The following is a 109,355-nucleotide window of genomic DNA, read 5'->3' as shown; positions in this document are numbered from 1 at the left end:
AATCTTGAACAATTTTGATGGCTTGATCGACTCGAAGTGACTCAGGGTCATAGTCTGACATGCAAGTCACCACAGAATTTAAGCTAGGTAAGTTACTCATTATTGGAATAGTTTAATGGCGATTGGATTAACCGCCAATGTAAGACATTTCTACTTTTGCTTTGCCAGCTAATTCGGGTGAGCCGCGCAACTCCGAGTAGCGGTCAGTACGATGTGACCATACTTGAGCAATAGCATTACTAATTTCTAAATCAGATTTACCCTCTCTGAGTAGTGCTTTGAGATCATGACCTTCTGTAGCAAATAGACAGAGATACATTTTGCCTTCAGTTGATAAGCGAGCACGACTGCAGTCTTTACAGAACGCCTGAGTAACACTTGAGATAACGCCCACTTCGCCTGAACCATCAAGATATCTCCAACGCTCTGCAACTTCGCCAGGGTAGTTAGGGTCAATATTGGTAAGCGGAAATACTGAATTAATCTTTTCAATCACTTCTGCTGAAGGTAATACTTCAGTCATATCCCAACCATTGGATGCACCTACGTCCATGAACTCAATGAAGCGCAAAATCACACCAGTGCCTTTGAAGTGTTTGGCCATCGGAATAATCTCGTGTTCGTTGGTACCTTTTTTAACCACCATATTGACTTTGATATTTTCAAAACCAACTTCGCGTGCTGCCTCGATACCATCTAATACATCGCCAACCGGAAAACCCACATCATTCATCTGCTGGAAAACTGCATCATCCAAACCATCCAAACTCACGGTCATCCGAGTAAGGCCTGCATCTTTTAATGCACGAGCTTTTTTACGCAGCAAGCTGCCATTGGTTGTCAGTGTTAAATCTAAAGGTTTGCCACTGAGAGTGCGCAGTGATGCTAGCTGTTCAATGAGTCTTTCAAGATGTTTACGTAACAGTGGTTCGCCACCTGTAAGACGAACTTTTTCAACACCATGATCGATATAAATTTTTGCTAAGCGGGTGATTTCTTCAAAGCTCAACAAATCCCCATGAGATAGGTAGGGGTAATCTTTATCGAATACTTCTTTCGGCATGCAATAAGTGCAGCGAAAGTTGCAACGATCAGTGACTGAAATTCTTAAATCGTGAAGTCTGCGACCGCGTGTGTCAGCGAGAAGACCATTAGGAGCCACCAATTGCGCGGGTATTACCGGAATGTGGCTGCCAATCTTTCTCTGGCGTTCATCAATGAGGGGTATGACTCTTTCTGACATATCCCTCATTGTAGAACTAAGTTACTTTAATTACTTTTTGCGCTTACTTTTGAATCGTTTGTTCTTTTCCACCGGTTTCTACTAGAACCATAGGGCCAGTTGAAATCTCAACGGGTGGCTTTGGCTCACGTGGTGGGTAAACAATAGCTGGTTCAGCTGCAATTTGTGCACGAACTTCTTCAAGCTTCTGGTGATCTGTATTAACCCAAACCATGCCGGCTGATTCAATCACAGAGGTGAGTTCTGAAGTTTGTAGCGGCTTGAACTCCACTTTTGGCAGAGGTGCTGGCGCTGCAGGAGCTGCAGGAGCTGCAACTTCAGCAGCAACCACAGGTGCAGTATTAACCACAAGTGCAGGGTCAGCAACAACACTCGGTGTTGATGATGGAGCTGGAGCAGCATGGTTAGTTTCTACTGTCTCGTTAACCGCTACAGACACAACTGGTGCTGGAGTAGTCACAGACTCAGATGATGTAGATGCTTCTACGCTTGCTTCAGTATTGTTCTCGCCACGCTCTGCACGATCGCGACCACGGTTGCGACCGCGACGATTACGACCACGGCGACGCTCATCACCTTCACCGCCTTCAGTAGCTTGTGGTACCTCGGTATGCGTTAACAAGTCTTTAGCTTGTTCTGCTTTACCTTCTTGATTGGCTTCAGGCTTGTTTTGGCGTTGTTGATTGCGGCCATTGCGTTGATTTGGCTGACGAGCTTCTTTGCTCTCAGACTTTTCCTCACCGCTAGCAGCATCACGATTTGCTTGGTTGCGTTCGCCCGCTTCGTTTTTGTTGCGATTACGGTTGCGATTATTGCGATTACGGTTGCGATCGCCGTTGCGACCATCGCGGTTGCCTGCTTGACGTTTTTCAGTTGGCTTAACTTCTTCTTTAGCGCCGAATAGTTTCTTGATGAAACCAATTAGACCGCCAGAAGATTCTTTTTCGCCAGCTGCTTTACGCTCTGCACGTGGCACGCTTGTTGGTGCTGGTTGGCTTGGGCGGACACCTTTAACAGCTGCCTCTTGGCGAGGTTTGGCTTCTTCAGCTTTACGATTAAGAATCGTGTCTGACTCAAGCTCTTTGCTGGCTTCTTCAGCCATGGCATAGCTAGCCTTAGGATCATCTAAACGAGGATCATCATGGCGCAAACGCTCTAATTTGTAGTGAGGTGTTTCTAGATGCTTGTTAGGTAATAACAAAACATTTACTTTGAAACGGCTCTCAATTTTGATCACTTCAGCACGTTTTTCATTTAACAAGAATGCTGCAACATCCACAGGTACTTGGCAGTGGATAGCGGCTGTATTTTCTTTCATCGCCTCTTCTTGAATAATGCGAAGAACTTGCAATGCTGATGATTCTGTATCGCGAATGTGGCCTGTGCCGTTGCAACGTGGGCAAGTGACGTTACTGCTTTCAGATAGTGCAGGGCGTAGACGCTGACGTGATAACTCTAATAGACCAAAACGAGAGATCTTGCCCATTTGTACGCGAGCGCGATCATGGCGCAAGGCATCTTTTAAGCGTTGCTCAACATCTTTTTGATTCTTAGAAGACTCCATGTCAATGAAGTCGATCACAATCAAACCGCCCAAGTCACGAAGACGCATTTGACGAGCTAATTCGTCAGCAGCTTCTAAGTTAGTTCTTGCAGCAGTTTCTTCAATATCTGAACCACGGGTTGAGCGTGCTGAGTTAACGTCCACAGATACCAAAGCTTCTGTGTGGTCGATCACAATCGCGCCACCAGATGGTAGTGATACTGTGCGTGAGTACGCTGTTTCAATTTGGTGTTCAATTTGGAAGCGTGAGAACAAAGGCACGTCATCTTGATAGCGCTTAACGCGTGACATGTTGTCAGGCATCACCACAGACATGAATGAGCTGGCTTGTTCGTAAATCTCGTCGGTATCGATCAAGATTTCGCCGATATCTGGTTGGAAGTAGTCACGGATCGCGCGGATCACAAGACTAGATTCAAGGTAAATCAATAATGGCGCTTGATTACCACCGGCTGCTTCATCAATGGCTTTCCAAAGCTGCATCAAGTAGTTCAAGTCCCACTGAAGTTCTTCAGCACTTCTGCCAATACCAGCAGTTCTGGCAATGATGCTCATGCCATCTGGAACTGTTAATTGGCTCATTGCCTCACGTAATTCGTTGCGATCTTCGCCTTCGATACGGCGAGATACACCACCGCCACGTGGGTTGTTAGGCATTAATACTAGGTAACGACCAGCCAGAGAGATAAAGCTAGTAAGGGCGGCACCTTTATTGCCACGCTCTTCTTTTTCTACCTGAACGATGATTTCTTGACCTTCGCGCAGTGCATCTTTAATACCTGCGTTACGAACATCAACACCTTCTTTAAAGTAAGCGCGTGAAACTTCCTTAAATGGCAAAAAGCCATGACGCTCTTCACCGTAGTTCACAAAGCATGCTTCTAGGGATGGTTCGATGCGTGTGATCACACCTTTGTAGATATTGCCTTTACGTTGTTCACGTCCAGAAGTTTCAATATCAATATCGATTAGCTTTTGGCCATCAACAATCGCTACGCGCAGCTCTTCTTGCTGTGTAGCGTTAAACAACATTCGTTTCATTTAAATTTTCTCCGTACTTCGGCTTGGCAGCCATCGCGGGGCGCGAAACGGAATTGAAAGGATTGTGCGAGACAATCCTCTGTGATGACTTACTTCACTACGCTCGCTGACTTATTCTTCTTTGCGGGTCAGCGCGCGCTTAAATTCTTTTATCTGTTTCGCAGTTCGCGGCACTATGCCAGCCAACTTTGCGTCTCATTACTTCAGGGGAGAGGCGAACCCTGGAAATATCATTCGGCTATTTCGAACCGAGCTTGGCGCATCACTATTCAAACTATAAATTTGATGTTGCGCAGCAAGATAGGTCATTATATGACATATGAACAGTAATTCGGTAACCCAACACATTGTTTTATTTGAAGAAGCTGGCCAAAGGCTAGATAACTTCCTATTCCGTATGGCCAAAGGGGTGCCAAAAACGCATATTTATCGAATTATTCGTTCCGGAGAGGTCCGAATTAACAAAAAAAGGGCAGATGCCAGTCAAAAAATCCAAGAGGGCGATGTTTTAAGGTTGCCTCCGATGAGGGTTTCTGAAGCGAAAGCCCCGACTAATGACTACATTTCCAAGAAAATAAGCTCAGAAATAACAGTTTTATACGAAGATGACAGCATTTTGGTGGTTGATAAACCATCAGGAATCGCTGTTCATGGTGGATCTGGGGTGTCTTTGGGGTTGATAGAGGCGATGAGAGCCCAAAGACCAAATGCCAAGTTCTTAGAATTGGTTCATAGGCTTGATCGTGACACTTCTGGCATTTTGATGTTGGCCAAAAAGCGCAGTGCTTTGGTTCATCTGCATGAGCAGATCAGAGAAGGAAAAATGGAAAAGCGCTATTTATTAATAGTGCATGGTGGACTGCCAGTGTCTAACAAGTCGATTGCACTGAAATACCCCTTATTAAAGTATTTATTACCCAACGGTGAGCGAAGAGTGAGGGTGGCCAGTGATGGTGGTCAACCGAGTCACACTAATATCAGGGTGAAAGCCAGCTATTACGATGGTTTATGCAGTCTTGTTGAAGCACAACTTAAAACTGGCCGCACCCACCAAATTCGGGTTCACTTGCAAAGCTATGGTCATCCAATCTTGGGTGACGATAAATATGGTGACCAAGAATTAGATAAAGTTTTGAGGCCAAAACGTTTGATGTTGCATGCAAGACATTTATCTTTTGTGCACCCGAAAACTGAAGAGAAAATGACTTTTGAGGCTGATATACCTGAAGCATTTGAAAAGTTGGCCCAACCTTAAAATAATAAAAAGAAAAAATAAAAAACTAAAAAAGAAACTAAAGAAAAACCCAAAGAAGAAACTAAAAAAGAAACCAATAAAGCTGGAGACAAAATGAAATTAGCTACATATCAATACAAGTCTGATCAATACGTGGGTGTTGTGTCTAATGATTTACAAACAGTCACGCCGTATCAATTGAGCAAAGAAGCTGCGCAACGTGGCGCGCTTAGCATCATTGAGATGATGGCTGAGGGACAGACCTTGCCCGCTATGGGGCAGGCAGTTGCATTGAAAGAGGTCTGTTTACTTGCTCCAATTCCAAAGCCAAGAAGAAATATCTTTTGTGTGGGTAAAAACTACCTGGATCACGTTAAAGAAATTAAAGATAGCAAGTTGGGCGAGGCGCAAGGATCTATGTCAAATCTACCAAAACATCCTGTGGTATTTAGTAAGGTGCCAGAGACTGTGATTGCCTCGCGCATGGGAATCGATAGCCATCCTGCGGCTACCCAAGAGATGGATTACGAGGCGGAGTTGGCTGTGGTGATTGCAAAAAAAGGCAAAGCCATCAGCAAAGCGGATGCTATGAAGCACGTGTGGGGTTACACGATCATTAATGATGTGAGTGCGCGTGATGTGCAAGCCAAGCATGTGCAGTTTCATATTGGTAAGAGCTTTGATACCTTCTGCCCAATGGGCCCTTGGTTGGTCTCTGCGGATGAGATTAATGAAAAAAATACCAAGATTCAGTGCTGGGTAAATGGCGAGTTACGCCAGGATGGCAATACCAATCAAATGATTTTTGACATTCCTACAGTGATTGAGTCTATTTCTGCTGGTATGACTCTCTATCCGGGTGACGTGATTGCGACTGGAACGCCTAGTGGTGTTGGGATGGGGTTTAAGCCGCCACGTTTCTTGAAAAAAGGCGATAGTGTCAAGATTCAAATTGACGGTATTGGCGTTTTAGAAAATCCTGTCATTTAAATATGTCATCAACTTCACTGCGTTACGAGCTGATCGTTTGGGATTGGGATGGAACCCTGATGGATTCCACTCCGACGATTGTGAAATGCATACAGGATGCTTGCCGAGATTTAGCTTTGCCAGTGCCCGATGATTCAATGGCAAGCCATGTGATTGGTTTGGGTATTCAGGAGTCGTTGCGCAAGGCTTGTCCGACGGTATCTGTTGACGACCACTACAAGCTCATTGATCGTTTTCGTTTTCATTATTTGAGCAAGGATCATGAGCTCAGTTTATTTGAGGGCGCCAGAGATTTACTTTATGGTCTTAAAGACAAGGGTCATTTATTGGCGGTTGCCACAGGTAAAAGTCGCAAAGTTTTGGATCGCTCATTAGGCTTTCATGCGCTTGAAGATTTATTTGATGACACCCGCACAGCTGATGAAACTTTCTCTAAGCCTCATCCGGCTATGTTGATTGAGTTATCTGAATCATTGATGGTGCCCATGGACAGAATGCTCATGATTGGCGACACCACTCATGATTTGTTGATGGCCAATAATGCTGGTGCTGATGCGGTTGCTGTGACTTACGGTGCTCACCCAGAGCATGTGCTCAAGACTGAGAACCCCTTGGTGTGTGTCAATAATGTCTCAGAACTATCTGATTGGTTGGCAGGAAACGCCTAAAAAAGATTAAGCTCTCACATACTCATTAATTACTAACAACACTGAAAATAAAAAAGGCATCACATGTCAGATGAAAAAGTCTGGGAACGCCAAGCCCTAGAACACCTATTGTTAGAGAACCTCAAAGAGCAACGTCGAGGACGTCGTTGGAGAACGGCAGTGCGCTTGATGACTTTGGTGGTTTTTGTTGGTGTGGCTATTAATCTATTTGATCTAGATTGGGGTGGTAAGTCTGCTTTGGGTAAGCACACCGCCTTGGTTGATTTGCAAGGTGAAATCGCGCCTGATTCAAAAGCCAGTGCTGATGCCATCAATGCCTCGCTGAAAGCCGCTTTTGAAAGTCATGAAAGCGTTGGCGTTATTTTGCGTATCAATAGTCCGGGCGGCTCACCTGTGCAGTCAGGGATTATTCATGATGAAATTTTGCGCTTACGTGCCAAATATCCAGAAAAACCATTGCACGTAGTTGTTGAAGAAATCTGCGCTTCAGGTGGTTATTACGTAGCAGTTGCAGGCGATAAGATTTTTGTTGATAAAGCCAGTTTGGTTGGATCGGTGGGTGTGATCATGAATGGTTTCGGTGTGACTGGTCTTATGGATAAATTAGGTATTGAGCGTCGCGCTATTACGGCAGGAAAAAATAAGGCTTTATTAGATCCGTTTAGCAAAGAAGATCCTAAGCAAAAAGCTTTCGTTCAAGAAATGCTGTCTGAAGTTCATCAGCAATTTATCAAGGTGGTGCGTGATGGTCGTGGAGATCGCTTAAAAGAAACTCCAGAAATGTTTTCTGGTTTGGTGTGGAATGGAGCGAAAAGTGTTGAGTTGGGTCTTACAGATGCACTAGGTACTGTTGATGGTGTTGCTCGTGAAGTATTTAAAGCGCCTGAAGTGGTTGACTACACCATGAAAGACAATCTTGCTGAGAGAGTGGCCAAGCGTTTTGGGGCTGCGATGGGTGAGAGTGTGGCTAAAGTGATGAGTAGTCCACGCCTTAATTAAGGCTACTCAATCGTTAGGTGCGTAAACCAACGCGCACCTTTTTCAATAGGGTTTCGCTCGCCTATGCCATAAGGTGGCACATCTAATTTATCTGGCGGCGCTGCAATCAGGTTGAGGTCAATGGCTTGAGGTTCGCCTCTGAAACCATTTGCACCCAATTCCAATTTGAAATAAATACCATTCCATAAAACAGCACCAAAATTCTTCGGAGTTTTGAACATGAAGAGTAGTGAGTGCTCAAGCCACTGGTAATTATTTTTGTCAAAGCTTTGAGGGTTTTTGTAAGGGTAGGGAACTTGGCAAAGAATCTCCACCTGACCTTCGACGCATTTGAATTCACGCATGGATAAGAAGTGGTCTTTCATCAACTTGTGATCCCAATCAATCGTATAGCTCACTTTTGAGCCATCAGGTTTCAAGGTGATTGATCCAGTGTGTATTTTTGCGCCCGTTTGATCATGCAAGTAAATTGATTTTTTGCCGACCATATCCCAAGCATTGACGGTGCTGGGTAAAAACATCAGTAGGGATGTGGCGATGCATAAACTTCTAAAAGTGCGAAAAGCCCCAATCATGATGCCCCCTTATGTATTGGGAACTAGCTTACTACCAATTGGATTTTCTTGCTTCGCTTATGCAAGCATCAAAAAAACAGCTGGTCTTTGGTGAAGCGCTTGCAAGAGGTCGGATTCTTTTTTGAGGCTGGCTTGCCACTCTGAGACTGTTTGAGATTTCACCCATTCTGTTGGCAAGCTTAAATCTGCTGCCACGCACATTTGCGTAGAGCCTTGCAATGATTGCAGCATGGTTTCAATCATGGCGCTATTGCGATAGGGGGTTTCAATCCAAAGTTGAGTTTGACGTTTTTTCTTAGACTCTTGTTCAAGTTGCTTAAGTGCAGTTGCTTTCTCAGCATTGTTAACTGGCAGGTAACCATGAAAAGCAAAGCTTTGACCATTCATGCCTGAAGACATCAAGGCAAGCAATAGAGAGCTGGGACCTACCAATGCTCGTACTGTGATGCCCATTTGATGAGCCATCTTCACCACGTCAGAGCCTGGGTCTGCAATTGCAGGTAATCCTGCTTCAGACATGAGCCCCATATCGTGACCGTCAAGAAGTGGTTGCAACATTGTTTTTAAACTCTCCACTTCTTTACCCGCTTGTTGTTTGCCTGGGCCACGCCACTCAGACATCTGCATTTCTTGCATGGGGCAGATGAGTGGCGACTGCGTGCCAACTGCTTTCAATAAAGCGCGAGCAGTTTTTGCATTTTCAACAATCCAGTAACGTAGTTGCGATGCTTGATAGATAGTGTCTTTGGGTAAGACGGATGACAACTGATCTTCGCGCGCATCGTCGCCAAGCGTATTAGGGATTAGGTAAAGAATGCCTGCCATGATTGAAGTCTTATAAAAGTGGTTATGCAGGAATTGAGAAACCTGCTTCACGCAGCAAGGAGCACACTGCAATCAATGGCAAACCAATCAATGCAGTTGGGTCGTCACTGCGCACGTGTTCTAGTAAGCAAATGCCTAAACCCTCAGACTTAGCACTGCCTGCACAGTCATAAGGTGTCTCTGCTAATAGGTAGGCTTCTAAAACAGAGTCTTTGAGTTCTCTGAATTTAACTTCGGTAATCACATTCACTGTTTTTGCTTGGCCGCCATGAGCTAAGCAAACGGCAGTATGAAACTTGACAGTTTGACCACGCAAAATTTGTAGTTGTGCCATGGCGCGATCGTGATCCCCTGGTTTGCCCATCGCAGCACCGTGCAAGTCGACCACTTGGTCTGAACCAATCACATAAGCATTGGGATTCTCTAAAGAAATCGCCAAAGCTTTGGCTTGGGCTAATCGAACTGCAATTAATTCTGGGGTTTCTTTAGGAAGTGGGGTTTCATCCACTTCAGGGGAAATCGTTTCAAAAGGTAAGCCTAGTCGACCCAATAACTCTTTTCTGTATTTAGATGTGGAGGCCAAAATCAAAGTTTTTGTCTCTTTGGCAGATGGATTGGCTAAGTTATTCGATAAATTACTTGGGCTAGGAGCGGCACTCATTTATGCTTTCGGTATGAATTCAAAAAATACGACACCCCACATTTTGCCGAATAATCCCAAAGACCTTCAATCTGTTGATATGAGGTCTGGAGTGACTTATGTTGGTCAGGGGGCGCTCGAACTATCTCACTTTCCAAGATTGTTGCAGGAAATCACTGCTGGGGGCAATTTAAAGCCATCTGAAGTTCATTGGGAGATGAGCACTTGGTTTGAAGAGCGTTTAGGGGGAATTCCCTTGCAATACATGCACTTACGGTTGGCTCTCGATCTGCCGTTAACTTGCCAGGCATGTCTGCAGCCTTATATGGAGTCATTAGATTCAGACAGGGATTACATCTTATTTGAGACTGAAGAAGAGGCTGAGGCTTGGGATTTTGATGAGGAAAATCAAGACTCTGAGGATGCTTTGGTGTCCTCAGACACCTTCAATTTATTGGAAACTATTGAGGAAGAATTGCTCTTAAGTCTACCTTTGGCAGCTAGGCACCCGATTGGGGAATGCCGGCCAACTGACCTGCAAAAAGTGGCGAAAACCCTTCAATCGGGGTCTGAAGAGATCATTATTAAGAAGCCCAACCCATTTGCAGTCCTAGAAAAGCTCAAAAAACAATGACTTTGTGCTAGAATCTCGGATTCGTTTAGGAGTAAAAACATGGCTGTTCAACAGAATAAAAAATCACCGTCAAAGCGTGGCATGCACCGTGCGCATGACTTCTTGTCTACACCTTCATTGGCAGTTGAGCCAACGACTGGTGAAGCTCATTTGCGCCACCACGTTAGCCCAAACGGCTACTACCGTGGTCGTAAAGTTGTTAAGACTAAGAACGACTAATATCCTTCTAGGAAAAGATCAAGCGGCACCTGAAGTGGCCGCTTTTTTCTTGAAACAAGAATCTTAATGAGCGTCACGCTAGCAGTTGATGCAATGGGTGGAGACCACGGTCTAGTGGTCACAGTACCCGCCAGCACAGAGCTTCTGGCCGAGTTGCCAGATTTACACATAAGACTTGTCGGCAACGCTGATCTAATTAATCAGGCGTTGGCTAAAGTATCTCCAGCTATCAAGGAGAGGATCACGGTCGTCCACGCATCAGAAGTTGTAGAAATGGATGACCCGATCGAAGTGGCTTTGCGTCGTAAAAAAGACTCCTCGATGCGTATTACTGCTGAGCAAGTGAAAGAGGGCTTGGCCCAAGCAGCAATTTCTGCAGGTAACACGGGCGCCTTGATGGCGATCTCTCGTTACGTACTTAAAACTTTAGATGGTATTGATCGTCCTGCGATTGCGGCGATGATGCCTAACCAATTAGGTCGTGGCACGATAGTGCTTGATTTGGGTGCTAATGCAGATTGTGAAGCAGTGCATTTATTGCAATTTGCTCAAATGGCAGACGTCATGGCGCGTGCCGTGGATGGCATTGCTAATCCAAGTATTGGTTTATTAAATATTGGTGAAGAAGTCATCAAGGGTAATCAGGTCGTGAAAGAAGCTGCAGAACTATTACGTAATAGCTCTCTTAACTTTTACGGCAACGTTGAAGGTAATGACATTTTTAAAGGCACCACAGACATTGTTGTTTGTGATGGCTTTGTGGGTAATGTGGCATTAAAAACCAGTGAAGGTTTGGCTTACATGATTTCTGGATTCATCAAGCAAGAGTTCGGTCGCAGTTGGTTGACTAAGTTGATGGCTTTGGTAGCGATGCCAGTGCTCATGAGATTTAAGCGTCGCGTTGATCATCGCAACTACAACGGTGCGGCTTTGCTAGGTTTGCGTGGATTGGTGATGAAGAGTCATGGTTCTGCTGACAAGAAGGCATTCATGACCGCCTTGCGTCGCGCCTACGAGGGTGCTAAAAATAACATGGTGGGTAAAGTTGCAGAGGCATTTGTGGTGACGCAAATAGCGCAAGCCACAGATGGTCAACATACAGGTACTCAAAGCTAAGGCTCATGATGACCCAATCTACAAATACAACAAAAATTTATTCAAAAATTCTAGGCACGGGCAGTTACTTGCCGGCTAATAAAGTGAGTAATGCCAAGATCACAGAGATGTTGGCAAAGGATGGTATTGAGACCAGTGATGAGTGGATTTTTTCTCGCAGCGGTATCAGTGCGCGCCACTTTGCTGCAGATAATGAGTTAACAAGTGATTTAGCACTCAAAGCTTCACAAAAAGCGATTGAAGCAGCAGGCATTGATGCAAGTGAGATCGATCTAATTATTTTGGCAACATCAACGCCAGACAACTTGGGAGGCTTCCCAAGTACAGCATGTGTATTGCAAGACAAGTTAGGCATCACCAATGGTTGTGCAGCATTTGATGTGCAAGCGGTGTGTTCTGGTTTTGCTTATTCACTAGCTGTGGCGGATAACTTTATCCGTAGTGGCATGTACAAAAAAGTGTTGATTGTTGGTGCTGAAACATTCTCTCGTATTCTCGACTTTAAAGATCGTGGTACTTGTGTTTTATTTGGTGATGGTGCTGGTGCAGTGGTGGTTGGTGCAAGCGCTGAGCCAGGTATCTTGGCAACAGCGATGCATGCAGATGGTAGCCATCGTAGTATTTTATGTGTGCCAGGTAGAACCGATAAAGGTGCCTTACAAGGTTCAGCTTTCTTAGAAATGGATGGTCAGGCAGTCTTTAAGTTGGCGGTAAAAGTTCTTGATCAAGTAGCGCAAGAAGTTTTAACTGCGGCTAACTTAACACCAGCTGATATTGATTGGCTAATTCCGCATCAAGCAAACATTCGCATCATGGAAGGTACTGCTAAAAAGTTAGGCATCTCCCGTGACAATGTGGTGGTGACTGTGCAAGATCACGGCAACACATCTGCTGCATCTATTCCATTGGCTTTGGATACAGCGATTCGTGCGGGTCAAGTTAAGCGTGGCCAACATCTTTTGATGGAAGGTGTGGGCGGTGGTTTCACATGGGCTGCAGCAGTGGTTAAATATTAAAAAATAAAAAAAGACACTACAGGATATTTCATGAAATTTGCATTTGTATTCCCAGGTCAAGGTTCTCAAGCGGTTGGTATGTTGAATGCTTGGGGCGATAACGCTGAAGTTAAAAGAACATTGGATGAAGCATCAGAAGCCTTGGGTGAAGATGTTGCTAAATTAATTGCCGAAGGTCCTGCTGAAGCGTTGTCATTAACAACCAATACGCAGCCAGTGATGTTGACTGCCGGCGTTGCTTGTTATCGTGCATGGATTGCTGCAGGTGGTCCAACAGCTTCTGTCATGGCAGGTCATAGTTTGGGCGAGTACGGTGCTTTGGTGGCATCTGGTGTGATTGCTTTTAAAGATGCAGTGCCAATGGTGCGTTTTCGTGCGCAAGCCATGCAAGATGCTGTGCCAGTTGGAACAGGCGGTATGGCAGCGATTTTAGGTTTGGATGACGATACAGTTCGTAAAGCCTGTGCTGATGCGCAAGCTGCTACTGGTGAGGTGGTCGAAGCTGTTAACTACAACGCTCCAGCTCAAGTTGTGATTGCTGGTTCTAGAGCGGGTGTTGAAAAAGCTTGTGAGTTATCAAAAGCAGCTGGCGCAAAACGTGCCTTGCCATTGCCAGTATCGGCGCCATTTCATTCTTCATTGTTAAAGCCAGCTTCTGAGAAGCTAGAAGCTTATTTAGCTGATAAAACATTCCAAGTGCCAAGCATTGATGTGATCAATAACGTGGATGTCAGCATTTTGAAAGACCCAGCGAGTATCAAGAATGCATTGGTAAGACAAGCTGCTGCCCCAGTTCGTTGGGTTGAGACGATTCAAGCCATGGCAACTCAGGGTGTGACTCATGTGGTTGAGTGTGGTCCTGGCAAAGTTTTGGCTGGTATGACAAAACGTATTAATGGTGATTTAAATGGTTTAGCCGTTTATGACCCTGCGACGATGGCCGAGGTAATGGCTGTCATTAAAGCGTAATTATTTGGACACAAACTAGAAAGAAAATAAGGTTGGGAGAGTTGGTGAGTACATTAACAGGACAAATTGCTTTAGTAACAGGTGCATCACGCGGCATTGGCCGTGCGATTGCGATGGAATTAGCTAAACAAGGCGCTATCGTGATTGGTACAGCGACTAGCGAATCTGGTGCCAAAGACATTGATGCTGCTCTTAAGCCAACGGGTGGTGCTGGTGCGGTTCTCAATGTGAATGATGCCGCCGCTTGTGATGCTTTGATCGATAGCATTGTTAAAGAGCGCGGTGCACTCAATATCTTGGTTAATAACGCTGGTATCACACAAGACAACTTGGCCATGCGCATGAAGGATGATGAGTGGACTTCTGTGATTGACACTAATTTAAGCGCTGTTTTCCGCTTAGCACGTGGCGTTTTGCGCCCGATGATGAAAGCGAAGGGCGGACGCATTATTAATATTACTTCTGTTGTGGGAAGCAGTGGCAACCCAGGGCAGGCCAACTACGCAGCGGCAAAAGCCGGTGTAGCAGGTATGTCACGTGCCTTGGCGCGTGAAATTGGTAGCCGTAACATCACTGTGAACTGTGTGGCGCCTGGTTTTATCGATACTGATATGACCAAAGCCCTCTCAGAAGAGCAGCAAAATTCATTAAAAGTGAATATTCCCTTGCAACGCCTTGGAACTCCTGAAGATATCGCCCATGCGGTGGCATTTTTAGCTTCTCCAGGGGCTGGTTACATCACGGGAACGACGCTTCATGTGAATGGTGGACTTTATTTGAGCTAATTTGGTCAAATAAGCTGATAAAATCTTTTTTCAACATTTTTACAACAACCCTTGGGGGATTACATGGATAACATCGAACAACGCGTTAAGAAAATCGTAGCTGAGCAATTAGGCAAAGACGAATCAGAAATCAAGAATGAATCATCTTTCGTTAATGACTTGGGTGCAGATTCTCTCGACACAGTTGAGTTGGTTATGGCATTAGAAGATGAGTTCGGCATCGAGATTCCAGACGAAGAAGCTGAAAAAATCACTACTGTTCAATTGGCTATCGATTTCGCCAAGTCCAAACAAGGCTAATTAGCTGTGAGCCAGGGTAAGGGACAGCGCCGGGTAGTCGTTACCGGACTAGGCTTGGTTTCACCTGTTGGTAATACCGTCGGTGAAGCTTGGGAAAATTTATTAGCGGGTCGCAGTGGTATTGCCACCCTCACTAAATTTGATCATTCTGGCTTGGCCGTGCATTTTGGCGGTGAGGTAAAGAACTTCAATGTCGAGGAGTACATCCCGGCTAAGGAAGCTCGCCACATGGATACATTTATCCATTATGGTCTCGCAGCTGGTATGCAAGCCTTTAAAGACTCTGGCATCACAGTTACAGACGCTAATTCTGAAAGAATTGGCGTATTAGTGGGTTCGGGCATTGGCGGTTTGCCAATGATTGAAGAGACCCACACCGAATACACCAATCGTGGCGCACGCCGCATTTCTCCGTTCTTTGTACCTGGTTCAATCATCAATATGATTTCAGGTCACTTGAGCATTAATTTGAATCTCAAAGGTCCGAACGTTGCTGCTGTAACTGCCTGTACAACAGGTTTGCACAGCATTGGTTTGGCGGCTCGTTTGATTCAGTATGGAGATGCTGATGTGATGTTGGCTGGTGGTGCAGAATCAACTATTTCACCTTTGGGTGTGGGTGGTTTTGCGGCCGCAAGAGCCTTGTCAACGCGTAACGATGATCCAGCAACTGCTTCACGTCCTTGGGATAAAGACCGCGATGGTTTTGTTCTAGGTGAGGGTGGTGGTGTGTTGGTTTTAGAAGAATACGAACACGCTAAAGCGCGTGGCGCCAAAATCTATGCTGAGTTAGCAGGTTTTGGTATGAGTGGTGATGCTTATCACATGACTGCACCTAATATGGATGGCCCACGTCGTTGTATGGTGAATGCACTGAAAGACGCTGGTGTTAACCCAGACCAAGTGCACTATGTGAATGCTCATGGCACTTCAACACCTTTGGGTGATAAGAACGAAACTGAAGCTCTTAAGGCGGCGTTAGGTGCTGCTGCTAAGGGTGTGGTGGTGAACTCTACTAAATCGATGACTGGTCACTTATTGGGTGGTGCAGGTGGTTTGGAGTCAGTATTTACAGTATTGGCGTTACATCATCAAAAATCACCGCCGACTATCAACATCATTAATCAAGATCCTGAGTGCGATTTGGACTACTGTGCCAATACAGCTCGTGATGTGAAGATTGATGTAGCGGTTAAAAACAACTTTGGCTTTGGTGGCACAAACGGTACTTTGGTTTTCCGCCGTATTTAAGTATTTAGCCAATCCAAGGTTAGGAAGAAAGCCTCCAATTGGAGGCTTTTATTTTTCCTGGAAAATCTTGAAAATAAGGCCCATATACCCACATAAGTACCTAGGTTAATACCCATATCAATAACACATTTAAACAAGAACCCTGCAAATACTGTCTGAATGCTCTAAAGTATCAACACCATGAAAAAAATCTTATCTGTATTAAGTATTTCTATTGCTGCCAGCACCTTGGTGGCTTTGCCAACGTATGCTCAAAATAATGCAGCTGCCGTTAATACTGCGCCAGCCAATGCTGCGCCAGTAAGCCCAGCGCCAGCAGTACGGGGTTATCCTGATTTTGCGGATTTGGTTGAGAAGGCCAATCCAGCAGTTGTGAACATTCGTACAACTGAAAAAGTAAATGTGCGTCAATCGGGTGGTATTCCTGGTATGCCCGGTTTGGATGATGAGCAGGCGGAATTCTTTCGCCGCTTTTTTGGTATTCCGTTGCCAACACCTAAACAACAGCAACCGAACCGCAAGCCACAACAAGAAGAGCAAAACCGTGGAGTAGGTTCAGGGTTTGTGATTGAAAGCAATGGTTATATCTTGACCAATGCTCACGTTGTGGAAGGTGCAACGACCATTTATGTCACATTGCCAGACAAGAGAGAGTTCAAAGCCAAGTTGATCGGTGCTGATAAGCGCACGGATGTGGCTTTGGTGAAGATTGAAGCAACAGGCTTACCGCGTTTACCAATAGGTGACTCATCCAAGGTGCGTGTTGGTGAGTGGGTGTTAGCGATTGGTTCGCCATTTGGTTTAGAGAACACAGTGACTGCAGGCATTGTGTCGGCGAAAAGTCGTGACACAGGTGACTACTTACCGTTTATTCAGACGGACGTTGCGGTTAACCCAGGTAACTCTGGTGGCCCACTATTAAACACTCGCGGTGAAGTGGTGGGTATTAACTCGCAAATCTTCTCACGCTCTGGTGGTTACATGGGCATCTCTTTTGCCATCCCGATGGATGAAGCGATGCGTATTTCTAATCAATTGAGAAGTACGGGCAAGGTTAGTCGTGGTCGTATTGGTGTGGCAATTGCTGAGGTTAGCAAAGAAGTTGCAGAAAGCTTAGGGCTTAATAAGGCGCGCGGCGCCTTAGTACGTAATGTTGAGTTGGGTGCGCCTGCTGATAAAGCGGGTCTTGAGCCTGGTGACATTATTCTGAGCTTTAATGAGCGCCCCATTGAAAAATCATCTGATTTACCAAGAATCGTTGGTGACACACGTCCAGGTTCAAAAGTTTCTTTGATGGTGTGGCGTAAGGGTGCCCAAAAAGAATTGAGCATCACTGTGGCGGATATGGAACCTCCTGAAAAAGTGGCTGCTAAGAAACAAGATGATGAGCCCGCTGCAACCACAACCAATGCATTGGGTGTGGGCGTGATTGATGTGAGTGATGCTAAGCGTCGTGAGCTCTCCATCAAAACAGGTGTTGAGATTCAGGCTTTGGCTGAGGATGGTCCGCTATCTAGAGCAGGGGCGCGAGTGGGTGATGTGATTGTGCGCTTGGGTGATGTAGACATTATTGCAGCGAAGCAATTCGAAATCGCTGTGAAGGCAGTGGCAAAAAATAATAAATCTGTCGCTGTGTTTATTCGCAGAGGTGATAGCACGCTTGTTATCCCTGTAAAACCAGGCAAATAACTCGTCAAACGCCCAAAGTTGGGGGTATATCCCTCAACTTTGCTTGGCTTTCTCAGAAATCGGGGGTTTGCCCCCGTTCCGACTACAATAGAGGGGAGAGGCGTCTTATTGCAGTGCAATATGGTGTTGCATTGCGGCAAGCCGTTTTAAGGAATCCATGGATCATATACGTAACTTTTCTATCATTGCCCATATCGACCACGGTAAGTCGACCCTAGCAGACCGAATTATTCAGCTATGTGGCGGTCTTTCAGACCGCGAAATGGAAGCTCAAGTCCTTGATTCTATGGACATTGAGAAAGAACGCGGCATCACGATTAAGGCACAAACGGCTGCTTTGAACTACAAAGCTCGTGATGGCAAGATTTATAACCTCAACCTGATTGATACCCCAGGACACGTCGACTTTTCTTATGAAGTCAGCCGTTCTTTGTCCGCTTGTGAGGGTGCTTTATTGGTGGTGGATGCCAGCCAAGGGGTTGAAGCCCAAACTGTGGCTAACTGCTACACCGCTATCGAGCTTGGTGTGGAGGTGGTACCTGTTTTAAACAAAATCGATTTGCCTCAAGCTGATCCTGATCGCGCTAAACAAGAGATTGAGGATGTGATTGGTATTGATGCGACTGATGCTGTTTCTTGTTCTGCAAAAACAGGCATGGGCGTGCAAGATGTTTTAGAAGATTTAATTCAAAAAGTGCCACCGCCTAAAGGTGATTCAACTGCACCACTACAAGCCTTGATTGTTGATTCATGGTTTGACAACTATGTGGGTGTGGTGATGTTGGTGCGTGTGATTAACGGCACCTTAAAACCAAAAGATAAAGTTTTATTAATGGCGTCTGGCACGCAACATTTGGTGGAGCACGTGGGTGTCTTTACGCCCAAGTCTGTGGATCGCGCTGAGTTATCTGCTGGACAGGTAGGCTTCATTATTGCTGGTATTAAAGAGCTCAAAGCTGCCAAGGTGGGTGACACTGTTACCCATGCACCGGGCCAGCAAAATAGAACGCCTGCAACAGCGCCATTGCCTGGCTTTAAAGAGGTACAACCACAAGTGTTTGCTGGTTTGTATCCTGTGGAGTCAAACCAATACGATGCTTTGCGCGAGTCTTTAGAAAAACTGAAGTTAAACGATGCAGCATTGATGTATGAGCCAGAAGTTTCTCAAGCTTTGGGCTTTGGTTTCCGTTGCGGCTTCTTGGGTCTATTGCACATGGAGATTGTGCAAGAGCGTTTAGAGCGCGAGTTCAACATGGAGTTGATCACCACAGCGCCGACAGTGGTTTATGAAGTCGAATTAAAAGACGGCTCCAAGCTAGTTGTTGATAACCCATCAAAAATGCCAGACCCAAGTCGTATTGAAATGATCATGGAGCCGATTGTGGTCGTGAACTTGTTCATGCCACAAGAGTATGTGGGCTCAGTCATTACTCTATGTACAGGTAAGCGTGGTATCCAAATGGATATGCAGTACGTTGGGCGCCAAGTGAAGTTAACTTATGAGATGCCGATGGCTGAAATTGTTTTAGATTTCTTTGATCGTCTCAAATCAATCTCACGTGGCTATGCATCGATGGATTACGAGTTCAAAGAGTATCGCGCTTCTGATGTGGTCAAGGTAGATATCTTGATCAACAGTGAGAAGGTAGATGCTCTATCTATCATCGTACATAGAAGCAACAGTCAATATCGTGGTCGCGAGGTGGTAGCCAAGATGCGTGAGATTATTCCGCGCCAGATGTTTGATGTGGCGATTCAGGCGGCTATTGGTAGTGGGATCATTGCGCGTGAGAACGTGAAGGCTTTACGTAAAAACGTTTTGGCCAAGTGTTACGGTGGTGATATTACGCGTAAGAAGAAACTTCTAGAAAAGCAAAAAGAAGGTAAGCGTCGTATGAAACAAGTGGGTAGTGTGGAGATTCCACAAGAAGCCTTCTTGGCGATCTTGCAGGTGGAGGACAAGTAATGAACTTTGCCTTGATTCTTTTCATTCTCTCTGTGGTTACCGGTGTTGCTTGGGTGGCAGATAAATTAGTTTTTGCCCCTAAAAGAAAAGCAGCGGGTATTGATCGCATGCCTTTGTGGTTAGAGTACACAGCTAGTTTCTTCCCAGTCATTTTTGCGGTATTTTTCTTGCGTTCATTCTTATTTGAGCCATTCAAGATCCCATCAGGTTCGATGATTCCAACGCTCATGATTGGCGATTTTATTTTGGTGAATAAATACACTTACGGTATTCGTTTGCCAGTGATCAACAAGAAGATTGTTGATATGAACTCTCCAGAGCGTGGTGACGTTGTGGTGTTTCGCTATCCCAAAGATGAGAACGTTGATTACATCAAGCGTGTGGTTGGTGTGCCCGGTGATGTGATTTCATATCAAAACAAGCGTTTGACTTTAAATGGCCAAGCTTTTACCTATGATGAAAAGCCTGACTATTTAGATCCTGAGCATATGTCTTATGCCAAGTTCTATCGTGAGTCTTTCCCGAAAGAGTTTGGCGGTGTGTCGCACAATGTATTGAACCACCCAGAGCGACCTGCTGGCGTTTACACGCAAGATCGTTTTCCGTTTTATGAGAATTGCACTTACAGCATGAGTGGGGTTACTTGCACCGTGCCTCCTGGTCATTACTTTGTGATGGGGGATAACCGGGATAACTCTGCTGACTCTCGTTATTGGGGTTTTGTACCTGAAAGAAATTTAGTTGGTAAAGCATTCTTCGTTTGGATGAACCTGGGTGACTTAAAGCGTATTGGGCGTTTTGAGTGAACAAGGTAGTAAAGGCGGATATGACACCACGTGCACCTGTTGACTTAAGGCTCTTACAGGAGAGATTGGGTTACGTTTTTGAAAAACCTGATTTACTCATGCAAGCTTTGACTCATCGCAGTCATAGCAAAAAGAATAATGAACGCTTGGAGTTTTTGGGTGACTCCGTATTGAACTGTACAGTTGCAGAGATTCTTTATGAGCGCTATCACGACTTAGATGAGGGCGATTTATCTCGTGTGAGAGCTAATCTCGTTAAACAGCAAGCTTTGTATGAGATAGCTCAAGCATTGCAACTATCAGATTGTTTGCGTTTGGGTGAGGGTGAGTTAAAGAGTGGTGGTTTTAAACGACCATCCATCTTGGCAGATACATTTGAGGCAATTGTTGGTGCTATTTTCTTAGATTCTGGCTTTGAGTCTTCAAAGAAGGTTTTAAGAAAATGGTATTCGCAAATCTTGGAGCATGTTGATCCAAGAACTTTGGGTAAAGACGATAAAACGCTTTTACAAGAATATCTGCAAGGACATCAATTACCGTTGCCGATTTATAACGTGGTCGCGACTACTGGGGTTGCACATAACCAACAATTTGAAGTCGAATGTTCTATTCCAAGTTTGAAAATCACTTTGAATGGTAAAGGCGCATCGCGCCGTGCTGCTGAGCAAGCAGCTGCAAAGCTGGCTTTGGAGGCTGCCCAAAAAATTGTTTCTCAATCTGGCAGAAAACCTAAAAAGACTAAAGCCACTAAAAAGAAAGCTTCTTTGGTAACCGCCAAAGATCCTACAGATGATCAACTTAATCTTAAGTTGAAGTCTGAGTAAATATCGCTAAAGGAACTCACCTACATGACATTTCGCTGTGGAACGGTAGCATTAGTAGGTCGCCCTAACGTTGGTAAGTCAACTTTGCTCAACGCATTGGTGGGTCAAAAGGTAAGTATTACTTCGCGTAAGGCGCAAACTACACGCCATCGTATTTTGGGCGTTAACACGACCGAGACAGCTCAATTTATTTTGGTCGATACCCCAGGGTTTCAAACGAAGTACAGCAATGCCATGAACAAGGTTATGAACCGCACAGTCAAGTCAACCATGGCAGATGTGGATGTGATTTGTTTTGTGGTTGAGTCTGGCTACTGGAGTAAAGCGGACGAGCAAGTATTAGAAATCTTGCCAAAAGACATTCCTGTGGTTTTACTTGCAAATAAATTAGATGTCTTTGCGCAAAGAGCGGATGCGCCAGAAGATCGTGATCAAAAGTTGTTTACTTTCATGCGAGAGATGAGTGAGAAGCATGATTTCTCAGAAATCATCCCGATGACGGCTAAAAGTGCTGATGATGTCAAACGACTACTAAGTTTTTTAGAGCCGTATTTGCCGGAGCAGGAGGCAATTTACGATCCTGATATGTTGACTGATCGTAGCGAGAAATTTTTAGCAGCAGAAATCTTAAGGGAAAAAGTTTTCCGCCACACTGGTGATGAGTTACCGTATTCAAGCGCTGTGATTATTGATCAATTCAAAATGGATGGTGCTTTAAGACGTATTGCAGCAACCATCTTGGTTGATCGAGAAAGCCACAAGGCCATGGTGATTGGGGAGAAGGGGGCTAAGTTAAAGCGCATCTCCACTGAAGCTCGTCAAGACATGGAAAAACTATTTGATGGCAAAGTCTTTTTAGAGACTTGGGTCAAGGTCAAGAGTGGTTGGGCTGATGACCGTGTCATTTTGCGTGAACAGGGTATTGAGTAAGCCAACATCATGGCCGTGCGAGTAACCGACGAACCAGCATTTGTGCTTCACAGCATTCCTTATAAAGAAACCAGTCTCATTCTGGATGTTTTCACACGTTCGTATGGTCGGATGGCATTAATTGCCAAAGGTGCCAAAAGACCGCACTCTGTTTTAAGACCTGTTTTGCAGCGCTTTCAGCCATTAGCAGTTTCTTGGAGTGGCAAAAGTGAGTTAAGAACCATGACCAAGGCAGAGTGGTTGGGTGGGGTGCCACCGCTGGTGGGGGATGCGCTCCTTTGTGGTTTTTACTTGAACGAGCTTTTAGTTAAATTCACTGCTAGAGAAGACTCTCACGAAGATTTGTATGATGAGTATGCAAAGACTGTGCATCTATTAGGACAAGATCCCAAAGATCTTGAGCCCATCTTAAGACCCTTTGAATTGGCTTTATTAAAAGAAACAGGTTTTGCCGCTGCGCTTAATCATTGTGTTGATACGCAAACAGCGCCAGAAGAAGATGAGCATTATGTGTACCAGCCAGAAAAGGGTATACGTAAATTGCAAGCTGATGACCCTGGTCATTGGCCGGTAATGACGGGCAAACATCTGAGATTCATGAATGACAAAAACTACAGTGATCCAGAGACTCTGACGCAAAGTAAATCGCTCACACGTTTCTTATTAGGTCTTCATCTACCTGATCAGGCCATGATGACTCGCCAAATTTTGATTGATTTGAAGAAGATTTGAACGTGTGTATAATGACTAGTCATCTAACTAGTCAGATGGAGTTGGCCATGAAAAACAATTGGCAAGTTCAGGATGCTAAAGCTAAATTTAGTGAATTTTTAAATGCGTGCTTAAGCCATGGGCCTCAAATAGTTACGCGTCGTGGCGAAGAGGCTGCAGTCCTTGTTCCCATCGAGGTGTGGAATCAGATGAAAAACGGCGCTCGTCCGACGCTAAAGTCATGGTTATTGGCAAGTGGCCCTAAAGCGGACCTGGATATACCACCTAGAGGAAAGGCGAAACGCCGTCCTGTGATTGATCTTTAATGGTTGATGAATGTATTTATTAGATACAAATATTATTTCTGAGTTTCGACGTGCAAAGCCTCATGGCGGCGTACTTGCATGGATTGAGGCTGTGCCTGATTCGAGTTTATTTATTTCGGCCGTTAGTGTTGGTGAAATTCAAGCTGGCATTGAAAAAACACGTGAACAAGATCGAGTTAAAGCTAAGCAATTAGATGCTTGGTTAAATGAGGTGATGGACGGTTATCCGATTTTGCCGATGGATGCTGCAGCATTTCGTGTATGGGGGCAGTTGATGCATCGACAGTCTGATACTGTGATCGAGGATGCAATGATTGCCGCAACTGCTTTGGCTAATCATTTAACGGTTGTCACTAGAAACATCAAGGACTTTAAAAGATTTAATGTTAATGTCTTAAATCCGTTTAAAGTTTGATAAATATTTAGTAAAAGGTTTAGAGATTCTTGGGACCAAAAAACATCATTGATTTAGGTATCAATATTGACCACGTAGCGACACTCAGAAATGCGCGCGGTACAACTTATCCAGATCCTTTGAGGGCTGCGCAATTAGCTGAGGAGTATGGCGCTGATTTAATCACCTTGCACTTAAGAGAAGATCGTCGCCATATTAAGGATGCTGATTTAATTAATATGCGACCACTCATCGCAACTCGCATGAACCTTGAGTGTGCAGTGACACCGGAAATGATTGAGATTGCTTGCAAAGTTAAACCTCACGATGTTTGCTTGGTGCCAGAAAAGCGTCAAGAAGTGACGACAGAGGGTGGTTTAGATGTCGTTGGTAATTTTGATAATGTTAAAAATGCGACCCAACGTTTGATTCAGGCGGGAATCACGGCATCCATCTTTATTGATCCAGATGAGCAACAAATTGCGAAGGCTAAAGAAACTGGTGCCACAGTGATTGAACTTCATACTGGTAAATATGCAGACACAGATGGCGCGGAGAAACTAAAAGAATTGGAGCGCATTAAGGCGGCTGCTAAGTTTGGTCACTCAATTGGTTTGAAAGTAAATGCAGGCCATGGTTTGCATGAAGGTAATGTGAAAGCGATTGCGGAAATACTTGAAATTGCAGAATTAAACATTGGCCATGCGATTGTGGCTGAGGCAGTGTTTAAAGGGTGGAAGGCAGCTATCCAAGATATGAGAGCCATCATGTTGTCGGCACGCCAAGCTGCCATGAACCGATAAATACATATTGATATAAATAAGATGATCGCCGGTATTGGTACAGACATACTCAAGATAGATCGCTTAAGGGCGGCTTATGAGAGAACTCATGGTCGTTTGGCTGAGCGTATCTTGGGTCCTGATGAGATGGTGGTCTTTAAAAGCAGATTGGCGCGTAATGAGTCTAGAGGAATCGCTTATCTCGCAACACGCTTTGCCGCAAAAGAGGCATTCTCAAAAGCGATTGGTTTGGGAATGTATTCACCAATGTCATGGCGAGCCATGCAAACACTCAATGACCCAACCGGTAAACCAGTGGTGAAGTGTTCTGGTAAGTTACAAGAATTCATGGATGCAAAACACTTTAGTGCGCAGGTTAGCATTAGTGATGAAGTAGATATGGCAATTGCTTTTGTAATTGTTACTTTTGGTACACCTGTTGTATCTGGTGTCATGGACCCCAAAGATTTGATGGGTTAATCATTAAAAATAGAGTAGGTCAACCACAGTAGAACAAGATGAGTAAAAAAAATAAATTTAACGCAGGTCCCATCGTATTAGATGTGGTTGGTAAAACTTTGACCAAAGATGATATTCGTCGTATCGCTGATCCTAAAACGGGTGGGGTGATTTTGTTCGGTCGTAATTATCAGAACAGGGCGCAGCTCACTGCACTGACTAAAGCCATTAAGAAGGTTAGATCGGATGTGATGATCAGTATTGATCATGAAGGCGGTAGAGTGCAGCGTTGTAGAACTGATGGCTTTACGCATTTGCCTGCCATGAAAAAGCTTGGTGACATTTGGTCTAATGGTGGCAAGAAGGCTAGCGCAGAACATGCTTTAAAAGCCATGGAAGCAGCTACTGCAGTCGGTTTTGTTTTAGCTGGTGAGCTAAGAGCTTGTGGTGTTGATTTTAGTTTTACGCCTGTTCTTGATTTAGATTTTGGCCGTAGTGGTGTGATTGGTGATCGTTCGTTCAATCGTGATCCGCAGATTGCTGCGATGTTAGCCAAGAGTCTGAATCATGGTTTGCAATTAGCTGGCATGGCTAATTGTGGCAAACATTTCCCAGGTCATGGTTGGGCTGAGGCTGATTCTCATATTGCTATTCCAGTTGACGAAAGATCTCTCACAACAATCATCAATGATGATGCTAAGCCTTATGCATATTTAGGTCTTGGTCTGGCATCCGTAATGCCGGCACATGTTATCTATCCAAAGGTAGATAAACATCCTGCGGGATTCTCAAAGGTTTGGTTGCAAGACATCCTCAGAAAACAACTTCAATTTACAGGCGTTATTTTTAGCGATGACTTATCGATGGAGGGCGCATCTGTGGCAGGTAGTGTTGTCAAGGGAGCCCAGATGGCATTGAAAGCTGGTTGCGATCAAGTGTTGATTTGTAATCGCCCGGATTTGGCAGATCAACTACTTAAAGATCTTACCTATGACGAGAAGACTTATAAGATTTCTCGTAGAAGAGTACAAAAATTAATGCCTACATCGCAGGCAATGGATTGGGATGAGTTGCAAGCTAGCCCCGATTATCAAAGGGCTAAGCAATTACTCAAAGACCTTAAGCTGGTCTAACTCTGGCTGTTAGCGTATCGCTGCTACCGCGCTCTTCGAGTGCGGATAAGCGCAATGCTTCATGTTCAAATTCAATGATGCCTGAGGCAAGACGAGGGCGATCTAATGAGATCACATAGGTCCAGACCAAGCTACGGTCTTTTCTTTTAAATACGTCAACAATTCTTTTCATAACTTAGCTTTTAAAGCTCCTATAGAACATTGCTAAGTTAACACGTAACACTATATTTAGTTATAAGTATTTGCCATAACCCTAGCTATTGTGAAACTTACAAGCCACAAACAATTTATTGCCTAATAATATATAATTACATATAATGTAATCTAGTAAATTGAAATAAAGATTTAATGCCCTCTAGATATACCTAAATAAGGCATTGATTCTTATGAATATGTGCAAAAACTAAAAAAGGAAGGCAACTATGTCAGAACTTAGCAGTAGTAATCCGACAGCAACAGAGGGCCCAGGTTGGAGTCCCTACTTGGCTGGAGCTCTATTGGGTATTTTGGCCATAGTGTCGGTATATCTAACTACGACATTGATGGGCAAATCAAATTACCTAGGTGCATCAACTACTTTTGTGCGAGCAGCAGGTTTGTTGTTTCAAAGTGTTGATCCTGCCCACGTTGCCGAGAACGCTTATTACGTGAAAGAAAAAGTCAAAGTTGATTGGCAGTTCATGATTTTGATTGGCATCTTCTTTGGCGCACTGATTTCATCATTAAAAGACAGTAGCTTTAAGTTAGAAGCTGTACCACCTACATGGGAAAAACGATTTGGTCCATCGGTGGCTAAGCGCGCAGTATTTTCATTCTTGGGTGGCATTGTTGCCATGATGGGAGCAAGACTTGCAGATGGTTGTCCAAGTGGTCATGGACTAAGCGGGATGATGCAGCTATCAGTTAGCTCATTTGTGGCTTTGGCATTTTTCTTTGGTGTTGGTGCCATCATTGCTAACTTGATGTACAGAAAGGTTCAATAACATGTCTACAGAACAAATTTTAGGATTAATCACAGGTTTGGCATTTGGCTTCTTGTTACAAAGAGGGCGTGTATTACGTTATGACAAACAAGTAGGTGCGATGTTATTTAAAGACATGGCAATTTTTAAATTTATGTTATCTGCCATCGTCGTAGGTATGTTTGGTATCTTGGCTTTGAATGATCTTGAGATCATTAAGTTAAGTCATAAAGCAATGAATGTCGGAGCTATCTTGGTGGGCGGCACGTTGTTTGGTATTGGTTGGGCAGTCATGGGTTTTTGCCCAGGCACATCAGTGGGTGCCGTAGGTGAGGGTCGTTGGCACGCCATCTTTGGTGTGATTGGCATGATCGTTGGTGCTGGTATCTATGCTGAGATGTACCCATTCTTTAAATCAACAGTTTTATCTTGGGCTGATTTTGGCAAGATTGGCTTGCCAGAAGCTCTGGGCATTAATCACTGGGTGATTGCCGTTATCTTCGCCATCATCACACTCTTGATGTTTAGATGGTTTGAGAAAAAAGGAATTTAAAAGTTATAAAAAGAAAAATTATCAATAAAAAACCACCGTTATCCGGTGGTTTTTTTCATCTTGATTGTGCCGTTATCTAAGTGAAAGGTCGCTTTTTCACCATCTATATTTTTATACAAAGCTTCCCAATGCTTTTCATCGGCGCTAATCAGTTTTACTAGGGTATAAGCCGGTGTTGTTGGAAATAACGGTTGCTCTGTGTAATGAAATAAAAAACCGTACATGTATTCAACATACAAATGTTTGGGTGCACTCTTTTGGCTCATTTGGTGACCTCTTCCGAATCAGTTATCCACAGAAATTGTTCATAACTTCTATTGAACTAATCATAAACCTACTAAAAACAACCGCTAGGTTGTTTGCTTAAAAAACAGTCAATCGCGAATCAGCTTAACAAATAATTGTGAAGAAAAATTGACATAAAAAAACCACCCTAGCAGGGTGGTTTATCGCACATTCAGTTGAATCAACTGAATGTTGAACAACATCAATTAGTTAGCACGGCTGCGGTATTCGCCAGTACGTGTATCAATCTCGATCTTGTCACCTTCAGTACAGAACAAAGGAACTTGTAGTTCGTAGCCTGTAGCAATCTTTGCGCTCTTAAGCACGCGGCCTGAGCTTGTATCGCCTTTAACAGCTGGTTCTGTGTAAGTGATTTCGCGAACAACAATTGTTGGTAGTTCTACTGATAAAGCTTTACCTTCGTAGAAAACCACTTCAACTGGCATGCCGTCTTCCAAATAGTTAAGGGCATCACCCATATTGTCTTTTTCAACTTCGTACTGGTTGTACTCTGTATCCATGAATGCATACATTGGATCTGCGAAGTAAGAATAAGTACATTCTTTACGTTCCAAGATCACAACTTCGAATTTGTCATCAGCTTTAAAAATGCCTTCGTTAGGCGCTTCTGTGATCAAGTTCTTAAACTTCATCTTAACTACAGCAGCGTTACGACCTGAACGGCTGTATTCAGTTTTCTGAATAACCAATGGTTGGCCATTCAACATAACAACGTTACCTACGCGGAGTTCTTGAGCAATTTTCATCGCGATATTTCCTGAGATTTCACAAAGTCTAAGATTTTACCCTCTAAATGACCTAAACCCACTAACTTCTGTCGCCAAGCAGCAGAATGTTCGGTCCAAGCCCCTAATTGAGCCCACCAGTCTGTGGGGGAACCCCATTTCATGGCAGATATACCAAGAGATCTAACCGTTGGAGGAGCATCTTCAAAATACCGCTCTAAAAAGGCATCTAGTTTCACTTCGTGGGCAGAATCAGACTGAGGATAGATATCCCAGATGAATGGCTTACCGGCCCATTGAGCCCTCACGAATGAGTCCTCACCGCGCACCAAGTTCATGTCGCAGTGGGCCACAAGCCAGTCGTAATCTTCTTGTGGCACAAATGGCAGCTCTATCAATTGCAGCGCAGTTAATTCAGCTGCCAAGGTGGCAATAGAAACATTCTGACCAGCGCAAATGAGTACGTCGACAACATCACCATGATCAATTGCAGCTCTATTTAAAGAGCGAAGCCATTGATCTAATGGGGCATGACGGTAATTAAAGATAGATATGCGTTTGGCGCCGGCACGACATTTAGCTAAAGAATCACTTAAAGATTTTGGGGTAGAGCTTGTACCTACTACGCCAACTACTTCATCCCAATTGCCAAAAGTGACGCCACCTGTTTTGGGAGTGAAGCCAGGGAAGTAAAAAAACTTCTTGAGACCATTATTTTGTGGTGATGGCATCAGATGCATCTCATCGGCCCACGGCTCAGCAGTTAGATACTCTAAGTTAATCCATATTGGTGCCACAGCTCGATGGGTCATGGCGGTCACATAAGCTTGTGGCAGGTGACAAGCAAAAGCCTCAATCACCACATTGCCAACATCAGATAAAACCTCAGCAGACTCTGCGGCAGACCATGGTAATACCTCAATGCCTAAACTAGCGCCATAGCCTACAGCATCACCATGGGCTATGGTATTTAAAACATTTAAATCATCGCAAAATAAACGAATGCGGATATCATCATGACTAGATCCTGTTAACAAAGAGTTAGACAAAGAAAGCGATGAAGAAGGAGATGGACGTGACAGTGCTCTAGCTAGACGCCAGCACACACCGGCATCACCATAGTTATCGACGATTTGACAAAAAATATCCCAACGCATGTCGAATGAGACTCCAGAAACCCTCTTAAATGATGTTAAAAAATTACCCGGTTTGCCGGGTGTTTATCGCTTTTTTGATGAAGCAGGGCAAATCTTATACGTTGGCAAGGCAAAAGATCTAAAAAAGCGCGTTAATAGTTATTTTCAACGAAATCTTAGTTCACCACGCATTGAGCGCATGGTCACCAGAATTCGGTCGCTACAAACTACAGTGACACGCACTGAGACTGAGGCGCTGATTTTAGAAAACAACCTCATTAAAGAACTATCGCCCCCATTTAACATTCTTTTTAGGGATGACAAATCTTATCCCTATGTGATGCTCTCAGGTCATCAATATCCGCGATTGGCTTATTACCGCGGCAGGGTTGATAAACGTCATCAATACTTTGGGCCATTCCCTAACTCTTGGGCTGTTAGAAACAGTATCCAAATCTTACAAAAAGTTTTCCAGATTAGAACTTGCGAGGACACGGTTTTTAAAAATAGAAGCAGGCCTTGTTTATTGCATCAAATCCATCGTTGCAGTGCACCGTGTGTTGGCAGAATCACAGATAAGAACTACGCCGAAGACGTTAATAAGGCGATGAAGTTTTTAGAGGGTGATCATGCAAGTGTCATGGCTGAATTTGAAAAAGCCATGTTTACCTACAGTGAAAACATGCAGTTTGAAGAAGCGGCCATGATGCGTGACCGTATTGCTGACTTGTCACAAGTATTGCAGCAACAGTCCATGGATGCTGTGGCTGAAGGCGAGGGTGATGTGGATGTCTTGGCTATTGCCATGAAAGGTGGTTTGGCTTGCATTAACTTGGCAATGGTCAGAGGTGGCAGGCATTTAGGTGATAGAGCTTACTTTCCTAAAATGGGTCGCTTTAAAGAAGATGCAATGCCTGATGGCGATGAGGTTATGCAAGCTTTTATTACTCAACACTACTTAAGTGATGACGCAGAGTCTTTAAAACTCATACCTAGAGTTATGGTGATACAAGACTTTAAAGACACCCCAGATAATGAAGAGCTGCAGCAATTGTTAAATGACAAGGCAGGTAAAAAAGTACAAATACTTAGGCAGCCTCAAGGTCAAAGAAAACATTGGCTCACCATGGCGCAGAACAATGCAGAGTTGGCATTGACCAAGCGCCTGACTGAGGCTGGCGGTCAAGAAGCTAGAACAAGATCATTGATTGATGTGCTCAATCTTGATATTGAAAATGCCGAAGATCTCAGAATTGAATGTTTTGATATTAGTCACACATCTGGTGAAGCAACTCAAGCTAGTTGTGTGGTGTATCAGAAGCATGACATGCAAAGCAGTGAGTACAGGCGCTTTAACATCAATGACATTATTCCTGGTGATGACTATGCCGCGATGCGCCAAGTATTGCATCGTCGTTATGCGAATTTTCAGGAGATACCTACTGAAAAGCAGCCGCACATTGTGTTGGTTGATGGTGGTAAGGGTCAGGTTAGTATGGCCAAAGAAGTTTTTGATGAGTTGGGTTTAGATATCCATATGATTGTGGGTATCGCGAAGGGTGAGGGCAGAAAAGTCGGTCTAGAAACACTCATTTTTGCTGACCAGCGCGAACCGCTGACTTTGGGTTTGGAAAGTCCTGCATTGTTACTCACTGCCCAAATCAGAGATGAGGCGCACCGCTTTGCAATCACAGGTATGAGGGCAAAGCGTCAAAAGGCCAGGAACGTTTCTCGTTTAGAAGAGATTGAGGGTATTGGGGCTAAGAGAAGGCAAAAGCTCCTTGCACGATTTGGTGGACTTAAAGGTGTGGTCAATGCCACCATAGAAGAGCTACAGCAAGTAGAAGGTATTTCTAAAGCTCTAGCTGAGCAGATATATAAACAACTGCACTAATACCCAAGGCGTTACGTTTAAAGAACAGCTTCTAATCCTTTTCTTTCTAATAGATGTAATAGCTTTAGTGAAGGACCTCGAGGGTGTTTTTCACCAATTTCCCACTTTTGTATAGTAGATGTGCTGGTATTTAAAACTGCTGCCAAGACTGACTGACTTAGATGAAGTTGAAGTCTTAGCTTGCGAATTTTTTTGCTGTCATATTTGGGAATAGGTTCTAGACAAAGTAAATCATATTTGTGCATTTTGCGCTTATCAATGAATCCAATTTCATGCAGGTCTTTAGCCGTCTCATGAACGGCTGCCAAAATTTCACTCTTAGCTTTTGTTTTTCTGACCATGACAAATTTCCTCTAGCTTCCCATGTGCAATTGCATCATCTATTTGAGAATGTGTTTGACTTAACAAATCTATGGCTATCTCTTGGAGCGCTGCTAATTCATTGCTAGCAATATTCGCTCTTTCACTTTTTTCGAAACCATAAACAAAGAACCACTTACTACCTAGATTGCTTGCTATTAACGTTCTTGCCCCTGACCTTTTTCCTTTGTTGGCGAGCGCAATTCTTTTCTTAAAAATGTGACCGCCTAAATTTGCATCAAATAAACCCAGACTCATTTCCGTAACGGCACAACACAAGGATTGATCTGTTAGTTCAGTCTTTCTCATCCATTTACTAAAGTAGCGTGTTTTTAATACTCGTCTCATCCATTTAATATATCACTAAGTGATATAGTATACGAATTCCAGTTTTTAAAATAGGGGCTTTAAAAAATCTTTCTGTTGCCCTATAAAGAAAGCTCTTAGCCGTCAAAATTCCTTTATCCTTGCGAGATGCCTTTTAATTTACCAATTTTTCTGACCTGGTTAAGAGTTGCCACCATTCCCTTGGTTGTTGGCATCTTCTATTTACCTGAGTCATGGCTGACTGTTGATGACAAAAATCTATGGGCAACCATCTTCTTTGTTGGAGCAGCGGTCACAGATTGGTTAGACGGTTATTTGGCTCGTAAGTGGGGTCAGGTCTCAGCGTTTGGTGCGTTCTTAGACCCAGTTGCTGACAAACTCATGGTGGCTGCTGCTTTACTAGTTTTGCTTAACTTTGATCGAGTAGAGGCTTGGGTTGCTTTAGTCATTATTGGCCGTGAGATCACTATCTCTGCATTAAGAGAGTGGATGGCACAAATTGGTGCTTCGAAAAGTGTGGCTGTGCATTTTGTTGGAAAACTAAAAACGGCGGCACAACTCATAGCGATTCCATTTTTGCTCTATAACGACACCTTATTTGACCTATTTCATACTAGTTATATCGGTAGACCTCTAATTTGGATTGCAGCGGTCTTGACCGTATGGTCAATGTTTTACTACCTACAAAAAGCATGGCCACTAATCAAGGCTAAAACAGACCTATAAAGTCATAAAAGCCAACTAAATCAACACGTAACATCGTGGTTTGTAGTAATCTGATGTCATTAGTACCTCTGTAGTGCCAAAGTCTGATAATTTGACATAGGCGAAAAATGTGTTAAAGTATTGGTCTTGTTGTTATGCGGGATTAGCTCAGTTGGTAGAGCGATACCTTGCCAAGGTATAGGTCGAGAGTTCGAGCCTCTTATCCCGCTCCAAATTACGAGGGAAGCTTAAAAAAGCTTCCCTTTTTAATTTCACACAACACGTCCCCGGCGGGATGGCAGAGTGGTTATGCAGCGGCCTGCAAAGCCGTGTACCCCAGTTCGATTCTGGGTTCCGCCTCCAAAACACACTATTTCAATGAACAACCATGGCGGTTTAGCTAGTCATTGACTATGCGCTAGCCAATTCAAATGATTTAACCGTAGACATCAAGAACAGAATTCGACGTTTAATAGAGTTGCGCAACTCTATTTGGTCATCAGGTGTTGAATCGTGCTCTTTGAGCGGGCTAACGATAATAGGGTTGTAGATGTTTCTTGCGGGTGACATATGTTTATATCCTAACTAGGCGGGTAGTCCATTAGCATCAAAAACGCCTTCAAATAATGCGGAACTTAAATAACGTTCTGCGGAGTCTGGCAGTATCACAACAATAGTTTTTCCCTCGTATTGAGGTTGCTTTGCCAAACGAACCGCTACAGCTGCAGCTGCGCCACAAGAAATACCTGCCAAAATACCTTCCTCTTTTGCAAGACGACGAGCAAATTCAATAGCCTCTTCATTACTAACTTGCTCGACTTTATCCACCACGGATAAATCTAGATTTCCTGGAATAAAACCAGCGCCAATACCTTGGATCTTGTGAGGTGATGGTTTGATTTCTTCACCATTTAATTTTTGAGTAATTACAGGGCTAGCAGTTGGCTCTACTGCTACTGATTCGATAGCTTTATTTTTAGTCTTTTTAATATAACGTGAAACTCCAGTAATAGTCCCACCAGTGCCGACGCCAGCAACAAATACGTCTAAGTTGCCATCGGTATCCTCCCAAACTTCAGGGCCTGTTGTTGCCTCATGGATGGCTGGGTTAGATGGGTTATTAAATTGTTGCAATAAAACATATTTTGATAAATCGCTATTAGCAATTTCTACTGCTTTTGCCACGGCACCATTCATACCTTTAGGGCCTTCGGTTAAAACAATTTTTGCACCCAAAGCAGTCAATAGTTTGCGACGCTCCAGGCTCATTGTTTCTGGCATGGTTAGAGTGAGTGATATACCTTTCGCGGCAGCCACAAAGGCTAATGCAATACCGGTATTGCCACTAGTTGGTTCAACCAGTTCTTTGCCTGGACCCAATAGACCTTGCTTGATAGCATCATTGATCATGGCTGCACCAATACGGCATTTGACAGAATAGGCAGGATTGCGTCCCTCAATTTTTGCTAAGACAGTAGCTTTAGCGCCATCGGTAATGCGATTCAAACGCACTAGAGGTGTTTTACCAATTGTTTGTGAGTTATCTGCGAAGTAAGTCATTTAGTTCCTTGGTGTATTCAATCAATTAATTTGATAATTTAAGTGGATGATGAAGCTCTGTAAAACAATAACTTTTCATAAGCTAATCAGAAAAAGAGCGCTAATAAATCATAAATTTTGATAACTATTCCACTATTACTTAGTTCAAAAAAATCATTTCTCTTCCTACACTGAATCAATCTACAGAAAGGAGTGAGTATGGCTGTGCTAATAGTTGGTGGAGATCGTATTTCAAATATTCGTGATTACTTAAATAATCATGGCTATCAAAACGTTAATCATTGGGCTGCTAGGCGCAATAGTGATTGCCATAAAGTTATTCCAAAAAATACCAAATTGATTGTTGTGCTCACAGATTTTTTAAATCATGGCATGGCTAAAAGATTAAGAAGAGATGCATCGCAGATGGGCTTGCCAGTGGTTTTTAGCAAAAACTCAGTATCTGATTTGAGTTATGCATTTGAGAGATTTAGTCATTTAATTCACTAACTAAATTACTTAAAACCTAAGTGTTGTCGCGTGATGTGTCTTGCTTTTGCTAGTTGACTGCCACGACCTCGTTGAGGTTTGACTGGTTGACTTGGGTCAATTTCGCCCAGAGGGATTAGATCATAGATAGATTTGAATTCTCGTAATAGCTTAAGTCCTAGAGGCCATGGTCCGAACCCTGATGCTGTATTAATGTGTCCCACTGAGTCTAGGGCTAAAACTTTACTCCCCCAACATTCTCCCCATAATTTGGCTTTAGCTAATTGCATCCATGGGTCATTGGTGCTAGCAATAATGATGCTTGGGAATTTCAATCTCTTAGTAGGCAGTAGACCTCTTATGCTCTCAGTAGCATTCCAATCATCTATAGGCCTTACGCCAGACGGGGTGAATCTTTCTGGATCTGCGGGAGCCACCAACATTAGCCCTGATATTTTGTCGGCACGATCAACTGCTGCGGCAACGCTGGCTAAACAGCCAAAACTATGAGCAACTAACCATACTGATTGAGGGCAATGGTCAATGGCTAGTCTAATGTTGTCCGCCCATCTAGCCAAAATAGGTTCATCCCAGTTTTGATTGATGCGCTGAGCACCCGCAATGTGATTCTCAATCCATGTTTGCCAATGGGTTTCCCCGCTACCTTTATAGCCTGGGACGATGAGGGTGGTTGATTGAGCCATATTCAGTAAATTTATTTCAGGTGACTGTATCTCATAAATTTGCTGAACAAAAACAATAAAAATGAATAAGCATATGAGTTGAAAGCTTAGATTTTTTTATTGGTTCACAAAAAAATCAGCTGAGCATAAATTTCTTTCCATCAAGTTATTACTTAATAAAAAAATTTATGTCAGCGCAAGAGAATCAAAAACTATTCTTTAACTTAACTGAATTAGTTGGTCAGTTAAGAGAATCAAGAGAGAGCACTCACAAAATTCGCCATCTAGGCCGAGTTCGTGAATTGCCGTCTCGCGCCGAACTTGAATCAATTCTGACAGGTCTTTTTGCTGCGTTATTTCCCACTCATTATGGTCGTCCCGACTTAACTGATGATGACATTGATTATTTTGTTGGTGATGTACTCAATGTCACATTAAAGAAACTTGCTGAACAGGTTCGTCGTGGTCTTTATTTTGTTTCTCAAGAAGATTTAGCTGATGAGAATCAATTTGATCAGAAAGCAAAAGATTTAACTAAGAAGTTCGCAGAGAACTTGCCAAATATCAGGGCATTGATTGTTTCTGATGTGAGGGCTGCTATGAGCGGTGATCCTGCTGCAACTAGTGTTTCTGAGATTTTGCTGTGCTATCCAGGGGTGAGCGCAACCATCCATTACAGAATTGCTCACGCATTGCATCAGTTAGGAGCCAGGTTATTAGCTAGATTTATTTCAGAAATCGCGCACTCAAAAACAGGAGTAGATATTCATCCCGGTGCTGAAATTAATGAAGGCTTCTTTATTGATCATGGCACGGGGGTGGTTATAGGTGAAACAGCTGTAATTGGTAAGCATGTTCGTCTGTATCAAGCAGTTACCTTAGGCGCAAAAAGATTCCCAGCAGATAGCGAAGGTAATTTAATCAAAGGGCAGGCTCGTCATCCAGTCGTTGAAGATGAGGTGGTCATTTATGCGGGCGCAACAGTTTTGGGTCGGGTCACCATTGGAGCCCGGTCAACTATAGGAGGCAATGTGTGGCTTACCCATAGCGTGCCACCGGATAGCAACATTTCACAGGCTCAGATGCTCAGCCATTAGTGGCATCAATTAATTTTATTTTTTATTACTACAGGAGTATTTATGGCAGAAATTATTCAAAGTCCAACCGCATTAGGTGATGTGGCCGCGCGGCAACTGGCTAATGCGACTAAAACCGTTCCTCAGTTATCAACAATAACACCTCGTTGGTTAACGCATTTGTTGGGTTGGGTGCCAGTTGAGGCAGGTATTTACCGGTTAAATAAGGTGGTTAATGCATCTGAAGTGCTGACAGATTGTTCTGGAAGAGGTGAGGAGCGTGTTCTACCGCAAACATTTGTGGACTATGACGCAAATGCTCGTGAGTATTACCTAAACGCCGTTAATACTGTATTGGATGTTCATACTCGCGTATCTGATTTATATAGTAGCCCTTATAACCAAATCAGCGAACAACTACGTTTAACCATTGAAACAGTTAAAGAGCGTCAAGAGGGTGAATTAATTAATAATCCAGAGTATGGTTTGTTAAACAACGTTCACCCTGATCAACGGATTAAAACAAGAACTGGCGCGCCAACGCCTGATGACTTGGATGAGTTGTTAACAAAAGTTTGGAAAGAACCTGGTTTCTTCCTGGCTAATCCGAAAACTATTGCAGCATTTGGCCGTGAATGTACTCGTCGCGGCGTTCCTCCGCCAACAACAGGTTTATTTGGTAGTCAGTTCTTAACGTGGCGTGGTGTTCCATTGATTCCATCTGATAAGGTCAAAATTGAGGGTGGTAAGTCAAAAATCTTGTTGATTCGTTCAGGCGAAAGCAAGCAAGGTGTAGTCGGGCTTTATCAACCTAATCTTCCTGGTGAACAAAGTCCTGGTTTGTCAGTTAGATTCATGGGTATTAACAACAAAGCAATTGCTTCATATTTAATTTCTTTGTACTGCTCATTGGCTGTTCTAACAGATGATGCATTGGCTGTTTTGGACGATGTAGAGATCGGAAAGTACCATGAGTACAAGTAATTCAAGTCATGCCGGGTTTTTGGATCCACAAATTCTGGCTTCTTTAGCAAGTCAAAATTTTGTGAATCCACCGGTTTCTGATGACCATTTATCAGCATTACCTGGCCATGCTCAAATACCGACTCAGGTGTCTGGGCATGCGCCAAGCAATATTGATTCAAGCCTAACTCGTGGCGTACCCACTAGTCATGCTCCTGGTCAAGGTTTATCTGTTGGTTCTCACCCTTATGTTGATGGTGACTTTGCTAAATTTCTCAATCCCTTGTCTAACTTGCGTCTAGACACTGTGTTTGATGGTTTGGCTGGTGGTCAATCGGTAGGTAGTCAAGCTTTTATTCAAGATCCTCTATTGGGGACTTTGAGTCAGCCTAATTCAACTGATTTGTATCACCAAGTATTACCTCAGCATATTCCGCTACCTAAGCAAAAGCCGACCACGTTGGATGCTAACTTACTCAAAAAAGATTTTCCTATTTTGAGAGAGCGTGTGAATGGTCGACCATTGATTTGGCTAGACAACGCTGCTACGACTCAAAAACCGCAATCGGTAATTGATCGTATTAGTTATTTTTACGAGCATGAAAACTCAAATATTCATCGTGCAGCTCATGAGTTGGCAGCTAGAGCAACCGATGCATACGAGGGTGCCCGTGAAAAAGTTAGGGCGTTCTTAAATGCTAAATCTGTCAATGAGATTGTTTTTGTGCGTGGTACAACTGAAGCTATTAACTTAGTAGCTCAAAGTTGGGGAAGGCAAAATCTCAAAGAGGGTGATGAAATCATTCTTAGTAACTTGGAGCATCACGCTAATATCGTGCCTTGGCAGCTATTGGCAAAAGAGAAAGGCTTAAAGATCAAAGTTATTCCTGTGGATGACGATGGTCAGATCTTGTTAGACGAGTATCAGAAGTTACTCAGCCCAAGAACTAAGTTAGTTAGCTTTACCCAAGTGTCTAATGCTTTAGGTACTGTGACGCCAGCTAAAAAGATTATTGAGTTGGGACATGCTGCTGGCGCCAAGGTTCTATTGGATGGCGCACAGTCAGTTTCTCATATGAAAGCTGACGTTCAGGACTTAAATCCAGATTGGTTCGTATTTTCTGGGCATAAAGTATTTGGACCGACAGGTATTGGTGCTTTATATGGCAAGGAAGAGTTGTTGAATGAGACTCAACCTTGGCAGGGGGGCGGCAATATGATCAAAGATGTGACTTTTGATCATACGCAATTCCATGATGCGCCGGGCCGATTTGAGGCAGGTACTGGCAATATTGCCGATGCAGTCGGTTTAGGTGCTGCTATTGATTACGTTAATTCGGTTGGTATTGAATTAATTGAGCAGTATGAACACCAACTCTTGTTATATGCAACGCGTTTATTGAAAGATATTCCAGGTCTTCGCTTGATTGGAACAGCAAAAGAAAAAGCGGGTGTTTTATCGTTTGTTATTCCTGGGTTAAAAACAGAAGAAATTGGAGCTGCTTTGAATAAAGAGGGTATTGCGGTTCGTTCTGGCCACCATTGCGCTCAACCTATTTTGAGGCGTTTTGGTGTTGAGAGCACTGTCAGACCGTCGTTAGCTTTTTATAACACTTGTCAGGATATTGATACGCTCGTATCAGCTATCTACAAGATTAAGTCTGGAGCATTAAAGTAATCCAGTGTTGCATAAATCAGGCCCCTAACGGGGCCTTTTTTATGGCTTGCCCGTTAGAGCCCAAAGCAACAAATTCGCATAGCTTATGAATTCTTCTTGGTTTGTTAATTGGCTAAATCCATTTAACCTTACGCCTAAGGAGCTTATTCAATGCAAACATTTGCTTACGAAATATTAATTGGTGTGTCGGCGATTTTTAGTGCCGCTTTTTATTTGGCTGGGCGTATTTCAGATAGGCAGTTATCTTAATTATTAGTCATAGACCATGTCTTATCAGAACCACCCAATACCTGTTAAAGCGCAATTATTCTTAAATAGCCTATCAAAATCACCCATTGGCCAGGCAATCACTTGGTCTGGTTCTGGAGAGATAGTTGGTCATTGGCGTGGCTGGAAGATTTCATCTGTATTTCAGCCGATACTTCATTCGGTCCACTCTGTGAATGCGCATGGCTATGAAGCGTTTATACGATGCGTAAATTCACAAGGCGTCAAAATCACACCACGTGGTTTATTTGCCAATACCTCAGATGCAGAATCATTAATGCATTTGGACAGATTGTGCCGTACTGTTCATTTACTAAATTTTATTTTGGGTACATCGAGTGACAAAAAATTATTTTTAAATGTTCATGATGGCTTGATATTTGCTGTAGTTGATAACCATGGCTCTGCTTTTAGAAAAGTTGTTGATGCCCTTGGTTTCTCATCAAAACGAGTGGTGATTGAGTTGCCACTCGAGTTGAGTAGAAATACCAATCATTTATCTTTTGTTTTGCAAAACTATCGGTTGAATTCGCTGGATATAGCGATCAATATTGATTCAATTGAGCAATGGCTGAGTATTCCTCAGTTGCCAAAAGTTAGTTATATAAAAATTGCTAGAAATATTCTGGATACTTACCCTAATCCTGTGGAACAAGTTAAGGCTTTATTGGCTAGTGATCCTGATGTGAAAGTTGTCATTACCAAGAATGAAACATTCTTTGACTCATTTGAGGATTCTCGTTTGTATACCCAAGGGCATTCATATGGTTATCCGGCTCAGTTGGTCAGTGACTTCCCGCTAAATATCTTTGGGCAGCAGGATGTGACTACGCCTGGTCTGTTTATTGGAGGTTAATTTGAGTCAGGAAATTGGTAAACCGGTTCAAGATGCTGAGTCAACACTTGATTTACTCGGGGTTATTTTTGGTGTCTCACTAGCAATCTTGTCAGTGTATTTAATTATTGATAAGCATTTTTTCATTGATTTTGTGCATGGCACACACGACGTCTTGTTGTTTGGTGTGCTCACTTTTATTGCATTGATTGCCAGTATTATTTTGATTATTAAGTCATTACCACCGGTATCTTCTGATGGCTCTGGTGACTATCGGGAGCAAACACCATTTTGATTAATTTGGCAGCATTAAGACCCGCATAATTTTCTGGTTGTATGCAGTAAAGATACTTGATAACCCAGTGACTCAACGCCCTTCATCAAGGTAGATATTTTCGCGTCAGTATTTTTAATACTTAGCTTATAAGTTAACTCACCTAAGTTGTCGGTTGTGGAGTCGCTTTCGTCTGTGATCAGTTCAAAAGTTAAGTTGCTGTCAATTTGCATTAAACATCTGCTTAACAAATTCTCATCTACAGGAGCCTTACCGATCAACATTAATACCACCACAATATCACTCCAACTCAGGTTGATTGGGGCTTAGAGCTAGCTTAATGTCACTCTCTGTTAACTCTTTAGAACAGAGTTCAATGAACTTATAGGCGTAACCACGTAAGTAATGACCTTTGCGAATCGCAATCCGTGTGGTGTTATTACTAAATAGGTGAGAGCTTTCAAGCAGTGTTAGTTGTGTGTCACGATCTTTTTGGTAGGCCATCGATGCAATGATGCCAATGCCTAAGCCTAGCTCGACATAAGTCTTGATAACGTCAGCATCAAGAGCAGACATCACAATATCTGGGGTGATATTGGCTTTTAAGAATGTTTCATCAATGATTTGTCGTCCCGTAAATCCTTCGTGGTACGTCACAATCGGATGCTCTGCTAAATCCTCTAGTGAGATCTTCTGCAATTTTTCTAATGGGTGCCCCTTGGGTACGATTACAGCATGGTGCCATGAGTAGTAGGGGAAAGTAGCTAATTCTGGAATTTGGCTAATAGCTTCTGTGGCAATACCAATATCTGCGCGCCCATCAGACAGCATTTCGGCAATCTCATTGGGGCTACCTTGATGCAGGGCTAAGTGAACCTTTGGAAAAGCCTTTTTAAATTGACTTACCACTTTAGGTAAGGCGTAACGAGCTTGAGTATGGGTAGTGGCAATGGTTAGCTGACCTTTGTCACTTTGGCTAAATTGTTCGGCTAGCTGCTTAATATTCTTAGCGTCTAGCAACATTCTTTCAACTATTCCTAACAATTCTTTGCCGGGATCAGTTAGTCCAAGCAGGCGCTTACCTTTACGAATAAATAATTCGATGCCTAATTCATCTTCTAAATCTTTGATGTGCTTACTAACACCAGATTGAGAGGTGTACAGGGCATTACCAACCTCTGTTAGGTTGTAATTTCTTCTAACGGTTTCTCTGATAATTCTTAGTTGTTGAAAATTCATGCTTTGCTCGCTTGCTGAGAGTTATCAAATACTTTGAGTTGTGATGGCACGATTCTTACCGTCAAACCCTCGCTTAAATTTCTATTAACCACTTCAGCTTTTGATAGCTCTACCTCAAAGTGTTGTGGTAAACCATCGTTGTTAGTACCCTCGATTGCAGACAATTCAATTCTTGAGTTAACACCAAATGACAAAATCCTATCAATCTTGGCGGCTACGCCATCATGACGTGTTGAATAATCAACGATGTCCAATTCATGTGGTCTGGCAAAAGCTACAACAGGTGTGCCGCTGGCTAAGTTAGTTGAAGTGCTGTGTTGAAGGTTGTGTTCACCGACCTGAATTCCATCACCATCGACGCGACCGTGGAATAGATTCACATTACCTAAGAACCCATACACGAATGGTGTGGCAGGTTTCTCATAAACCTCATCTGGACTACCAATTTGTTCTACTTTGCCTTTATTCATGAGAACTACTCGATCAGCCACTTCTAGCGCTTCCTCTTGGTCATGAGTGACAAAGATTGAAGTGATGTGTAATTCATCATGAAGTTTTCTTAACCAGCGACGTAGTTCTTTGCGCACTTTTGCATCAAGAGCTCCAAATGGTTCATCAAGTAACAAAACCTTTGGCTCAACCGCTAAAGCTCTAGCTAGCGCGATACGTTGACGTTGGCCGCCGGATAGTTGGGCTGGGAAGCGATCATGCAACCAATCAAGCTGAACCAAATTGAGAAGTTCATGAACCTTTTTAGCAATTTCAGGCTCACTCAAACGCTCTTTTTTATTTTTAACTCTGAGACCAAAAGCCACGTTATCAAATACAGTCATGTGCCTAAATAGGGCGTAATGCTGGAATACAAACCCAACTTGACGTTCACGTACGTGACGAGCTGATGCATCGTCTCCATCTAATAGAACTTGACCACTGTCCGATGTCTCCAAGCCAGCAATAATGCGTAATAGGGTGGTTTTGCCGCAACCAGATGGGCCTAGTAAGGCTACTAATTCGCCAGTAGGAAAATCTAAAGAAACATTATCTAAAGCAACAAAGTCGCCAAATGACTTATTAATGTTTTTTACTTGGATACTCATTTTTGTCCTTCAATTAGCGGTTCTGCATGTGTTTCTGCGCGAAGACGCCATTCCACATAAGTTTTAATAGCAAGGGTTAGTAGGGCCAGCAAAGCCAAAATTGATGCCACTGCAAAAGATGCAGCGAAGTTGTATTCGTTGTAAAGAATCTCAACATGCAACGGTATGGTGTTTGTGTAGCCTCTGATATGACCTGATACAACTGACACAGCGCCAAATTCACCCATGGCGCGAGCATTACAAAGAATCACACCGTACAACAATCCCCACTTAATATTGGGCAATGTCACCTTGAAAAATGTTTGCCAACCATTTCCACCTAAAACAGTAGCGGCTTCCTCTTCTTCTCGACCTTGTGCTTCCATGAGTGGGATAAGTTCACGAGCAACGAATGGGAAGGTAACGAAAATGGTCGCCAATACGATTCCGGGTATAGCAAAAATGATTTTGATATTTTCACTTTCCAACCAGGGGCCTAGCCAACCTTGTGCACCGAACACCAATACGTAGATTAAGCCTGCAATAACTGGAGAGACTGAGAATGGCAAATCAATTAATGTGATTAAAAGATGTTTGCCTTTAAAGTCAAATTTGGTAATTGCCCAAGCTGCGGCAACACCAAACACCAAGTTGAGTGGCACAGAAATAATGGCTGCAATCAAAGTTAGTTTGATGGCAGATACTGCATCAGGTTCTGTGATAGCAGCTAGATAGACGTCAAAGCCTTTTTTAAGGGCTTCTACAAATACTGAGATGAGTGGCAAAAGCAAAAAGAATCCAAAGAAACTTAATGAGATCAGGACTAAGCTGTACTTGACTAACTTTGGTTCGCTAGTAGCGGCACTTCTTTCAAATCTAGAGATATTGCTCATTAACGTGTCCTCCCAGTGCGTTTTGCAGTCCACGCTTGTAGAGCATTAATAGCAAACAAAAGAATTAATGAAATCACAAGCATCACAACAGCGATTGCTGTGGCGCCAGAGTAGTCGTATTGCTCCAGTCTTGTGATGATCATTAAGGGGGTGATTTCTGAAACCATGGGGATATTGCCGGCAATAAAAATGACTGAGCCATATTCGCCAACAGCTCTAGCAAATGCCAGAGCAAATCCAGTTAATAGTGCAGGTAAAAGAATAGGTAACACCACGATATGGAAGGTTTGCCAACGATTGGCACCCAAACTGGCAGACGCTTCTTCTAGCTCAGTTTCAAGATCTTCCAGAATTGGCTGAACAGTTCGAACAACAAATGGAAGACCAATAAAAACCAGCGCAATCAGAATCCCTAATGGCGTAAAAGCTACTTTGATACCTAGAGGATCTAAGTACTGCCCAACCCAACCATTCTTGCTATACAGGGCTGTTAAAGCGATACCAGTAACCGCAGTAGGTAAGGCAAATGGCAAATCGACTAATGCATCGACAATTTTTTTACCAAAAAAGCTATATCTCACTAGTACCCATGCAAGCATCAAACCAAATACAGCATTAATTAAGCCTGCTATGAGGGATAAGCCAAAACTCAGTTTGTATGAGGCAACAACGCGAGGTTCGCTGATGACTTGCCAAAAATGATCAAAGCCTGAGCTCCCAGCTTTAAAAGCAACAGCTGAGATTGGTATTAATACAATCAGTGATAGGTAAACCAGTGTATAGCCTAGAGAAAGGCCAAATCCTGGAAATATTTGATTTTTGCTTAATTTGGACATCTTGGCAGTCTAAAAACATCGTAAAAGCTTGTGAACTAATTAAAGTTGATTAGCTTATGCAAATAATGAATATAAAAAACCGCCCATCTCCGGGCGGTATCAAGGGACTATCAGGAGAGTGTTTAGATCATTTTGTGTATATGCTTATTTCACAATAATCTGATCAAAAGTGCCGCCATCAGAGAAATGTGTTTTTTGGGCTTTCTGCCAGCCACCAAAAACTTCATCGATGCTAAATAACTTCACTTTTGAGAATTGGTTTGCATATTTAGCTGCTGCCTTTGCATCGCGAGGGCGGTAGTAATGTTTGCCAGCAATCTCTTGACCCTCTGGTGAGTAGAGGTACTCTAAGTAAGCAGTAGCAACTTTACGAGTTCCTTTTTTATCAACATTTTTATCAACCACTGTCACTGGCGGTTCAGCCAAAATTGACAGAGAAGGCGTAACAATTTCATATTTCTCAGGACCTAGTTCTTTAACGGCTAGGAATGCTTCATTTTCCCAAGAGATAAATACGTCACCAATTCCACGTTCTGTAAAGGTGGTTGTTGATCCACGAGCGCCAGAATCTAGCACTTTCACATTGGCATAAAGTTTCTTTACAAACTCTTTTGCTTTGGCATCGTTGCCACCTTGTTGTTTAAGTGCATAGGCCCATGCAGCAAGGTAGTTCCAGCGAGCGCCACCAGATGTTTTAGGGTTTGGTGTGATTACCTCTACGCCTGGTTTAATTAGATCATTCCAGTCTTTAATACCTTTTGGATTACCTTTTCTAACCAAGAAAACAATGGTTGAGGTGTAAGGAGAAGAGTTGTTCTTTAGACGTTTTTGCCAGTTTTTAGGAATTAGATCTTTTTCGCCCAAAATATCGATGTCATAGGCAAGCGCCAATGTCACCACATCTGCATCCAAGCCATCTAGCACTGCGCGGGCTTGTTTGCCGGAACCGCCATGAGATTGTTTGAAATTAACCTCTTCGCCAGTTTTCTTTTTCCAGTGGTCGGCAAATGCCTTATTGAAATCCTGATAAAGCTCGCGAGTTGGATCGTAAGATACATTTAATAGTGTTGGACCAGCAAAGCTCGTGGCTGAAATGCCAATGCTAAGTGCTAGTGCTGTAAATATTTTTGAGATTTTCATGATGTTTCCTTTTGTGTCGATGAATGCACTTTATGGGGTTAACACCAGTATGTGAACCAAGAAAAAGTGATTTACATATCTAATATGTGAATATGGGGTATCGGGTTTCCCCACATTTGTAATTGCGTGAGGCATTGATACAATCAAAGCCAAATGAAGCGCCAAAGTAAATTCCTATTAATTCTGCTATGTCTCAGCCTTCTGTTATTTAAGGCTGTTTCTGGTAATCGATTTGTTGAAAATGGCATCAAGCGCGCAGAGATTTACAGCAATTACTCCGCCTATATATTGGCTCAGCAAGAGATTGAAGCCTCAGGCATGAGTGATGACAAAAATAATTTGACCAGAGCTATCTCAGTACACATGCTAGGTATTGTGATTGGTATATTTCTCTTATTCGGAGCTGCTCAGCTCAAGCAAATAATGAGAGCTATTGTTAAGGTTCTTAATAGTGCACAGTTAAATCAAGAAATATTCAAGCCACCCAAAAACATATATATACCCATTTGAATTTTTATTTTTTATTTTTAAAAGGAATATATATGTCTAAGTTATTAAAAGTTATTTTGGCAGTTGGTTTTGTATCAATTTTGGGTGCTTGTAGCACCACTGATTCAAATAAGGTGGCATCTGTTGATGTAACTGGCCAATCAATGGGCTATGACCCAATTAATGATCCAAAGTCAATCGTTTATGGCAAAAGAAGTATCTACTTTGATTTTGATAGCTACAAAGTAAAGCCTGAGTATCAGTCTGTTGTAGAGGCACATGCTAAGTATCTTCGTGAAAACAAAGATAAGAAAGCTAATATCGTTATTCAAGGTAATACTGATGAGCGTGGCACTACAGAGTACAACTTGGCTCTTGGTCAAAAGCGTTCTGAAGCAGTTAAAAAATCTTTGTCATTGCTAGGCGTGGAAGCGTCTCAAGTTGAGGCTGTGAGTTTTGGTAAAGAAAAACCTAAAGCATCTGGCAGTAACGAGGAAGCTTGGAAAGAGAATCGTCGAGCTGATATCGTTTACAAGTAAACAAAAAAGTCACCCTCGGGTGACTTTTACTTAGTGACTCTAAAATTGAATGAATAGTTACCTTAAGGCGTCAAAACCTTTAGGTAACTATTGACCAAATTTCTGAATGATTTTTTGAGCGATTGGCAAATCAGCTGGGGCCAATTTGTAGCTTGATAGCTCTTCAATAGGGGCCCATGCCAAGAAGTCATGGACTGTGCCAACTGGTTGTTGATCCCCAATATCTGCCAACATTGCAATTAGTTGAATTTCCCCACCATCGTAAGTGTGGTCGACCAACATAAAAATATCTTCGCTGACTTTGGCGTTCACGCCCAATTCTTCCTGGAGTTCTCTCTTTAAGCAGTCAACTAAGGATTCGCCATTTTCGACTTTGCCACCTGGAAACTCCCAGTAAGCTCCAAGGGCTTGATTAGGTTTTCTTCTGCCAATCAATACCCTTGATTCGTTCAAAATAATTGCTGCAGTGACAATTTTCTTCAATGGATTGATCCTTAGGTATGCTTAATGATTGGGTGATGCTTGTATTCTAATACGGCAGCTAAATTTACTAAATCATAGATAATTGCCATATGAAATTACTTAAGAAACTCTTTATAGCCATTGGTGTTTTGGTGTTGCTATTAGTGGGCTTTACCCTTTATGGCATCTATGAAATAGATAGCTTGGTAAAAAGCGGTATTGAAAAATATGGCTCAGAGGCAGTTAAAGCCCAAGTTTCGCTAGGGTCGGTGAGTGTGGATCTTAAAAAAGCACAAGTGACGCTTAAAAAGCTTACTGTTGCTAACCCAGAAGGATTCAAAGAAAAGAATGCTTTTTATGCAGGTGAGGTTGTGATTGATCTAGATGAAAACCACCTCAACACATCAAAAATCATTGTGCAAAAAGTGAGTATTGCAGCCCCAACGGTTACTTATGAATACAGTTCTAAGGGCGACAATCTGGGAATATTGCAAAACAATGCCATCAACTATGCCAAGCAAGTGGCTGATAGCGTAGGAGTTGATTCAGCTAAGTCTTCTGAAAAATCAAAGTTGAAAATATTGATTAAGGATGTTTATCTCAGCGATGTGTCACTGCTGCTAAGAGATAGTCGCTTATTTGATTCGTCTATCAAATTACCTTTGCCTAATATTCATATGACGAAGCTTGGTAATGCAGATGATGGCTCGGATCCATCTGAAGTCGCGGGGCAGTTGATGAATAGCTTATTTGGATCTACTAAAAAAGTTGTCACAGAATCAGCACCAGCGGCTTTAGAGCAAGCAGGTGTTCAGTTGAAAGATGCTGAAACAACTATAAAAAACACTGGCAATAAGATTTTTAAAGAAATTAAAAATTTATTTTCAAACTAACTTTTTTGCTAGATCAATAAAGTCGGCTGCGCTCAAATCAAAGTCCGAGACATCTGGTATTGGCTTGATTTGATTGGCGCCGAATTCTAGAGCGCGGTGAACATATGCGGTTTTGAGTCCGTATGACTTGGCTGCCTTTAAATCATTTGTGTGAGTGGCAACCAGCATCACTTCATGTGGTTGAACATCAAAAATATCAGCAACACCTAAATACGTTTCTGGGTCGGGTTTGTAGTGCCTAAAAACCTCAGCAGATAAAATTAGATCCCAAGGCAATCCACCAAATTTAGCCATATTGGCTAATAAACCCAAGTTGCCGTTAGATAGAGTCACGATTTTGAATCGTCTCTTGAGTAGAAGTAAGCCTTCAACAGTATCTGCCCAAGGATGTAAGCGATGCCAAATTAAATTGAGGTGTACTTTTTGTTCTTCGCTTAAATGGGTGATCTTGAAATCGTCCAAAATTTTGTCAAGAATCATGCGGTGCAGAACGTCGATTTTTGTCCAGGTCTTTGCGCCTTTGCGAACTTCAGCCATAGCTGGCTCATAACCAGAACGCCATGCATTCGCGAATTGGTCGGCATCAATATTCAAGCCCATTTGTTGGATTTCTTGCATGATGGAGCCATGCCAATCTACGGTTGTGCCAAATACATCAAAAGCGATTACTTTGATTGGGGAATTCATGGCAAAAGATTACTATGAATTAATTGATTTGTCTTGCGAGCTCCAACAATCATTCAAATTAAGGTTAACATTTGGAGCATGATCATTGATTCGAGAAGCTATCGATTCCCTAGGCGATATTTATGGCTTGCTATAGGCTTTTCTTTGTTTATCCATCTATTTGTCTTTTTTCAATTAGATTGGACTATTAATCTTGACGCTACCCCCAGTCAATCTGTGGTGATGACTAAGCTCATTAATATCGAAGAAATTAAGCAGTCAAAGCAGTCAAAGCAGCCAAAGCAGTCAACTCAATCCGATAGCAGTCTAATTAATGATTCAACTACAAAGCTTGGTAATGCAGAGCAGGGTGCCGATCAAGGTCAGGATTTTAGGTTGCCACCTTCAGCACTTTTGTCTTATGCCTCATTTGTAAACGGTAATCCAAATCAAATTGCTCAAATTAATTGGCTTAATTTGGGCGATGCCTATCAAATCAAAGTTACGCTGACTGTGCCCTTTTTAGGGGACTATATTTTCTCAAGCAGTGGCAAAGTTGATCGCTATGGTCTGGCCCCTGACTTTTACGAAGAGATTAGGGGCAGTAAGGGAGCTAGAAATATTGAATTTGCAAGACAGGCCAATAGCATCAAATATTCAGTGAACGGACAAGCATCTGATTTGCCGAAGGGTACGCAAGATAGATTTAGCGTTTTATTTCAGTTAGCTAGTTTGGTGGGCGGTAACCCTCAAATAGATGGCTCTGGTATTGCAAGAGAGATTCCTATTGCAGAAATTGATAAATTAAGCCAGTGGATTTTTGTTAGCCAAGGTGATGAAGAGGTATCTGACCCTGCGGATGCCAAAAAAATTAAAGCTAGATATTTTGTGCGCTTGCCAAGAGACGAAGGTGATAAGCGCAAGTTGGAGGTATGGTTGGCAGAAGAGCATCATTGGTTGCCGCTAAAGATTGTTCAAACCGAGCCTAATGGTCGAGTTTTTGAGCTTTTCCTTATTAAGCGCCAAGACACTTAGATTACTGTTTATCATTCATCAAATTAATCATTAATTGAGGTGTACATGAATACCAAAGAAGGTTTTGCAAAAGGTTTAGCTATTCGTAAAGAGGTTTTGGGTGAGGAGTATGTCAATAATTCTTTAGCTAATGCTGATGAGTTCAGTATGCCTTTACAGGAATACGTTACAGAGCATGCTTGGGGTGCGGTATGGGATCGACCTGGTTTAACAAAAAAGCAACGCAGCATGATCACGTTATCAATTTTGGTGGCGATTAACCGTCCACATGAGTTAAAAATTCATTTGCGTGGGGCTTTAAATAATGGCGTTACCAAAGAAGAAATTAGAGAGTTATTTCTTCATGCCGCAGCCTATTGTGGTGCGCCTGCCTGTGTAGATGCTTTTAGAACTGCCAAAGAAGTATTTGCTGAGTAAACTTTATTACAGAAATATAAACATGCCTCGCATCAAATTAGACCTCCCGGAATCATTCGCATTTACAACAGATTTGCAACTTTATATTGGGCATATCAACTATGGTGGCCATCTTGATAATGCCCAGTTGATCACCTTAGTTTCTGAGGCGCGGGTACGATTCTTAAAGTCGATGGGGTATAGCGAGCTGGATATTGAGGGCCTTGGCATTGTGGTGGCTGATCATTTCATCCAGTACAAAGCAGAGGGGTTTCATGGGGAAACCATTCGTATTCAGATGCAGCCACAAGACTTTAATAAATATGGCTTTGATTTGATCTATAGGATTGATTGCTTGGAAAATCCTCGTGAGCTAGCCAGAGGTAAGCAGGGTATTGTCTTTGTTAACAAAGAAACAAAAAAGGTGGCAAATGTTCCGCCAATATTTGCCAAGAAATTTTCCATATAAATCAGGTCGCTAACAAATATTTCATAACCCATAGCAACTCGCCTATAAACATTAATGAGAATTGTTCTTATTTGTGTTAAGATGGAGGCATGGATAGCGTATTTGATGGCTCAAACTTCATAAAAACAGGCACATGGGTGTTGGGAGCCCATGTATTAGCTATTGCCTTCCTAGCATTGGGTTTATATCTCAAGCCTAATACAGAGTTCATCATGATGGCGGAAATGATTGATCGCCAGTCAAGTGCTTTGGTGCAGAACTTTACAAAATCTAATGACACCAAAGAAATCAAGGATAAAAAAGAAGTTTTAAAACTGAGCGATTCTGCGGCTGAGGCTGCCAGCGAAAAAAAACCAGTAGATGGAAATCCTGGGGCAGCTGCTGTGTATATGCCTAATGCAGATGCAAGCGAATTAAATAATCCTAAGCCGCCATATCCCGCCATTTCTAGACGACTGGGGGAGCAGGGTAGGGTAATTCTTAAAGCATGCGTTAGTAATGTTGGCGGCATAGATTCGCTGAGTCTTATTAAAAGTTCGGGTTTTGATCGTCTAGACCGAATTGCTCTTGAAACCGTACAACGCTGGAAATTCATTCCTGCAAGGCGTAGCCAGCAACCTGTAGCCATGTGTTACCAGTTACCCATTCAATTTACTTTGGAGAAATAGTCGTGACCAATCAGTTAGGTGTTATTCACATGTGGCTTGAGGGTGGTTTAGTTATTCAATTAACGGCCATCGCTCTAATTACTATGTCTGTAATTTCATGGACCGTCATCATTGTTAAAGGTCTGATGATTCATCGCTCGAAAAAACAAGCAAAAGCATTGCATCATTTTTGGCACAGTGCTGATCTCAATGAGGGATTAAAAACTCTTAGTGCAAGCGATGAAAAAGGTATTAATACTTTCAAATTGTTGGCTCTAGAGGGGCAAAGTGCTATGGCACATCATCGGCACACTGAGAAACACTTGCATGATCATTTAGATCTTAGTGATTGGATGACTGGTAGTTTGCGTAATGCCATTGATGATGCGCAAGAAAAACTAAGTTCTGGTTTGGCTTTATTGGCATCTATTGGATCAACAGCTCCGTTTGTTGGACTATTTGGAACTGTTTGGGGAATTTATCACGCACTAATCACTATTAGTGAGGTAGGGCAGGCAAGTATTGATAAGGTGGCAGGCCCAGTGGGTGAGGCGCTGATTATGACGGCATTTGGTTTGGCAGTAGCTATACCAGCAGTGCTAGGTTACAACGCATTGGTACGTGGTAACAAATTCATTGTGGGCAAGTTAAATCGTTTTGCATATGACTTGCACTCATATTATGTCACAGGAAACCGCATTCAAAGACCTGACTCTGACAAACTTCAGCCAGTCATTTGAGGAGAAAAATCATGGCTTTCGGAAGTTTAGACAGTGGTGATCAGGAGGTGATGAGTGAAATCAACATGACTCCATTAGTTGATGTCATGTTGGTTTTGTTAATTATTTTTATTGTCACTGTGCCTGTGATGAAGCATGCAGTTGACTTTAATTTGCCACAAGCAACAAGTAAGGCTCAGCAAGACAAACCTGACACGATTAGATTATCAATTGACGCATCGGGAAGATATAACTTGGATAAACGGGTGTTAACTGCAGCTGAGTTGGAGCTCGAGTTAAAGCGTTTGGCAAGTCAGCAGAATCAACCATCTTTGCACATTTACGGTGATAAAAAAGTTGCATACGAATATGTCGCATCTGCAATGGCAATGGCTAATCGAGCTGGTTTGCAAAAAGTTGGTTTTGTAACAGAGCCAGGCAAGTAATGAGTGCTGACAAAAAAACCACTTTAGCGCCAACCATTATTTCACTGGAGGCTGAAAAGCTTCAGGCTGAGGCAAGTTTCAAGGCTAGAGTCGTAACTAGTAAAGATTTATTGGGGGAAAGCAAGTCCCTGGTAATACAGCATGAGGGGGAGACGTATCACTTACGTGCCACCAAATTTGGAAAGTTAGTTCTAACTAAATAACTTTCATACTAAAAATTCGTTAGTAGCCAGCCGTACATGAGTTTTACCGATATCAATCATTAACTCACGCGATGCAGCAAGCCAATAAATACCGTATCTAAATATTTTTTAGATACATCTTCTTATTGGAGTTTGTTTTGGAAAAAAGAAATATTAAAAAGACGTCAAAAAATTCAGTTGCAAAGCCTGGTCATCTTCATGGCATAGGTGCTGCAGTGGCTGCAATGTTAATGGCTCCCGCAGTATCAATGGCTCAGGCAGAAGAAACTAAGGTTCTTAATCAGATTGATGTCAAGAGTACTTATGAGCAAGGTGCTGTTGGGTATAACTCAAGCACTACAACAGTTGGTAAGACAACGCAGGCTGTTAAAGATATTCCGCAAGCTATCACCATCGTTCCAAAAGAGTTAATTCAAGATAAAAATAACGACAACTTGAAGGATGCTCTAAGAAACGTTGCTGGTATGACATTTAATGCTGGTGAAGGAGGTCGTATTGGTGACAATATGAACTTGCGAGGCTTCTATTCATTTGGTGATTTATATTCTGATGGCATCAGAGATACAGCTCAATACAATCGCGAAACATTCAATCTTGAGCAGATTGATGTTTTAAGAGGTTCTGGCTCGATGTTATTTGGTCGTGGTCAGGCGGGCGGTGTGATCAATCAAGTTTCAAAAACTCCTTTTATGACCGACAAGGGAAATGTCACGGCGACAGTTGGCAGCTATGACTACTATAGATCTACGACAGACATAAATAAAGTCATTGATGAAGCAAGTAGTACTGCAATCCGCATCAATGCAATGGTTCATGATGCAAAAAGTTCAAGAGATGTTGTGAGTAGTCAGCGTGAGGGCTTGGCGCCAACTATCACTTGGGGTATCGGCACTGCCAATCAAATAAGTATTGGCCACTACTACTTAAAGACCAATAATGTGCCCGACTATGGCATTGGATTTAATTCCACCACTAGATTGCCAGTGAATGTTTCTGCTAAACAATTTAGCGGAACTACTGCTGACTATGAAGATAACGTCACTAATATGACAACTATCGCTCAGGAGTACACCTTTGATGCGGATACCAAATTAAATACTAAGTTACGTAAATCAAACTACACCCGAGCATTGTGGTCCAACAAAGGTAGAAGTTCCTACCCTTATTCAACGTTGGCTTTGGCTAGCCCTCGTGGAGCTGAAGAAGATACCTATGCATTTCAATCTGACTTTAGTAAAAAATTTGCAACTGGTACCTTCAAACACGAATTGCTCATGGGTGTTGAATACTTAAAAGAAAATCTAAATCGCTGGACTTACGATAGAACAGCAAATGGCGCATGCGGTGGTGTTAGTGGTAATACTGTATCTGGTTATAGCCTGACGTGTGATCCATTTTTATATGGTTATGGCAATCAAAGGAAAGACCCGTCTAGCCTATTTGGGTACAAAGGTAATTCCTATGCCGCATATATTCAGGACATGGTTGAATTCAGCCGTGGTTGGAAGTTGCTAGGTGGGGTTAGGCAGGACTGGTTAAGGGCTGATTATTCCACTACGGGAACAAGTTTGGGCTCAACAAACCAAGCTAACGTTAATTTCTCAGAAAAAAGCTATCGCTCGGGTTTGACATATCAACCAAATGAAATGACCACTTATTACTTGGCATGGAATGATTCATTTAATGCCACGGCTGATTTGTATCAATTGTCAGCAGGTAGTGGATATCCTGCGGAACGTAGCAGTACAACAGAGGTTGGAGCTAAATGGGATTTATATGATGGTGATTTGTCCGTTCGAACTGCACTTTACAGGGCTTCAAAGGAGTGGGAGCGTAATACTGATCTAGAAAGTACGGGATCAATTAATGCTAAAAAGCGGCACACAGATGGTGTCGAATTTGAGTTTGCTGGGCGTATTGGTTCTTCATGGGAAATTTTTGGCGGCCTTGCTTTAATGGATGCCAAGATTGATGAGCGAGGTTACTCAAGTACTGGCAGACATCATTCATCAATTGATGGCATGACCCCGCGTAATACGCCAAAGTACACCTATAACCTCTGGACTACATATAGAGTGGATCCTCAGTTCAAAGTGGGTGGCGGGGCAACGGCAGTGGGACGTAGAATAATTTATGGTTTAAGCGGCAATGCTCCTGATATTAAAAATGTTCCTAGCTATGTTCGTTTTGATGCCATGGCTCAATACGACATAAAAAATGAATACACCATCAAGTTGAATATTCAAAACTTAATGAATAAAACAATTTATGAATCAGCTTATGAGAACGGTGGATTTGTGGTCCCTGGAACTAAGCGAGCGTTTCAGTTGACTGGAATTTATAAGTTTTAAATCTATGAGGGAGTCATCAGCATGTTGTTACATGTTCCTAAAGTACTAACAAAAAACCAAGTTTCAGAAATAAGAAAAATTATTGATGAAGCAGATTGGGCTGATGGCTCTATCACGGCAGGAACGCAATCGGCGAAAACTAAGAATAATCGGCAGTTGCCAGAGGATGGTGCAGCTGCGCAAAAAGCCAGAGGTATTGTCTTGCAGGCCTTAGCTATTAATGCCAAATATCTTGCTGGAGCACTACCTAAAAAAATCTATCCCCCACTATTTAATAGATATGACGGATCTAATAATTCATTCGGAAATCACATTGATAACTCCGTCAGAACTCATGCTGCCACGGGTAGGCATGTAAGAACTGATGTTTCATGCACGTTATTTTTATCTGAGCTCCAAGATTACGAGGGTGGTGAGCTAGTGATTGAAGATACTTACGGCTCACAAAGTATTAAATTTTCTGCCGGTGACATGGTTCTTTACCCTAGCTCATCAGTACATAGAGTCCAGCCTGTAACAAAAGGGTCAAGGGTTGCTTGTTTCTTTTGGACTGAGAGCATGGTTCGCTCTGATGAACAAAGACGTTTACTTTACGATTTGGATATGAGCATTTTGTCTTTGCGTGAGTCTCAAGGAGATACCGATGAGTCAGTCAAACTCACCGGCGTCTATCACAATCTACTCAGAATGTGGGCGGACGTTTAAAGTCAGCCAGATAATTTTGGATAATCGATATAACCCTCTGGCCCTGGTGCGTAAAAGGTATCTGGGTTGGGAGTATTGAGTGGTGCATTTTGCTTGAGGCGCTGCACTAAGTCAGGGTTAGCTATGTATAGTCTTCCAAAAGCCACTGCATCGGCCTTGCCTGATTCAACCGCATCGATAGCCATTTTTCGATCATAGCCATTGTTAGCAATATAAGATCCCTTGAAGTTAGCTCTTGCCCAAGCATAGTCAAACCCAGGTACATCACGAGGCCCACCAGTGGACCCCTCAATCATATGAATAAACGCAATGCCCCGTTTGCTGAGTTCTTCAATTAAATAGCCAAATACAGCTTGTGGATTGCTGTCGCTTAAATCATTACGTGGAGTAACGGGCGATAAACGAATGCCTACACGCCCAGCGCCAATTTCTTTGGCTACAGCATCGACAACTTCTAAGGCGAATTTGCAACGATTCTCTATCGACCCACCATAAGCATCTGAACGCTGATTAGCACCGTCTCTGATGAACTGATCAATCAAATAACCGTTGGCACCATGAATCTCTACGCCATCAAATCCAGCACGTATGGCGTTGGCAGCACCTTGCCTGAATTCATTAACAATTTTCTTGATTTCATCAATGGTTAATTCATGGGGCACTGGTAAATCTTCTTTGCCCTTGGGCGTGTATGCAGTGACATCCTTAGGTTGAATCGCAGAGGGTGCTACAGGTTCAGCGCCATCAATTAAATTGGGGTGTGTGATTCTGCCAACATGCCAAATTTGGGCAATGATCTTTGATCCTGCTTCATGTACTGCTTTGGTAATGGGCTTCCATCCATCTACCTGGGCATCAGAGTAAATTCCTGGGGTTGCATGGTAGCCTTTACCAATTGGGGAAACTTGAGTGCCTTCGCTAATAATCAGACCAGCATTGCTACGCTGACGATAATATTCAATATTCATATCGCTACCAGGCACATCGCCTTTTGTGGCATCTGCTCTACAGCGCGTTAAAGGCGCCATCACGACGCGATTGGCAATATCAATCACGCCAATGCGCGCCGGTTGAAACAATTTATATTGATTGGTTGTCATATTCAGAAAAGCTTGATAATTAGTTATACGTTATGTTTATTGAGTTTAGCCGAATATAAAATTATTTGAATTGATGTCTTGTTAACGGGGTAATAAAGTAATGTTCATGAGATTAAATCAACTATTTAAGTCCCTTGTCATGATAAGTTTTTTATCAGTCATGGTGGGGTGTGCAACCTTGACTCCTGAAAAAATTGCTAAAAGAGTCGACACCATGAATGACTTTGATTTATGCCTTGCGTCATCGGCTGAAATGGATAAGTTCACTTTTGCTCTTCCTGATGAAATCGTTACAGCTGCTAAAGAACGAATTGCCTCCAAAAAAATTGATTGCACCAGCAAGCAAGATGAAATTGTTAGATTCTTAGTAAAGTCCTTGCGTGATCAAGAAAAGCGTAATGAGCAATTTAGGACTCATTTTGGTTTTGGCTTTATGCGAGGCTGGTGACCAGGTGCTCTCTATATTCTCTAGAATATCTTTTCGCTTTTGAGCTTTTTACTCTTAGAGGTTCTTTCGTAAAAGTCATCGGGTTTAGACTTAACCCATTCGATGAACTTTTGCATTTCTGGCTGATCTTTGATGGCGTCAGCAGTGTTTAACTCTTTAGCCAATTTGGTTTCTGAGAAGAGGGCGTGTATTTGCCTATGGCAAATACGGTGCAAATATTGAGTTGTTTTGCCTCCCTTTGATTTTGGAACCAAGTGATGGGCATCTTTTTGAGAATTGGGTATTTTTCGATCACAGATAGGACATATCAGCTCAAGAATAGGTGAGCTATTAGCAAAATAATCTGTGATGAGCTTCTTGCGTATTTTTCCCAACATGATAAAAATTATCTTAATGTAATTTTTGATTTCTTGAGTGCACCCACGATCTGTATGAGTAATCACCTAGACAACCCCTGTTTTGAGTGCGGTCAGTGCTGTCAAAAACTACGTGTGTCCTTTTATCACGGGGAGGTTTTACACGGTGAGGATGGTCATCCAATTGGTTTGGTGCCACCAGAGTTCGTCACTCAAGTAACACCGCATATTGTTTGTATGAAGGGCACTGAAACAGGTAAGCAGGGATGCGTGGCTTTGAGCCTTGATGACCAAGAGGGCTATCGCTGCACCATCTATGAGCAACGTCCTAGCCCTTGTAGAGAATTCAATATCCTAAATGATGATGGGTCAATCAACCCATTGTGTGACAAGTTAAGAAAAGCTGCGGGTTTACATAGTGTTCAAACTGATTAATTAGTCCAAATTAACAATCAGTTCTGGTTTGACAACACGAATACGCTCATCCACATAGTAGCCACCATATTCTGTATAGCGTAGATAAACGGTACGGCATGTTTGGCACTGATAAATGTCGCTGCTGTTATACGGATGAAATTTCACCGCAATCGGTGCATTCGGTGACCACTGATCTGTGCCATCAGGGTGGTATTCATCCCAATTATCTTCGGCATTGGGTACTTGTAATGTGCCTACCATCTGGATTGCATCACGATCAAACGTGCTCAGAATGGTTTCCCAACAGGAAAAATTATGGTTTGCACAGTTGGAGCATTGTGGCGATTGTTGCTCTGTTGCTAGAGTTTTTAATTCTGGAGCATTAAAAACTTTAGCCATTTAATCGTCTTTCATATTGCGCAAAGCATAAATAGCAGGAATAGCGTAAATGAAGCAATATGCTGCAGGGCCCCACGCCCATTCATTAATTTCTAGTAACCAAGAAGTCACCATGGGTGAGGTGCCAGCAAATATAGCCACCGCTAAGCTATAACCAATCGCAAATACTGAGCAACGTTGTTCAGGTCGAACCATTTTGCTAATCAGTACACCTTGAGCGCCAAAGAGTAGCATCACAGGTATAGCTATCAATAGCTGCCCGATTGCTAGACCTGTTACGCCACCTAATTGCGAAGCAAGGACGCAGGGGATGGCTAGGATTGTGCCTAACCAAGTGGCGTATTGAGTAATTTTCACTCGACCCAACTTATCGGCTAACCAGCCGCCTAATACAACAATCGGTATACCAATTAGTTGAACAGCTGTGGCAACAGTATTTGCTGATTGCATAGAGCCGCCATGCTTGGCGACGTAATCAACAAAGTAAACAAATTCAACATAGAACAAGATGTTGGAGAAAGAAATAATTGCGGCAATTTTTCCTAGAATGCGCCAGTTTTTAATCACATCTTTGAGTCGTGACAAGATTAGAGCAGTTAGTTCCTTTGAGCTGATCTTGTGTTCAATTGCATCTTCAAAGGTTTCTGGCATATGAGCCCTGAGTCGCCAGCCCGCAATTGCTACTAGAGCGCCCAATAAAAAGGGCATGCGCCATGCCCAATCATTCACGTTCTCTTCGCCAAAAAAGTGAGCAGTGAGTGCTGCAACAAGTGATCCTAAAAAGAATCCTAGTAGTGCACCAGCATGAGCAATACCTGACATCAAACCTTCTTTGCCAGTAGGGGAAGCTTCGGTGGCATAAACCATGCTGCCCGTGTATTCACCACCAACAGAAAAACCTTGGGTCATGCGTAGCAACATCAATGCATAGGCAGCTATGGCACCCACTTGTGCGTAGGTGGGTAGTAGAGCCACTAGAAAGCTGGCTAAACCCATAATGATGATGCTCGTTGTCATCATTTTTTTGCGACCAAGCAGGTCGCCAACGGGCCCTAGCACCAAGCTACCTATCGGTCTGGCTAGATAACCTATGGCGAAAATCCCAAAAGAAGCCACTGTTTGAAAGCTGGGATCATCTGATGGAAAAAATACCTTGCCCAGTGCTGTGGCGAAATATCCATAAACGGCGAAATCAAACCACTCTAATGTATTGCCAAGCGCCCCTGCCAGAGCTGCCGAATATCGTTTTGGAATCATGGGTTTAGTATTTTTTATTGGGGATGTGACAGATTCTATCTGTATTTGCTAGGCAGCTGGCGCTCTGTAATGGTCGAATATATGCGGGTTATGTCATATATATTACTTTAGGTAATATAGGATTAATTAAATATTATTTCCGGATATATCAATCAATCTTTATAGTTTCGGCATGTTAAGTCCTTGATGGACTTGAAAAATCACTGAAAGTTGGACATGCGTACTAATAGACATACTGAGTTTGCCGATACACCTGAAAATCTAGAACATCTAGAGATCGGTATTCCTCCTGTAGAAGTTCAAAAATCAACACTCTTATTAGATAAGAGAGTGGTGACTGTTAGTTTTTTAGTACTGATCTCATTTTTAGGCTTTTGGTTTAGCCAAGCGCAGCCACAGATCAGACATGATTTTTCAGTATTAGTTGATCAGTTTGTTAGTTCACCATTTTTTTGGCAAGCAGTTGTTGTCGGTTTGATTGCCCAGGTAATTGATGGTGCATTAGGCATGGCTTACGGTATTAGCTCTAATACATTTTTGATTGGTATTGGCGCCTCACCTGCAGCCGCATCTGGGGCCGTGCATGTGGCGGAAATATTCACAACAGCTTTTTCAGGTGTTTCACATATCAAGTTTGGCAACGTTGATAAAGAGTTGTTTAAAAAGATTGTGATTCCTGGCGTGATAGGTGGCGTTGTGGGTGTTGTGTTCTTAACATCGATTGATGGTAAGTTGATCAAACCTTATGTAACAGCTTATTTGTTGATCATGGGTATTGTGATCTTGAGAAAAGCGTTTATACATCGTCAAGAAAAACAGTCTCATGAGTTACAACACGTTCGTAAATTAGCAGTGGGCGGTGGTTTCTTGGACGCTGTGGGTGGCGGTGGTTGGGGTCCAGTTGTGACGTCATCACTAATTGGTCAAGGTAACAATCCACGCAAAACAATTGGTACGGTTAATACAGCTGAATTCTTTGTGGCACTTGCTACAGGAACTAGCTTTTTATTATTAGGCGGTATCGATCACTGGATTTTTGTAGCTGGTTTGATTGTGGGTGGTTTGTTTGCGGCACCGTTTGCAGCCTTCTTAACCAGTAAACTATCGACTCGTTATTTATTAGTTGCTGTGGGATTGTTGATCAGTTCTTTGAGTGGCTTTAACTTGTACAAAGCCTTGTTCTAAGAACGGGCTCTCGAATTTAATTATCAACATCTTGAGATTTATCAGAAATGGCAACGTTTAATAAAGAAGAAGTTTTAAGTGTTCATCATTGGAATGACACGTTATTTAGTTTTACAACCACTAGAAATAAAGGTTTGCGTTTTCGTAACGGTCATTTCTTGATGATTGGCTTGGAAGTCAATGGCAAACCTTTATCTCGTGCATATAGTGTTGCTAGCCCAAACTACGAAGAGCATCTAGAGTTCTTGAGTATTAAGGTTGAGAACGGCCCATTAACTTCTCGTTTACAGAACATCAAAGTCGGCGACTCAATTTTGGTCAGCGAAAAATCCGTGGGTACATTGGTGATTGATGACTTGAATCCAGGCAAACATCTTTACTTATTTAGTACAGGTACCGGTTTAGCGCCATTCATGAGCATCATTCGTGATCCAGAAACTTATGAAAAGTTTGAAAAAGTGGTGTTAATTCATGGCGTGCGTTTAGTTAGCGAATTAGCTTATGAAGACTACATCCGTAACGTGTTACCTAATGATGAGTTCTTAGGCGAGATGGTGCGTAATCAATTGATTTACTACCCAACAGTTACTCGTGAAGCATTCAAGCACACAGGGCGTCTCACAACTGCGATTGAGACTGGTCAATTATTTAAAGACATTGGTTTGCCACCGCTAGATCCTGCTGTAGATAGAGCAATGATTTGCGGTAGTCCATCGATGCTAAAAGAAACATCAGAAATGCTCAATGCAAAAGGCTTTAAGGTGTCACCAAGTTTGGGTGTATTAGGTGACTACGTTTTCGAAAGAGCTTTCGTAGAAAGCTAATCAATAGGTTTTAAGGGTTCATATGTATCAATACGATGCCATCGATCAGCGATTAGTTGATGATCGAGTTAATCAATTTAGAGATCAAGTGAAGCGTCGCTTAGATGATCAGCTAAGTGAAGAAGAGTTTCGTCCACTGCGTTTACAAAATGGTTTGTACTTGCAACGCCATGCATACATGCTGCGTGTGGCTATTCCTTATGGATTGTTTAACTCTGCTCAGTTGCGCACTTTAGGAAAAATCGCTGAAAAGTATGACCGTGGTTATGGGCATTTCACGACTCGTCAGAATATTCAATTCAACTGGTTGACATTAGAAGATACGCCTGAAATTTTGGCTGAGTTGGCTAAAGTAGAGATGCATGCCATTCAAACATCTGGTAATTGCATTCGTAATATCACCAGTGACCCATTTGCGGGCATAGCAGGTGATGAGATTGTTGATCCAAGACCTGTTTGCGAACTATTGCGTCAATGGTCAACTTTGCATCCTGAGTTTGCTTATCTACCTCGTAAATTTAAAATTGCTGTGAGTGCTTCTAAGAAAGATCGCGCAATTGTTGCTGCTCATGATTTGGGTTTGTACCTTAAGAAAAATACGCAAGGTGAGTTGGTTGCAGATGTTTTGGTTGGTGGCGGTATGGGTCGTACGCCTATCCTAGGGGTAATCATCAAGCATGATTTACCTTGGAAAGAATTACCTAACTATTTATCAGCGGTATTGCGTGTATATAACCGCTTTGGTCGTCGCGACAACATGTACAAGGCTCGCATCAAAATTTTGGTGAAAGCTTTGGGTCCGGAAGAGTTCGCACGTCAAGTTGAGGCCGAGTACGAGCATTGGGTGGGTGGTAAAAGCACATTTACTGATGCTGAGTGGCAACGTGTGGCGCAATATTTCACAAGACCTGCTTACCAAACTCTCACTAAGTTGAGTGCACAAGAAGTATTAGCACAAGCTGGGGCATCAGATCAGCAGGCTTTTGCACGCTGGTTGAATCGCAATGTGAAAGATCATCAAGTCCCTGGTTATGCCAGCGTGGTTCTTTCATTGAAGCCTCACGGTACAGTTGCGCCTGGCGATGTAACAACAGCGCAAATGTTGGCAATCGCAGATTTGGCAGATAAATATTGTTTTGGAGAAATTCGTGCAACGCATGAACAAAACTTGGTATTAGCTGATGTGCAGCAATCACAGCTATATGCTTTATGGCAAGAAGCCAAGCAGCAAGGTTTGGTCTTGCCTAATATTGGCTACCTAACAGACATCATTGCATGTCCTGGCGGCGATTTCTGCTCTTTGGCAAATGCCAAATCCATTCCTATAGCTAACGATATTCAAAAGCGTTTTGATGACTTAGATTATTTGCATGATTTAGGTGACATTAGCTTGAACATCTCTGGTTGTATGAACTCATGTGGTCATCACCACGTGGGCAACATTGGTATCTTGGGCGTCGATAAAGATGGTCAAGAGTGGTACCAAGTGACATTAGGTGGCGAGCAAGGGCTGAATGCGGCGATCGGTAAAGTGATTGGCCCATCATTCTTTGCTGAAGATATGCCTGATGTTATTTCTAAAGTGATTGACGTTTATGTTGAAAAACGTGAACCCAATGAAAAGTTTGTAGACACAGTTCATCGTATTGGTATTACACCATTTAAAGAGCGTGTATATGCGGAGGTGAAACGTGGCTAAGTTAATTCGTTATCCAAAAAATGGTCAAGCTCAATTAGCGACCAATGATTGGCAAGTATTTCGTGCAACTGAGGGTGAAGAGTCTGCAGCTTTGCCGCCTGGCAAAGTCATTGTGCCTTTATCTTGGTGGACAAGCCGCGGCGCTAAAGAGCAGTTTCAGTTGAGAGCTCTTAAAGGTGAGATTGGTGTTTGGTTTGCTCCCGAGGATGATGTTTTGGCACATAAAGACGTTATCTTGGCGGGCTTGAAGCTTTGGCCTATTTTGGCCGTTGATTTCCCTATCTTTAGAGATGGTCGTGGCTACAGTACAGCAGCCTTATTGCGTGATCGTTTTGGCTGGAGTGGAGAGTTACGTGCAATTGGTGACGTGCTAATTGATCAGCTATTACCTTTGTCTCGAGTTGGCTTTGATTCATTTGTTTTACGTAATGATCAAGTGGTGGATACAGCATTGGCGCAGTTTGGCTCAGTGGCGCATCAATTTCAGGATGACTGGCGTTCAGGTCGTTCACAAAAAGATGTGAGATCAGCATGAGTGATGCAGCTAACAATGCCGTTAGTGGTTTGAATCGACCAACCCTGTGGTCTATTCCAGCGCACAATATTGCTCCTGAGGTTTTGGATGCTAAAGCGCAAGTGTTATTTGACCGTTTAAATGCGATTGCTAAAGAACATCAAGATGTGCGTTTTGCCACTAGCTTGGCCGCAGAGGACATGGTGGTGACTGATGCAATCGCTAAGTCAGGTGCCAAAATTGCTTTGTTTACATTAGCAACAGGTCGTTTGCATCAAGAAACGATTGATATGACCAATCAAGTACAAAAACACTATGGCATATCAATCGCTAGCATTGCTCCTGAATCTGCTGATGTTGATGCTTTTATTGCTCAATATGGCTTAAATGGTTTTTATGACACAGAAGAAGCTAAGAAGGCCTGTTGCGGAGCGCGTAAAATAAAGCCCTTAAATAAAGCTTTAATAGGTGCAGATGCTTGGTTGACTGGCCAAAGAAGAGAACAGGCTGTGACGCGTTCTGATTTGCCTTTGCGCGAATTAGATGACGCCAGAAATATTGCCAAATACAACCCTTTGTTTGACTGGACAGAGTCTGAGGTTTGGGCATATTTACAAAGTAAGCTAGTACCGATTCATCCGCTACATTTCCAGGGATACCCAAGCATTGGATGTGAGCCTTGTACCAGAGCTGTAAAAGCTGGTGAGGATATTCGAGCTGGACGTTGGTGGTGGTTGCAACAAGATAGTAAAGAGTGTGGTTTACACGTTAAATAAGATCATGAGTCAAACACAATTAGAAAAAACACAAAAGTTACAGAACGAGCATTTAGATTGGCTCGAAGCTGAGTCTATCTACATCATTCGCGAAGTAGCTGCCCAAGCAGCCAATCCTGCGATGTTGTTTTCAGGTGGTAAAGATTCCATCGTGATGTTCCATTTGGCTCGTAAGGCATTTCGTTTTGGCGCTAGACCGATTCAGTTGCCTTTTCCGTTGTTGCACATCGACACAGGTCACAACTACCCTGAAGTAATTCAGTTTAGAGATGACATCGTTGCCCAAACGGGATCGAAGTTAATCGTGGGGCACGTAGAAGACTCTATTCGCAAAGGCACGGTGCGTTTGCGTAAAGAAACAGATTCTCGCAATGCTGCTCAAGCAACTACATTGCTTGAGGCGATTGCAGAACACAAGTTTGATGCTTTAATGGGTGGTGCGCGTCGTGATGAAGAGAAAGCACGTGCTAAAGAGCGTATCTTCTCGTTCCGTGATGAATTCGGTCAATGGGATCCTAAGGCACAACGACCAGAGTTGTGGAATTTATATAACGCCAGAATCGCTCCAGGCGAGAACATGCGTGTATTCCCAATTTCTAATTGGACTGAGTTGGATGTGTGGCAATACATTGCTCGTGAAGAATTGGCTTTGCCAAGTATTTATTACGCTCACCAACGTGAAGTGGTTCGTAAAAACGGTTTATTGGTTCCAGTAACCAATGTCACACCGAAAGGACCTGGTGAAACTAGTGAAGTAATTAGTGTGCGGTTCAGAACTGTTGGTGATATTAGCTGTACCTGTCCAGTATTGAGTACTGCTGCAACAGCGGTTGACATTATTGAAGAGACAGCCATCTCAGAAATTACAGAACGTGGTGCAACACGTATGGATGATCAAACAAGTGAAGCTTCGATGGAGCGTCGTAAGAAAGAAGGGTATTTCTGATGAGTCTAGATCAGCAAACAAACACTCATCAAGGTGTGGTTCGTTTCATCACGGCAGGTAGCGTAGATGATGGTAAGAGCACGCTAATCGGTCGCTTGTTGTATGACACCAAAGCAGTATTGGCAGACCAACTCTTGGCGTTGTCAAAAACCAAGCATGCACGTGTCACAGCATCTGATGCCGCAGTGGATTTGGCATTATTGACAGATGGTCTTGAAGCGGAGCGTGAGCAAGGTATCACCATTGATGTGGCCTATCGCTACTTTGCAACTTCGAAGCGCAAATTTATTGTGGCCGATGCTCCAGGGCATGAGCAATACACACGTAACTTGGTGACTGGCGCATCACAAGCCGACGTTGCGGTCTTATTAGTTGATGCTACTCGTGTTGATTTAACAACCAAGCCAGCGGGGCTATTAGCGCAAACAAAACGTCACTCAGCTATTGTGCGTTTGTTGGGTCTACGTCACGTAGCTGTGGCTGTAAACAAGATGGACTTGTTGAACTTTGATGAAAATGTTTTTAACGCGATTAAAGAATCCATCGAGGGTTTAGCAACAACCCTAGGTTTGCCAACACCACACTTAATCCCTGTATCTGCTTTGCAGGGTGATAACGTTGTTGATAAAAGTGATAAAACACCTTGGTACCAAGGGCCAAGCCTATTGCAATGGTTAGAGTCGCTAGACACAACGCCTGTGCAAAACATTGAGGGTCTGCGTTTTCCGGTGCAATATGTAGCAAGACAAGATGGTAGTGCAGCTGATGACTTCCGTGGTTATCTAGGACGTGTTGAAGCCGGCACAATTTCAAAAGGTCAAAAAGTAACTATATTGCCTAGCGGCTCCGAAGCTACTGTGGCGGAGATTCATGTATCAAATGACCATCAGGCGAGTAATGATGCCGCGGGTGTAGATATTGCCAAGGCAGGTCAAGTAATTGCCTTACGCTTAGCTGAGGATGTTGATGTGTCGCGCGGTGACACGATTGTCGCTAGAGAAGGGCATGACCAACCAAGTTTAACGAAGCAAGTATCAGCTGATTTATGCTGGTTAGATAGCGAGCCTTTATCTTTGTCACGTAAATATGTTTTGCGTCATACAACTAATACTGTATTTGCTAAGGTAAAGGGTATTCAGCAAGTATTAGATGTGCAAACTTTGTCACATGCAACAGATATTCATGCATTAAATATGAATGAAATCGGTCGTGTTGATTTGGTCTTGCAAAAACCAATCATTGCTGATCGTTTTGATCAAGCTGCAAGCACGGGCGCATTTGTCTTGACTGACGAGGCAACTAATCACACAGTTGCTGCTGGCATGTTGCGTGAGTTAACGGTTTAACAATAAGCATTCAATATGACACCATCATCAACTTTAGGCAAAGTCTATTTAGTGGGCGCTGGTCCTGGCGCAGCTGATTTAATCACTGTGCGCGGTGCTGATTTGTTAGCTAAAGCAGATGTGGTATTTCATGATGCATTAGTGGAAGAGGCTATGTTGGCTTATTGCCCTCAAGCTGAAAAGATTGCTGTAGGAAAGCGTTGCGGTAAACATTCAACAGCACAAAAATTTATTAATAAGCGTTTGGTGGATGCTGCTCAAAAACACCAGGTAGTGGTGCGCTTAAAGGGTGGTGACCCGATGATTTTTGGGCGTGCTGATGAAGAGATTACGGAATTAGAAGAAGCTAGCATTGAGGTAGAGATTGTTCCTGGTATTACAGCCGCATTAGCTGCGGCCGCTACTTTGAAGCAGTCTCTAACATTACGTGGTGTGGCCAGAAGCGTTGCATTCAGTACGCAAGCAAAAGCAACCGACTCCACATCATTACCTTTGCCTACAGCTGATACCGTTGTTATTTATATGGGGCGCGATGAGGCCATCTCAATTGCACATCAATTGATAGGGCAGGGACGTCCTACGACATTACCAGTTCGTATTATTGAAGCGATTAGCACCAAGCGCGAGAGAAGCCTTGCCTTAACGCTAGGTGAAATGGCGGCAGGTTGCGCCACTGATTGGTTTGATGGTCAAGCGCCGGCACTATTGCTAGTTGGCGCAGTATTTGGCAATCGCCTGGAGAACTCCGAGATCCTCGCCAACAGCAGGCTTAGCGCTTAACTGTATTTCTGGATGTTTGTTGCGGCAAGCATCCAAAATGGCAGGAAAATCTTTTCTAATATGGCCGCCTTGGCCAAAAAATACCGGAATCACTTCTATTGTTTTGAAGCCTTCTATAGCTAACTGATCAACTACTTCAGGAAGGCTAGGGCTCATTAATTCTAGGAACGACAATTCAACGCGTACATTGCTATCTTGCGCAATAAGTTCTTGTAGTTTTAAAAATGGTTCCTTCCAGCGCTCATCCCTTGCGCCATGCCCAAATAGAACCAATGCTTTTTGTTGTGTCATTTTTGTCTTGAAAAAGAAAAACCCCAGTAGATGTATTGTATCTACTGGGGCCCTTCGGATGAACTAAAAATTACTTCTTAGCTTCTGGTGCAGGAGCTGCTGGAGCTTCTGCTGGCTTTTTGTCTTCTACGTGAGTTGCTTCAGCACCATGCTTTTCACCACCCATATCGATGTCGCCATCACCCTTAACTAATAAGTAGCCAGTAGCTACGATTAAAACTAAAACTGTGATTGCGATTGCGCGATTGCTCATGTTTACTACTCCCTTTTTGATAACTAGTTGTAAATAAAATTAATTAAATTCTCTGTAGTTTGCGTAGATGTTAGAAACAGCAGAAAAGCCAAGACTGACTAAACCACAAGCTAGAACATATTCGCCAGTTAGATTAAGTGCTGCACTGATGGTTGGCACTAAGATCACAATCGCCATTGCAGCCACAAGACCTACTAGAACATACAGATATTGTTTGATGAACAGTCCTATTGTAATAGCCACAATAACTAGAATTAAATTAGTGGCTAGGTCGTCAATTAATTTGAAGATATTTTGAATATCATCATTGCCTGTTGCTCGGGCGAAAACAAACATCATCACAATACTTGAGAGAACAAGCAGGTTTGGTAATATTTTTTTAATAAAAATCATGCTGGATTGCTAAAGATAAAAACAAGTTGAAAGCATACAAACAGTAAGAAGCCGGTCGTTAAAAAAACTGCCGCTAACTTCTTTAAATAGATAGATAGGTAATCGTTACTATCAATTTGAGCTGTTTTTAAAAAAATACTATCAAAATTTTTCCAAACCCAAACGCCTGCTGCAACTGGTAGAAGAATGGCAATAATGCCTAAAAGAATCGTCATAACGTCTTACTGTATTAATATATGTGAATAATTGATTCTACCTTGAACTGCTTGCAATAACCTTATCAATGAAAAGGCTTTTTCATACAGGAATGCACATAAATAGTGATATCGATATCAATTTGTAAGGGGTAACCCTAATGATGCATATTTAAACCTTAGGAATTACCCTCATTAAAACAACTATGTAAGAAAAATGAAGGATTTTCCAAAGCATAATCGCCCTGCAGTTTTATTTTTATAAATTTTTATAGGAGCCTTTATGTCTACAACTAAAGCCGCACCGATGACAGCTGAAGAGCGCAAAGTTATTTTTGCCTCATCACTTGGCACGGTATTTGAGTGGTATGACTTTTATCTGTATGGATCACTTGCAGCTATTATCGCTAAGCAGTTCTTCTCTGGCCTAGATGCCGGTTCTGCTTTCATTTTCGCTTTATTAGCGTTCGCAGCTGGTTTCATCGTGCGTCCATTCGGCGCTTTGGTGTTTGGTCGTTTAGGCGACTTGATCGGTAGAAAGTACACATTCCTAGTAACTATTCTTATTATGGGTGGCGCAACTTTCATCGTGGGTATTTTGCCTACTTATGCAACGATTGGTGTTGCAGCCCCAGTGATCCTAATTATCTTGCGTATGTTGCAAGGTTTGGCACTTGGTGGTGAGTACGGTGGTGCTGCAACTTATGTTGCTGAGCACGCTCCTCACGGTCGTCGTGGTGCTTACACTGCTTGGATTCAAACTACAGCTACATTAGGTTTGTTCCTTTCATTGTTAGTGATTTTGTTCACAAGAGAATTCACCGGTCCAGACTTTGAAGTTTGGGGTTGGCGTGTTCCGTTCATTGTTTCAATCGCGTTGTTAGCCATCTCTGTATGGATCCGCTTGTCAATGAACGAATCTCCAGCTTTCAAGAAAATGAAAGAAGAGAACAAACTATCTAAAGCTCCTTTGACAGAGTCATTCGGTCAATGGAAAAACTTGAAGATTGTTATCTTGGCTCTTTTCGGTCTAGTTGCTGGTCAAGCTGTTGTTTGGTACACAGGTCAGTTCTACGCATTGTTCTATTTGACACAAGTGTTGAAAGTAGATGCTAAGACAGCTAACTTGTTGATCGCTGCTTCATTGGTGATTGGTACTCCATTCTTCATCGTGTTTGGCTCATTGTCAGACAAGATTGGTAGAAAGATGATCATCATGGCTGGTTTGTTATTGGCGATCATTACTTACATCCCAAATACACCAGTTTCAATCTTCAATGCATTGACACACTTTGCTAACCCAGCTTTGGAAAAGGCTATGAAAGAAGCTCCAGCAACTATCACAGTTGACGAAGCTGAATGTACTTTCCAATTCAACCCAACTGGTACAGCTAAGTTCACAAGCTCATGCGATATCGCTAAGCAAGTGATGGCTTCTAACTCAGCTAGCTACTCAACAATCCCAGCTGCAGCAGGTACTGTTGCTACTGTTAAGATTGGTGAAACAACTATCGAAGGTTACTCATCAAAAGGTTTACCTGCTGATGAAGCCAAGGCTAAAGATGCAGCATTCAAGAAAGCAGTTCGTGATGCGTTGAACGCAGCAGGTTACCCAGCTAAAGCTGACCCTGCAGCAGTTAACCTACCAGCTGTTCTTGCATTGTTAGTAATCTTGGTGATTTATGTAACGATGGTTTACGGTCCTATCGCAGCGATGTTAGTTGAGATGTTCCCAACACGTATTCGTTACACATCAATGTCATTGCCATACCATATCGGTAACGGTTGGTTCGGTGGCTTGCTACCAACAATCTCATTCGCCTTGGTTGCGCAAAACGGTAACATCTACTATGGTTTATGGTACCCAATCGCGATCGCAGCTATGACTTTTGTAATCGGTATGTTGTTTGTACGTGAAACAAAAGACGTGGATATCTACGCGAACGACTAATTAATAACTTAGTCATTAAAAAGTGAAAACCCAGCTCTAAGAGCTGGGTTTTTTTATGCCTGTTACAAATTAACAAACCAATACTTTGATAAGCTAAATAAAGCTAGCCACTTTTTCTTTACTGGCTTTGCCCAGTCATTTCTTCAATTAGTTCTTTAATTAAATCTAGTCGGATGTGAGGGTTTTCAATGCCCAACAGGTGGTGCTTCTGCGCTGGCGTAAGAGGAAGGATTTCACACCAACGATTAGCTACCCAACCGCATTGATCTAGTTCGTAGGGTCTGGCAAAAGGCATCTGATCATCTCTAACCCCCTTTTTTTGCAGTGAGGCAATGATCTTTCCTACATCATCAGCTAATTTTTGATGTTCTGCTTCGATGATTGTTTCCGGATCATTTTTCAAATATTCAACGTCACCTAACCATAACCCGTTCTTTTGACGTTGGCTGTGATGAACTTTGAAGCGTTGCCCACCTTTGCACTTAATGTAGAACAGGCTAGGTTGTGGTGAGTCAAAGTAGGTGATTTCTGCAATGGTGCCAGTGGGCATGAAAATTACATCTTCTTGTCCCGGTATTCTGACCTCGGAACCTTGATCTAAGGTCACGATGCCAAAGGACGTTTTGTTAGCCACGCAATCTTTGATCATGTCTAGGTAACGAACCTCAAATATCTTTAGGTCAATTGCGCCGCCTGGGAATAATGTTTGTCCCAGTGGGAATAAGGGAATGGTTTGTAAATCAGCGACCATGTGTTGATTGTATTCAAGAATTAAATTTAGTGTTTTGATGGACAGTTTTTTATGTACACTGCTTGAGTGGTGAATAAATTCAGGAGATATCAATGAAGAAAGTGCTATTAATGTTAGCCACTATGGGCTTGATCGGTTTTGCTTCTTTAGCTAATGCGCAGGATGTGGTTGTTTATCACATTGATAATGCTGAAAACCAGGCTACTAAAGGTTTAAGAAATATTCGTAATCATTTGGATATTGCTCCGCAAACAAAAATTTATGTTGTGACGCATGCGGAGGGTATTGATTTCTTAATGGAGGGTGCCAAGGATAAGAAAAATCCTAATATTGATTATGCGTCCTTAGTTTCAGCTCTCAAGTCTAGAGGTGTGACCTTTGAGGTTTGTGAAATCACGCTTAAAAACAGAAACATCAAACGAGACGTTTTCATTATGGACGCTGAATTCACCCCATCTGGTGTTGCGAGGGTAGCAAGTTTACAAATTAAGGATAAGGCCGCTTATATCAAGCCTTAATCAATCACGATCCCTTTGTTTGATATGGCCGCCTAGCGCGGCTTTTTTATTCCCATGATTTCTGAGGGGTTTTACATTTAGTTCGTATTAGTACTAAAATGGTACTAATGTGAACTAAATATCATTGGCTAGTCAATATATGAATTTTTTACCAACTCTTAAAAACCTGGTGTTGACCTATCAGTCGTTTGAGCAATACTCAGCCCCACACATTAAATCGATGGGGCTCACAATGACGCAATTTGATGTGATTGCCACGCTAGGTAATCAACCACCCATGACTTGTAAAGATTTGGGTGATAAAACCTTGGTTACAAAAGGCACTCTGACAGGTGTCCTTGAGAGGCTTCACGATAAAGGGATTATTCATCGATCAGTTAACCAGGCTGATGCCCGTAGTCAAATGATTGGCCTAACTAAAAAGGGGCAGCAACTCTTTGAAAAGGTATTTCCAGAGCATTTGCAACATTTGGAAAAAGCATTTGGTCAATTAAGTAAGCAGGATTTAAACGAGCTAACTAACGCACTTCAGAAACTAAGAGCAGTATTTATTAATCAGTAATACATTAAGGAGAAATCAATATGACAAAAGTAGCAGTTGTATTTCATAGTGGCTATGGCCACACAGTCAAGCAAGCAGAAGCGATTGCTAAGGGTGCTAATGGGACATTGGTAGCGATTGATGCTGAAGGTCATTTGACTGATGATCAATGGAACACTTTGCAATCTGCTGATGCTATTGTGTTTGGGTCGCCAACATACATGGGCAGTGTGACATGGCAGTTTAAAAAGTTTGCTGATGCCAGTTCAAAAGCATGGTTTACGCAATCATGGAAAAACAAAGTATTTGGCGGATTCACTAATTCTGCCACTATGAATGGTGATAAACATTCAACCATTCACTATTTCATGACACTTGCTATGCAGCATTCTGGCATTTGGGTCGGCACTGGTTTAATGCCATCCAACTCTAAGTCTGCGAAGCGTGACGATGTGAACTATGTAGGGTCATTTGCTGGCGCAATGATGACAACTCCGTCAGATGCAGGTGTTGATGAGGTTAATGCTGGTGACTTGGAAACGGCGAGATTGTATGGTGAGCGCATTGCCCAACTAGCCGCACAGTTTAAGACTCAGTAAATCTTATGCTCAAAATCAGAAAATCTGAGGATCGGGGCTATGCCGATCATGGTTGGTTAAAAACCCATCATTCATTTTCATTCGCAGGTTACTACGACCCAGAGCACATGGGTTGGGGTAACTTGCGGGTTATTAATGATGATTACATTGCTGCTGGATATGGCTTTGGTAAACATGGGCATCGCAATATGGAAATCATTAGCTATGTTTTAGCTGGTGAGTTAGCTCACCAAGACAGCATGGGTAATGTAAAAGGAATTCCGCCTGGGGATATTCAGCGTATGAGCGCAGGAACAGGTGTGATGCATAGTGAGTTCAATCACGCCAAAGATCAAGAAACACATCTTTTGCAAATCTGGATTGAGCCAAGTGTTGATGAGATCGCTCCTAGTTACGAGCAAATCAAAATACCCACTGAAGAAAAGAAAAAAACATTGCGCCTGGTTGCTTCACCAACTGGCGAGCAGGGATCTGTGACCATCTATGCAGACGCTAAGATGTATGCGGGGCTTTTTGATCAAGGTGATAGCTATCATCAAGACTTAAACCCGCAAAGAAAAGGCTATTTACATTTGGTCCGTGGGAAAATCACTGTCAATGGCCATGCCATCAACGGTGGTGACGCTGTATTAATGGACGGAGAGTCTGAGTTGCAACTTACCAATCCAGAAGATGCGGAAGTCATATTTTTTGATTTAACTCAGTAATTAGTTAATGACTCCTGATTCTTTAAAAAAGCTTGTTAGCATGAAGATGCCTTTTGGCAAGCATGCTGGCAAGCTCTTATGTGAGTTGCCTGCTAACTACTTAGCATGGTTTGCAAGGGAGGGATTTCCTAAAGGGGAAATAGGTGAGCTCTTGCAACTCATGCATGAGATTGATCACAATAATTTGCGCGATTTATTAAAACCATTACAAAATGGTCGCACACAGCCTTAGATACTAAAGTCAGATTTTTCCGTATCAAACTCAGAAATAACTGACTCAATAATCAGCCCCCAATAGTTCAATTTCCATTCATCATGAATCCTTTTTATGGAGGTCAGCATGGAATTTATTTTGAATCAGTTTGGTAAGAAAGCAGCAACAAAAAGTAGACGTTCAAGCCCCAAGCTTGGTGCTAAGCGTCTGATTAAAAGGTCTGTAGGTGTTGGAGTGGCTAAAGCATCAAGTCAGTCTCTTGGTAAAACCCTCGTACGTGGCGCTAGGCCAATGACTAGATTCATGTTTGGTGCAGCCAAGGGTTTGGGTAAGTTGGCGACTTTGATATTGATTGGCAGGTTGTGAGGTGATGCATGAGTCAAGAGGTTTGTACATTGCTAGTTGAAAAGCTAGTCAATTCTGAGGAGTTGGGTGAGATGGCCCAAACTATTCAAACAGGACTGGAGTCTGGGCAAGGCATTTGGTATTTTTTATTAGATAACCCGATGGCATTTGGCATGTTAATTGGCGGCGGTCTTGCCACATGGATGCGTCGTTGGTTCTATAAAGAAACTCTGATACGCCGTTAATCATTATTCAAAATAAATGGAACCAGGGGTGTAGGCTTCTCGGGGGCGCATACAAATGTTAATGTCGTAGCCAAATTGAGTTAGGGCATGTAACAACATATACGTGCTGAGTTTCTTTAAGTCGCCTTTGTAAATAGCCAGGGTTTCTTTGAGTGGTAGTTGTGTCTTTTCAGAAAGGCTCTGTGGGTCACTGAGTTGATCCATAGAGATCTTTCTGTACAAATCTTCAAAAAGAGCTGATTTGAGATCATTTTCCTTTTTATTGATATCAAGGTATTTCATATCAATCATCTTCATTGGTTTACTCTTGTATTGATTGCTACCGATACCACTATCTTTCACCGCAGCTTTTTCAGATGATTGATGGCAAGTGAGCGTAAAGACATGGTGATCATCCGTATTAAAGATGAGTTTTCCTTGGCGGCAATTTAATTCAGATGGATCTATGGGGTCTAATGATTCAAGGCGAGTTGGCATAATTTGCTTTCAGTGATGTTGACTTCATGAAAGCTAGAGCTTGCCTTAAATTCTTGCTGGTGAATATCAGCAAATACTTATTTTGTTGTCAGAAATTTCTCACAACCTGTCCACCGGATATGCTAATAATTGATTAAATTGATATCTATGCAGATATCCTGGCTTTAATGTGTTCAAGTAAGCCATCACAGGCATCCTCTACTAAATCTAAGACCTCTTCAAAGCCTTCTGCTCCTTTGTAATAGGGGTCTGGAACAACAGCAGCTTCCAAGGTTTTACAAAATTCTGTAAGACGACGAATCTTATGCTTTTTGTTGTCCGGTGACATTTGTTCAGTTAGCGCGTAGTTATCCCAGTCCATCACTAATAACAAGTCGTAATCATTAAAATCTTTATCGCATACTTGTCGCGCCTGTAGATCGGATAAGTCATAACCTCTTTTAATGGCGTGTGCCTGAGATCTGGCATCTGGCTCTTCGCCCACGTGATAGGCGTGAGTGCCTGCTGAATCGACTTCAATCATATGAGATAGGCCAGCATCGCTTACATATTGTCTAAATACTCCATGAGCCGTGGGACTGCGACAGATGTTGCCCATACAGATAAATAGAACTTTAAATTTCATGAATACTTTCAGGCTGAACGGATATGCTTAAAGATTAAATGATATAAAAAAACTGGGTGGCAGCAGACGCTGCCCCCAGTCCAACGTCACTTTCGTGACTAGGGAGTTACACAATAATTACTGAATACCAATAATCTTTTTAGCCTCTGCTAATGCGGCCATAGACTCTGTGTGCTTGCCTGCTTTATGTAGATCTTCGCCTTTCGCGCGTAGGTCTTTTACTTTGCTCATGTTTTGCGGCGTCAGTTGAGTAGCTAGTAGAGCGCTATCAATCTTTTTCATTTCACCTGGGCAACCGTGAGCAAAAGCAAGGCTAGAGGTACAAATAAGGGTTGAAGCAATTAACCATTTTTTCATGAGTTGTCTCCTCGGAATGATTTATAGAGAATCTACTCTCAAATGAAATTTATTGCTAATTCACTAATAACCCTATGATAGAAATTGTTATTGCGGTGCATTAATAGAGAATGTTTAAAACAAATCCTTCTGTTGTTCTTTGCGCAATAAAAATGCATTTTGCATATCAATATTTGTTTCGCGTCTGCCTGGTGTAACAATGATGCCGTCACCAGCTTTGATAGTGCCACCTTGGTGAACTTTCAGATACCAACCTGAGCGACGCGATTGAATCATAGCTTTGGCAGAGCCTTTGTAACCCATGCGGGCATTAAATTTAAAGCATGGCTCACGGAGTTTTACGACCTCTAGTTCAACTTCGCCAATCTGCCAAATATCCCCAACCCAAACATCGGCTTCTGTGAAGCCTTCTACGCTTAAATTTTCACCAACAAAGCCATGCCCAATAGGTTCTGTTCTCTTGACTTCTCGCGCGAGTAATTCATTCCAAAAATTGTAGTGTTCTGCTGGGTAGGCGTATATGGCTTTCTCAAGACCGCCATGAACACTAAAGTCAGCTTGTTCGTCGCCATCAATCCCAACCTTTCTGACTAGAACGATATTGGGTTGCTCTAAAGAGCTCACAACATCTTTTTTGATCCCTGAATTCACCACTTTGTGGTCTGGATGATCAATACCGAAGAGGGGGCTAATTTTGCCGGTGGAGATGGATAAGATGCGCATGCCATAATTAAATCACTTTATTGAATCTTGAGTCATTATTCATGCCACGTTTTGCAGCCAATCTTTCTTTGCTCTATACCGATTTACCTTTCCTAGACCGTTTCGCCGCTGCGAAAGCTGATGGTTTTGAGGCAATTGAGTGCCAGTTCCCATACGAGTGGTATGCGCAAACGAGCATAGAGAATATTCAGAAAACCATGGCTCAGTTAAATTTACCCATGGTTTTGCATAATCTTCCTGCAGGCGATTGGGCCAATGGGGAGCGTGGCATTGCCTGTGATCCTAAACGTGTTGATGAGTTTAGGTTGGGTGTACCCTTGGCTATTAAATATGCCAAAGCGCTCAATGTGCCACGGGTTAACTGTATTGTTGGCATCTTGCCAGAAGGGCTATCACCAGAGTTGGCTCAAGCCACCTTGGTATCAAATCTGACCTATGCAGCAGAAGAGCTCAAAAAAGAAAACATCAAGTTGCTCATTGAGCCAATTAATACTTTTGAAATTCCTGGTTTCTTTTTAGCAAGTTCTAATCATGCGATTGAAACAATCATGGCGGTCAAATCTTCGAATCTTTATTTGCAATACGATGCCTATCACTTACATCGTATGGGTGAGGATATCTTGGAGATTGAAGAGTTGATGCCATTTATTGACCATATTCAGATTGCTGATCATCCAGGTAGACATGAGCCAGGCACAGGTGAAATTCTTTATTCAGAATTTTTTATGTTGCTAGATGACTTAGATTATTCAGGTTGGGTCGGTTGTGAGTACAAGCAACTGCATAAAGCTAATTTTTTAAAAGATTAAGCAGCAACTAGATTGGGTCGTATATTCCTAATCTTTACTCTACTTGCTTTGCGTGCGTGCCAGAGATCATAAGCCATCTGTTCTGCAAGCCAGATTTCAGCATTTCCACCATTTTCAACACCTAGCCACTTCTCAATTCTGACTGCCATTTCAGGTGTGATTGAGGCTTTTTCATTGAGGATTCTTGATAGCGTTACTCGAGTTACACCTAACTCTGTAGCTGCTGCTGTAACAGTTAAGCCTAGAGCTGGTAGGATATCTTCGCGAAGAGTTGATCCTGGATGAGGAGGGTTATTCATTTTTCGCATTTGTGCCTTAATGGTAATCGTGGTAGTTCAATAAAATTACATCTTGACCATCGTATTTGAACGTGAGTCGCCAGTTTCCATCAACTTTTATTGAGTAATAGTTGTTGTACTTTCCTTTTAGTGAGTGTAGTTTCCATCCTGGTATATTCATATCTTCTGGCGATTTTGACATATTCAATTTATGAAGCTGTCGAGATAGTTTTGCGGCATGCAAACTTCTGATACCACTTTTACTACCTGTTTCAAAAAATAATTCGAGTCCTTTGTGCTTGAAACTTTTGATCATTGAGTTGTGTATCTTGTAAAGATACACTTTACACTATTTGTCGCTCTAAATCTAGAGTTACTAAATTAATCTATGGTCACCAACTTGTAGATCTGTTTGACCACTTCACCATCAGTGGCATTGCGATTGCCCAAATTAATCCGAGTGCAATCAATGTGATTACCTGGTTAGGCATGCTGCCGGTGCCTAGCTTAACGCCAGCTAAATAGGATAGTGGACCGGTGATGCTGCCTAATATGGCGGCTAGCCAATAACTTCTTTTTAGCCAAGCTAGAGAGTGATTTAAGGTAATGGCCAATGCAGCCCACAGCAGGCACATCCAAAGAGGGCTGACCCCCTCAATTAATCCTGCTGATGCGTAGCTCATTAATTGAGTTTGGATGAGGCTGCTATCAATCACGAAGCCCAGCGCTAGACATCTGGCCACCAATAAAGCTTCAGCTCTGATTTGTTGTTTAGGTAAGCACCAAAAATGTATTCCTAGGCATGACAAAATAACTATCGCGCCAAGACTCGCCATTTGGTGAGATGCACCTAAGATGCCAGCAAACCAAGCAACTTGGAATAACAGAAAGTTAATTAAGTAAGACAAGATTTTTATTTAATTAACGTTTATAAAAACTCAGCGTTACTTCGCCCAAGTAAATACCAAATTTACTCATTTGCGCTTTATTGAGCATGACCTTCTGATCCATTAAATACATCCAGTCATTAAATTGCACATGATAAGTGGTGCCGTCGACTGGTAATGCTAGGGTATAGCTCCAGTTAAGAGCATTCCCTGCCACACTGCCTTCAGCCTGACCAATCACATCACCGGCGGTGCCGGAGTAGACTCCTGGAGCAGTTTCAGTCAAGGTCCACACTCGTCTTTGCTTAGTGCCATCTGAGTATGTGAAATCTTCGTCAAGGGTGCCTACTTTTTTACCGTCCTTGGTTTCCCACTTGGCATCAATGATCACTTTAAAGCGCTTAACAACTTCGCCTTTGCGATCAGTAAAAATACCATAGGCATCAATCGTGCCATTGAAGTATTCGGCCATGTCGAGTTTGGGTGATTCATTGGCATACCGCTGCACTTGCGGTCCTGAGCAACCCCACAGCGTTAAGCCTGTGAGTGTGGCAACGCTTGAGCAAATAATGCGACGAAGTGAGTATTTCATGGGTGCCTTGATTAATTATGTGGTTAACACTGTTGGTTGATAAAGCTAGGGGTACAACCTTGTGACAGTAGTTGTGTGCGAAGCTGCGGTGCGCTAGTACGAGGGTCTAGCCAAATACCAAAAAACGACTTAGAAAAATCGTCACCAGGCACTTCGCCGACCACTTGCCCATTATGTAAAAACAGAGTGCCGCGTTGAGGTCGATAGATGGCTGTTAAAGAATGTCCTGGTGCAATATTAGGAAATATCTTTTCTAAGCTAATAGACCATTTTTGGCGATTTTCATCAGATACCCCCAATTGGCGCATCTCCTTCATGGTTTGCTCTCTGAGTGCATCACCCTTGAAATTTCTTAAATAATTAATTTTTAGGGCTAAGCCTGCTTGAGAACCGTTGCCTGCAACAAATAATTGAGCGTCATATAAATCAAATCCCCAATAGGTCATTCGACCTTGCCCCAAAAGTTTTGCGCCACTGAGATGGCTGTGAAGGGTGTCATGAGATGGATTGGCATTTGCTCCAGAGCAAATCATGGTGCCAACAATCAAGATCTTCAAAAGGGTTGTTAATACTTTTTGCATATACAAGAGCATAATTATGTTTTATGAACTTTGCTGAGTAGGGCTTCATTACCCTTACAACGGCTCTTTATTATTGATTGCTATGTTGTTGGAACCACCGTATTCATCCTTAAATGATTTGCCCGTGCAGTTGCGACAACATGGTTATGTTGTTGTCGCTCCAGATCAGTTTTATGGGCTTTCAGGTCATTCAGAAAATGAATGGGCTCAATTAGCTAAATCTTGGCAGAATTTGCCACCAGATGAGTATTTAAGAGATGGCGGTCGTTATCGCCAAAGAAGACACGCGAGCTTTGTGATTAACAATGCCTCAGTCCAATTGGCGCCTCACCGAGCTCATTGGCAGCCAGTTGCTTATAACGCTTTGCATGGGGGTATTGATCGTTGGTTTGAACCATGTGAAGAAGAGTTTGTTAATTCTGATGCTTTAAAAGATTGTTTAATCAATCTAGGTAATCAACTCAATCAAATTAAGCCTACAAGTAATGACGCTTGGTATGTAGAGGTTCATCAATTTCGGATTGATACAACAGATGGTATTGGTCGACCAACTCCAGAGGGTGCTCACAGGGATGGCGTTGATTTTGTGGCTGTCTTAATGTTGGGTAGGCATCAAATCAAAGGTGGTGAAACGCGAGTTTTTGAAGCCAATGGACCACAAGGGCAGCGCTTTACGCTTAATCAATCATTCAGCCTGATGATTCTAGATGATGAGCGAGTCATTCATGAGAGCACGCCGATCCAACCTATTAACCCAGATAACGCCTCCCATGCTTGGCGCGACACTTTGGTTGTGACGTTTAGACGCAATGGTTTTCAGGATGGTCCCAAAGTCAATTAAATGTTGACCTTGATAACTAGCGTTTTCTGTCAGGCACTCTGTTTTCTGGCTTCTTCTTTTGCGGCTCAATCACACGATTAGGGTCTGGTTTTAAAACAGATGTGTGGCTAACGCTGCTTGGATTCATTGTGAGGGGTAGATACTCATGTTTAGCCCACTTGTTGGCATAGCTAGAGTAATTTCTGTTATTGATCCAACCAGATTGACCGGTTTGATAAATAAATTGCGATTTATCTAAATCGGCCAAGTCATAAACAGCACGCATGCTGGCGGCTTTAGTAACGGTGTATGGATTCTGGCTGTTACCAAAATCCATAAAACCTACATTAATCGTAAATCCATCACCAGGCATCGGTCGACTGACCTCAAAGTGTCTCTTTAACCATGACACCTTACTCATTGGACGATGCTCAGATACGGCGATATGTGCTTTGCCCCAGGTCCACGATTGAGGATTGCCACCCAACTGTTTTGTTAAATCATCTAAGGCACGTGTGAAGGCTAAATCAATTATCTGCTCGCAGGTTTCAACTTCGGTGGTTGATGCTTGATCGCACCAAAATGCCGCATCAGATTTTCCAGCTAGGTGAAGTTCCATCACGTGATGCACGCCAGAACGAAAATCTCTTTTGCCGTATTCAGTAGCAAAACTTTTGCCTAGCTTATCTTCAAAGAGTAGGCGGGTTAATTGATGTGCCCAAGCGTTATAGATTGTGGCACCTGCGCTGTCCATACTCATGTTGCCATTAAAGCTAGCAATCAAACCTTTTGCATCACTTGCATATTTGTGATTTGAATTGGCTTGCTGCAAAAGTGGCAGTAAATCAATAGCAGATAAAGATAGTGCATCAGCCTGCATGGCTTTCATGCTAGCTAGGTCATGTTTCTCTTGGCTAAGCAGTAGGGCTTCAATTCTGTTTTGGCGATAGGGCATGTGCCAATCTGCCGTTAATGGATTGGGGTCGTTGGCAGCATGAACGCGGTGATTGGCGGTAGCTATCCAACCTTTGCTTGGATTATTGTCCTTTGGTAATTGGTCTAGGCTTAAGTAGGGTCCCCAATCGTATTGTTTATCCCAGCCTAAGGCAGGTGCTGAGCCAAACAAACCATGGCCTTTACTGCGCTTAGGCGCAACTCCAGCGGCTCGATAAGCAATCTGACCTTCTTTATCTGCCATCACAACGTTTTGCATTGGGGCGTAGTAGTGCTTTAGAGCACTTTTAAACTCTTCGATGTTTTGAGCCTGATTCATCAAAAAACCAGCCACTAATGTTTGGTTGGCATCATCGAGTGCAGTCCAGCGCATTGAGATAGCGTAGCGCGAGGTGTCAATTAATTTTTGAGCACGCTCATAAGCATCTGAGATCACGGGACCGTGTCTTGTTTCTCGAGCAAGGAAGCGCACAGGTTCCTTCCCTTTTACTAGGATTGTTTCTTCTCGAAGAACAAAATTAGCAAAACCATTAGGTGTTTGATAGCGGGCAGGATTTTTTTCATCCAAAGCTTCGATATATAAATCTTGCACATCAGGATCTGTATTCGTAAAGCCCCAAGCAACATTTGTATTACGTCCTAAAACAACCCCCGGAATTCCCGGTACTGTGGCGCCAATCACTTGTAATTTTGGGGCTTCAATATGAGCAAAATACCAAATGGCTGGAGATGTAAGGCCTAGATGTGGATCATTAGCTAAAAGAGGTTTACCGCTGACTGTCTTATCGCCAGACAAAACCCAATTATTAGAGCCAATTCCTTCAAATCCTCCTGGAAGGAAACGCAAAAAATCTTTATTCAAGCTGCTAGTTTGATTGCCAGTAAGGCCATTTGATTTGAATACTCCTAAATCTCGATACATCTTGGCAAAGTTGGTGGACGTGGGTGGTGTTTCACCTGGGTAGGGTGGTAACACTTGCCAGATGCGATCTGTATCTAAGGTCTTTGATAGTTCAAGGCGTAAAAATTCTTTATGCCAATTGCCACCTAAATCCAAGGCCATCATTAGCGACCAAGCGACTGAGTCAGCGGGACCCCATGTGCCGGGCTTGGCACCCAAAATCATGAACTCTGCAGGTAATGCCCAACCTAGACGACTAAATCCAGCATTCACGCCTTCGACATAAGACTGTATTTGGCGTTTGTACTCAATTGGGTAGTTTTCGTACTGTTTTTCTGCGGCACGACGAATACCCAAAGTGCGTATGAACTTATCAACCCCAACAGTTTCTGGGCCAAGTATTTCTGATAACTTGCCTGAAGCTAGACGGCGATTGAACTCCATTTGCCAAGGTCGCTCTGTGGCATGTAAAAAGCCAAGGGTGTACCACGCATCCTCTAGGTTATTAGCGCTGATATGGGGGATGGCATTGTCATCAAATTTAATTGTGACGGGATTATTAATGCCAGGGGCTATTAGCTCTGCGTTTAACTTGTCTTTAGTGGATAGCCAATAAACACTAAGAGCAGTAAGGGTAATAATTAATAAAACAGCGATAGCAAGACCCAAAATCCTTGTCCAGCCTATATTTTTCTTGTCTCTTGAGGAGAGGGTGAAGCTCATATTAGGTAAAACCCCTAGCAAATATTACGTCGATATAGATGCGTATTTTTTCACAGAGTGCTAAATTAATCTCAACTTGTGAAATTTATTCTCAAGCTAGATAGATCGATCAATAAAAGAGGAGACATATATGTCAGACAATAAGGTTCAATCACGTCGTAAATTTATCGCCACATCTACAGCTGCAGCTGCTGGTGCAGGCACGCTTGGTTTCCCAATGATTGCAAATGCGCAAACAGTTAATCTGCGCTTTCAGTCAACATGGCCAACAAAAGATATTTTCCATGAGTATGCACAGGACTTCTGTGACAAGGTCAACAAGATGTCTTCAGGTCGTCTGAAGATTGAATTATTGCCAGCTGGTTCAGTAGTTAAAGCTTTTGACTTATTGGACGCTGTGAGCAAAGGTACATTGGACGGTGGTCACGGTGTGGTTGCTTACTGGTATGGTAAGAGCCCAGCGTTAGCGCTATGGGGATCTGGCCCAGCTTTCGGTATGGACCCAAACATGGTGCTTGCATGGCATGAGTACGGTGGTGGTAAAGCCATGTTGGAAGGCATCTACAAATCATTGAACTTGGATGTGGTGTCATACCTATATGGCCCAATGCCTACACAACCTTTGGGTTGGTTCAAAAAGCCAGTGGCTAAAGTTGATGACATGAAGGGTCTTAAGTACCGTACAGTAGGTCTTTCAATTGACATTTTTAAAGACATGGGCGTTTCAGTGAACGCATTGCCAGGTGCTGAGATCGTGCCAGCGATGGACCGTGGTCTATTAGATGCTGCTGAATTTAACAACGCGTCTTCAGATCGTCTATTAGGCTTCCCAGACGTATCTAAAGTCTGTATGTTGCAATCATTCCATCAATGTTCAGAGCAGTTCGAGATTCTTTTCAATAAGAAGAAACTAGACTCTATGCCTGCTGAATTGCGTGCGATGATTACTGCAGCTGTTCAAGCTTCTTCAGCTGAAATGAGCTGGAAGGCAATCGATCGTTACTCAAAAGACTACATTGAGATGCAACAAAAACAAGGTGTTAAGTTCTACAAGACGCCAGACTCAATCTTGCGTGCTCAATTAGCTGCTTGGGACAAGATCATTGATGCTAAGTCACAAGAAAACGCTGACTTCAAACGTGTTCTTGAATCAATGCGTACATTTGCTCAACGTGCATGCCGTTGGCAAAATGACACAAGCGTTGATTACAAGATGGCTTACAACCATTACTTCGGTCGTAAAGCAAAGTCTTAAGCTTCATGAAATAAGGCAAATACCCACCTAGAGAGCTAGGTGGGTATTTGTTGTTTAGCAGTTATATAAAAATAATATGGAAGAGACACATGCAAAAATTTTTGCTATCCATCGACAACTTGTCGACTAAGCTCGGACACTTTTCTGCTTACTCAATTGCGGTCCTAACCGCAGTAATTTGCTGGGAAGTTGGGTCTAGGTACTTTTTTAATTCTCCTCATGACTGGGTTTTTGATGTTACCTACATGCTTTATGGCGTGTTGTTCATGATGGCTGGTGCCTATACCTTATCCAAAAATGGTCACGTACGTGGTGACGTACTCTATGGCTTTTTTACTCCAAGAACGCAAGCGATTCTTGACTTGGCCTTGTACATCATTTTCTTTATCCCAGGCATCGTTGCTTTGGTTTATGCAGGCATTAGTTTTGCCTCAGAATCAATTGCGATCAATGAGCACACTACTCAAACAGCCAATGGCCCTCCGATTTGGCCATTCAAGATGATTATTCCAATCGCTGGTGGCTTATTGTTGCTCCAAGGTTTTGTAGAAATTATTCGTTGCATTCTTTGCATTCGTGATGGTGAGTGGCCAAAACGTGAGGAAGACGTCGAGGAAGTGGACGTTGACAAATTAAAAGCCATGGTTAGCCATGAAGATGATAAGAAGGGTGCTTAATCATGCGTAAGGAACTGTATTTCGGCTTTGCCATCATGGCAGCTATTGTTGTTGGCACTTTGTCATTTATGCCATCTTTCTCTGAAATGACTAATGGCCATCTTGGTTTATTGATGCTCAGTTTGGTGGTTGTAGCCATCATGTTGGGTTTCCCAACGGCATTTACCCTCATGGGTATGGGCATGATCTTTGCCTTCATGGCGTATCACAATCAGGGTGAGGGGGATGCGCAAGCATTGACCAGAACTCTTGATTTGATGGTGCAAAGAACCTTTGCCGTGATGACCAATGATGTTTTGATCTCTATTCCATTATTTGTATTCATGGGATATTTGGTTGAGCGTGCTAACTTGATTGAAAAGCTTTTCAAAAGTTTGCATCTTTCATTGGCTCGTGTGCCAGGCGCTTTGGCGGTTGCGACATTAGTAACCTGCGCAATTTTTGCTACAGCTACAGGTATTGTGGGCGCCGTAGTGACGCTCATGGGTTTATTGGCATTGCCATCAATGCTGAAGGCAGGCTACAGCGTTAAGTTGTCTGCCGGTGCGATTACAGCAGGTGGTTGTTTAGGTATTTTGATTCCGCCATCTGTGATGCTGATTGTCTATGGTGCAACTGCTGGTGTGTCAGTGGTGAAACTGTATGCCGGCGCATTCTTCCCAGGCATTATGTTGGCAGCTTTGTACATTGGCTATGTGATTGTGATGGCTAAGATTAAGCCGGAATTGGCACCTCCATTGCCTGAAGAAGATCGCAAAGTAACATTGACTCAGACAACACAAAAGCTTGCTACTTTTGGCAAATTAGCTTTGCCGTCTGTGATTGCTGCTATCAAAGGTCGTGCGGCTGCAGGCATGAGCACTAAAGAGTTGCTTAAGCAATTAGCCATCATTGTTGGTCCATTGGTATTTTTTGTTGTCATCATGAGTCTTATTCACAGGGTTGCTACAGAGCCTGTTGAGCAGACTGCAGTTGTGACAATGGAGAGTGATGGCGGCATGATGAGTTTGGAAGAGGTATCTGCTCCAACAGAGTCTGCTGGTGGCGTAGCCTTACCGCCAGGTGCCGAAGAACCTCCGCAAGCGATGGGGGTGGCAACACCTCCAGGTGCTGAAGAGGCTCCTAAACAAGCTGCTGCAGCATCAACTGCACCAGCAGCACAGCAGGACAAAGAGCCGGCTGAAAGACAACCAACACCAACATGGTATTGGATTATGTTGGGCATTGGGCTGTTAATTGGCGCCATCTTCTACTACTTCTTGACTATGGCTCGCCTTGAAATCTTCAAGATGCTATTGGGTTCATTCTTCCCGCTAGCTGCTTTGATCTTGATGGTGTTAGGTACCATTGTGTTTGGCTTAGCAACGCCAACAGAAGCTGCTGCAGTAGGATCTTTAGGTGGTTTCTTATTGGCTTGGGCTTACAAACAACTCAATATGGATGTTGTTAGAGAGTCAGTTTTCTTGACAGCTAAAACAAGTGCGATGGTTTGCTGGTTGTTTGTCGGGTCTTCTATTTTCTCAGCAGCGTTTGCGCTCTTAGGTGGACAAGAGTTGATCGAGAAGTGGGTGTTAGGTTTAGGTTTGAGCAAGATTGAATTCTTAATCTTGTCTCAAGTCATCATCTTCTTGCTTGGTTGGCCATTAGAGTGGACTGAGATCATCGTGATTTTCATGCCAATCTTTATTCCTCTATTGAGTCACTTCCAGGTAGACCCATTGTTCTTTGGCTTGTTAGTTGCCTTGAACTTGCAAACAGCGTTCTTGTCACCACCTGTGGCGATGGCGGCTTTCTACCTCAAAGGGGTTGCGCCTCCACATGTCACGCTCAATCAGATCTTTGCAGGCATGATGCCATTCATGGCAATTCAAGTACTTGCTTTGATCTTGTTGTATGCCTTCCCAGCGATTGGCATGTGGTTACCTGAGGTGCTTTACAAGTAATTTTTAAGCAACTTTTTACCAACAAACCCCGCTTTTTGCGGGGTTTGTTTTTAATGCATGTAAAATGCTGACTTCGTTACAAAATAACGAAAGCTGTAGAAGTGATTTAGAAGTAAAAAATACAACTATTTCCGTCTACAATGACAAAAGTACTATGCCCGAGTGACGAAATAGGTAGACGTAAGGGATTTAAAATCCCTCGGCTTAAACAGCCGTGCCGGTTCGATTCCGGCCTCGGGCACCAGGCTTCTTATCAGCTAGGTGCTTTTAAATGACAACAAACACATATCGAATAACCGCTAAAACTCGTCAGAGGATGGCGGTTTTTTTATGTCTAAGCGTTTTAGCTGCCGTGTCTTGGTGGCAAAGCGTGAATGCGCAAGCTGAGCCTGCAGAAATCCTTGGAATATATTTCACGCCACCGATTGGTGGGGCTAGTGGGATTATTAAGCAGATTGATGCCTCAAAAAAATCTATCAAAGTGATGGCCTATGGCTTTACCTCAATTAATCTCGCAGAAGCGCTTGTAAGGGCTAAGAAGCGTGGGGTGGATGTTGCCCTTATCCAGGATGAGAAAAGCTCTCAAAACAATCGTGAAGCCCTGCAAAAGTTATTGGATGTGGGCATCGAGGTGCGCAGTGATGGTAAGCATGCCATACAGCACAACAAGGTCATGGTAATTGATCAAGATGTTGTGATCACTGGTAGCTATAACTTTACCAACTCAGCCGAAACAAGAAATGCTGAAAACATCATGATTGTTAAGTCTGAATATGCTGCTAGGCGTTATTTAGATAACTGGAATAACCACTGGGAGCATGCCATCAAAGTCGTGGAGCTGCCGCCATCTCGTCAACGACGTTAATTGGGTATTCATCGCTTTATGAAGATGCGTAAAAAAGCAGATTTACCTAGCAAGATTTGTGTGACTTGTGGGCGTCCTTTTGCTTGGCGTAAAAAATGGGAAAAAGTTTGGGCTGAGGTGAAGTACTGCTCAGATCGGTGTCGAGCAGGAAAATAATTAGCCCAATACAATCTTAGCTATGAAAAAAGCCAAGATAGACCCCGCTGATTTATCACGCATTGTTGAGATGGCTTGGGAAGATCGCACGCCATTTGACGCCATTATGCAAAGTTATGGCATCAATGAATCCGCAGTGATTGATTTAATGCGCCAAACTATGAAGCCTAGTTCATACAGGATGTGGCGTAAGAGGGTGACTGGGCGTGCCACGAAGCACGTTGCTTTGAGATCCGAAAATGTTCAGCGAGCCTACTGCCCAACCCAATACAAACTGAAATAAAAACCGAAATAAAAATGTATTGAGCCCTTAGTTGGGCTCTGTCACAAAACCAATCTTGGTGAGCCCTGAGCGTTTGGCTGTGGCTAACACTTGCGCAACAGATTCGTAGCGAACATTTTTATCTGCTCTTAATTGCACTTCAGGTTGAGGATTCTTTTTCGCAGCAGTTTGAGCGTAAATAGACAAAGTATCTAAATCAATAGGTGATGTATTCCAGAAGATTTGACCTTTGGCAGAAATGCTTAAATTGATTGATTCAGGTTTAACGTCGTTATGTTGACTGCTAGCTTGTGGCAATTCAACTTTCACGGCGTGTTGCATCACTGGAATCGTGATCATGAATACAATCAATAGCACCAACATGACATCCACCAAAGGAGTCATATTGATTTCAGCCATTGGCTGGCTATCGTCGTCGCTAATAGGCTCGTTACCGAATGCCATGATTAATCCTGATTAGCAGAGCGAGCAGTGTTGGAGTTACCAACACGTGCGCCAGTGATAAAGAAAGCATATAAATCATTGCCAAAGCGATTGAGTTCAGCAATTAATACTTTGTTGGTGCGACTAATTGCGTTATAGGCTAATACAGCCGGAATCGCTACCGCTAGACCGAGAGCAGTCATGATCAAAGCTTCACCAATTGGACCTGCCACTTGATCAATGGTGGCTGTGCCTGAGGTGCCGATACCTACCAATGCATGGTAGATGCCCCAGACAGTGCCAAATAAACCAATGAATGGTGCTGTGGCGCCAGTAGAGGCCAAGAAAGTTAAGCCTTGTTGTAAGCCACCAACTGATTTGTCAATGCTAACTTTGAGGCAGCGTGTGAGCCAATCTGAAGGATTAAGTGTTTGATGTAATTCGCTACGTGAACCTGCTTGTTGATTGTGGTGCTTCATGGCTTCTTGAGCACTTTTAGCAAGATCGCAATATGGATTGAGTTCTTGTGTCATTTGGCCCAAAGCAACTTCAAAAGAAGGTGCGTGCCAAAAGCACTCGATTTCTTTGGCAATTTTTTTAGTTTTATAGAGATTCAAGGCCTTGGTAATAATGATGACCCAAGAGATGATTGACATCACCAATAAAAACAAAGCTACAGTTCTAGTGACTACGTCACCTTGTGTCCACATGTTAGCTAGACCAAACGTTTGATTCATAAACTATTCCAATCGGAAAATATAAGGTTGTATAGCGGTTACTTTAATTGGTTTGCCAAGTTCTAAAAATGGACGGCAACGAACTTTCATGCCAGCATCAAGAGCGGCCTGATCAAGGCGAGGTAGACCACTACTTTGTGCAATATTCACTTTTTGAACTGCGCCATCTTCTCCAATAAATAGACGCACCAAAATTTTACCTTCTTCACCCATGCGTCGTGAGAGGCTAGGGTAAATAGGTTCTGGTACGCTACATTGCGCTTGGCTTAATGAAATACTTTTTGGCTCGCCGGTGCTGCTGCCACCCGTACTGGTGGGTTTTGCTGTCGATGAATCTTGTGTTTGGGCGCTAGTAAGACTGCTAGGTGCACTGGTGGTGACAACTGGTTCAGGAGTTTTCTTTTCTGGTGCTTTCGGTTTTTCAGGAACAGGCTGACTGACTTTAGCTTTTTCTTTTTGTGGATTGGGGTCTAGCAAGGATGCCATCACTGTGTCGCCCATATTGGCACCAGTTTTTGGACGATCGACTCCTAATTGCACGCCGACAATCAATAGAAAGTGCATCAGAACCACAAACGCAGTGATTCTGTTTTGTTTTAACCATTCTTGGAGTTGATGAATAACTTGGTTAGGCACAGTTAAAGTTGTTGAAAGCTAGGATATAAAAACAGTCGATGTTTCGATGGAGTGTTGATCTAATGCCAATGGTATTAATTGTTTGGCATGAGCCAGTAATGCATCTGCATCAAGCGTTGAGTATAAGCGAATGGTTCTTGGTGGCGCAGACTGTAATAAATGGAATTCTTCTAGTTTTCTGCTGAGTTGTTTAACCACTGCATCACTGGTATCGATAATCTCTATCTCAGCCCCAAGAATCTTTCTGATTAAGGGGGCTAAGAAAGGGTAGTGGGTGCAACCCAAAACCAGCGTATCAATTTGAGCCTCTTGCAATGGGGCAAGATGTTCGCGCAAGAGCTGCTCTGTTTCTGGGCTATTGATGGCGCCAGATTCGATCAATGGCACCAAGCCTAAACCTGCTTGAGATATAAACTCACAATTACCTTCTAAGCTTTCTAGCAGCGCTTTGAACTTATCGCTCTTTAAAGTATTTTGCGTCGCTAAGACACCGACCTTTTGATTCTGGCTTTTTGTGACTGCTGGTTTGATCCCGGGCTCTACTCCGATAATTGGAATGGCGGGCATTTCATGACGTATGTGTGCAATTGCCTCAGCAGTAGCAGTGTTGCAGGCGACGACTAATGCTTGGCATCCTTCGCGTACTAGCCAGTGGCATAAATCTAGGCTACGGGTAGCTACCCATTCACTGGATTTTTCACCGTAGGGAGCATTGGCTGAGTCAGCCAAATAAATGTAGTGATGTGCAGGTGCTTGGCGTAGGGCCTCGTTAAGTACGGTGAGTCCACCAATACCAGAATCAAAAACCCCAATGGTCGCCAAGCCTGCTCCTGTATGTCTTAATTAAAAAAATTAATTAAGCTTTTGTGACTGGAATTTTTCCAATCTTTGCCTGCCACTCTTGTGGGCCAGTGTTGTGCACAGAGGTGCCATTAGAGTCGACTGCCACAGTTACTGGCATATCTTCAATGGTGAACTCATAGATGGCTTCCATGCCCAAGTCAGCAAAGCCAACCACCTTAGATTCTTTGATGGCTTTTGATACTAAGTAAGCTGCGCCACCAACTGCCATGAGGTATGCAGATTTATGTTTTTTGATGGCATCAATCGCAACAGGGCCACGTTCAGCTTTACCCACCATAGAGATAAGACCAGTTTGTGCCAACATCATCTCTGTGAACTTGTCCATGCGAGTAGCAGTGGTAGGACCGGCTGGACCAACAACCTCATCGCGTACTGGGTCAACAGGGCCGACGTAATAAATCACACGATTCTTAAAGTCGACTGGTAATTTTTCACCTTTGGCGAGCATGTCTGCAATACGCTTGTGTGCAGCATCGCGACCAGTCAACATTTTGCCGTTCAATAACAAAGTCTGACCAGGTTTCCAGCTAGCCACTTCTTCTGGAGTCAACGTATCTAAATTAACGCGTGTTGATTTTTCTGTGTTTGGTGCCCATGCCACATCTGGCCAATCAGATAATGATGGCGGTGTTAATACAGCCGGACCATCACCATGTAAATGGAAGTGAACGTGACGGGTTGCCGCACAGTTCGGAATCATCGCAACAGGTAAAGAAGCTGCGTGAGTTGGGTAATCCATGATCTTCACATCGAGCACTGTGGTGAGACCGCCTAAGCCTTGCGCACCAATACCAAGAGCATTCACTTTTTCCATGATCTCAAGGCGTAGTTCCTCGATGCGAGTTTTTGGACCACGAGCAATTAGCTCATGAATATCCACTGGAGCCATGAGTGATTCTTTAGCAAGCAACATCGCTTTTTCTGGCGTGCCACCAATACCAATACCCAAGATACCAGGAGGGCACCAGCCTGCACCCATGGTTGGTACAGTCTTAATTACCCAGTCCACGATGGAGTCAGAAGGGTTAAGCATATACATCTTGCTCTTGTTCTCAGAGCCACCACCCTTAGCGGCGCAGATAACTTCAACGCCATCACCTTCTACGATCTCGTAGTGCACTACTGCTGGGGTGTTGTCTTTTGAGTTTGTGCGTTTGCCAGCAGGATCTAGCAATACAGAAGCACGTAATTTGTTGTCTGGATGGTTGTAAGCGCGACGCACGCCTTCATTAACCATTTCTTGAACGCTCATTTTGGCGTCCCATTTGACATTCATACCGACTTTAAGGAATACCACCGCAATGCCTGTATCTTGGCAAATGGGACGTCTTCCTTCTGCGCACATACGGCTATTGGTCAAAATCTGAGCGATAGCATCTTTAGCAGCTGGGCTTTCTTCGCGTTCGTAGGCTTTACCCAGGGCGGTAATGTAATCCAGTGGGTGATAGTAGGAAATGTACTGAAAACCATCAGCAATACTTTGAATAAAGTCGTCTTGGCGAATTGTGCTCATAATTTTGTAAATTAATTGTCAAAAAAGAAAATCATTTTACCTAGGGAAAGTTGCCATATACAGGTTTTGTTTAGGCCTTTAGTCTAAGTATTAAGAGAAATGGATGGGTTTAAATGTATGCGCCCTAGGGGTAACCCTGATATGGGCTCAATATATAAGAATTGTCAGTCAACTGTCAGTCGTGAGACCTAATCTCGAGTTTTGTCTAAAACAGCCTAGAAAGTAGGAGAAAAGTATGTCCGGTATGGAACAGTTGTTGGTAGAGAACCGTGTTTTCAACCCACCTAAAGCATTTGCTAAGCAAGCGGCTATTACCAGCATGGAGCAGTACAACGCGATGTGCAAAGCGTTTGAAAAAGATTTCAATGGCACATGGGGTAGATTAGCTAAAGAAAACCTACATTGGAAAAAACCTTTCACAAAAGTTTTAGACGAATCTAAGGCACCTTTCTACAAATGGTTTGAAGATGGTTTAACCAATGCTTCATACAACTGTATCGATCGCAACATCAAAAATGGTCTTGCTAAAAAGACAGCGATTATTTTTGAAGCGGACGGTGGTGAAGTTACAAAAGTAACTTATCAGGAATTGCATGACCGTGTTGCAACATTTGCAAATGGTCTTAAAAAATTAGGCATCAAAAAAGGTGACCGCGTAGTTATTTACATGTCAATGTCAATTGAAGGCGTTGTGGCGATGCAAGCTTGTGCTCGTATTGGTGCAACTCACTCAGTGGTGTTCGGTGGTTTCTCAGCTAAATCATTGCAAGAGCGTATTGTTGACGTAGGTGCTGTGGCTTTGATCACTGCAGACCAACAGTTGCGTGGCGGTAAAGCATTGCCATTGAAAACTATCGCTGATGAAGCGATTGATCTAGGCGGTTGCGAAAAGCTAAAGCACGTGATTGTTTACAAGCGTACTGGTGGCGATGTGCCAATGAAGGCTGGTCGCGATAAGTGGATGCATGATGTTTCTGCTGGTCAATCAAAAGTTTGTGAGCCAGAGTGGGTTAGTGCAGAGCACCCATTGTTTGTGCTTTACACATCAGGTTCAACAGGTAAACCGAAGGGTGTGCAGCATTCAACAGGTGGTTACTTGTTGTGGGCGATGCTCACAATGAAGTGGACATTTGACTTGCGCGACAGCGATGTGTTCTGGTGTACAGCTGACATCGGTTGGGTAACAGGTCACAGCTATATCGCTTATGGTCCTTTAGCTTGCGGTGGCACACAAATCGTTTTCGAAGGCGTGCCAACATATCCAAACGCTGGTCGTTTCTGGGAAATGATTCAACGTCACAAAGTATCTATTTTCTACACTGCACCAACAGCGATTCGTTCATTGATCAAAGCATCTGATACAGATGCAAATGTTCATCCTAACAAGTACAACTTGAAGAGCTTGCGTTTGTTGGGTTCTGTGGGTGAGCCAATCAATCCTGAAGCTTGGATGTGGTACCACAAGAATATCGGTGGCGAGAAGTGCCCAATCGTTGACACATTCTGGCAAACAGAAACTGGTGGTCACATGATCACTCCATTGCCAGGTGCAACACCATTGGTTCCAGGTTCTTGCACATTACCATTGCCAGGCATCATGGCTGCCATCGTTGACGAAGCGGGCGGTGATATGCCTAATGGTCAAGGTGGTATCTTGGTTGTGAAGCGTCCATGGCCTTCAATGATCCGCACGATTTGGAATGACCCAGACCGCTTTGTGAAGAGCTATTTCCCAGAAGAGTTGGGTGGCAAGCTTTACTTGGCTGGTGACGGTGCTATCCGTAACAAAGATACAGGTTACTTCACCATCACAGGTCGTATCGATGACGTATTGAACGTTTCTGGTCACCGTATGGGCACCATGGAAATTGAATCATGCCTAGTTGCTAATCCATTGGTTGCTGAAGCTGCCGTAGTGGGTCGTCCTGACGACATGACAGGTGAAGCAATTGTGACTTTCGTAGTTCTTAAAGGTAAGCGTCCAACAGGTGATGATGCCAAGAAGATTGCTACTGAGTTGCGTAACTGGGTAGGTAAAGAGATTGGCCCAATTGCAAAACCAAAAGAAATTCGTTTTGGTGACAACTTACCTAAGACACGTTCTGGCAAGATCATGCGTCGTATTTTGCGTGTTCTAGCTAAAGGTGAGGAAGTAACTCAAGACGTTTCAACACTTGAGAATCCAGCTATCTTGGATCAACTCAAAGAAGCAAGTTAATTCTGATTGATTAGCGTCATCAGGTAGTTTTAGGCCGGTAACTCTTAGAGTGCCGGCCTATTTTCTTTGGTCTGAGTCATAATCCAACCATGCGCATTAGTTCTGAATCAAAAACAATTGGTTTTTATTACCTGCTTTTTACGGCCGGTTTTTTACTATTTGTTTATTTTTTAGGATTGGTTGAAAAAAATAGCGGGCCAGGTATTTGGTTGGGCTATGTTTTCTTATTTGTCACTATTGCCATCTACGCCAGTATCGGTTTAATTTGCCGTACCTCGGATATGAATGACTATTACATTGCTGGCAGAAAGATACCAGCGATCTTTAATGGCATGGCAACTGCGGCAGACTGGATGAGTGCTGCCACTTTTATTGGCTTGGTGGGCATCTTATTTAGTTCTGGTTATAAGGGCTTGGCTTTTATTGTTGGTTGGACTGGCGGCTTTTGCTTGGTTGCCATGTTGATTGCGCCCTACATTCGTAAATTTGGTTCTTACACCATCCCAGACTTCTTGGCGATTCGTTACAGTCAAGGTAAAGAGGGTGGTAGTCGCTTAGTTAGGATTGTGGCAGTTGGTGCCACGATTGTTTGCTCGTTTGTTTACTTGGTGGCACAAATTCAAGGTGTGGGTCTGATTGTGAACAGATTCATCGGCGTTGAATTCAGTATCGGTGTTTTTTTTGGTTTAGCTGGGATCTTGGTTTGTTCGTTCTTGGGCGGCATGAGAGCTGTTACTTGGACTCAGGTTGCTCAGTACATCATCTTGATGATTGCCTTGCTATTGCCATTGGGCATGATTTCATACAAAAAGCATGATTCTTTATTGCCTCAAGCATCGTATGGGCAAGTGCTTAAAGAGATTGAATATCACGAACGAGATTTTGAGGTAACCGCTGAAGAAGTTAAGGTGCGTGACTATTATCAAAAAGAAGTAGCTCGTTATGAGAAAAAGATTGCGGCTTTACCTCAATCTTATTTTGAGGGTAAAAAACAAGTAGAGAAGGCATTGCAAGATGCGCGTGTTAACCAGTTACCTCTCAAAGAGTTAAAGGCGCTAGAGCGTCGTTTAGCGGAGTATCCGAATAGTCCTGCCAATGCGTACGAGGTTTGGCAAAACGAAAAACGCCAAGCTCAATTAAAAAGTCAAGTCAGTACACCATCGATGGACCCTTCTGCTAAGGGTGTGATTGGATTTTTGAGTTTAGATCAGTGGAACTTTATTTTGCTGATATTTTGTTTGATGTTTGGTACAGCAAGCCTGCCACACATCTTGACGCGCTACTACACAACCACCAGTGTTTCAGCGACACGCTATTCAGTATTTTGGACATTATTTTTTGTGGCACTCTTTTATCTGAGTGTGCCTGCCTTGGCTGCCATGGTGAAATTGGATTTATTTAAGAATCTGGTTGGTGTTTCGTACTCGGACTTACCTACATGGGTTTTGCAATGGCGTAAATTGGAGCCAGCTGTTTTATCTGTCACAGATATCAATTTAGATGGATTTGTTCAGTGGGCTGAAATATCTATTTCACCGGACATGATTATTTTGGCTGCCCCTGAGATCGCAGGGTTGCCTTATGTCATTTCAGGGCTGGTAGCCGCTGGTGCTCTAGCTGCGGCTTTATCAACTGCTGATGGTTTGTTGTTGACAATTGCTAACGCATTCTCACATGACATTTATTACCACTTGATTGATAAAACAGCGTCGCATCAAAAACGTGTGACTGCTGCTAAGGTAGTCTTATTAGGCGTTGCTTTATTTGCTGCCTACATCACTTCACTTCGACCAGGTGACATCCTTTTCTTGGTCGGCGCAGCTTTTTCATTAGCTGCATCAGGATTCTTTCCCGTGTTGATTCTGGCAGTTTTCTCCAAACGAATTAATCAGTGGGGTGCAATAGCTGGTATGGTGACTGGTTTGCTGGTTAGTGGCACATACATTGCATTGAACTATCCGTTTGTTTCTAGGATCACGGGCGTCTTTGGTGATCGGTGGTTTGGGGTCGATCCAATTGCATCAGGTGCGTTTGGCATACCTGCTAGTTTTATTGCTGCGTATTTGGTGTCTTATGTGACAAGTCCTAATCCGCCAGTCATTGGCCGCTTAGTAGATTACCTGCGTGAGTCTCGATCTACGGTTTAGGAAATAGTTTTTTCCAACCTTCTAGCCCCAGTTTTTCCATAGTTTGCATATTGGTTTCAAAAATAGCTTCAGCTTCTGGAAAGGCTTCAACAGCTTTATCAATACTATCTTCCCGAATTAAATGAAGAGTGGGGTAAGGTGAGCGATTGGTGAAGTTAGTGATGTCATCAAACTCAGTGTTGGCAAATTGATATTGCGGATGAAAACTTGCAATTTGTAACTCACCGTCTAGCTTGAGTTCTTCTAAAAGGCTATCAGCTAATTCTAAAAAGTCGTTGTAGACTAAAAAATCTTGTAGGACATACGGGTGAATGAGTAGGGTGGTGTCTGTTTTTTCAGGAGATACCTCTGCTAGGTACTCAAGTTCTTTAGCCAGCTCTTCAAGTAAATCTTCTACAGAGCGCGCTTCACTCACAACGTATTTGATTTGTTCTTTGACGTGAACAGCTTTTGCAAAGGGGCAGAGATTTAAGCCAATCACGGCTTTGATGACCCAATCCTGAGTTTCTTGAATAATATCGGTGTGTTTTTCTGACATGATTTCTGACTTTATTGACAGATTGTGTATCGTATAGCCCTATGATTCGTATTACTGAACTACGTTTGCCTGTTAACCATGCTCCAGAAGAGCTTGAAGCAGCCATCTTAAAGCGTTTATCTATTTCCTCCAAAGACTTGGTTGAATTCAGCGTTTTTAAACGTAGTCACGATGCAAGAAAGAATAGCGCACTTTCATTTATTTATACGATTGATTTATCCATTAAGGATGAAGACAAAGTCCTGAAAAAATGGGGTCATGACCCTCATGTTCGGCCATCTCCCGATACAAGCTATCACTACGTTGCCAAAGCACCCCCAGAGCTCAAAAAGCGCCCAGTAGTCATTGGCTTTGGACCATGCGGTATTTTTGCAGCCTTAATTTTGGCGCAAATGGGTTTTAAGCCAATTGTTTTGGAGCGTGGCAAACAGGTGCGTGAGCGAACTCAAGATACTTGGGGTTTATGGCGCAAAAAAATTCTTAATCCAGAATCTAATGTGCAATTTGGCGAAGGTGGTGCTGGCACATTCTCAGATGGCAAGCTTTATAGCCAAATTAAGGATCCTAAATTTTATGGTCGCAAAGTCATCGAAGAATTTATTAAAGCAGGCGCTCCAGAAGAAATTGCATATGTGGCCAAGCCGCATATTGGCACATTCCGTTTAGTTGGGATGGTTGAAAAGATTCGTCAAGAGATCATTGATCTAGGTGGTGAAATTAGGTTTCAACAAAAAGTCACAAGTTTTGATATTCAAGATGGGCAGTTAAGAGGTTTGTATCTTGAGAGCGGTGAAGTTCTTGAGGCAGACCATGTGGTCTTAGCCTTAGGGCATAGCGCAAGAGACACATTCAAAGCTCTACATCAAGCGGGTGTTTATATTGAGCCCAAACCTTTTTCAGTAGGTTTTCGAATTGAGCATCCACAGTCCCTGATTGATAAAGCGCGATTAGGACCTCACGCAGGCAATCCTTTGATTGGTGCTGCTGATTACAAGTTGGTTCACCATGCTAAAAATGGTCGAGCAGTGTATAGCTTTTGCATGTGCCCTGGTGGCACAGTCGTCGCGGCCACATCAGAAGAGAATCGCGTGGTAACCAATGGTATGAGTCAGTACTCGCGCAATGAACGTAATGCGAATGCCGGAATTGTTGTGAACGTTGATCCAAGTGACTATGGTGGTAGTGCAGCTAATCCTCTAGCTGGCATTGATTTTCAAAGAGCTCTAGAGTCAAAAGCTTTTGAGTTGGGTGGCAAAAATTATGAGGCCCCAGGGCAGTTGGTGGGAGACTTTATTGCTGGCAGACCCTCTAATGAATTTGGTCGCGTGATTCCATCATACAAACCAGGTGTTCATTTGACAGATTTGGCAGAAGCCTTGCCTAGCTTTGCTATTGAGGCGATGCGTGAGGCTTTGCCTGCTTTTGAAAAACAAATTAAAGGTTTCTCAATGCCAGATGCAGTCTTAACCGGTGTTGAAACCAGAACCTCATCACCCATTCGTATTACGCGAGGTACTAACTACCAAAGCTTGAATGTAAAGGGCTTATATCCTGCGGGTGAGGGTGCTGGTTATGCCGGCGGTATTCTATCCGCAGGTGTGGATGGCATTAAAGTGGCAGAAGCCCTGGCTTTGGATATTCTTAAATAACCAGTCGGATCTTACTCAGACTGAAACTTCTTTTTTCTTAATTGGTTTGCGCGGTAAATGCCATAGGCAATGAGTGGAGCGCAGGCGGCACCAATCAGCTCTGGCGATAGTCCCAAACCTAATTCTTTCACGCCTTTGGCCATGTAAATAATTAGGCTGACTGCGTAGTAGGTCAGCACTAAAACAGACAAGCCCTCAACTGTTTCTTGTAGGCGAAGTTGTAGTTGGGCGCGTTGATCCATGCTGGCTAGCAACTGTTGTGTCTGGCTTTCGTTCACGTATTCAATGCGGGTGCGTAAAATTTGAGTGGTTCTAGAGATTCTGTCTGAGAGTTCTTTGAGGCGGCGTTGAGTCCAAGAGCAGGTGCTCATAGCAGGGGCAAAACGGCGATCCATGAATTCGGACAAAGTTTGCACGCCAGGAACAGAAGACTCGTTCAACTCTTCTAGATTTTTATGGACTAACTGACTATAGGCTTCAGATGCTGTAAAGCGTAAGCCGTGTTCAGAAATCCATTCTTCAATTTTTGAAGCAAGCATCGAAATGCGATGCAAAAATTCACCATCAGCATTCGGTGCTGCTGATAGTTGACTTTGAGCGCCTGAAATTTCTTTAGATAATTCAGCCAGTTCTGCTTCGGCTTGACGTAGTGGCCCTGACAAACTTTTTGCAACAGGGAAGGCAAGCATCGAAGCCATGCGGTAGGTTTCTGTTTCAGTGATGCGCCTTGCAACACGACCTGCTTGCCTTGAGCCCATGCCAACATGAGGCACTAAATATGAAATATAACCATCTTCATTAATTTGTAAATCGGTCCACAGTTGAGCTTTTTGACTGCTCAAAATCGTACTGCCTAGCAAGGTATTGCCAGAGAAAATTTGTGACACTTGTTCAGCGTCGCTGAACAGTGGACGATCTTCAAAAGCCACATCCATCGCAGCAATGCGTAAGCCACCTGATTCATGAATAGGGCTCACACCAAGATTAGCCAAAAAACGATTAACTTCTTGTTCGATATTCTGGCGAGTTTGGATATGGGGTTGATCGAGCAAATTAGCTTGCTGAACCACTGCTGAGATTGAGGCAAATTCACCGTGCAGTTCCCACTTGATGATGATGCGTTGTGGTGCAGCTTGTAATTCAATAATTCTGAAGCTTTGACCATGGTGAGGGTCAGCAGCTTGATTCATTTTCAGGCTAATTGAGTTAATCCACTCTAATTGCTTGATACGATCTTTGGCATTAAGTAAAAACGCCTGATTCAAAATACGATCTCTAGGCCATAAAGCAACGGGAGGTCTTGCATGAACTTCTTCATGAAGAACGGTTCTTAGTGGGTGATCGTATGTGCGCATAGTGGTCTACTTTATCTCAATACCATGAAAAATGGCTGGTATCCCAGCCATTTTTTAGATTTTAACGAGGTAATCTTAAATTACTTCGCGCCGTCCAAAATCCATTTAACAACAGTTTTTGCATCTGCTTCGCTGATAGCTGCATTAGCAGGCATTGGTACTGGGCCCCAAACACCAGAGCCACCAGCTTTCACTTTCTTAGCTAGCTTTTCAACAGCATCGGCTTGACCTTTGTATTTAGCGGCAACATCTTTGTATGCAGGGCCAACAATTTTCTTATCCACCGCATGGCAACCCATACATGCGTTTTTGGTCGCGATTTCTTTAGACGCAAATGCTGGTGCAGATGCCAACAAAGAGGCTGCTAGTAGTGTGCTGATTAATTTCATTTGTTTAATCTCCGGTTGTGACATTAAGCTTAATTTCAGATGCTTAGTATATGCAGAATTTATTGAATTTGTACTTCTTGGCGATATTTATTTAATACACTTCGGATAAATAAGTAACTGATTAGTATCAATAAAATCTTAAATATTCGAACCACTTTCACAGGTGGGCAATCTTGGTGCGTTTAAAATGTGAATCACTTTAATGAGTCATCTGACTCGCACCAATTTGCTTAGGAAATCATGGCTAGTTACAACACAGAGACAGTGCTAACGGTTAAGCACTGGAATGACACTCTATTTAGTTTTACAACCACTCGTAACAAATCATTACGCTTTCGTAATGGACATTTTTTGATGATTGGTCTTGAGGTTGAAGGTAAGCCGTTGGTCCGCGCATATAGTGTTGCCAGTCCAAATTATGAAGAGCATTTGGAGTTCTTAAGTATTAAGGTCGAAAACGGTCCATTAACTTCTCGCTTACAAAACATCAAAGTGGGTGATCCCATCTTGGTGAGCGAAAAATCAGTAGGCACTTTAGTGATTGATGACTTAAACCCAGGCAAGCATTTGTATCTGTTTAGTACAGGCACTGGCTTGGCACCATTTATGAGCATCATTCGTGATCCAGAGACTTATGAAAAGTTTGAAAAAGTTGTCCTCATTCACGGTGTGCGCTTAGTTAGTGAGTTGGCATATGAAGATTACATTCGTAACGTATTACCCAATGATGAATTCTTGGGTGACATGGTTCGAGAAAAGCTGATTTATTACCCAACTGTGACACGTGAAGCATTCAAACACACAGGGCGTTTAACAACGGCAGTTGAAAACGGTCAGTTATTCAAAGATATTGGCTTGCCGCCGTTAGACCCAGCAGTTGATCGTGGCATGATTTGTGGCAGCCCATCGATGCTTAAAGAAATTTCTGACATGTTAGATGCCAGAGGATTCAAGGTTTCTCCAAGCTTAGGTGAGTTGGGTGACTATGTGTATGAGCGCGCGTTTGTTGAGAAGTAAATTTAATGATTGGCGTCACAATGCACCAGGATGATTCGCAGTAAGTCACAGTAAAAGTGCAACAAAAAGTACCAAAATAACCATTAGTTATACATTTGCTAAAGCCATTGCCTAAATGGGGCGGCTTTTTAAATAATTAAGGGTATTCCATAGGACAATCCCTTATTGTTAGCTAGCTATTCTCTCTCTATATTGAGTCAGTTAAGCCTCTAACGAGGTCAATTAGATTTAGAGAAAAAGCGGCCCATATGTCAGATGTGATACTTGAAGCGAAGCAGCTCACAAAAGAATTCTCAGGATTCGTGGCTGTTAGTGATGTCAACTTACAGGTAAAAGCAGGAACCATTCATGCATTGATTGGACCCAATGGTGCGGGTAAAACTACTTGCTTTAATTTACTCACAAAATTTATCACGCCAACGGCTGGCCAAATCATCTACAAAGGTCAAGATATTACTCATAAGAGTTCTGCAGAAATTGCCAGAATTGGCATGGTGAGATCATTTCAAATCTCTGCAGTATTTCCTCATTTAAGCGTACTAGAAAATGTTCGCTTGGCTCTTCAACAAAGAACTGGCACGTCCATGCATTTTTGGAAAAGTGAAAGTACGCTCAATCACCTAAATGATGAAGCCATGGCGTACATCGAAGAAGTTGGTTTGGAAAGCTATGCCAAAGATACAGCTGTGAGTTTGCCTTATGGTCGCAAGCGCGCCTTAGAAATTGCCACCACATTAGGCATGAGTCCAGATTTAATGTTGTTAGATGAGCCAACTCAGGGCATGGGTCACGAGGATGTCGATAAGGTGACTCAGCTAATTAAGAAGGTATCAGCTGGCAGAACAGTTTTAATGGTTGAGCACAATATGAAAGTTGTTTCTTCCATTGTTGACACAATCACAGTTTTGCAACGAGGCAAAATCATTGCCAGTGGTAACTATGCTGAGGTATCAAATAATCCACAGGTGATTGAGGCGTATATGGGCAGCTCTTCAAATGCAACATTGGGGGCGCACTAATGAGTCACACAGTTTTAAAAATCGAAAACCTACATGGCTGGTACGGTGAGTCACATGTATTGCATGGCATTAACCTTGAGGTGGCTAATGGTGAAGTAATCACTTTATTAGGACGTAATGGAGCGGGGCGTACATCTACATTGCGTGCCATTTGTGGTTTGATTGGAAAAAGAACTGGCAGCATCCAGATACAGGGTCAGGAGACAACTTCATTACAACCGCACCAAATTGCTCGTCTTGGTGTGGGCTATTGCCCTGAAGAGAGAGGCATTTTTACAAGCTTAAGTTGTGAACAAAATTTGATGTTGCCGCCGACCTTGGCTGAAGGTGGCATGAGCGTTGATGAAATCTACACGATGTTCCCTAATCTAAAAGAGCGCCGCAACAGTCCAGGTGGTAGGTTATCTGGCGGTGAGCAGCAAATGCTTGCCATGGCCAGAATCTTAAGAACTGGTGCCAAATTACTTTTATTGGATGAGATCACAGAAGGTTTGGCCCCCGTGATTGTTGAAAAACTTGGGCAGGCTGTGACTGATTTGCGTCAGCGTGGTTTCACAATCGTATTAGTAGAGCAAAACTTTAGATTTGCAGCCCCATTGGCTGATAGACACTATGTGATCGAGCATGGTCAGGTAGTGAAAGTGGTTAAGCAGGAAGATTTGGCTAGCAATATGGCTGAGTTGAATGTTTTGTTGGGTGTTTAGTTTGTCCCTTTGAACTTAATCAAACTATTTAGTTAATTTGCAACTAGGAGACCGAGTATGAAACAAAAATTGATTGCACAAGCCGTTACGGCCCTTTGCTTATCGGCAATGGCTGTTGGCGCACAAGCTCAAAAAGTGAGTGATGATGTGGTTAAGATTGGTGTTTTGACAGATTTGTCAGGCGCTTATTCTGATTTGTCAGGCCAAGGCTCAGTTGTTGCAGCCCGTATGGCGATTGAGGATTTCTCAAACAGCAAAACTGTACTTGGCAAAAAAATCGAATTGATTTCTGCTGACCACCAAAATAAAGCTGACATCACTGCTAATAAAGCACGTGAGTGGTTTGATAAAGAAAAGGTTGACGTGATTGTTGACTTGGTGACAACCAGCGCTGCTTTGGCGGCAATGGAAGTGGCTGAGCAAAAGAACAAAATCACTTTGATTTCTGGAGCAGCATCTAGTGCTATTACTGGCGCAAAATGTACAGCAACTAATGTTCATTGGACGTATGACACATATGCCTTGTCAGCTGGTACGGGTAATGCGATGGTTAAAGCAGGCAAGAAGAGTTGGTTTTTTGTTACTGCTGACTATGCGTTTGGTCACAGCTTAGAAGGCGATACATCTGCCGTTGTTAAATCTGCTGGTGGTACTGTCGTTGGTTCTGTGCGTCACCCATTCCCAGGAAGTGACTTTTCCAGCTTCTTGTTAAAGGCTCAATCTTCTGGTTCACAAGTGATTGGTTTGGCCAATGCTGGTGCTGACACGATTAACTCAATTAAGCAAGCTGCTGAATTTGGTATTTCACAAAAGCAAACAATCGTACCTTTGTTGATGTTCATTACAGACGTGCACTCATTGGGTCTTAAAACAGCTCAAGGTTTGACTGTGACAGAGGGTTTCTATTGGGACTTTAATGACCAAACTCGTGCTTGGTCTAAGCGCTTCTTTGCACAACACAAGCGTATGCCAACAATGGTTCATGCTGGCGTGTACTCATCTGTGATGAACTACTTGAAAGCGGTTGAAGCAACTAAGTCAGATGACACAAACACTGTGATGGCTAAGTTGAGATCAACACCTATCAATGATGGCTTATTCAAAGGCGTGATTCGTGCTGACGGTAAGTTTGAACATGACATGTACTTATTAGAAGTGAAGAAACCTGCTGAATCTACAACACCATGGGATTACTACCATGTGCGTGCGGTAATTCCAGCTAAGGATGCTACTTTGCCGCTATCTAAGTCAGTATGTAAATTGGTTAAGAAGTAATCTTTAGTAAGAACACGGAGTAACGCATCATGTTTGAATGGTTAGGCATTACGCCTCAAGGTTTAGTCGCTCAATTGCTAGTGGGACTGATCAATGGTTCCTTCTATGCAATCTTAAGTCTAGGCTTAGCCATCATTTTCGGTTTATTGAATGTGATTAATTTCACACATGGTGCGCAGTACATGCTCGGTGCTTTTATTTCATGGATAGGGCTTACTCAACTGGGTAACTGGTTGGGTATGCCTGACCTATCTGTGAACTACTGGGTAGCTCTCTTTTTATCTCCGATCATTGTTGGCGCTATTGGCATTTTGATTGAAAAGACGATGCTCAAGCGTCTATATCACTTAGACCATTTATATGGTTTATTGCTGACTTTTGGCTTGGCCTTGGTGACCGAGGGGATGTTCCGTCATTGGTACGGTATCTCTGGTGAAAGTTATGGGGTGCCTGAAGCTCTGCAAGGTGGTATCCAAATTGAAAGTCTAGGATTATTCCTGCCGAAATATCGTTTGTGGGTGATTGTGGCATCACTCACTGTGTGCTTTGCTTCTTGGTACGTGATTGAAAAAACCAAACTTGGTAATTACTTAAGAGCTGGTACGGAAAACCCAAAATTACTACAAGCATTGGGTATCAATGTGCCTTTGATGATCACTTTGACTTATGGTTTTGGTGTTGCTCTAGCGGCATTTGCAGGTGTATTGGCTGCACCTGTGTTTCAAGTGAACCCAATCATGGGTTCCAACCTCATCATTGTTGTGTTTGCTGTGGTCGTGATTGGTGGCATGGGCTCGATCATGGGTTCCATCGTGACAGGTCTAACTTTGGGCTTGTTAGAGGGTTTAACTAAAGTCTTCTACGCAGAAGCATCAGGTGTGGTGATATTTGTGATTATGGCGATTGTTTTGTTGTTGCGCCCAGCCGGTTTATTTGGGAAAGAAAAATGAAAATAGATTCTCAAAAACTTTATTGGATATTGTTGGCATTATTAGTTTTACTGCCATTACAAGATTTTATTTACATTGTCTTTGCGATGAAGGTCCTTTGTTTTGCCTTATTCGCCTGCGCGTTTAACTTACTTTTGGGTTATACGGGTTTACTATCTTTTGGTCATGCGGCATTTTTTGGTGGGGCAGCCTACATCACATCGCATGTATGTAAAGAGTGGGGCTGGACTCCAGAGTTAGGTGTTTTGGCTGGCATGACATATGCCGGTATTACAGGTTATATCTTTGGTTCCTTGGCTATCAAACGTCAGGGCATTTACTTTGCCATGATCACCTTGGCTTTGTCGCAATTAATTTTCTTCTTGGCGTTGCAATTGCCATTCACGCATGGTGAAGACGGTATTCAAGGTGTGCCTCGTGGTCATTTCTTGGGTTTGATTGATTTGTCCTCTGATACAGCGTTGTATTACTTTGTTTTAGCCATTTTTGTTTTGGGCTTTGCAACCATTTTGAGAACGATTCACTCACCATTTGGACAGGTTCTAAAGTCAATTCGTGAGAACGAGCCACGAGCCATCTCTTTAGGTTATGACGTTGCTAAATTTAAATTAATGGCCTTTGTAATTTCTGCATCATTAGCTGGCGTAGCCGGATCAACTAAATCATTGGTATTCCAGTTGGCTTCTCTCACAGACGTTCATTGGCATATGTCTGGTGAAGTCGTTTTGATGACAATTCTTGGTGGTATTGGCACCATTTTTGGGCCAATTGTTGGTGCAACAGTAGTGGTTGGCTTGCAAAACTACCTTGCTGGTATTGGCTCATTCAGCACCATTGTGCTTGGCATCATCTTTGTGGTTTGTGTGTTGGCTTTCCGTAGAGGTATTGTTGGGGAAGTGCAGGCGTTCTTGAGTCGTAAAAGTTAACTTTTAGTCAGGTTCTCAATTACGGATAAAAAGGGTCTTCGGACCCTTTTTTTATGGGTTTTCATGTGACAATATCGATGGTTATTGATTAATCAAGATAATTTTAGTTTTTATAAGGTTTAAAGCTGAATCATATTGATTGCTTAATTAAAGAAGCGAACTATTTGGGTAATGTTTATGAAGTTAAAGCGAGTTATTAATGTTGGTTGTGCAATCTTATTGCTACATTCAGCAGGCTCGGCTAATGCACAAGTAGTTAAACCTAGCAAAAGTAATAAGGCTTTGGATGCAGGTCAATGCAGCTCACAAGCTCCTATTAACCTCAATCTAACGGTAATTTTAGACAGGGCAATGCAGTGCAGCCCTGATTTAGCTGCTTATCGCTTGGAGCACCAGTTGGCTATTGCTGATCGAGTGATTGCAGAGCAACGCCCAAATCCAAATATCACTCTGGGTGCTGATTCAATTAACCCACATCCCAGTCAAAGCCCTCAGGGTACAAAGAAGGTAGATAGTTCAGTCAGAATTGATCAGTTGATTGAATTGGGTGGTAAAGCTAAATACCGTGCAAATGCTGCAACAGCAGCTGAATTAGCATCTCAATATTTCTTGAAGTATGCTGAAAGAGCCGTACTAGTTAGCATTGAGCAAATTTTCTATGATGGATTAGGGGCTCAGCAAAAAGAGAAAGATCTCTTTGATATTGTTGAGATGAATAAAAATGTGTTGGATGCTGCCAAGATTCGATACAAAGTAGGTGACATCTCTGAAATTGATCTGAATAAAATCAAACTCGATATAGCTAGAGCTAATAATGAATATCAACTAGCTAAGTCTGACTTAGCAAGAGCAAAGGCTGGTTTGGCAAAAGCTTTAGGCTATGGAAAAAATATTCATAAGAGTTTGTTAATCGCTGATTGGCCTAACCATGAACTTGCATTACCTGCCATTCCGTGGGACAAGATTGATTCAAGAGCTGATTTACAAGCTTTGAAGAGTAGAACTTTGTCTGCAGAAAATTCACGCGATTTAGCAAGAGCCCTAAAAGTTCCGGATGTGACGGTGGGTTTGCAATATAACCATTTGCCGGTGACGGGCTCCGTCCAAAATGGCACGATTAATACTTATATGGTGAATTTGAGTATCCCATTATTTATTAGGCATCAATATCAAGGTGAGGCCATGAGGGCTGAGGCTGAGTATTACAGGGCGAGAGACAATCAATGGCGCGGCGAGAGAGATGCGGTGGCGCAACTTGAATATCAAGAGGCAGAGTTACAAGCAAATCAGGAGCGTTTAAATAGAGTTCTTGTAGACGTATTGCCAAGCGCAGAACAAGTTGCTGCAGCGGCTGAGTTTGCATACAAAAAAGGCGCTATTGGAGTTTTGGATTTCATTGATGCAAGGCGTTCATTGCGACAAGCTCGCACTGAGGCATCACAAACTAGAGCTGACTTTGCAAAAGGTTTAAGTGCATTTAAGTTGGCGATTGAGGTAGACGATAAATAATGAAAAATATTGGTCAATTCTTAAGAGATACTTGGCGTCTTTTTGCTTGGTTAATCAACTTTATTAAAACAACCATATTAAGTTTATTCAAAGGACTCTTTGACCAAGTTAAATCTAAAGCCTATATTGAGAAATTTAATGCTTTAGAGGCGCAGGTTATTCATCAGGTGCATGAAAACTTACCTGCTGAACCGAAAAAGTTTTGGGGCGCACATCATAAGAAGGTACTTAGAATTGCATATATCGTAATTATTTCTATGATGGTGGTTAACTTTGCTAAGTGTGTTTACAAACCTTCTCGAGTTGTTATTGAGCCAGTTGTTGAAGGTGAGTTGATTTACTTTAAGGGTGTAACAAAACCTTTAAATGGTATTAAATCGTCTGAGCTAATGGCTGGTGGGGTGCAAAACCTTGTGTTGCCTGGCCGCTTAGTTTGGAATGAAGAAAAAACAGCCAAAATCTATAG

The 109,355-nt window shown here is 42.8% G+C and carries 131 protein-coding genes and 3 tRNA genes (2 of these 134 only partly in view); 85 read left to right on the top strand and 49 right to left on the bottom strand.

The window, feature by feature from the left end; all coding sequences use genetic code 11:
* The 3 genes in view from moeA to CFR83_RS01790 are tightly spaced (at most 43 nt apart) and all read right to left on the bottom strand, a layout consistent with a single transcriptional unit that may run on beyond the window.
* Window positions 1-100: the 5' portion of a molybdopterin molybdotransferase MoeA gene (gene moeA / locus CFR83_RS01800; protein ID WP_088812210.1), read on the bottom strand. It extends 1,196 nt beyond the left edge of the window; the window shows 100 of its 1,296 coding nt (coding positions 1-100); its start codon is at window positions 98-100; its stop codon lies beyond the left edge, outside the window.
* A gap of 27 nt (window positions 101-127) precedes the next feature.
* Window positions 128-1,243 carry a GTP 3',8-cyclase MoaA gene (gene moaA, locus CFR83_RS01795; RefSeq protein ID WP_088812208.1) on the bottom strand — a complete coding sequence of 372 codons (1,116 nt, stop codon included), beginning with the start codon at window positions 1,241-1,243 and terminating at the stop codon, window positions 128-130.
* A 43-nt stretch (window positions 1,244-1,286) separates the two neighbouring features.
* Window positions 1,287-3,848 (bottom strand): Rne/Rng family ribonuclease, encoded by a 2,562-nt coding sequence (locus CFR83_RS01790; RefSeq protein ID WP_088812206.1) that lies wholly within the window; start codon window positions 3,846-3,848, stop codon window positions 1,287-1,289.
* 319 nt (window positions 3,849-4,167) lie between these two features.
* Between CFR83_RS01790 and CFR83_RS01785 the strand changes: the two genes are divergently transcribed.
* The 4 genes from CFR83_RS01785 (at window position 4,168) to CFR83_RS01770 (ending at window position 7,739) form a co-directional block, all read left to right on the top strand.
* A complete protein-coding gene (locus CFR83_RS01785; protein WP_088812204.1) occupies window positions 4,168-5,103 on the top strand; it encodes an RluA family pseudouridine synthase in 936 nt (311 codons plus the stop codon).
* A 93-nt stretch (window positions 5,104-5,196) separates the two neighbouring features.
* A complete protein-coding gene (locus CFR83_RS01780) occupies window positions 5,197-6,072 on the top strand; it encodes a fumarylacetoacetate hydrolase family protein (RefSeq protein WP_088812202.1) in 876 nt (291 codons plus the stop codon).
* A gap of 2 nt (window positions 6,073-6,074) precedes the next feature.
* Window positions 6,075-6,740, top strand: coding sequence for an HAD-IA family hydrolase (locus CFR83_RS01775; RefSeq protein WP_088812200.1), 666 nt, complete (start codon window positions 6,075-6,077; stop codon window positions 6,738-6,740).
* Window positions 6,741-6,803: 63 nt separating this feature from the next.
* Entirely contained in the window at window positions 6,804-7,739 is a 936-nt protein-coding gene (locus CFR83_RS01770) for a S49 family peptidase (protein ID WP_088812199.1), read from the top strand.
* 2 nt (window positions 7,740-7,741) lie between these two features.
* Here the strand turns inward: CFR83_RS01770 and CFR83_RS01765 are convergent, their stop codons facing one another.
* The 3 genes from CFR83_RS01765 to CFR83_RS01755 are packed head-to-tail and all read right to left on the bottom strand — an operon-like array spanning window position 7,742 to window position 9,800.
* A complete protein-coding gene (locus CFR83_RS01765) occupies window positions 7,742-8,314 on the bottom strand; it encodes a hypothetical protein (RefSeq protein WP_088812197.1) in 573 nt (190 codons plus the stop codon).
* Window positions 8,315-8,371: 57 nt separating this feature from the next.
* Entirely contained in the window at window positions 8,372-9,139 is a 768-nt protein-coding gene (locus tag CFR83_RS01760) for an SAM-dependent methyltransferase (protein WP_088812196.1), read from the bottom strand.
* 22 nt (window positions 9,140-9,161) lie between these two features.
* Window positions 9,162-9,800: a Maf family nucleotide pyrophosphatase gene (locus CFR83_RS01755; RefSeq protein ID WP_088812195.1), complete on the bottom strand. Its 639-nt coding sequence runs from the start codon at window positions 9,798-9,800 to the stop codon at window positions 9,162-9,164.
* Between the two features lie 13 nt (window positions 9,801-9,813).
* Between CFR83_RS01755 and CFR83_RS01750 the strand changes: the two genes are divergently transcribed.
* The 19 genes from CFR83_RS01750 (at window position 9,814) to nagZ (ending at window position 26,089) form a co-directional block, all read left to right on the top strand.
* Entirely contained in the window at window positions 9,814-10,413 is a 600-nt protein-coding gene (locus CFR83_RS01750) for a YceD family protein (protein ID WP_088812194.1), read from the top strand.
* A 39-nt stretch (window positions 10,414-10,452) separates the two neighbouring features.
* Window positions 10,453-10,632 (top strand): 50S ribosomal protein L32, encoded by a 180-nt coding sequence (gene rpmF / locus CFR83_RS01745; RefSeq protein ID WP_088812193.1) that lies wholly within the window; start codon window positions 10,453-10,455, stop codon window positions 10,630-10,632.
* A 66-nt stretch (window positions 10,633-10,698) separates the two neighbouring features.
* On the top strand, window positions 10,699-11,748 hold the full coding sequence (gene plsX, locus CFR83_RS01740) for a phosphate acyltransferase PlsX (protein ID WP_088812192.1): 1,050 nt from the start codon (window positions 10,699-10,701) through the stop codon (window positions 11,746-11,748).
* Window positions 11,749-11,756: 8 nt separating this feature from the next.
* The gene (locus tag CFR83_RS01735) at window positions 11,757-12,764 is read left to right on the top strand and encodes a beta-ketoacyl-ACP synthase III (RefSeq protein ID WP_207758559.1); all 1,008 of its coding nucleotides are present in this window, start codon (window positions 11,757-11,759) and stop codon (window positions 12,762-12,764) included.
* 30 nt (window positions 12,765-12,794) lie between these two features.
* Window positions 12,795-13,733: an ACP S-malonyltransferase gene (fabD, locus tag CFR83_RS01730; RefSeq protein ID WP_088812190.1), complete on the top strand. Its 939-nt coding sequence runs from the start codon at window positions 12,795-12,797 to the stop codon at window positions 13,731-13,733.
* A 44-nt stretch (window positions 13,734-13,777) separates the two neighbouring features.
* Complete coding sequence (gene fabG, locus CFR83_RS01725; protein ID WP_423808367.1) at window positions 13,778-14,518, top strand: 3-oxoacyl-ACP reductase FabG; 741 nt, start codon at window positions 13,778-13,780, stop codon at window positions 14,516-14,518.
* A gap of 63 nt (window positions 14,519-14,581) precedes the next feature.
* Window positions 14,582-14,818 (top strand): acyl carrier protein, encoded by a 237-nt coding sequence (acpP, locus tag CFR83_RS01720; protein ID WP_088812189.1) that lies wholly within the window; start codon window positions 14,582-14,584, stop codon window positions 14,816-14,818.
* Between the two features lie 6 nt (window positions 14,819-14,824).
* A complete protein-coding gene (fabF, locus tag CFR83_RS01715; protein WP_088812188.1) occupies window positions 14,825-16,069 on the top strand; it encodes a beta-ketoacyl-ACP synthase II in 1,245 nt (414 codons plus the stop codon).
* A 180-nt stretch (window positions 16,070-16,249) separates the two neighbouring features.
* Window positions 16,250-17,758 (top strand): DegQ family serine endoprotease, encoded by a 1,509-nt coding sequence (locus tag CFR83_RS01710; protein ID WP_088812187.1) that lies wholly within the window; start codon window positions 16,250-16,252, stop codon window positions 17,756-17,758.
* A gap of 157 nt (window positions 17,759-17,915) precedes the next feature.
* Entirely contained in the window at window positions 17,916-19,724 is a 1,809-nt protein-coding gene (lepA, locus tag CFR83_RS01705; protein ID WP_088812186.1) for a translation elongation factor 4, read from the top strand.
* Entirely contained in the window at window positions 19,724-20,530 is an 807-nt protein-coding gene (gene lepB, locus CFR83_RS01700; RefSeq protein WP_088812185.1) for a signal peptidase I, read from the top strand. The genes lepA and lepB overlap by 1 nt, the downstream gene beginning before the upstream one ends.
* Before the next feature lie 20 nt (window positions 20,531-20,550).
* Window positions 20,551-21,354, top strand: coding sequence for a ribonuclease III (gene rnc, locus CFR83_RS01695; protein WP_088812184.1), 804 nt, complete (start codon window positions 20,551-20,553; stop codon window positions 21,352-21,354).
* 24 nt (window positions 21,355-21,378) lie between these two features.
* Window positions 21,379-22,284, top strand: coding sequence for a GTPase Era (gene era, locus CFR83_RS01690; RefSeq protein ID WP_088812183.1), 906 nt, complete (start codon window positions 21,379-21,381; stop codon window positions 22,282-22,284).
* Between the two features lie 9 nt (window positions 22,285-22,293).
* Complete coding sequence (recO, locus tag CFR83_RS01685) at window positions 22,294-23,016, top strand: DNA repair protein RecO (RefSeq protein WP_423808365.1); 723 nt, start codon at window positions 22,294-22,296, stop codon at window positions 23,014-23,016.
* A 47-nt stretch (window positions 23,017-23,063) separates the two neighbouring features.
* Window positions 23,064-23,321 (top strand): type II toxin-antitoxin system Phd/YefM family antitoxin, encoded by a 258-nt coding sequence (locus tag CFR83_RS01680; protein WP_243383303.1) that lies wholly within the window; start codon window positions 23,064-23,066, stop codon window positions 23,319-23,321.
* Between the two features lie 10 nt (window positions 23,322-23,331).
* Window positions 23,332-23,736: a type II toxin-antitoxin system VapC family toxin gene (locus tag CFR83_RS01675; RefSeq protein WP_088812180.1), complete on the top strand. Its 405-nt coding sequence runs from the start codon at window positions 23,332-23,334 to the stop codon at window positions 23,734-23,736.
* Between the two features lie 29 nt (window positions 23,737-23,765).
* A complete protein-coding gene (pdxJ, locus tag CFR83_RS01670) occupies window positions 23,766-24,518 on the top strand; it encodes a pyridoxine 5'-phosphate synthase (RefSeq protein WP_088812179.1) in 753 nt (250 codons plus the stop codon).
* A 21-nt stretch (window positions 24,519-24,539) separates the two neighbouring features.
* Window positions 24,540-24,977 carry a holo-ACP synthase gene (gene acpS, locus CFR83_RS01665; RefSeq protein WP_088812178.1) on the top strand — a complete coding sequence of 146 codons (438 nt, stop codon included), beginning with the start codon at window positions 24,540-24,542 and terminating at the stop codon, window positions 24,975-24,977.
* A gap of 38 nt (window positions 24,978-25,015) precedes the next feature.
* The gene (gene nagZ / locus CFR83_RS01660; RefSeq protein ID WP_088812177.1) at window positions 25,016-26,089 is read left to right on the top strand and encodes a beta-N-acetylhexosaminidase; all 1,074 of its coding nucleotides are present in this window, start codon (window positions 25,016-25,018) and stop codon (window positions 26,087-26,089) included.
* On the opposite strand, the gene CFR83_RS01655 is transcribed toward nagZ, so the two are convergent.
* On the bottom strand, window positions 26,076-26,261 hold the full coding sequence (locus CFR83_RS01655; protein ID WP_088812176.1) for a hypothetical protein: 186 nt from the start codon (window positions 26,259-26,261) through the stop codon (window positions 26,076-26,078). The genes nagZ and CFR83_RS01655 overlap by 14 nt on opposite strands.
* Before the next feature lie 250 nt (window positions 26,262-26,511).
* Between CFR83_RS01655 and CFR83_RS01650 the strand changes: the two genes are divergently transcribed.
* Both CFR83_RS01650 and CFR83_RS01645 read left to right on the top strand, forming a co-directional pair.
* Window positions 26,512-27,072 (top strand): YeeE/YedE thiosulfate transporter family protein, encoded by a 561-nt coding sequence (locus tag CFR83_RS01650; RefSeq protein WP_088812175.1) that lies wholly within the window; start codon window positions 26,512-26,514, stop codon window positions 27,070-27,072.
* A 1-nt stretch (window position 27,073) separates the two neighbouring features.
* Entirely contained in the window at window positions 27,074-27,604 is a 531-nt protein-coding gene (locus CFR83_RS01645; protein ID WP_088812174.1) for a YeeE/YedE thiosulfate transporter family protein, read from the top strand.
* Window positions 27,605-27,642: 38 nt separating this feature from the next.
* Here the strand turns inward: CFR83_RS01645 and CFR83_RS01640 are convergent, their stop codons facing one another.
* From CFR83_RS01640 to earP, 3 genes are all read right to left on the bottom strand, one after another.
* Entirely contained in the window at window positions 27,643-27,870 is a 228-nt protein-coding gene (locus CFR83_RS01640) for a hypothetical protein (RefSeq protein ID WP_088812173.1), read from the bottom strand.
* Between the two features lie 225 nt (window positions 27,871-28,095).
* Complete coding sequence (gene efp / locus CFR83_RS01635; RefSeq protein WP_088812172.1) at window positions 28,096-28,656, bottom strand: elongation factor P; 561 nt, start codon at window positions 28,654-28,656, stop codon at window positions 28,096-28,098.
* On the bottom strand, window positions 28,653-29,792 hold the full coding sequence (gene earP, locus CFR83_RS01630; RefSeq protein WP_088812171.1) for an elongation factor P maturation arginine rhamnosyltransferase EarP: 1,140 nt from the start codon (window positions 29,790-29,792) through the stop codon (window positions 28,653-28,655). The genes efp and earP overlap by 4 nt, the downstream gene beginning before the upstream one ends.
* Here earP and uvrC point away from each other — a divergent pair.
* Window positions 29,791-31,665, top strand: a complete 1,875-nt coding sequence (gene uvrC / locus CFR83_RS01625; protein WP_088812170.1) for an excinuclease ABC subunit UvrC — start codon at window positions 29,791-29,793, stop codon at window positions 31,663-31,665. The genes earP and uvrC overlap by 2 nt on opposite strands.
* Window positions 31,666-31,682: 17 nt before the next feature.
* On the opposite strand, the gene CFR83_RS01620 is transcribed toward uvrC, so the two are convergent.
* Complete coding sequence (locus tag CFR83_RS01620; protein ID WP_088812169.1) at window positions 31,683-32,006, bottom strand: helix-turn-helix domain-containing protein; 324 nt, start codon at window positions 32,004-32,006, stop codon at window positions 31,683-31,685.
* A complete protein-coding gene (locus CFR83_RS01615) occupies window positions 31,984-32,373 on the bottom strand; it encodes a type II toxin-antitoxin system RelE/ParE family toxin (RefSeq protein WP_088812168.1) in 390 nt (129 codons plus the stop codon). The genes CFR83_RS01620 and CFR83_RS01615 overlap by 23 nt, the downstream gene beginning before the upstream one ends.
* 126 nt (window positions 32,374-32,499) lie before the next feature.
* Here CFR83_RS01615 and pgsA point away from each other — a divergent pair, with 126 nt between their 5' ends.
* From pgsA to CFR83_RS01600, 3 genes are all read left to right on the top strand, one after another.
* Entirely contained in the window at window positions 32,500-33,078 is a 579-nt protein-coding gene (pgsA, locus tag CFR83_RS01610) for a CDP-diacylglycerol--glycerol-3-phosphate 3-phosphatidyltransferase (RefSeq protein WP_088812167.1), read from the top strand.
* A 136-nt stretch (window positions 33,079-33,214) separates the two neighbouring features.
* Window positions 33,215-33,290 (top strand) — tRNA-Gly (locus CFR83_RS01605).
* A 56-nt stretch (window positions 33,291-33,346) separates the two neighbouring features.
* Window positions 33,347-33,420: transfer RNA gene (locus tag CFR83_RS01600), tRNA-Cys, on the top strand.
* Window positions 33,421-33,468: 48 nt separating this feature from the next.
* On the opposite strand, the gene CFR83_RS08365 is transcribed toward CFR83_RS01600, so the two are convergent.
* Entirely contained in the window at window positions 33,469-33,627 is a 159-nt protein-coding gene (locus CFR83_RS08365; protein WP_165765034.1) for a hypothetical protein, read from the bottom strand.
* 15 nt (window positions 33,628-33,642) lie between these two features.
* Window positions 33,643-34,617 (bottom strand): cysteine synthase A, encoded by a 975-nt coding sequence (gene cysK / locus CFR83_RS01595; RefSeq protein WP_088812166.1) that lies wholly within the window; start codon window positions 34,615-34,617, stop codon window positions 33,643-33,645.
* A 198-nt stretch (window positions 34,618-34,815) separates the two neighbouring features.
* Here cysK and CFR83_RS01590 point away from each other — a divergent pair, with 198 nt between their 5' ends.
* Window positions 34,816-35,106 (top strand): DUF2325 domain-containing protein, encoded by a 291-nt coding sequence (locus tag CFR83_RS01590; RefSeq protein WP_088812165.1) that lies wholly within the window; start codon window positions 34,816-34,818, stop codon window positions 35,104-35,106.
* 5 nt (window positions 35,107-35,111) lie between these two features.
* Here CFR83_RS01590 and CFR83_RS01585 read toward each other — a convergent pair whose 3' ends face one another.
* Entirely contained in the window at window positions 35,112-35,789 is a 678-nt protein-coding gene (locus CFR83_RS01585; RefSeq protein ID WP_088812164.1) for an RBBP9/YdeN family alpha/beta hydrolase, read from the bottom strand.
* Window positions 35,790-35,956: 167 nt separating this feature from the next.
* Between CFR83_RS01585 and epsC the strand changes: the two genes are divergently transcribed.
* The 5 genes from epsC to CFR83_RS01560 all read left to right on the top strand — a co-directional run bounded on the left by epsC (window position 35,957) and on the right by CFR83_RS01560 (window position 40,882).
* Complete coding sequence (epsC, locus tag CFR83_RS01580) at window positions 35,957-36,865, top strand: serine O-acetyltransferase EpsC (protein ID WP_088812163.1); 909 nt, start codon at window positions 35,957-35,959, stop codon at window positions 36,863-36,865.
* Between the two features lie 42 nt (window positions 36,866-36,907).
* Entirely contained in the window at window positions 36,908-37,828 is a 921-nt protein-coding gene (locus tag CFR83_RS01575; RefSeq protein WP_088812162.1) for a family 2A encapsulin nanocompartment shell protein, read from the top strand.
* Entirely contained in the window at window positions 37,815-39,485 is a 1,671-nt protein-coding gene (locus tag CFR83_RS01570; protein WP_088812161.1) for a family 2A encapsulin nanocompartment cargo protein cysteine desulfurase, read from the top strand. Before CFR83_RS01575 ends, CFR83_RS01570 begins: the two co-directional genes overlap by 14 nt.
* Window positions 39,486-39,750: 265 nt before the next feature.
* Window positions 39,751-40,608 carry an EAL domain-containing protein gene (locus tag CFR83_RS01565; RefSeq protein WP_088812160.1) on the top strand — a complete coding sequence of 286 codons (858 nt, stop codon included), beginning with the start codon at window positions 39,751-39,753 and terminating at the stop codon, window positions 40,606-40,608.
* Between the two features lies 1 nt (window position 40,609).
* On the top strand, window positions 40,610-40,882 hold the full coding sequence (locus CFR83_RS01560; protein WP_088812159.1) for a hypothetical protein: 273 nt from the start codon (window positions 40,610-40,612) through the stop codon (window positions 40,880-40,882).
* Window positions 40,883-41,161: 279 nt separating this feature from the next.
* Here CFR83_RS01560 and CFR83_RS01550 read toward each other — a convergent pair whose 3' ends face one another.
* The 5 genes from CFR83_RS01550 to CFR83_RS01530 all read right to left on the bottom strand — a co-directional run bounded on the left by CFR83_RS01550 (window position 41,162) and on the right by CFR83_RS01530 (window position 46,045).
* Window positions 41,162-42,100, bottom strand: a complete 939-nt coding sequence (locus CFR83_RS01550; protein ID WP_088812157.1) for a CysB family HTH-type transcriptional regulator — start codon at window positions 42,098-42,100, stop codon at window positions 41,162-41,164.
* Complete coding sequence (locus CFR83_RS01545; RefSeq protein ID WP_088812156.1) at window positions 42,097-43,197, bottom strand: sulfate/molybdate ABC transporter ATP-binding protein; 1,101 nt, start codon at window positions 43,195-43,197, stop codon at window positions 42,097-42,099. Before CFR83_RS01545 ends, CFR83_RS01550 begins: the two co-directional genes overlap by 4 nt.
* Window positions 43,194-44,069, bottom strand: coding sequence for a sulfate ABC transporter permease subunit CysW (cysW, locus tag CFR83_RS01540; RefSeq protein ID WP_088812155.1), 876 nt, complete (start codon window positions 44,067-44,069; stop codon window positions 43,194-43,196). Before cysW ends, CFR83_RS01545 begins: the two co-directional genes overlap by 4 nt.
* A complete protein-coding gene (gene cysT / locus CFR83_RS01535; RefSeq protein WP_088812154.1) occupies window positions 44,069-44,905 on the bottom strand; it encodes a sulfate ABC transporter permease subunit CysT in 837 nt (278 codons plus the stop codon). Before cysT ends, cysW begins: the two co-directional genes overlap by 1 nt.
* Before the next feature lie 144 nt (window positions 44,906-45,049).
* Window positions 45,050-46,045, bottom strand: coding sequence for a sulfate ABC transporter substrate-binding protein (locus CFR83_RS01530; protein ID WP_088812153.1), 996 nt, complete (start codon window positions 46,043-46,045; stop codon window positions 45,050-45,052).
* A 153-nt stretch (window positions 46,046-46,198) separates the two neighbouring features.
* Between CFR83_RS01530 and CFR83_RS01525 the strand changes: the two genes are divergently transcribed.
* A complete protein-coding gene (locus CFR83_RS01525; RefSeq protein ID WP_088812152.1) occupies window positions 46,199-46,555 on the top strand; it encodes a hypothetical protein in 357 nt (118 codons plus the stop codon).
* Between the two features lie 32 nt (window positions 46,556-46,587).
* A complete protein-coding gene (pal, locus tag CFR83_RS01520; RefSeq protein WP_088812151.1) occupies window positions 46,588-47,073 on the top strand; it encodes a peptidoglycan-associated lipoprotein Pal in 486 nt (161 codons plus the stop codon).
* Between the two features lie 87 nt (window positions 47,074-47,160).
* Here the strand turns inward: pal and CFR83_RS01515 are convergent, their stop codons facing one another.
* Window positions 47,161-47,556 (bottom strand): (deoxy)nucleoside triphosphate pyrophosphohydrolase, encoded by a 396-nt coding sequence (locus tag CFR83_RS01515; RefSeq protein WP_088812150.1) that lies wholly within the window; start codon window positions 47,554-47,556, stop codon window positions 47,161-47,163.
* 89 nt (window positions 47,557-47,645) lie between these two features.
* Here CFR83_RS01515 and CFR83_RS01510 point away from each other — a divergent pair, with 89 nt between their 5' ends.
* Window positions 47,646-48,428, top strand: coding sequence for an AsmA family protein (locus CFR83_RS01510; RefSeq protein ID WP_088812149.1), 783 nt, complete (start codon window positions 47,646-47,648; stop codon window positions 48,426-48,428).
* On the opposite strand, the gene CFR83_RS01505 is transcribed toward CFR83_RS01510, so the two are convergent.
* Window positions 48,420-49,115, bottom strand: a complete 696-nt coding sequence (locus tag CFR83_RS01505) for a haloacid dehalogenase type II (protein WP_088812148.1) — start codon at window positions 49,113-49,115, stop codon at window positions 48,420-48,422. The genes CFR83_RS01510 and CFR83_RS01505 overlap by 9 nt on opposite strands.
* Before the next feature lie 222 nt (window positions 49,116-49,337).
* Here CFR83_RS01505 and CFR83_RS01500 point away from each other — a divergent pair, with 222 nt between their 5' ends.
* From CFR83_RS01500 to CFR83_RS01460, 9 genes are all read left to right on the top strand, one after another.
* Window positions 49,338-50,129 carry a DUF3108 domain-containing protein gene (locus CFR83_RS01500; RefSeq protein WP_165765033.1) on the top strand — a complete coding sequence of 264 codons (792 nt, stop codon included), beginning with the start codon at window positions 49,338-49,340 and terminating at the stop codon, window positions 50,127-50,129.
* A gap of 45 nt (window positions 50,130-50,174) precedes the next feature.
* Window positions 50,175-50,546, top strand: coding sequence for a carboxymuconolactone decarboxylase family protein (locus CFR83_RS01495; protein ID WP_088812146.1), 372 nt, complete (start codon window positions 50,175-50,177; stop codon window positions 50,544-50,546).
* Window positions 50,547-50,568: 22 nt separating this feature from the next.
* Window positions 50,569-50,994 carry an acyl-CoA thioesterase gene (locus CFR83_RS01490; RefSeq protein ID WP_088812145.1) on the top strand — a complete coding sequence of 142 codons (426 nt, stop codon included), beginning with the start codon at window positions 50,569-50,571 and terminating at the stop codon, window positions 50,992-50,994.
* 89 nt (window positions 50,995-51,083) lie between these two features.
* On the top strand, window positions 51,084-51,662 hold the full coding sequence (locus CFR83_RS01485; RefSeq protein WP_088812144.1) for an energy transducer TonB: 579 nt from the start codon (window positions 51,084-51,086) through the stop codon (window positions 51,660-51,662).
* A gap of 2 nt (window positions 51,663-51,664) precedes the next feature.
* A complete protein-coding gene (locus CFR83_RS01480; protein ID WP_088812143.1) occupies window positions 51,665-52,381 on the top strand; it encodes a MotA/TolQ/ExbB proton channel family protein in 717 nt (238 codons plus the stop codon).
* Window positions 52,382-52,392: 11 nt separating this feature from the next.
* Entirely contained in the window at window positions 52,393-52,806 is a 414-nt protein-coding gene (locus CFR83_RS01475) for an ExbD/TolR family protein (RefSeq protein ID WP_088812142.1), read from the top strand.
* Entirely contained in the window at window positions 52,806-53,009 is a 204-nt protein-coding gene (gene hemP, locus CFR83_RS08445) for a hemin uptake protein HemP (protein ID WP_088812141.1), read from the top strand. Before CFR83_RS01475 ends, hemP begins: the two co-directional genes overlap by 1 nt.
* 137 nt (window positions 53,010-53,146) lie before the next feature.
* On the top strand, window positions 53,147-55,360 hold the full coding sequence (locus tag CFR83_RS01465; protein WP_207758542.1) for a TonB-dependent receptor: 2,214 nt from the start codon (window positions 53,147-53,149) through the stop codon (window positions 55,358-55,360).
* A 21-nt stretch (window positions 55,361-55,381) separates the two neighbouring features.
* The gene (locus CFR83_RS01460; RefSeq protein ID WP_088812140.1) at window positions 55,382-56,065 is read left to right on the top strand and encodes a Fe2+-dependent dioxygenase; all 684 of its coding nucleotides are present in this window, start codon (window positions 55,382-55,384) and stop codon (window positions 56,063-56,065) included.
* Window positions 56,066-56,067: 2 nt separating this feature from the next.
* On the opposite strand, the gene CFR83_RS01455 is transcribed toward CFR83_RS01460, so the two are convergent.
* Window positions 56,068-57,165: an alkene reductase gene (locus CFR83_RS01455; RefSeq protein WP_088812139.1), complete on the bottom strand. Its 1,098-nt coding sequence runs from the start codon at window positions 57,163-57,165 to the stop codon at window positions 56,068-56,070.
* A gap of 139 nt (window positions 57,166-57,304) precedes the next feature.
* Between CFR83_RS01455 and CFR83_RS01450 the strand changes: the two genes are divergently transcribed.
* Complete coding sequence (locus CFR83_RS01450) at window positions 57,305-57,613, top strand: hypothetical protein (RefSeq protein ID WP_088812138.1); 309 nt, start codon at window positions 57,305-57,307, stop codon at window positions 57,611-57,613.
* Window positions 57,614-57,633: 20 nt separating this feature from the next.
* On the opposite strand, the gene CFR83_RS01445 is transcribed toward CFR83_RS01450, so the two are convergent.
* On the bottom strand, window positions 57,634-57,990 hold the full coding sequence (locus tag CFR83_RS01445; protein WP_108720854.1) for an HNH endonuclease: 357 nt from the start codon (window positions 57,988-57,990) through the stop codon (window positions 57,634-57,636).
* A gap of 54 nt (window positions 57,991-58,044) precedes the next feature.
* Between CFR83_RS01445 and CFR83_RS01440 the strand changes: the two genes are divergently transcribed.
* On the top strand, window positions 58,045-58,404 hold the full coding sequence (locus CFR83_RS01440) for a YkgJ family cysteine cluster protein (protein WP_088812137.1): 360 nt from the start codon (window positions 58,045-58,047) through the stop codon (window positions 58,402-58,404).
* On the opposite strand, the gene CFR83_RS01435 is transcribed toward CFR83_RS01440, so the two are convergent.
* Window positions 58,405-58,785: a hypothetical protein gene (locus CFR83_RS01435; protein WP_108720853.1), complete on the bottom strand. Its 381-nt coding sequence runs from the start codon at window positions 58,783-58,785 to the stop codon at window positions 58,405-58,407.
* Entirely contained in the window at window positions 58,786-60,042 is a 1,257-nt protein-coding gene (locus CFR83_RS01430) for an MFS transporter (protein WP_088812136.1), read from the bottom strand. It abuts the gene before it with no gap.
* 216 nt (window positions 60,043-60,258) lie between these two features.
* On the opposite strand from CFR83_RS01430, the gene CFR83_RS01425 reads away from it, so the two are divergent.
* From CFR83_RS01425 to cobA, 8 genes are read left to right on the top strand one after another with little or no spacing between them, the layout of a single operon-like run.
* Window positions 60,259-61,227 (top strand): sulfite exporter TauE/SafE family protein, encoded by a 969-nt coding sequence (locus CFR83_RS01425; RefSeq protein ID WP_088812135.1) that lies wholly within the window; start codon window positions 60,259-60,261, stop codon window positions 61,225-61,227.
* 47 nt (window positions 61,228-61,274) lie between these two features.
* Window positions 61,275-62,051: a ferredoxin--NADP reductase gene (locus tag CFR83_RS01420; protein WP_088812134.1), complete on the top strand. Its 777-nt coding sequence runs from the start codon at window positions 61,275-61,277 to the stop codon at window positions 62,049-62,051.
* Between the two features lie 22 nt (window positions 62,052-62,073).
* On the top strand, window positions 62,074-63,750 hold the full coding sequence (locus tag CFR83_RS01415; RefSeq protein WP_088812133.1) for a nitrite/sulfite reductase: 1,677 nt from the start codon (window positions 62,074-62,076) through the stop codon (window positions 63,748-63,750).
* Complete coding sequence (locus CFR83_RS01410) at window positions 63,743-64,285, top strand: DUF934 domain-containing protein (protein WP_088812132.1); 543 nt, start codon at window positions 63,743-63,745, stop codon at window positions 64,283-64,285. The genes CFR83_RS01415 and CFR83_RS01410 overlap by 8 nt, the downstream gene beginning before the upstream one ends.
* The gene (locus tag CFR83_RS01405; RefSeq protein ID WP_088812131.1) at window positions 64,282-65,040 is read left to right on the top strand and encodes a phosphoadenylyl-sulfate reductase; all 759 of its coding nucleotides are present in this window, start codon (window positions 64,282-64,284) and stop codon (window positions 65,038-65,040) included. The genes CFR83_RS01410 and CFR83_RS01405 overlap by 4 nt, the downstream gene beginning before the upstream one ends.
* A gap of 4 nt (window positions 65,041-65,044) precedes the next feature.
* Window positions 65,045-65,986 carry a sulfate adenylyltransferase subunit CysD gene (gene cysD, locus CFR83_RS01400; RefSeq protein ID WP_088812130.1) on the top strand — a complete coding sequence of 314 codons (942 nt, stop codon included), beginning with the start codon at window positions 65,045-65,047 and terminating at the stop codon, window positions 65,984-65,986.
* Entirely contained in the window at window positions 65,986-67,332 is a 1,347-nt protein-coding gene (locus tag CFR83_RS01395) for a sulfate adenylyltransferase subunit 1 (RefSeq protein WP_088812129.1), read from the top strand. The genes cysD and CFR83_RS01395 overlap by 1 nt, the downstream gene beginning before the upstream one ends.
* Window positions 67,333-67,347: 15 nt before the next feature.
* Complete coding sequence (gene cobA / locus CFR83_RS01390) at window positions 67,348-68,112, top strand: uroporphyrinogen-III C-methyltransferase (RefSeq protein WP_088812128.1); 765 nt, start codon at window positions 67,348-67,350, stop codon at window positions 68,110-68,112.
* Here cobA and CFR83_RS01385 read toward each other — a convergent pair.
* The 4 genes from CFR83_RS01385 to CFR83_RS01370 all read right to left on the bottom strand — a co-directional run bounded on the left by CFR83_RS01385 (window position 68,041) and on the right by CFR83_RS01370 (window position 69,264).
* Window positions 68,041-68,403, bottom strand: coding sequence for a sirohydrochlorin chelatase (locus tag CFR83_RS01385; RefSeq protein ID WP_088812127.1), 363 nt, complete (start codon window positions 68,401-68,403; stop codon window positions 68,041-68,043). The genes cobA and CFR83_RS01385 overlap by 72 nt on opposite strands.
* Window positions 68,404-68,473: 70 nt before the next feature.
* The gene (locus tag CFR83_RS01380; RefSeq protein ID WP_088812126.1) at window positions 68,474-68,656 is read right to left on the bottom strand and encodes a hypothetical protein; all 183 of its coding nucleotides are present in this window, start codon (window positions 68,654-68,656) and stop codon (window positions 68,474-68,476) included.
* A gap of 39 nt (window positions 68,657-68,695) precedes the next feature.
* The gene (locus CFR83_RS01375; RefSeq protein WP_133062452.1) at window positions 68,696-68,995 is read right to left on the bottom strand and encodes a hypothetical protein; all 300 of its coding nucleotides are present in this window, start codon (window positions 68,993-68,995) and stop codon (window positions 68,696-68,698) included.
* Window positions 68,996-69,045: 50 nt separating this feature from the next.
* The gene (locus CFR83_RS01370; RefSeq protein ID WP_088812124.1) at window positions 69,046-69,264 is read right to left on the bottom strand and encodes a hypothetical protein; all 219 of its coding nucleotides are present in this window, start codon (window positions 69,262-69,264) and stop codon (window positions 69,046-69,048) included.
* A 262-nt stretch (window positions 69,265-69,526) separates the two neighbouring features.
* On the opposite strand from CFR83_RS01370, the gene CFR83_RS01365 reads away from it, so the two are divergent.
* On the top strand, window positions 69,527-71,194 hold the full coding sequence (locus CFR83_RS01365; protein ID WP_088812123.1) for an MFS transporter: 1,668 nt from the start codon (window positions 69,527-69,529) through the stop codon (window positions 71,192-71,194).
* A 118-nt stretch (window positions 71,195-71,312) separates the two neighbouring features.
* Here CFR83_RS01365 and CFR83_RS01360 read toward each other — a convergent pair whose 3' ends face one another.
* Entirely contained in the window at window positions 71,313-71,945 is a 633-nt protein-coding gene (locus tag CFR83_RS01360; protein ID WP_088812122.1) for an LON peptidase substrate-binding domain-containing protein, read from the bottom strand.
* A 92-nt stretch (window positions 71,946-72,037) separates the two neighbouring features.
* Between CFR83_RS01360 and CFR83_RS01355 the strand changes: the two genes are divergently transcribed.
* The 7 genes from CFR83_RS01355 (at window position 72,038) to CFR83_RS01325 (ending at window position 75,114) form a co-directional block, all read left to right on the top strand.
* The gene (locus CFR83_RS01355) at window positions 72,038-72,463 is read left to right on the top strand and encodes a DsrE family protein (protein ID WP_088812121.1); all 426 of its coding nucleotides are present in this window, start codon (window positions 72,038-72,040) and stop codon (window positions 72,461-72,463) included.
* A gap of 139 nt (window positions 72,464-72,602) precedes the next feature.
* Window positions 72,603-73,025 carry a MarR family winged helix-turn-helix transcriptional regulator gene (locus CFR83_RS01350; protein WP_088812120.1) on the top strand — a complete coding sequence of 141 codons (423 nt, stop codon included), beginning with the start codon at window positions 72,603-72,605 and terminating at the stop codon, window positions 73,023-73,025.
* Between the two features lie 20 nt (window positions 73,026-73,045).
* Window positions 73,046-73,603, top strand: a complete 558-nt coding sequence (locus CFR83_RS01345) for a flavodoxin family protein (protein WP_088812119.1) — start codon at window positions 73,046-73,048, stop codon at window positions 73,601-73,603.
* A 5-nt stretch (window positions 73,604-73,608) separates the two neighbouring features.
* Window positions 73,609-74,310, top strand: coding sequence for a pirin family protein (locus tag CFR83_RS01340; RefSeq protein WP_088812118.1), 702 nt, complete (start codon window positions 73,609-73,611; stop codon window positions 74,308-74,310).
* A gap of 7 nt (window positions 74,311-74,317) precedes the next feature.
* Complete coding sequence (locus CFR83_RS01335) at window positions 74,318-74,542, top strand: DUF3820 family protein (RefSeq protein ID WP_088812117.1); 225 nt, start codon at window positions 74,318-74,320, stop codon at window positions 74,540-74,542.
* Window positions 74,543-74,650: 108 nt separating this feature from the next.
* Complete coding sequence (locus CFR83_RS01330; protein ID WP_088812116.1) at window positions 74,651-74,890, top strand: hypothetical protein; 240 nt, start codon at window positions 74,651-74,653, stop codon at window positions 74,888-74,890.
* 8 nt (window positions 74,891-74,898) lie between these two features.
* A complete protein-coding gene (locus CFR83_RS01325; protein ID WP_088812115.1) occupies window positions 74,899-75,114 on the top strand; it encodes a hypothetical protein in 216 nt (71 codons plus the stop codon).
* Window positions 75,115-75,117: 3 nt separating this feature from the next.
* On the opposite strand, the gene CFR83_RS01320 is transcribed toward CFR83_RS01325, so the two are convergent.
* From CFR83_RS01320 to CFR83_RS01305, 4 genes are all read right to left on the bottom strand, one after another.
* Window positions 75,118-75,591: a hypothetical protein gene (locus tag CFR83_RS01320; protein WP_088812114.1), complete on the bottom strand. Its 474-nt coding sequence runs from the start codon at window positions 75,589-75,591 to the stop codon at window positions 75,118-75,120.
* 145 nt (window positions 75,592-75,736) lie between these two features.
* A complete protein-coding gene (locus CFR83_RS01315; protein ID WP_088812113.1) occupies window positions 75,737-76,216 on the bottom strand; it encodes a low molecular weight protein-tyrosine-phosphatase in 480 nt (159 codons plus the stop codon).
* A 117-nt stretch (window positions 76,217-76,333) separates the two neighbouring features.
* A complete protein-coding gene (locus CFR83_RS01310; RefSeq protein ID WP_088812112.1) occupies window positions 76,334-76,573 on the bottom strand; it encodes a hypothetical protein in 240 nt (79 codons plus the stop codon).
* A gap of 114 nt (window positions 76,574-76,687) precedes the next feature.
* Window positions 76,688-77,296: an MOSC domain-containing protein gene (locus tag CFR83_RS01305; protein ID WP_088812111.1), complete on the bottom strand. Its 609-nt coding sequence runs from the start codon at window positions 77,294-77,296 to the stop codon at window positions 76,688-76,690.
* Window positions 77,297-77,337: 41 nt separating this feature from the next.
* Here CFR83_RS01305 and CFR83_RS01300 point away from each other — a divergent pair, with 41 nt between their 5' ends.
* Entirely contained in the window at window positions 77,338-78,105 is a 768-nt protein-coding gene (locus tag CFR83_RS01300) for a TIM barrel protein (RefSeq protein WP_088812110.1), read from the top strand.
* On the opposite strand, the gene CFR83_RS01295 is transcribed toward CFR83_RS01300, so the two are convergent.
* The 5 genes from CFR83_RS01295 to CFR83_RS01275 all read right to left on the bottom strand — a co-directional run bounded on the left by CFR83_RS01295 (window position 78,102) and on the right by CFR83_RS01275 (window position 80,443).
* Entirely contained in the window at window positions 78,102-78,413 is a 312-nt protein-coding gene (locus tag CFR83_RS01295; RefSeq protein WP_088812109.1) for a HigA family addiction module antitoxin, read from the bottom strand. The two genes, CFR83_RS01300 and CFR83_RS01295, sit on opposite strands and share 4 nt — an antisense overlap.
* A gap of 7 nt (window positions 78,414-78,420) precedes the next feature.
* The gene (locus CFR83_RS01290; protein WP_088812108.1) at window positions 78,421-78,699 is read right to left on the bottom strand and encodes a type II toxin-antitoxin system RelE/ParE family toxin; all 279 of its coding nucleotides are present in this window, start codon (window positions 78,697-78,699) and stop codon (window positions 78,421-78,423) included.
* 76 nt (window positions 78,700-78,775) lie between these two features.
* Entirely contained in the window at window positions 78,776-79,291 is a 516-nt protein-coding gene (locus CFR83_RS01285) for a DUF2878 domain-containing protein (RefSeq protein ID WP_165765032.1), read from the bottom strand.
* A 13-nt stretch (window positions 79,292-79,304) separates the two neighbouring features.
* Window positions 79,305-79,862, bottom strand: a complete 558-nt coding sequence (locus tag CFR83_RS01280; RefSeq protein WP_088812106.1) for a DUF3833 domain-containing protein — start codon at window positions 79,860-79,862, stop codon at window positions 79,305-79,307.
* A gap of 23 nt (window positions 79,863-79,885) precedes the next feature.
* Window positions 79,886-80,443, bottom strand: coding sequence for a chalcone isomerase family protein (locus CFR83_RS01275; protein ID WP_165765031.1), 558 nt, complete (start codon window positions 80,441-80,443; stop codon window positions 79,886-79,888).
* Window positions 80,444-80,525: 82 nt separating this feature from the next.
* Between CFR83_RS01275 and CFR83_RS01270 the strand changes: the two genes are divergently transcribed.
* Window positions 80,526-81,284: a 2OG-Fe dioxygenase family protein gene (locus CFR83_RS01270; RefSeq protein WP_088812104.1), complete on the top strand. Its 759-nt coding sequence runs from the start codon at window positions 80,526-80,528 to the stop codon at window positions 81,282-81,284.
* A 16-nt stretch (window positions 81,285-81,300) separates the two neighbouring features.
* Here CFR83_RS01270 and CFR83_RS01265 read toward each other — a convergent pair whose 3' ends face one another.
* The gene (locus CFR83_RS01265) at window positions 81,301-83,841 is read right to left on the bottom strand and encodes a penicillin acylase family protein (RefSeq protein WP_088812103.1); all 2,541 of its coding nucleotides are present in this window, start codon (window positions 83,839-83,841) and stop codon (window positions 81,301-81,303) included.
* A 130-nt stretch (window positions 83,842-83,971) separates the two neighbouring features.
* Here CFR83_RS01265 and CFR83_RS01260 point away from each other — a divergent pair, with 130 nt between their 5' ends.
* The 7 genes from CFR83_RS01260 (at window position 83,972) to CFR83_RS01230 (ending at window position 89,020) form a co-directional block, all read left to right on the top strand.
* A complete protein-coding gene (locus CFR83_RS01260; RefSeq protein WP_088812102.1) occupies window positions 83,972-85,096 on the top strand; it encodes a TRAP transporter substrate-binding protein in 1,125 nt (374 codons plus the stop codon).
* A gap of 89 nt (window positions 85,097-85,185) precedes the next feature.
* Entirely contained in the window at window positions 85,186-85,773 is a 588-nt protein-coding gene (locus CFR83_RS01255) for a TRAP transporter small permease subunit (protein ID WP_088812101.1), read from the top strand.
* Between the two features lie 2 nt (window positions 85,774-85,775).
* Window positions 85,776-87,716, top strand: coding sequence for a TRAP transporter large permease (locus CFR83_RS01250; protein WP_088812100.1), 1,941 nt, complete (start codon window positions 85,776-85,778; stop codon window positions 87,714-87,716).
* A 156-nt stretch (window positions 87,717-87,872) separates the two neighbouring features.
* Window positions 87,873-87,960: transfer RNA gene (locus CFR83_RS01245), tRNA-Leu, on the top strand.
* Window positions 87,961-87,987: 27 nt separating this feature from the next.
* Window positions 87,988-88,581 carry a phospholipase D family nuclease gene (locus CFR83_RS01240; RefSeq protein WP_088812099.1) on the top strand — a complete coding sequence of 198 codons (594 nt, stop codon included), beginning with the start codon at window positions 87,988-87,990 and terminating at the stop codon, window positions 88,579-88,581.
* An 18-nt stretch (window positions 88,582-88,599) separates the two neighbouring features.
* Complete coding sequence (locus CFR83_RS01235) at window positions 88,600-88,737, top strand: DUF2256 domain-containing protein (RefSeq protein WP_088813153.1); 138 nt, start codon at window positions 88,600-88,602, stop codon at window positions 88,735-88,737.
* Window positions 88,738-88,759: 22 nt separating this feature from the next.
* On the top strand, window positions 88,760-89,020 hold the full coding sequence (locus CFR83_RS01230) for a TIGR03643 family protein (RefSeq protein WP_088812098.1): 261 nt from the start codon (window positions 88,760-88,762) through the stop codon (window positions 89,018-89,020).
* 27 nt (window positions 89,021-89,047) lie between these two features.
* Here CFR83_RS01230 and CFR83_RS01225 read toward each other — a convergent pair whose 3' ends face one another.
* The 5 genes from CFR83_RS01225 to CFR83_RS01205 are packed head-to-tail and all read right to left on the bottom strand — an operon-like array spanning window position 89,048 to window position 93,193.
* Window positions 89,048-89,464, bottom strand: a complete 417-nt coding sequence (locus CFR83_RS01225) for an ExbD/TolR family protein (protein ID WP_088812097.1) — start codon at window positions 89,462-89,464, stop codon at window positions 89,048-89,050.
* Between the two features lie 2 nt (window positions 89,465-89,466).
* The gene (locus tag CFR83_RS01220; RefSeq protein ID WP_088812096.1) at window positions 89,467-90,180 is read right to left on the bottom strand and encodes a MotA/TolQ/ExbB proton channel family protein; all 714 of its coding nucleotides are present in this window, start codon (window positions 90,178-90,180) and stop codon (window positions 89,467-89,469) included.
* A 3-nt stretch (window positions 90,181-90,183) separates the two neighbouring features.
* Window positions 90,184-90,816 (bottom strand): energy transducer TonB, encoded by a 633-nt coding sequence (locus CFR83_RS01215; protein WP_088812095.1) that lies wholly within the window; start codon window positions 90,814-90,816, stop codon window positions 90,184-90,186.
* Window positions 90,817-90,834: 18 nt separating this feature from the next.
* Window positions 90,835-91,638, bottom strand: a complete 804-nt coding sequence (gene murI / locus CFR83_RS01210; protein WP_088812094.1) for a glutamate racemase — start codon at window positions 91,636-91,638, stop codon at window positions 90,835-90,837.
* Between the two features lie 34 nt (window positions 91,639-91,672).
* Window positions 91,673-93,193, bottom strand: a complete 1,521-nt coding sequence (locus CFR83_RS01205; RefSeq protein ID WP_088812093.1) for a fumarate hydratase — start codon at window positions 93,191-93,193, stop codon at window positions 91,673-91,675.
* A 235-nt stretch (window positions 93,194-93,428) separates the two neighbouring features.
* On the opposite strand from CFR83_RS01205, the gene acs reads away from it, so the two are divergent.
* Window positions 93,429-95,411 carry an acetate--CoA ligase gene (gene acs / locus CFR83_RS01200; RefSeq protein ID WP_088812092.1) on the top strand — a complete coding sequence of 661 codons (1,983 nt, stop codon included), beginning with the start codon at window positions 93,429-93,431 and terminating at the stop codon, window positions 95,409-95,411.
* An 89-nt stretch (window positions 95,412-95,500) separates the two neighbouring features.
* Entirely contained in the window at window positions 95,501-97,558 is a 2,058-nt protein-coding gene (locus CFR83_RS01195) for a sodium:solute symporter family protein (RefSeq protein WP_088812091.1), read from the top strand.
* Here the strand turns inward: CFR83_RS01195 and CFR83_RS01190 are convergent.
* Window positions 97,548-98,096 (bottom strand): DUF1415 domain-containing protein, encoded by a 549-nt coding sequence (locus CFR83_RS01190; RefSeq protein ID WP_088812090.1) that lies wholly within the window; start codon window positions 98,094-98,096, stop codon window positions 97,548-97,550. The genes CFR83_RS01195 and CFR83_RS01190 overlap by 11 nt on opposite strands.
* 41 nt (window positions 98,097-98,137) lie before the next feature.
* Here CFR83_RS01190 and CFR83_RS01185 point away from each other — a divergent pair, with 41 nt between their 5' ends.
* On the top strand, window positions 98,138-99,745 hold the full coding sequence (locus CFR83_RS01185) for an NAD(P)/FAD-dependent oxidoreductase (protein WP_088812089.1): 1,608 nt from the start codon (window positions 98,138-98,140) through the stop codon (window positions 99,743-99,745).
* A gap of 11 nt (window positions 99,746-99,756) precedes the next feature.
* On the opposite strand, the gene CFR83_RS01180 is transcribed toward CFR83_RS01185, so the two are convergent.
* Together CFR83_RS01180 and CFR83_RS01175 are read right to left on the bottom strand one after the other, a co-directional pair.
* Window positions 99,757-101,100: a DUF3422 domain-containing protein gene (locus CFR83_RS01180; RefSeq protein ID WP_088812088.1), complete on the bottom strand. Its 1,344-nt coding sequence runs from the start codon at window positions 101,098-101,100 to the stop codon at window positions 99,757-99,759.
* Between the two features lie 80 nt (window positions 101,101-101,180).
* Window positions 101,181-101,498, bottom strand: a complete 318-nt coding sequence (locus CFR83_RS01175) for a c-type cytochrome (protein ID WP_088813152.1) — start codon at window positions 101,496-101,498, stop codon at window positions 101,181-101,183.
* A 231-nt stretch (window positions 101,499-101,729) separates the two neighbouring features.
* Here CFR83_RS01175 and CFR83_RS01170 point away from each other — a divergent pair, with 231 nt between their 5' ends.
* From CFR83_RS01170 to CFR83_RS01135, 8 genes are all read left to right on the top strand, one after another.
* Window positions 101,730-102,506: a ferredoxin--NADP reductase gene (locus CFR83_RS01170; RefSeq protein ID WP_088812087.1), complete on the top strand. Its 777-nt coding sequence runs from the start codon at window positions 101,730-101,732 to the stop codon at window positions 102,504-102,506.
* Window positions 102,507-102,754: 248 nt separating this feature from the next.
* Complete coding sequence (locus CFR83_RS01165; protein WP_088812086.1) at window positions 102,755-103,525, top strand: ABC transporter ATP-binding protein; 771 nt, start codon at window positions 102,755-102,757, stop codon at window positions 103,523-103,525.
* The gene (locus CFR83_RS01160) at window positions 103,525-104,229 is read left to right on the top strand and encodes an ABC transporter ATP-binding protein (RefSeq protein WP_088812085.1); all 705 of its coding nucleotides are present in this window, start codon (window positions 103,525-103,527) and stop codon (window positions 104,227-104,229) included. Before CFR83_RS01165 ends, CFR83_RS01160 begins: the two co-directional genes overlap by 1 nt.
* Before the next feature lie 57 nt (window positions 104,230-104,286).
* The gene (locus CFR83_RS01155) at window positions 104,287-105,504 is read left to right on the top strand and encodes an ABC transporter substrate-binding protein (protein WP_088812084.1); all 1,218 of its coding nucleotides are present in this window, start codon (window positions 104,287-104,289) and stop codon (window positions 105,502-105,504) included.
* Between the two features lie 29 nt (window positions 105,505-105,533).
* Window positions 105,534-106,454, top strand: coding sequence for a branched-chain amino acid ABC transporter permease (locus tag CFR83_RS01150; protein WP_088812083.1), 921 nt, complete (start codon window positions 105,534-105,536; stop codon window positions 106,452-106,454).
* Window positions 106,451-107,380 carry a branched-chain amino acid ABC transporter permease gene (locus tag CFR83_RS01145; RefSeq protein WP_088812082.1) on the top strand — a complete coding sequence of 310 codons (930 nt, stop codon included), beginning with the start codon at window positions 106,451-106,453 and terminating at the stop codon, window positions 107,378-107,380. Before CFR83_RS01150 ends, CFR83_RS01145 begins: the two co-directional genes overlap by 4 nt.
* 177 nt (window positions 107,381-107,557) lie before the next feature.
* On the top strand, window positions 107,558-108,889 hold the full coding sequence (locus CFR83_RS01140; protein WP_165765030.1) for a TolC family protein: 1,332 nt from the start codon (window positions 107,558-107,560) through the stop codon (window positions 108,887-108,889).
* A protein-coding gene (locus tag CFR83_RS01135) for an efflux RND transporter periplasmic adaptor subunit (protein WP_088812080.1) crosses the window boundary here: on the top strand, window positions 108,889-109,355 show its start. It continues 952 nt past the right edge of the window; 467 of the gene's 1,419 nt are visible here — the first part of the coding sequence; its start codon is at window positions 108,889-108,891; its stop codon lies off the right edge, out of view. Before CFR83_RS01140 ends, CFR83_RS01135 begins: the two co-directional genes overlap by 1 nt.

This window comes from Polynucleobacter victoriensis, assembly GCF_900187875.1.
GTDB lineage: Bacteria > Pseudomonadota > Gammaproteobacteria > Burkholderiales > Burkholderiaceae > Polynucleobacter > Polynucleobacter victoriensis.
Note: the sequence above shows the minus strand (reverse complement) of the source record. Positions and strands in the feature narration are given on the sequence as shown.

What these genes read in the sequence shown, in the direction of transcription:
- moaA (WP_088812208.1), bottom strand. Translation starts at nt 1,243, where the DNA reads ATGTCAGAAAGAGTCATACCCCTCATTGATGAACGCCAGAGAAAGATT.
- CFR83_RS01790 (WP_088812206.1), bottom strand. Translation starts at nt 3,848, where the DNA reads ATGAAACGAATGTTGTTTAACGCTACACAGCAAGAAGAGCTGCGCGTA.
- CFR83_RS01785 (WP_088812204.1), top strand. Translation starts at nt 4,168, where the DNA reads ATGAACAGTAATTCGGTAACCCAACACATTGTTTTATTTGAAGAAGCT.
- CFR83_RS01780 (WP_088812202.1), top strand. Translation starts at nt 5,197, where the DNA reads ATGAAATTAGCTACATATCAATACAAGTCTGATCAATACGTGGGTGTT.
- CFR83_RS01775 (WP_088812200.1), top strand. Translation starts at nt 6,075, where the DNA reads ATGTCATCAACTTCACTGCGTTACGAGCTGATCGTTTGGGATTGGGAT.
- CFR83_RS01770 (WP_088812199.1), top strand. Translation starts at nt 6,804, where the DNA reads ATGTCAGATGAAAAAGTCTGGGAACGCCAAGCCCTAGAACACCTATTG.
- CFR83_RS01765 (WP_088812197.1), bottom strand. Translation starts at nt 8,314, where the DNA reads ATGATTGGGGCTTTTCGCACTTTTAGAAGTTTATGCATCGCCACATCC.
- CFR83_RS01760 (WP_088812196.1), bottom strand. Translation starts at nt 9,139, where the DNA reads ATGGCAGGCATTCTTTACCTAATCCCTAATACGCTTGGCGACGATGCG.
- CFR83_RS01755 (WP_088812195.1), bottom strand. Translation starts at nt 9,800, where the DNA reads ATGAGTGCCGCTCCTAGCCCAAGTAATTTATCGAATAACTTAGCCAAT.
- CFR83_RS01750 (WP_088812194.1), top strand. Translation starts at nt 9,814, where the DNA reads ATGAATTCAAAAAATACGACACCCCACATTTTGCCGAATAATCCCAAA.
- rpmF (WP_088812193.1), top strand. Translation starts at nt 10,453, where the DNA reads ATGGCTGTTCAACAGAATAAAAAATCACCGTCAAAGCGTGGCATGCAC.
- plsX (WP_088812192.1), top strand. Translation starts at nt 10,699, where the DNA reads ATGAGCGTCACGCTAGCAGTTGATGCAATGGGTGGAGACCACGGTCTA.
- CFR83_RS01735 (WP_207758559.1), top strand. Translation starts at nt 11,757, where the DNA reads ATGACCCAATCTACAAATACAACAAAAATTTATTCAAAAATTCTAGGC.
- fabD (WP_088812190.1), top strand. Translation starts at nt 12,795, where the DNA reads ATGAAATTTGCATTTGTATTCCCAGGTCAAGGTTCTCAAGCGGTTGGT.
- acpP (WP_088812189.1), top strand. Translation starts at nt 14,582, where the DNA reads ATGGATAACATCGAACAACGCGTTAAGAAAATCGTAGCTGAGCAATTA.
- CFR83_RS01710 (WP_088812187.1), top strand. Translation starts at nt 16,250, where the DNA reads ATGAAAAAAATCTTATCTGTATTAAGTATTTCTATTGCTGCCAGCACC.
- lepA (WP_088812186.1), top strand. Translation starts at nt 17,916, where the DNA reads ATGGATCATATACGTAACTTTTCTATCATTGCCCATATCGACCACGGT.
- lepB (WP_088812185.1), top strand. Translation starts at nt 19,724, where the DNA reads ATGAACTTTGCCTTGATTCTTTTCATTCTCTCTGTGGTTACCGGTGTT.
- rnc (WP_088812184.1), top strand. Translation starts at nt 20,551, where the DNA reads ATGACACCACGTGCACCTGTTGACTTAAGGCTCTTACAGGAGAGATTG.
- era (WP_088812183.1), top strand. Translation starts at nt 21,379, where the DNA reads ATGACATTTCGCTGTGGAACGGTAGCATTAGTAGGTCGCCCTAACGTT.
- recO (WP_423808365.1), top strand. Translation starts at nt 22,294, where the DNA reads ATGGCCGTGCGAGTAACCGACGAACCAGCATTTGTGCTTCACAGCATT.
- CFR83_RS01680 (WP_243383303.1), top strand. Translation starts at nt 23,064, where the DNA reads ATGAAAAACAATTGGCAAGTTCAGGATGCTAAAGCTAAATTTAGTGAA.
- CFR83_RS01675 (WP_088812180.1), top strand. Translation starts at nt 23,332, where the DNA reads ATGTATTTATTAGATACAAATATTATTTCTGAGTTTCGACGTGCAAAG.
- acpS (WP_088812178.1), top strand. Translation starts at nt 24,540, where the DNA reads ATGATCGCCGGTATTGGTACAGACATACTCAAGATAGATCGCTTAAGG.
- nagZ (WP_088812177.1), top strand. Translation starts at nt 25,016, where the DNA reads ATGAGTAAAAAAAATAAATTTAACGCAGGTCCCATCGTATTAGATGTG.
- CFR83_RS01655 (WP_088812176.1), bottom strand. Translation starts at nt 26,261, where the DNA reads ATGAAAAGAATTGTTGACGTATTTAAAAGAAAAGACCGTAGCTTGGTC.
- CFR83_RS01650 (WP_088812175.1), top strand. Translation starts at nt 26,512, where the DNA reads ATGTCAGAACTTAGCAGTAGTAATCCGACAGCAACAGAGGGCCCAGGT.
- CFR83_RS01645 (WP_088812174.1), top strand. Translation starts at nt 27,074, where the DNA reads ATGTCTACAGAACAAATTTTAGGATTAATCACAGGTTTGGCATTTGGC.
- CFR83_RS01640 (WP_088812173.1), bottom strand. Translation starts at nt 27,870, where the DNA reads ATGAGCCAAAAGAGTGCACCCAAACATTTGTATGTTGAATACATGTAC.
- efp (WP_088812172.1), bottom strand. Translation starts at nt 28,656, where the DNA reads ATGAAAATTGCTCAAGAACTCCGCGTAGGTAACGTTGTTATGTTGAAT.
- uvrC (WP_088812170.1), top strand. Translation starts at nt 29,791, where the DNA reads ATGTCGAATGAGACTCCAGAAACCCTCTTAAATGATGTTAAAAAATTA.
- earP (WP_088812171.1), bottom strand. Translation starts at nt 29,792, where the DNA reads ATGCGTTGGGATATTTTTTGTCAAATCGTCGATAACTATGGTGATGCC.
- CFR83_RS01620 (WP_088812169.1), bottom strand. Translation starts at nt 32,006, where the DNA reads ATGGTCAGAAAAACAAAAGCTAAGAGTGAAATTTTGGCAGCCGTTCAT.
- CFR83_RS01615 (WP_088812168.1), bottom strand. Translation starts at nt 32,373, where the DNA reads ATGAGACGAGTATTAAAAACACGCTACTTTAGTAAATGGATGAGAAAG.
- pgsA (WP_088812167.1), top strand. Translation starts at nt 32,500, where the DNA reads ATGCCTTTTAATTTACCAATTTTTCTGACCTGGTTAAGAGTTGCCACC.
- CFR83_RS08365 (WP_165765034.1), bottom strand. Translation starts at nt 33,627, where the DNA reads ATGTCACCCGCAAGAAACATCTACAACCCTATTATCGTTAGCCCGCTC.
- cysK (WP_088812166.1), bottom strand. Translation starts at nt 34,617, where the DNA reads ATGACTTACTTCGCAGATAACTCACAAACAATTGGTAAAACACCTCTA.
- CFR83_RS01590 (WP_088812165.1), top strand. Translation starts at nt 34,816, where the DNA reads ATGGCTGTGCTAATAGTTGGTGGAGATCGTATTTCAAATATTCGTGAT.
- CFR83_RS01585 (WP_088812164.1), bottom strand. Translation starts at nt 35,789, where the DNA reads ATGGCTCAATCAACCACCCTCATCGTCCCAGGCTATAAAGGTAGCGGG.
- epsC (WP_088812163.1), top strand. Translation starts at nt 35,957, where the DNA reads ATGTCAGCGCAAGAGAATCAAAAACTATTCTTTAACTTAACTGAATTA.
- CFR83_RS01575 (WP_088812162.1), top strand. Translation starts at nt 36,908, where the DNA reads ATGGCAGAAATTATTCAAAGTCCAACCGCATTAGGTGATGTGGCCGCG.
- CFR83_RS01570 (WP_088812161.1), top strand. Translation starts at nt 37,815, where the DNA reads ATGAGTACAAGTAATTCAAGTCATGCCGGGTTTTTGGATCCACAAATT.
- CFR83_RS01565 (WP_088812160.1), top strand. Translation starts at nt 39,751, where the DNA reads ATGTCTTATCAGAACCACCCAATACCTGTTAAAGCGCAATTATTCTTA.
- CFR83_RS01550 (WP_088812157.1), bottom strand. Translation starts at nt 42,100, where the DNA reads ATGAATTTTCAACAACTAAGAATTATCAGAGAAACCGTTAGAAGAAAT.
- CFR83_RS01545 (WP_088812156.1), bottom strand. Translation starts at nt 43,197, where the DNA reads ATGAGTATCCAAGTAAAAAACATTAATAAGTCATTTGGCGACTTTGTT.
- cysW (WP_088812155.1), bottom strand. Translation starts at nt 44,069, where the DNA reads ATGAGCAATATCTCTAGATTTGAAAGAAGTGCCGCTACTAGCGAACCA.
- cysT (WP_088812154.1), bottom strand. Translation starts at nt 44,905, where the DNA reads ATGTCCAAATTAAGCAAAAATCAAATATTTCCAGGATTTGGCCTTTCT.
- CFR83_RS01530 (WP_088812153.1), bottom strand. Translation starts at nt 46,045, where the DNA reads ATGAAAATCTCAAAAATATTTACAGCACTAGCACTTAGCATTGGCATT.
- CFR83_RS01525 (WP_088812152.1), top strand. Translation starts at nt 46,199, where the DNA reads ATGAAGCGCCAAAGTAAATTCCTATTAATTCTGCTATGTCTCAGCCTT.
- pal (WP_088812151.1), top strand. Translation starts at nt 46,588, where the DNA reads ATGTCTAAGTTATTAAAAGTTATTTTGGCAGTTGGTTTTGTATCAATT.
- CFR83_RS01510 (WP_088812149.1), top strand. Translation starts at nt 47,646, where the DNA reads ATGAAATTACTTAAGAAACTCTTTATAGCCATTGGTGTTTTGGTGTTG.
- CFR83_RS01505 (WP_088812148.1), bottom strand. Translation starts at nt 49,115, where the DNA reads ATGAATTCCCCAATCAAAGTAATCGCTTTTGATGTATTTGGCACAACC.
- CFR83_RS01500 (WP_165765033.1), top strand. Translation starts at nt 49,338, where the DNA reads ATGACTAAGCTCATTAATATCGAAGAAATTAAGCAGTCAAAGCAGTCA.
- CFR83_RS01495 (WP_088812146.1), top strand. Translation starts at nt 50,175, where the DNA reads ATGAATACCAAAGAAGGTTTTGCAAAAGGTTTAGCTATTCGTAAAGAG.
- CFR83_RS01490 (WP_088812145.1), top strand. Translation starts at nt 50,569, where the DNA reads ATGCCTCGCATCAAATTAGACCTCCCGGAATCATTCGCATTTACAACA.
- CFR83_RS01485 (WP_088812144.1), top strand. Translation starts at nt 51,084, where the DNA reads ATGGATAGCGTATTTGATGGCTCAAACTTCATAAAAACAGGCACATGG.
- CFR83_RS01475 (WP_088812142.1), top strand. Translation starts at nt 52,393, where the DNA reads ATGGCTTTCGGAAGTTTAGACAGTGGTGATCAGGAGGTGATGAGTGAA.
- hemP (WP_088812141.1), top strand. Translation starts at nt 52,806, where the DNA reads ATGAGTGCTGACAAAAAAACCACTTTAGCGCCAACCATTATTTCACTG.
- CFR83_RS01460 (WP_088812140.1), top strand. Translation starts at nt 55,382, where the DNA reads ATGTTGTTACATGTTCCTAAAGTACTAACAAAAAACCAAGTTTCAGAA.
- CFR83_RS01455 (WP_088812139.1), bottom strand. Translation starts at nt 57,165, where the DNA reads ATGACAACCAATCAATATAAATTGTTTCAACCGGCGCGCATTGGCGTG.
- CFR83_RS01450 (WP_088812138.1), top strand. Translation starts at nt 57,305, where the DNA reads ATGATAAGTTTTTTATCAGTCATGGTGGGGTGTGCAACCTTGACTCCT.
- CFR83_RS01445 (WP_108720854.1), bottom strand. Translation starts at nt 57,990, where the DNA reads ATGTTGGGAAAAATACGCAAGAAGCTCATCACAGATTATTTTGCTAAT.
- CFR83_RS01440 (WP_088812137.1), top strand. Translation starts at nt 58,045, where the DNA reads ATGAGTAATCACCTAGACAACCCCTGTTTTGAGTGCGGTCAGTGCTGT.
- CFR83_RS01435 (WP_108720853.1), bottom strand. Translation starts at nt 58,785, where the DNA reads ATGGCTAAAGTTTTTAATGCTCCAGAATTAAAAACTCTAGCAACAGAG.
- CFR83_RS01430 (WP_088812136.1), bottom strand. Translation starts at nt 60,042, where the DNA reads ATGATTCCAAAACGATATTCGGCAGCTCTGGCAGGGGCGCTTGGCAAT.
- CFR83_RS01425 (WP_088812135.1), top strand. Translation starts at nt 60,259, where the DNA reads ATGCGTACTAATAGACATACTGAGTTTGCCGATACACCTGAAAATCTA.
- CFR83_RS01420 (WP_088812134.1), top strand. Translation starts at nt 61,275, where the DNA reads ATGGCAACGTTTAATAAAGAAGAAGTTTTAAGTGTTCATCATTGGAAT.
- CFR83_RS01415 (WP_088812133.1), top strand. Translation starts at nt 62,074, where the DNA reads ATGTATCAATACGATGCCATCGATCAGCGATTAGTTGATGATCGAGTT.
- CFR83_RS01405 (WP_088812131.1), top strand. Translation starts at nt 64,282, where the DNA reads ATGAGTGATGCAGCTAACAATGCCGTTAGTGGTTTGAATCGACCAACC.
- cysD (WP_088812130.1), top strand. Translation starts at nt 65,045, where the DNA reads ATGAGTCAAACACAATTAGAAAAAACACAAAAGTTACAGAACGAGCAT.
- CFR83_RS01395 (WP_088812129.1), top strand. Translation starts at nt 65,986, where the DNA reads ATGAGTCTAGATCAGCAAACAAACACTCATCAAGGTGTGGTTCGTTTC.
- cobA (WP_088812128.1), top strand. Translation starts at nt 67,348, where the DNA reads ATGACACCATCATCAACTTTAGGCAAAGTCTATTTAGTGGGCGCTGGT.
- CFR83_RS01385 (WP_088812127.1), bottom strand. Translation starts at nt 68,403, where the DNA reads ATGACACAACAAAAAGCATTGGTTCTATTTGGGCATGGCGCAAGGGAT.
- CFR83_RS01380 (WP_088812126.1), bottom strand. Translation starts at nt 68,656, where the DNA reads ATGAGCAATCGCGCAATCGCAATCACAGTTTTAGTTTTAATCGTAGCT.
- CFR83_RS01375 (WP_133062452.1), bottom strand. Translation starts at nt 68,995, where the DNA reads ATGATGTTTGTTTTCGCCCGAGCAACAGGCAATGATGATATTCAAAAT.
- CFR83_RS01370 (WP_088812124.1), bottom strand. Translation starts at nt 69,264, where the DNA reads ATGACGATTCTTTTAGGCATTATTGCCATTCTTCTACCAGTTGCAGCA.
- CFR83_RS01365 (WP_088812123.1), top strand. Translation starts at nt 69,527, where the DNA reads ATGTCTACAACTAAAGCCGCACCGATGACAGCTGAAGAGCGCAAAGTT.
- CFR83_RS01360 (WP_088812122.1), bottom strand. Translation starts at nt 71,945, where the DNA reads ATGGTCGCTGATTTACAAACCATTCCCTTATTCCCACTGGGACAAACA.
- CFR83_RS01355 (WP_088812121.1), top strand. Translation starts at nt 72,038, where the DNA reads ATGAAGAAAGTGCTATTAATGTTAGCCACTATGGGCTTGATCGGTTTT.
- CFR83_RS01350 (WP_088812120.1), top strand. Translation starts at nt 72,603, where the DNA reads ATGAATTTTTTACCAACTCTTAAAAACCTGGTGTTGACCTATCAGTCG.
- CFR83_RS01345 (WP_088812119.1), top strand. Translation starts at nt 73,046, where the DNA reads ATGACAAAAGTAGCAGTTGTATTTCATAGTGGCTATGGCCACACAGTC.
- CFR83_RS01340 (WP_088812118.1), top strand. Translation starts at nt 73,609, where the DNA reads ATGCTCAAAATCAGAAAATCTGAGGATCGGGGCTATGCCGATCATGGT.
- CFR83_RS01335 (WP_088812117.1), top strand. Translation starts at nt 74,318, where the DNA reads ATGACTCCTGATTCTTTAAAAAAGCTTGTTAGCATGAAGATGCCTTTT.
- CFR83_RS01330 (WP_088812116.1), top strand. Translation starts at nt 74,651, where the DNA reads ATGGAATTTATTTTGAATCAGTTTGGTAAGAAAGCAGCAACAAAAAGT.
- CFR83_RS01325 (WP_088812115.1), top strand. Translation starts at nt 74,899, where the DNA reads ATGAGTCAAGAGGTTTGTACATTGCTAGTTGAAAAGCTAGTCAATTCT.
- CFR83_RS01320 (WP_088812114.1), bottom strand. Translation starts at nt 75,591, where the DNA reads ATGCCAACTCGCCTTGAATCATTAGACCCCATAGATCCATCTGAATTA.
- CFR83_RS01315 (WP_088812113.1), bottom strand. Translation starts at nt 76,216, where the DNA reads ATGAAATTTAAAGTTCTATTTATCTGTATGGGCAACATCTGTCGCAGT.
- CFR83_RS01310 (WP_088812112.1), bottom strand. Translation starts at nt 76,573, where the DNA reads ATGAAAAAATGGTTAATTGCTTCAACCCTTATTTGTACCTCTAGCCTT.
- CFR83_RS01305 (WP_088812111.1), bottom strand. Translation starts at nt 77,296, where the DNA reads ATGCGCATCTTATCCATCTCCACCGGCAAAATTAGCCCCCTCTTCGGT.
- CFR83_RS01300 (WP_088812110.1), top strand. Translation starts at nt 77,338, where the DNA reads ATGCCACGTTTTGCAGCCAATCTTTCTTTGCTCTATACCGATTTACCT.
- CFR83_RS01295 (WP_088812109.1), bottom strand. Translation starts at nt 78,413, where the DNA reads ATGCGAAAAATGAATAACCCTCCTCATCCAGGATCAACTCTTCGCGAA.
- CFR83_RS01290 (WP_088812108.1), bottom strand. Translation starts at nt 78,699, where the DNA reads ATGATCAAAAGTTTCAAGCACAAAGGACTCGAATTATTTTTTGAAACA.
- CFR83_RS01280 (WP_088812106.1), bottom strand. Translation starts at nt 79,862, where the DNA reads ATGAAATACTCACTTCGTCGCATTATTTGCTCAAGCGTTGCCACACTC.
- CFR83_RS01275 (WP_165765031.1), bottom strand. Translation starts at nt 80,443, where the DNA reads ATGCAAAAAGTATTAACAACCCTTTTGAAGATCTTGATTGTTGGCACC.
- CFR83_RS01270 (WP_088812104.1), top strand. Translation starts at nt 80,526, where the DNA reads ATGTTGTTGGAACCACCGTATTCATCCTTAAATGATTTGCCCGTGCAG.
- CFR83_RS01265 (WP_088812103.1), bottom strand. Translation starts at nt 83,841, where the DNA reads ATGAGCTTCACCCTCTCCTCAAGAGACAAGAAAAATATAGGCTGGACA.
- CFR83_RS01260 (WP_088812102.1), top strand. Translation starts at nt 83,972, where the DNA reads ATGTCAGACAATAAGGTTCAATCACGTCGTAAATTTATCGCCACATCT.
- CFR83_RS01255 (WP_088812101.1), top strand. Translation starts at nt 85,186, where the DNA reads ATGCAAAAATTTTTGCTATCCATCGACAACTTGTCGACTAAGCTCGGA.
- CFR83_RS01250 (WP_088812100.1), top strand. Translation starts at nt 85,776, where the DNA reads ATGCGTAAGGAACTGTATTTCGGCTTTGCCATCATGGCAGCTATTGTT.
- CFR83_RS01240 (WP_088812099.1), top strand. Translation starts at nt 87,988, where the DNA reads ATGACAACAAACACATATCGAATAACCGCTAAAACTCGTCAGAGGATG.
- CFR83_RS01235 (WP_088813153.1), top strand. Translation starts at nt 88,600, where the DNA reads ATGAAGATGCGTAAAAAAGCAGATTTACCTAGCAAGATTTGTGTGACT.
- CFR83_RS01230 (WP_088812098.1), top strand. Translation starts at nt 88,760, where the DNA reads ATGAAAAAAGCCAAGATAGACCCCGCTGATTTATCACGCATTGTTGAG.
- CFR83_RS01225 (WP_088812097.1), bottom strand. Translation starts at nt 89,464, where the DNA reads ATGGCATTCGGTAACGAGCCTATTAGCGACGACGATAGCCAGCCAATG.
- CFR83_RS01220 (WP_088812096.1), bottom strand. Translation starts at nt 90,180, where the DNA reads ATGAATCAAACGTTTGGTCTAGCTAACATGTGGACACAAGGTGACGTA.
- CFR83_RS01205 (WP_088812093.1), bottom strand. Translation starts at nt 93,193, where the DNA reads ATGAGCACAATTCGCCAAGACGACTTTATTCAAAGTATTGCTGATGGT.
- acs (WP_088812092.1), top strand. Translation starts at nt 93,429, where the DNA reads ATGTCCGGTATGGAACAGTTGTTGGTAGAGAACCGTGTTTTCAACCCA.
- CFR83_RS01195 (WP_088812091.1), top strand. Translation starts at nt 95,501, where the DNA reads ATGCGCATTAGTTCTGAATCAAAAACAATTGGTTTTTATTACCTGCTT.
- CFR83_RS01190 (WP_088812090.1), bottom strand. Translation starts at nt 98,096, where the DNA reads ATGTCAGAAAAACACACCGATATTATTCAAGAAACTCAGGATTGGGTC.
- CFR83_RS01185 (WP_088812089.1), top strand. Translation starts at nt 98,138, where the DNA reads ATGATTCGTATTACTGAACTACGTTTGCCTGTTAACCATGCTCCAGAA.
- CFR83_RS01180 (WP_088812088.1), bottom strand. Translation starts at nt 101,100, where the DNA reads ATGCGCACATACGATCACCCACTAAGAACCGTTCTTCATGAAGAAGTT.
- CFR83_RS01170 (WP_088812087.1), top strand. Translation starts at nt 101,730, where the DNA reads ATGGCTAGTTACAACACAGAGACAGTGCTAACGGTTAAGCACTGGAAT.
- CFR83_RS01165 (WP_088812086.1), top strand. Translation starts at nt 102,755, where the DNA reads ATGTCAGATGTGATACTTGAAGCGAAGCAGCTCACAAAAGAATTCTCA.
- CFR83_RS01160 (WP_088812085.1), top strand. Translation starts at nt 103,525, where the DNA reads ATGAGTCACACAGTTTTAAAAATCGAAAACCTACATGGCTGGTACGGT.
- CFR83_RS01155 (WP_088812084.1), top strand. Translation starts at nt 104,287, where the DNA reads ATGAAACAAAAATTGATTGCACAAGCCGTTACGGCCCTTTGCTTATCG.
- CFR83_RS01150 (WP_088812083.1), top strand. Translation starts at nt 105,534, where the DNA reads ATGTTTGAATGGTTAGGCATTACGCCTCAAGGTTTAGTCGCTCAATTG.
- CFR83_RS01145 (WP_088812082.1), top strand. Translation starts at nt 106,451, where the DNA reads ATGAAAATAGATTCTCAAAAACTTTATTGGATATTGTTGGCATTATTA.
- CFR83_RS01140 (WP_165765030.1), top strand. Translation starts at nt 107,558, where the DNA reads ATGAAGTTAAAGCGAGTTATTAATGTTGGTTGTGCAATCTTATTGCTA.